This window comes from Paraburkholderia graminis C4D1M, from assembly GCF_000172415.1.
GTDB lineage: Bacteria > Pseudomonadota > Gammaproteobacteria > Burkholderiales > Burkholderiaceae > Paraburkholderia > Paraburkholderia graminis.
The window spans coordinates 1-113,554 of record NZ_ABLD01000001.1 but is presented as its reverse complement, the minus strand read 5'-3'; the positions used below and the strand labels follow the sequence as shown (position 1 = coordinate 113,554).

The 113,554-nt window shown below is 63.7% G+C and carries 102 protein-coding genes and 2 pseudogenes (1 of these 104 cut by a window edge); 60 read left to right on the top strand and 44 right to left on the bottom strand.

Annotation, left to right across the window (positions count from 1 at the left end):
- The 4 genes from BGRAMDRAFT_RS00520 to BGRAMDRAFT_RS00505 all read right to left on the bottom strand — a co-directional run.
- Positions 1–1,215, bottom strand: partial view of an arylsulfatase gene (locus tag BGRAMDRAFT_RS00520; protein WP_006046653.1) — the 5' portion only. The gene continues 756 nt to the left of window position 1, outside the view; only the first 1,215 of its 1,971 coding nucleotides appear in the window; its start codon is at positions 1,213–1,215; its stop codon lies off the left edge, out of view.
- A gap of 132 nt (positions 1,216–1,347) precedes the next feature.
- A complete protein-coding gene (locus tag BGRAMDRAFT_RS00515; protein WP_006046651.1) occupies positions 1,348–1,779 on the bottom strand; it encodes a hypothetical protein in 432 nt (143 codons plus the stop codon).
- Between the two features lie 283 nt (positions 1,780–2,062).
- The gene (locus BGRAMDRAFT_RS00510; protein WP_006046650.1) at positions 2,063–3,190 is read right to left on the bottom strand and encodes a porin; all 1,128 of its coding nucleotides are present in this window, start codon (positions 3,188–3,190) and stop codon (positions 2,063–2,065) included.
- 103 nt (positions 3,191–3,293) lie between these two features.
- A complete protein-coding gene (locus tag BGRAMDRAFT_RS00505; protein WP_006046649.1) occupies positions 3,294–3,965 on the bottom strand; it encodes a response regulator in 672 nt (223 codons plus the stop codon).
- A gap of 505 nt (positions 3,966–4,470) precedes the next feature.
- Between BGRAMDRAFT_RS00505 and BGRAMDRAFT_RS00500 the strand changes: the two genes are divergently transcribed.
- From BGRAMDRAFT_RS00500 to BGRAMDRAFT_RS00490, 3 genes are all read left to right on the top strand, one after another.
- Positions 4,471–5,502 (top strand): fatty acid desaturase, encoded by a 1,032-nt coding sequence (locus BGRAMDRAFT_RS00500; protein WP_006046647.1) that lies wholly within the window; start codon positions 4,471–4,473, stop codon positions 5,500–5,502.
- A gap of 79 nt (positions 5,503–5,581) precedes the next feature.
- Positions 5,582–6,223 (top strand): TetR/AcrR family transcriptional regulator, encoded by a 642-nt coding sequence (locus BGRAMDRAFT_RS00495; protein ID WP_006046646.1) that lies wholly within the window; start codon positions 5,582–5,584, stop codon positions 6,221–6,223.
- Positions 6,224–6,428: 205 nt separating this feature from the next.
- A complete protein-coding gene (locus tag BGRAMDRAFT_RS00490; RefSeq protein ID WP_006046645.1) occupies positions 6,429–6,824 on the top strand; it encodes a VOC family protein in 396 nt (131 codons plus the stop codon).
- 34 nt (positions 6,825–6,858) lie between these two features.
- Here the strand turns inward: BGRAMDRAFT_RS00490 and BGRAMDRAFT_RS00485 are convergent, their stop codons facing one another.
- Positions 6,859–7,551, bottom strand: coding sequence for an SDR family NAD(P)-dependent oxidoreductase (locus tag BGRAMDRAFT_RS00485; protein WP_415857589.1), 693 nt, complete (start codon positions 7,549–7,551; stop codon positions 6,859–6,861).
- A 132-nt stretch (positions 7,552–7,683) separates the two neighbouring features.
- Between BGRAMDRAFT_RS00485 and BGRAMDRAFT_RS00480 the strand changes: the two genes are divergently transcribed.
- Positions 7,684–8,613, top strand: a complete 930-nt coding sequence (locus tag BGRAMDRAFT_RS00480; protein WP_006046643.1) for a LysR family transcriptional regulator — start codon at positions 7,684–7,686, stop codon at positions 8,611–8,613.
- Positions 8,614–8,661: 48 nt separating this feature from the next.
- Here the strand turns inward: BGRAMDRAFT_RS00480 and BGRAMDRAFT_RS00475 are convergent, their stop codons facing one another.
- Positions 8,662–9,840: a GGDEF domain-containing protein gene (locus BGRAMDRAFT_RS00475; RefSeq protein WP_006046642.1), complete on the bottom strand. Its 1,179-nt coding sequence runs from the start codon at positions 9,838–9,840 to the stop codon at positions 8,662–8,664.
- Between the two features lie 329 nt (positions 9,841–10,169).
- Here BGRAMDRAFT_RS00475 and BGRAMDRAFT_RS00470 point away from each other — a divergent pair, with 329 nt between their 5' ends.
- The gene (locus BGRAMDRAFT_RS00470; protein ID WP_006046641.1) at positions 10,170–11,372 is read left to right on the top strand and encodes a hypothetical protein; all 1,203 of its coding nucleotides are present in this window, start codon (positions 10,170–10,172) and stop codon (positions 11,370–11,372) included.
- A 56-nt stretch (positions 11,373–11,428) separates the two neighbouring features.
- Here the strand turns inward: BGRAMDRAFT_RS00470 and BGRAMDRAFT_RS00465 are convergent, their stop codons facing one another.
- The 3 genes from BGRAMDRAFT_RS00465 to mhpT are packed head-to-tail and all read right to left on the bottom strand — an operon-like array spanning position 11,429 to position 15,587.
- Positions 11,429–13,135 (bottom strand): tannase/feruloyl esterase family alpha/beta hydrolase, encoded by a 1,707-nt coding sequence (locus BGRAMDRAFT_RS00465; protein ID WP_006046640.1) that lies wholly within the window; start codon positions 13,133–13,135, stop codon positions 11,429–11,431.
- 10 nt (positions 13,136–13,145) lie between these two features.
- A complete protein-coding gene (locus tag BGRAMDRAFT_RS00460; protein WP_006046639.1) occupies positions 13,146–14,288 on the bottom strand; it encodes a porin in 1,143 nt (380 codons plus the stop codon).
- A 57-nt stretch (positions 14,289–14,345) separates the two neighbouring features.
- A complete protein-coding gene (gene mhpT, locus BGRAMDRAFT_RS00455) occupies positions 14,346–15,587 on the bottom strand; it encodes a 3-(3-hydroxy-phenyl)propionate transporter MhpT (protein WP_006046638.1) in 1,242 nt (413 codons plus the stop codon).
- Positions 15,588–16,031: 444 nt separating this feature from the next.
- Here mhpT and BGRAMDRAFT_RS00450 point away from each other — a divergent pair, with 444 nt between their 5' ends.
- The 3 genes from BGRAMDRAFT_RS00450 (at position 16,032) to BGRAMDRAFT_RS00440 (ending at position 20,381) form a co-directional block, all read left to right on the top strand.
- Complete coding sequence (locus tag BGRAMDRAFT_RS00450) at positions 16,032–16,868, top strand: p-hydroxycinnamoyl CoA hydratase/lyase (protein ID WP_006046637.1); 837 nt, start codon at positions 16,032–16,034, stop codon at positions 16,866–16,868.
- Between the two features lie 94 nt (positions 16,869–16,962).
- Entirely contained in the window at positions 16,963–18,414 is a 1,452-nt protein-coding gene (locus tag BGRAMDRAFT_RS00445; protein WP_044020146.1) for an aldehyde dehydrogenase, read from the top strand.
- 77 nt (positions 18,415–18,491) lie between these two features.
- Complete coding sequence (locus tag BGRAMDRAFT_RS00440; protein ID WP_006046635.1) at positions 18,492–20,381, top strand: feruloyl-CoA synthase; 1,890 nt, start codon at positions 18,492–18,494, stop codon at positions 20,379–20,381.
- Positions 20,382–20,456: 75 nt separating this feature from the next.
- Here the strand turns inward: BGRAMDRAFT_RS00440 and BGRAMDRAFT_RS00435 are convergent, their stop codons facing one another.
- Positions 20,457–21,146 (bottom strand): hydrolase, encoded by a 690-nt coding sequence (locus BGRAMDRAFT_RS00435; protein ID WP_006046634.1) that lies wholly within the window; start codon positions 21,144–21,146, stop codon positions 20,457–20,459.
- A 434-nt stretch (positions 21,147–21,580) separates the two neighbouring features.
- Between BGRAMDRAFT_RS00435 and BGRAMDRAFT_RS00430 the strand changes: the two genes are divergently transcribed.
- From BGRAMDRAFT_RS00430 to BGRAMDRAFT_RS00415, 4 genes are all read left to right on the top strand, one after another.
- Positions 21,581–23,836 (top strand): hybrid sensor histidine kinase/response regulator, encoded by a 2,256-nt coding sequence (locus BGRAMDRAFT_RS00430; protein WP_006046633.1) that lies wholly within the window; start codon positions 21,581–21,583, stop codon positions 23,834–23,836.
- Positions 23,837–24,153: 317 nt separating this feature from the next.
- Positions 24,154–25,170: an ATP-grasp fold amidoligase family protein gene (locus BGRAMDRAFT_RS00425; protein ID WP_006046632.1), complete on the top strand. Its 1,017-nt coding sequence runs from the start codon at positions 24,154–24,156 to the stop codon at positions 25,168–25,170.
- A gap of 234 nt (positions 25,171–25,404) precedes the next feature.
- Entirely contained in the window at positions 25,405–26,406 is a 1,002-nt protein-coding gene (locus BGRAMDRAFT_RS00420; protein WP_006046631.1) for a glycosyltransferase family 2 protein, read from the top strand.
- A 54-nt stretch (positions 26,407–26,460) separates the two neighbouring features.
- On the top strand, positions 26,461–27,684 hold the full coding sequence (locus BGRAMDRAFT_RS00415) for an acyltransferase family protein (RefSeq protein WP_006046630.1): 1,224 nt from the start codon (positions 26,461–26,463) through the stop codon (positions 27,682–27,684).
- Between the two features lie 18 nt (positions 27,685–27,702).
- On the opposite strand, the gene BGRAMDRAFT_RS00410 is transcribed toward BGRAMDRAFT_RS00415, so the two are convergent.
- Positions 27,703–28,554, bottom strand: coding sequence for an alpha/beta fold hydrolase (locus BGRAMDRAFT_RS00410; protein ID WP_006046629.1), 852 nt, complete (start codon positions 28,552–28,554; stop codon positions 27,703–27,705).
- A gap of 124 nt (positions 28,555–28,678) precedes the next feature.
- On the opposite strand from BGRAMDRAFT_RS00410, the gene BGRAMDRAFT_RS00405 reads away from it, so the two are divergent.
- On the top strand, positions 28,679–29,500 hold the full coding sequence (locus tag BGRAMDRAFT_RS00405; RefSeq protein WP_171800019.1) for a LysR substrate-binding domain-containing protein: 822 nt from the start codon (positions 28,679–28,681) through the stop codon (positions 29,498–29,500).
- A gap of 68 nt (positions 29,501–29,568) precedes the next feature.
- Complete coding sequence (locus tag BGRAMDRAFT_RS00400; protein WP_006046627.1) at positions 29,569–30,489, top strand: ATP adenylyltransferase family protein; 921 nt, start codon at positions 29,569–29,571, stop codon at positions 30,487–30,489.
- Between the two features lie 38 nt (positions 30,490–30,527).
- Here the strand turns inward: BGRAMDRAFT_RS00400 and BGRAMDRAFT_RS00395 are convergent, their stop codons facing one another.
- Complete coding sequence (locus BGRAMDRAFT_RS00395) at positions 30,528–31,769, bottom strand: NAD(P)/FAD-dependent oxidoreductase (protein WP_006046626.1); 1,242 nt, start codon at positions 31,767–31,769, stop codon at positions 30,528–30,530.
- A gap of 28 nt (positions 31,770–31,797) precedes the next feature.
- Positions 31,798–32,598 carry an ABC transporter substrate-binding protein gene (locus BGRAMDRAFT_RS00390; protein WP_006046625.1) on the bottom strand — a complete coding sequence of 267 codons (801 nt, stop codon included), beginning with the start codon at positions 32,596–32,598 and terminating at the stop codon, positions 31,798–31,800.
- A 238-nt stretch (positions 32,599–32,836) separates the two neighbouring features.
- On the opposite strand from BGRAMDRAFT_RS00390, the gene BGRAMDRAFT_RS00385 reads away from it, so the two are divergent.
- Positions 32,837–33,805: an ornithine cyclodeaminase family protein gene (locus BGRAMDRAFT_RS00385; protein ID WP_006046624.1), complete on the top strand. Its 969-nt coding sequence runs from the start codon at positions 32,837–32,839 to the stop codon at positions 33,803–33,805.
- A gap of 106 nt (positions 33,806–33,911) precedes the next feature.
- Positions 33,912–34,556, top strand: coding sequence for a helix-turn-helix transcriptional regulator (locus BGRAMDRAFT_RS00380; protein WP_006046623.1), 645 nt, complete (start codon positions 33,912–33,914; stop codon positions 34,554–34,556).
- Positions 34,557–34,574: 18 nt separating this feature from the next.
- Here BGRAMDRAFT_RS00380 and BGRAMDRAFT_RS00375 read toward each other — a convergent pair whose 3' ends face one another.
- The 11 genes from BGRAMDRAFT_RS00375 to BGRAMDRAFT_RS00325 form a co-directional block, all read right to left on the bottom strand.
- The gene (locus BGRAMDRAFT_RS00375) at positions 34,575–35,582 is read right to left on the bottom strand and encodes a vWA domain-containing protein (protein ID WP_006046622.1); all 1,008 of its coding nucleotides are present in this window, start codon (positions 35,580–35,582) and stop codon (positions 34,575–34,577) included.
- Between the two features lie 44 nt (positions 35,583–35,626).
- On the bottom strand, positions 35,627–36,202 hold the full coding sequence (locus tag BGRAMDRAFT_RS00370) for a hypothetical protein (protein WP_006046621.1): 576 nt from the start codon (positions 36,200–36,202) through the stop codon (positions 35,627–35,629).
- Positions 36,199–37,188 carry a vWA domain-containing protein gene (locus tag BGRAMDRAFT_RS00365; RefSeq protein ID WP_006046620.1) on the bottom strand — a complete coding sequence of 330 codons (990 nt, stop codon included), beginning with the start codon at positions 37,186–37,188 and terminating at the stop codon, positions 36,199–36,201. Before BGRAMDRAFT_RS00365 ends, BGRAMDRAFT_RS00370 begins: the two co-directional genes overlap by 4 nt.
- Positions 37,185–38,120: a hypothetical protein gene (locus BGRAMDRAFT_RS00360; protein WP_006046619.1), complete on the bottom strand. Its 936-nt coding sequence runs from the start codon at positions 38,118–38,120 to the stop codon at positions 37,185–37,187. Before BGRAMDRAFT_RS00360 ends, BGRAMDRAFT_RS00365 begins: the two co-directional genes overlap by 4 nt.
- A complete protein-coding gene (locus tag BGRAMDRAFT_RS00355) occupies positions 38,117–38,986 on the bottom strand; it encodes a DUF58 domain-containing protein (protein WP_044020005.1) in 870 nt (289 codons plus the stop codon). Before BGRAMDRAFT_RS00355 ends, BGRAMDRAFT_RS00360 begins: the two co-directional genes overlap by 4 nt.
- 3 nt (positions 38,987–38,989) lie before the next feature.
- Positions 38,990–40,009 (bottom strand): AAA family ATPase, encoded by a 1,020-nt coding sequence (locus BGRAMDRAFT_RS00350; RefSeq protein WP_006046617.1) that lies wholly within the window; start codon positions 40,007–40,009, stop codon positions 38,990–38,992.
- Between the two features lie 53 nt (positions 40,010–40,062).
- A complete protein-coding gene (locus tag BGRAMDRAFT_RS00345; protein WP_029965957.1) occupies positions 40,063–41,049 on the bottom strand; it encodes a LysR family transcriptional regulator in 987 nt (328 codons plus the stop codon).
- Positions 41,050–41,061: 12 nt separating this feature from the next.
- Positions 41,062–41,829: a hypothetical protein gene (locus BGRAMDRAFT_RS00340; protein ID WP_051153870.1), complete on the bottom strand. Its 768-nt coding sequence runs from the start codon at positions 41,827–41,829 to the stop codon at positions 41,062–41,064.
- A 122-nt stretch (positions 41,830–41,951) separates the two neighbouring features.
- Positions 41,952–42,863, bottom strand: a complete 912-nt coding sequence (locus tag BGRAMDRAFT_RS00335) for a substrate-binding domain-containing protein (RefSeq protein WP_006046614.1) — start codon at positions 42,861–42,863, stop codon at positions 41,952–41,954.
- Between the two features lie 28 nt (positions 42,864–42,891).
- The gene (locus tag BGRAMDRAFT_RS00330) at positions 42,892–43,311 is read right to left on the bottom strand and encodes a c-type cytochrome (protein WP_006046613.1); all 420 of its coding nucleotides are present in this window, start codon (positions 43,309–43,311) and stop codon (positions 42,892–42,894) included.
- Positions 43,312–43,417: 106 nt separating this feature from the next.
- The gene (locus BGRAMDRAFT_RS00325) at positions 43,418–45,238 is read right to left on the bottom strand and encodes a methanol/ethanol family PQQ-dependent dehydrogenase (RefSeq protein ID WP_006046612.1); all 1,821 of its coding nucleotides are present in this window, start codon (positions 45,236–45,238) and stop codon (positions 43,418–43,420) included.
- A 547-nt stretch (positions 45,239–45,785) separates the two neighbouring features.
- On the opposite strand from BGRAMDRAFT_RS00325, the gene BGRAMDRAFT_RS00320 reads away from it, so the two are divergent.
- The 9 genes from BGRAMDRAFT_RS00320 to BGRAMDRAFT_RS00280 all read left to right on the top strand — a co-directional run bounded on the left by BGRAMDRAFT_RS00320 (position 45,786) and on the right by BGRAMDRAFT_RS00280 (position 54,249).
- Entirely contained in the window at positions 45,786–46,202 is a 417-nt protein-coding gene (locus BGRAMDRAFT_RS00320; protein ID WP_006046611.1) for a 4a-hydroxytetrahydrobiopterin dehydratase, read from the top strand.
- 204 nt (positions 46,203–46,406) lie between these two features.
- Positions 46,407–47,435, top strand: a complete 1,029-nt coding sequence (locus BGRAMDRAFT_RS00315) for a beta-ribofuranosylaminobenzene 5'-phosphate synthase family protein (protein WP_006046610.1) — start codon at positions 46,407–46,409, stop codon at positions 47,433–47,435.
- Between the two features lie 285 nt (positions 47,436–47,720).
- A complete protein-coding gene (locus tag BGRAMDRAFT_RS00310; protein ID WP_006046609.1) occupies positions 47,721–48,662 on the top strand; it encodes an NAD(P)-dependent methylenetetrahydromethanopterin dehydrogenase in 942 nt (313 codons plus the stop codon).
- 87 nt (positions 48,663–48,749) lie between these two features.
- The gene (locus BGRAMDRAFT_RS00305; RefSeq protein ID WP_006046608.1) at positions 48,750–49,979 is read left to right on the top strand and encodes an ATP-grasp domain-containing protein; all 1,230 of its coding nucleotides are present in this window, start codon (positions 48,750–48,752) and stop codon (positions 49,977–49,979) included.
- Positions 49,942–50,991 (top strand): methenyltetrahydromethanopterin cyclohydrolase, encoded by a 1,050-nt coding sequence (gene mch, locus BGRAMDRAFT_RS00300; RefSeq protein WP_006046607.1) that lies wholly within the window; start codon positions 49,942–49,944, stop codon positions 50,989–50,991. The genes BGRAMDRAFT_RS00305 and mch overlap by 38 nt, the downstream gene beginning before the upstream one ends.
- Positions 50,988–52,064: an ATP-grasp domain-containing protein gene (locus BGRAMDRAFT_RS00295; RefSeq protein WP_006046606.1), complete on the top strand. Its 1,077-nt coding sequence runs from the start codon at positions 50,988–50,990 to the stop codon at positions 52,062–52,064. Before mch ends, BGRAMDRAFT_RS00295 begins: the two co-directional genes overlap by 4 nt.
- Positions 52,048–53,091, top strand: a complete 1,044-nt coding sequence (locus BGRAMDRAFT_RS00290; RefSeq protein WP_006046605.1) for a triphosphoribosyl-dephospho-CoA synthase — start codon at positions 52,048–52,050, stop codon at positions 53,089–53,091. Before BGRAMDRAFT_RS00295 ends, BGRAMDRAFT_RS00290 begins: the two co-directional genes overlap by 17 nt.
- A 146-nt stretch (positions 53,092–53,237) precedes the next feature.
- A complete protein-coding gene (fae, locus tag BGRAMDRAFT_RS00285) occupies positions 53,238–53,747 on the top strand; it encodes a formaldehyde-activating enzyme (protein WP_006046604.1) in 510 nt (169 codons plus the stop codon).
- Positions 53,748–53,841: 94 nt separating this feature from the next.
- Complete coding sequence (locus BGRAMDRAFT_RS00280) at positions 53,842–54,249, top strand: hypothetical protein (RefSeq protein WP_006046603.1); 408 nt, start codon at positions 53,842–53,844, stop codon at positions 54,247–54,249.
- 93 nt (positions 54,250–54,342) lie between these two features.
- Here the strand turns inward: BGRAMDRAFT_RS00280 and BGRAMDRAFT_RS00275 are convergent, their stop codons facing one another.
- Complete coding sequence (locus BGRAMDRAFT_RS00275) at positions 54,343–54,894, bottom strand: dihydroneopterin aldolase (protein ID WP_006046602.1); 552 nt, start codon at positions 54,892–54,894, stop codon at positions 54,343–54,345.
- A gap of 412 nt (positions 54,895–55,306) precedes the next feature.
- Between BGRAMDRAFT_RS00275 and BGRAMDRAFT_RS00270 the strand changes: the two genes are divergently transcribed.
- From BGRAMDRAFT_RS00270 to BGRAMDRAFT_RS00260, 3 genes are read left to right on the top strand one after another with little or no spacing between them, the layout of a single operon-like run.
- Positions 55,307–57,445: a sigma-54-dependent Fis family transcriptional regulator gene (locus tag BGRAMDRAFT_RS00270; protein WP_006046601.1), complete on the top strand. Its 2,139-nt coding sequence runs from the start codon at positions 55,307–55,309 to the stop codon at positions 57,443–57,445.
- A complete protein-coding gene (locus BGRAMDRAFT_RS00265) occupies positions 57,442–58,020 on the top strand; it encodes a flavoprotein (protein ID WP_006046600.1) in 579 nt (192 codons plus the stop codon). Before BGRAMDRAFT_RS00270 ends, BGRAMDRAFT_RS00265 begins: the two co-directional genes overlap by 4 nt.
- A gap of 48 nt (positions 58,021–58,068) precedes the next feature.
- A complete protein-coding gene (locus tag BGRAMDRAFT_RS00260; protein ID WP_006046598.1) occupies positions 58,069–59,451 on the top strand; it encodes a DUF6513 domain-containing protein in 1,383 nt (460 codons plus the stop codon).
- A gap of 47 nt (positions 59,452–59,498) precedes the next feature.
- On the opposite strand, the gene rpe is transcribed toward BGRAMDRAFT_RS00260, so the two are convergent.
- The 8 genes from rpe to BGRAMDRAFT_RS00220 form a co-directional block, all read right to left on the bottom strand.
- A complete protein-coding gene (rpe, locus tag BGRAMDRAFT_RS00255) occupies positions 59,499–60,212 on the bottom strand; it encodes a ribulose-phosphate 3-epimerase (RefSeq protein ID WP_006046597.1) in 714 nt (237 codons plus the stop codon).
- 15 nt (positions 60,213–60,227) lie between these two features.
- On the bottom strand, positions 60,228–61,265 hold the full coding sequence (fba, locus tag BGRAMDRAFT_RS00250; protein WP_006046596.1) for a class II fructose-bisphosphate aldolase: 1,038 nt from the start codon (positions 61,263–61,265) through the stop codon (positions 60,228–60,230).
- A 21-nt stretch (positions 61,266–61,286) separates the two neighbouring features.
- Complete coding sequence (gene tkt, locus BGRAMDRAFT_RS00245; RefSeq protein WP_006046595.1) at positions 61,287–63,356, bottom strand: transketolase; 2,070 nt, start codon at positions 63,354–63,356, stop codon at positions 61,287–61,289.
- 69 nt (positions 63,357–63,425) lie between these two features.
- Entirely contained in the window at positions 63,426–64,298 is an 873-nt protein-coding gene (locus tag BGRAMDRAFT_RS00240) for a phosphoribulokinase (RefSeq protein ID WP_006046594.1), read from the bottom strand.
- 69 nt (positions 64,299–64,367) lie between these two features.
- The gene (locus tag BGRAMDRAFT_RS00235) at positions 64,368–65,483 is read right to left on the bottom strand and encodes a class 1 fructose-bisphosphatase (protein WP_006046593.1); all 1,116 of its coding nucleotides are present in this window, start codon (positions 65,481–65,483) and stop codon (positions 64,368–64,370) included.
- 25 nt (positions 65,484–65,508) lie between these two features.
- Positions 65,509–66,483, bottom strand: a complete 975-nt coding sequence (cbbX, locus tag BGRAMDRAFT_RS00230; protein ID WP_006046592.1) for a CbbX protein — start codon at positions 66,481–66,483, stop codon at positions 65,509–65,511.
- 3 nt (positions 66,484–66,486) lie between these two features.
- Positions 66,487–66,915 carry a ribulose bisphosphate carboxylase small subunit gene (locus BGRAMDRAFT_RS00225; RefSeq protein WP_006046591.1) on the bottom strand — a complete coding sequence of 143 codons (429 nt, stop codon included), beginning with the start codon at positions 66,913–66,915 and terminating at the stop codon, positions 66,487–66,489.
- Between the two features lie 126 nt (positions 66,916–67,041).
- A complete protein-coding gene (locus tag BGRAMDRAFT_RS00220; RefSeq protein ID WP_006046590.1) occupies positions 67,042–68,541 on the bottom strand; it encodes a form I ribulose bisphosphate carboxylase large subunit in 1,500 nt (499 codons plus the stop codon).
- Positions 68,542–69,030: 489 nt separating this feature from the next.
- Between BGRAMDRAFT_RS00220 and pqqA the strand changes: the two genes are divergently transcribed.
- From pqqA to BGRAMDRAFT_RS00205, 3 genes are all read left to right on the top strand, one after another.
- The gene (gene pqqA / locus BGRAMDRAFT_RS35820; protein ID WP_013342881.1) at positions 69,031–69,105 is read left to right on the top strand and encodes a pyrroloquinoline quinone precursor peptide PqqA; all 75 of its coding nucleotides are present in this window, start codon (positions 69,031–69,033) and stop codon (positions 69,103–69,105) included.
- A 99-nt stretch (positions 69,106–69,204) separates the two neighbouring features.
- Positions 69,205–69,789, top strand: coding sequence for a DUF447 domain-containing protein (locus BGRAMDRAFT_RS00210; protein ID WP_006046588.1), 585 nt, complete (start codon positions 69,205–69,207; stop codon positions 69,787–69,789).
- A 52-nt stretch (positions 69,790–69,841) separates the two neighbouring features.
- On the top strand, positions 69,842–70,585 hold the full coding sequence (locus BGRAMDRAFT_RS00205) for a (5-formylfuran-3-yl)methyl phosphate synthase (RefSeq protein ID WP_006046587.1): 744 nt from the start codon (positions 69,842–69,844) through the stop codon (positions 70,583–70,585).
- A gap of 77 nt (positions 70,586–70,662) precedes the next feature.
- Here the strand turns inward: BGRAMDRAFT_RS00205 and BGRAMDRAFT_RS00200 are convergent, their stop codons facing one another.
- From BGRAMDRAFT_RS00200 to BGRAMDRAFT_RS00190, 3 genes are all read right to left on the bottom strand, one after another.
- The gene (locus BGRAMDRAFT_RS00200) at positions 70,663–71,253 is read right to left on the bottom strand and encodes an amino acid kinase family protein (RefSeq protein WP_006046586.1); all 591 of its coding nucleotides are present in this window, start codon (positions 71,251–71,253) and stop codon (positions 70,663–70,665) included.
- Positions 71,254–71,397: 144 nt separating this feature from the next.
- Entirely contained in the window at positions 71,398–72,546 is a 1,149-nt protein-coding gene (locus BGRAMDRAFT_RS00195; RefSeq protein ID WP_006046585.1) for a hydantoinase/oxoprolinase family protein, read from the bottom strand.
- Complete coding sequence (locus BGRAMDRAFT_RS00190; protein WP_006046584.1) at positions 72,543–73,616, bottom strand: ATP-grasp domain-containing protein; 1,074 nt, start codon at positions 73,614–73,616, stop codon at positions 72,543–72,545. Before BGRAMDRAFT_RS00190 ends, BGRAMDRAFT_RS00195 begins: the two co-directional genes overlap by 4 nt.
- A 13-nt stretch (positions 73,617–73,629) precedes the next feature.
- On the opposite strand from BGRAMDRAFT_RS00190, the gene BGRAMDRAFT_RS00185 reads away from it, so the two are divergent.
- The 12 genes and pseudogenes from BGRAMDRAFT_RS00185 to BGRAMDRAFT_RS00130 all read left to right on the top strand — a co-directional run bounded on the left by BGRAMDRAFT_RS00185 (position 73,630) and on the right by BGRAMDRAFT_RS00130 (position 85,191).
- Entirely contained in the window at positions 73,630–74,418 is a 789-nt protein-coding gene (locus BGRAMDRAFT_RS00185; RefSeq protein ID WP_006046583.1) for a HisA/HisF-related TIM barrel protein, read from the top strand.
- A gap of 356 nt (positions 74,419–74,774) precedes the next feature.
- Positions 74,775–76,184: a molybdopterin-binding domain-containing protein gene (locus BGRAMDRAFT_RS00180; protein WP_044020004.1), complete on the top strand. Its 1,410-nt coding sequence runs from the start codon at positions 74,775–74,777 to the stop codon at positions 76,182–76,184.
- Entirely contained in the window at positions 76,181–77,893 is a 1,713-nt protein-coding gene (locus BGRAMDRAFT_RS00175; RefSeq protein WP_006046581.1) for a formylmethanofuran dehydrogenase subunit A, read from the top strand. The genes BGRAMDRAFT_RS00180 and BGRAMDRAFT_RS00175 overlap by 4 nt, the downstream gene beginning before the upstream one ends.
- A gap of 46 nt (positions 77,894–77,939) precedes the next feature.
- A complete protein-coding gene (gene fhcD, locus BGRAMDRAFT_RS00170) occupies positions 77,940–78,899 on the top strand; it encodes a formylmethanofuran--tetrahydromethanopterin N-formyltransferase (protein ID WP_044020137.1) in 960 nt (319 codons plus the stop codon).
- Entirely contained in the window at positions 78,896–79,756 is an 861-nt protein-coding gene (locus BGRAMDRAFT_RS00165; protein WP_006046579.1) for a formylmethanofuran dehydrogenase subunit C, read from the top strand. Before fhcD ends, BGRAMDRAFT_RS00165 begins: the two co-directional genes overlap by 4 nt.
- Before the next feature lie 14 nt (positions 79,757–79,770).
- Positions 79,771–80,337 carry a cytochrome b gene (locus BGRAMDRAFT_RS00160; RefSeq protein WP_006046578.1) on the top strand — a complete coding sequence of 189 codons (567 nt, stop codon included), beginning with the start codon at positions 79,771–79,773 and terminating at the stop codon, positions 80,335–80,337.
- Positions 80,334–81,313, top strand: a pseudogene (locus BGRAMDRAFT_RS00155) (alpha/beta fold hydrolase). The gene BGRAMDRAFT_RS00160 and the pseudogene BGRAMDRAFT_RS00155 overlap by 4 nt, the downstream one beginning before the upstream one ends.
- The gene (gene pqqB, locus BGRAMDRAFT_RS00150) at positions 81,310–82,230 is read left to right on the top strand and encodes a pyrroloquinoline quinone biosynthesis protein PqqB (RefSeq protein ID WP_006046575.1); all 921 of its coding nucleotides are present in this window, start codon (positions 81,310–81,312) and stop codon (positions 82,228–82,230) included. The pseudogene BGRAMDRAFT_RS00155 and the gene pqqB overlap by 4 nt, the downstream one beginning before the upstream one ends.
- A gap of 43 nt (positions 82,231–82,273) precedes the next feature.
- Positions 82,274–83,011: a pyrroloquinoline-quinone synthase PqqC gene (gene pqqC / locus BGRAMDRAFT_RS00145; protein ID WP_006046574.1), complete on the top strand. Its 738-nt coding sequence runs from the start codon at positions 82,274–82,276 to the stop codon at positions 83,009–83,011.
- On the top strand, positions 83,008–83,277 hold the full coding sequence (gene pqqD, locus BGRAMDRAFT_RS00140; protein WP_006046573.1) for a pyrroloquinoline quinone biosynthesis peptide chaperone PqqD: 270 nt from the start codon (positions 83,008–83,010) through the stop codon (positions 83,275–83,277). Before pqqC ends, pqqD begins: the two co-directional genes overlap by 4 nt.
- Positions 83,278–83,281: 4 nt before the next feature.
- Positions 83,282–84,526, top strand: coding sequence for a pyrroloquinoline quinone biosynthesis protein PqqE (gene pqqE / locus BGRAMDRAFT_RS00135; RefSeq protein WP_006046572.1), 1,245 nt, complete (start codon positions 83,282–83,284; stop codon positions 84,524–84,526).
- 2 nt (positions 84,527–84,528) lie between these two features.
- Positions 84,529–85,191, top strand: a complete 663-nt coding sequence (locus tag BGRAMDRAFT_RS00130; protein ID WP_006046571.1) for a response regulator — start codon at positions 84,529–84,531, stop codon at positions 85,189–85,191.
- On the opposite strand, the gene BGRAMDRAFT_RS00125 is transcribed toward BGRAMDRAFT_RS00130, so the two are convergent.
- Complete coding sequence (locus tag BGRAMDRAFT_RS00125; RefSeq protein WP_044020000.1) at positions 85,161–86,195, bottom strand: histidine kinase; 1,035 nt, start codon at positions 86,193–86,195, stop codon at positions 85,161–85,163. The genes BGRAMDRAFT_RS00130 and BGRAMDRAFT_RS00125 overlap by 31 nt on opposite strands.
- A gap of 202 nt (positions 86,196–86,397) precedes the next feature.
- Here BGRAMDRAFT_RS00125 and BGRAMDRAFT_RS00120 point away from each other — a divergent pair.
- A pseudogene (locus tag BGRAMDRAFT_RS00120) lies at positions 86,398–88,787 on the top strand (TonB-dependent receptor).
- 49 nt (positions 88,788–88,836) lie between these two features.
- Here the strand turns inward: BGRAMDRAFT_RS00120 and BGRAMDRAFT_RS00115 are convergent.
- Positions 88,837–89,976, bottom strand: a complete 1,140-nt coding sequence (locus tag BGRAMDRAFT_RS00115; protein ID WP_006046566.1) for a YVTN family beta-propeller repeat protein — start codon at positions 89,974–89,976, stop codon at positions 88,837–88,839.
- Between the two features lie 197 nt (positions 89,977–90,173).
- On the opposite strand from BGRAMDRAFT_RS00115, the gene BGRAMDRAFT_RS00110 reads away from it, so the two are divergent.
- The 3 genes from BGRAMDRAFT_RS00110 (at position 90,174) to gph (ending at position 92,574) form a co-directional block, all read left to right on the top strand.
- A complete protein-coding gene (locus BGRAMDRAFT_RS00110; RefSeq protein ID WP_006046565.1) occupies positions 90,174–90,890 on the top strand; it encodes a MotA/TolQ/ExbB proton channel family protein in 717 nt (238 codons plus the stop codon).
- Positions 90,891–91,048: 158 nt separating this feature from the next.
- Positions 91,049–91,825, top strand: a complete 777-nt coding sequence (locus tag BGRAMDRAFT_RS00105) for an HAD family hydrolase (protein WP_006046564.1) — start codon at positions 91,049–91,051, stop codon at positions 91,823–91,825.
- Complete coding sequence (gene gph, locus BGRAMDRAFT_RS00100; protein WP_006046563.1) at positions 91,822–92,574, top strand: phosphoglycolate phosphatase; 753 nt, start codon at positions 91,822–91,824, stop codon at positions 92,572–92,574. Before BGRAMDRAFT_RS00105 ends, gph begins: the two co-directional genes overlap by 4 nt.
- Before the next feature lie 128 nt (positions 92,575–92,702).
- On the opposite strand, the gene BGRAMDRAFT_RS00095 is transcribed toward gph, so the two are convergent.
- The gene (locus BGRAMDRAFT_RS00095) at positions 92,703–93,854 is read right to left on the bottom strand and encodes a porin (protein ID WP_006046562.1); all 1,152 of its coding nucleotides are present in this window, start codon (positions 93,852–93,854) and stop codon (positions 92,703–92,705) included.
- Positions 93,855–94,380: 526 nt separating this feature from the next.
- Here BGRAMDRAFT_RS00095 and BGRAMDRAFT_RS00090 point away from each other — a divergent pair.
- Together BGRAMDRAFT_RS00090 and BGRAMDRAFT_RS00085 are read left to right on the top strand one after the other, a co-directional pair.
- On the top strand, positions 94,381–94,659 hold the full coding sequence (locus BGRAMDRAFT_RS00090; RefSeq protein ID WP_006046561.1) for a DUF1488 family protein: 279 nt from the start codon (positions 94,381–94,383) through the stop codon (positions 94,657–94,659).
- Positions 94,660–94,689: 30 nt separating this feature from the next.
- The gene (locus BGRAMDRAFT_RS00085) at positions 94,690–95,481 is read left to right on the top strand and encodes a phosphate/phosphite/phosphonate ABC transporter substrate-binding protein (RefSeq protein WP_006046560.1); all 792 of its coding nucleotides are present in this window, start codon (positions 94,690–94,692) and stop codon (positions 95,479–95,481) included.
- A gap of 44 nt (positions 95,482–95,525) precedes the next feature.
- Here BGRAMDRAFT_RS00085 and BGRAMDRAFT_RS00080 read toward each other — a convergent pair whose 3' ends face one another.
- The 4 genes from BGRAMDRAFT_RS00080 to BGRAMDRAFT_RS00065 form a co-directional block, all read right to left on the bottom strand.
- Positions 95,526–97,553: an acetyl/propionyl/methylcrotonyl-CoA carboxylase subunit alpha gene (locus tag BGRAMDRAFT_RS00080; RefSeq protein WP_006046559.1), complete on the bottom strand. Its 2,028-nt coding sequence runs from the start codon at positions 97,551–97,553 to the stop codon at positions 95,526–95,528.
- A gap of 72 nt (positions 97,554–97,625) precedes the next feature.
- Positions 97,626–98,411 (bottom strand): enoyl-CoA hydratase/isomerase family protein, encoded by a 786-nt coding sequence (locus tag BGRAMDRAFT_RS00075; RefSeq protein WP_006046558.1) that lies wholly within the window; start codon positions 98,409–98,411, stop codon positions 97,626–97,628.
- 28 nt (positions 98,412–98,439) lie between these two features.
- Positions 98,440–100,047 carry a carboxyl transferase domain-containing protein gene (locus tag BGRAMDRAFT_RS00070; RefSeq protein WP_006046557.1) on the bottom strand — a complete coding sequence of 536 codons (1,608 nt, stop codon included), beginning with the start codon at positions 100,045–100,047 and terminating at the stop codon, positions 98,440–98,442.
- A 26-nt stretch (positions 100,048–100,073) separates the two neighbouring features.
- Positions 100,074–101,255 (bottom strand): isovaleryl-CoA dehydrogenase, encoded by a 1,182-nt coding sequence (locus BGRAMDRAFT_RS00065; RefSeq protein WP_006046556.1) that lies wholly within the window; start codon positions 101,253–101,255, stop codon positions 100,074–100,076.
- Positions 101,256–101,530: 275 nt separating this feature from the next.
- Here BGRAMDRAFT_RS00065 and BGRAMDRAFT_RS00060 point away from each other — a divergent pair, with 275 nt between their 5' ends.
- The 9 genes from BGRAMDRAFT_RS00060 to BGRAMDRAFT_RS00020 all read left to right on the top strand — a co-directional run bounded on the left by BGRAMDRAFT_RS00060 (position 101,531) and on the right by BGRAMDRAFT_RS00020 (position 109,584).
- Positions 101,531–102,289 (top strand): TetR/AcrR family transcriptional regulator, encoded by a 759-nt coding sequence (locus BGRAMDRAFT_RS00060; RefSeq protein WP_006046555.1) that lies wholly within the window; start codon positions 101,531–101,533, stop codon positions 102,287–102,289.
- Between the two features lie 112 nt (positions 102,290–102,401).
- Positions 102,402–102,824 (top strand): MarR family winged helix-turn-helix transcriptional regulator, encoded by a 423-nt coding sequence (locus BGRAMDRAFT_RS00055; protein ID WP_006046554.1) that lies wholly within the window; start codon positions 102,402–102,404, stop codon positions 102,822–102,824.
- A gap of 82 nt (positions 102,825–102,906) precedes the next feature.
- The gene (locus BGRAMDRAFT_RS00050; RefSeq protein WP_006046553.1) at positions 102,907–103,329 is read left to right on the top strand and encodes a MarR family winged helix-turn-helix transcriptional regulator; all 423 of its coding nucleotides are present in this window, start codon (positions 102,907–102,909) and stop codon (positions 103,327–103,329) included.
- 86 nt (positions 103,330–103,415) lie between these two features.
- Entirely contained in the window at positions 103,416–104,516 is a 1,101-nt protein-coding gene (locus BGRAMDRAFT_RS00045) for an HlyD family secretion protein (protein ID WP_006046552.1), read from the top strand.
- Positions 104,517–104,523: 7 nt separating this feature from the next.
- Positions 104,524–106,140, top strand: a complete 1,617-nt coding sequence (locus tag BGRAMDRAFT_RS00040; protein WP_006046551.1) for a DHA2 family efflux MFS transporter permease subunit — start codon at positions 104,524–104,526, stop codon at positions 106,138–106,140.
- A gap of 10 nt (positions 106,141–106,150) precedes the next feature.
- Positions 106,151–107,584 carry an efflux transporter outer membrane subunit gene (locus BGRAMDRAFT_RS00035; protein WP_006046550.1) on the top strand — a complete coding sequence of 478 codons (1,434 nt, stop codon included), beginning with the start codon at positions 106,151–106,153 and terminating at the stop codon, positions 107,582–107,584.
- Positions 107,585–107,639: 55 nt separating this feature from the next.
- A complete protein-coding gene (locus BGRAMDRAFT_RS00030) occupies positions 107,640–108,890 on the top strand; it encodes an NRAMP family divalent metal transporter (RefSeq protein ID WP_006046549.1) in 1,251 nt (416 codons plus the stop codon).
- Positions 108,887–109,255 (top strand): hypothetical protein, encoded by a 369-nt coding sequence (locus BGRAMDRAFT_RS00025; RefSeq protein ID WP_198143895.1) that lies wholly within the window; start codon positions 108,887–108,889, stop codon positions 109,253–109,255. Before BGRAMDRAFT_RS00030 ends, BGRAMDRAFT_RS00025 begins: the two co-directional genes overlap by 4 nt.
- Positions 109,252–109,584, top strand: coding sequence for a hypothetical protein (locus BGRAMDRAFT_RS00020; RefSeq protein WP_006046547.1), 333 nt, complete (start codon positions 109,252–109,254; stop codon positions 109,582–109,584). Before BGRAMDRAFT_RS00025 ends, BGRAMDRAFT_RS00020 begins: the two co-directional genes overlap by 4 nt.
- A gap of 66 nt (positions 109,585–109,650) precedes the next feature.
- Here BGRAMDRAFT_RS00020 and BGRAMDRAFT_RS00015 read toward each other — a convergent pair whose 3' ends face one another.
- A complete protein-coding gene (locus BGRAMDRAFT_RS00015; protein ID WP_006046546.1) occupies positions 109,651–110,556 on the bottom strand; it encodes a LysR family transcriptional regulator in 906 nt (301 codons plus the stop codon).
- A 146-nt stretch (positions 110,557–110,702) separates the two neighbouring features.
- Between BGRAMDRAFT_RS00015 and BGRAMDRAFT_RS00010 the strand changes: the two genes are divergently transcribed.
- The gene (locus BGRAMDRAFT_RS00010; RefSeq protein WP_044020132.1) at positions 110,703–112,151 is read left to right on the top strand and encodes a M20 family metallopeptidase; all 1,449 of its coding nucleotides are present in this window, start codon (positions 110,703–110,705) and stop codon (positions 112,149–112,151) included.
- Entirely contained in the window at positions 112,148–113,440 is a 1,293-nt protein-coding gene (locus BGRAMDRAFT_RS00005; protein WP_006046544.1) for an MFS transporter, read from the top strand. Before BGRAMDRAFT_RS00010 ends, BGRAMDRAFT_RS00005 begins: the two co-directional genes overlap by 4 nt.
- Positions 113,441–113,554: the final 114 nt, after the last annotated feature.

Sequence of the window (113,554 nt, the reverse complement as noted above, 5' to 3'; positions counted from 1 at the left end):
GTTGTCGTATTCGCCGATGTCTTCCAAATGCTGGATCAACAGACCGATGTTGTGGTCGAGGTTCTCGACCATGCCGGCATAGATCTCCATATAGCGCGCCTGCGCTTTCTTTTCATCCGCGGAAAGGCTTGCCCATGACTTGTTCACAAAGCCCGGACCATAGTCGGAATACCCTTGCGCTGCACTATGAACGGCGCTCACGTATTTCGCGTTGGTGGTGCCGTTATTCGCGCTGGCCGGCGTGGCAGTCAGCGTTTCTGCGGCGCCCGCGTAGGGATTAAAGTCGGCGGGAATAATGCCGAGTGCTTTTTGCCGAGCGATGCGCGCCGCGCGAATGACGTCGTAGCCGGCGTCGTATTTACCGGCATAGTTGTGCAGATACGGTTCCGGCACCTGCAAAGGCCAATGCGGAGATGTGTATGCGGCATATGCAAAGAACGGCTTGCCGTCTTTTCGATTTGAATCGATGTAGGAAATAAGCCTTTGCGTATAGAAGTCCGTCGAATAGAACACGGCCGGATTGCCGCCCGCGCCGCCGGGCTGACCCGGCTGTCCGGGCTGCACGTACTGCCCGTCTTCCGTATAGTTCTTCGAGCCCGCAGGCTCATGCGCGAAGTGATTGGTCGCCGCGCCGCCGAGCAGTGCATAGCTATGCTCGAAGCCCCATTGGTCGGGCGTCTGTCCGCTGCCCGTTGCACTGCCGGCAATGCCCGAGCCGATATGCCACTTGCCCGCCATGTACGTGTGATAGCCCGCGTCCTTCAGCAGTTGCGCGACCGATAACGCGCGGTCGTTCAGATAGCCTTCGTAGCCTGGCAGACCTTTGCGTTCATCGGTCGGCACGCCCATGGTGCCTTCGCCGACCAGATGGTGATCGGTGCCTGAAATAAGCATCGCGCGCGTGATCGCGCAAACGGTGCCCGTATGATGGTTCGTGAGAATGCGTCCGGATTGCACGAGCGCATCGAGATTTGGCGTATTGATTTCGCCGCCGAACGCGTGAATATCCGAGTAGCCCAGGTCGTCTGCCATGATGTACAGAATGTTCGGGCGCTTCGCGGCGACAGGCGCGGAAACCGGCGGCGTGGGAGACACACCGTCCGAACAGGCAGAGAGCGCGACGACGCTGGCAATGACACCGGCAATGGCCGCACCGACTGCCCGCAGCCTGGGAACGGTTGGGAACGTTGATCGCTGCGACCTGGAACTCTGCATTGTTATATGACCGTGGTTGTCCGAGCCCGAAATGGTAGCAACCGGCCATTTGCCGCCCAACCAAGGTTTACTGAAAAGCAAGCGAGTTTCCGTGCTAAGGGATTGCCGCGTGTTTCGCGGCCTGGCGCGCGATCAATGATAGGTCGTCGTGGACGACTGCAGTTTCGTCAATACGCCGCGCTGAAAACGGAACCAGCCTTGCGAGCCTTGCATCACGACCTCGTCGCCTTGCCAGAACACGCGCTTGACCGTCATGCGTACACCGACGCGCTGCACCTGCGGCGGACGACGCCGGAAGTCGTACAGCACCGGGCCGGAGTCGGTTTGCACAAGCATGCGCGTGAGCGTGTCGTTTGCGCTGCTTACGTCGTCGAAATGCGCGAGAGTATTTGCGGCAAAGCGATCGAGAACTTCTCTATCAAGCAGTACGGTGAAATCGCGGCCGTCGTGCGCGAATTGCAGTTTTCCAGCGCGTGTATCGAGCGGGCCTGGGTCGTTGCTCTGTGCATGAACCGCGGTGGCGAGAGAGACGGCCGCTAATGCGGCAACGAACAGTCGTTTCATGTTGTCTTTTAGTTAGGCAAGATGTGCGGACGGCGGAGTGTGAGTTGCGACTTCTTTACTTGTTTATTTGTTCACACCGCCATCATACCTTTCTGAAAGACCACGCCTGTTTACGTGATCGATGCGTCTCGACGTTTCTTCATCTCTTCATGCGAATGGCAAAGGAAGCGGCGAACGGACTTATCCGCCGCTTCGTGCTTCGTGCTTCGTGCTTCGTGCTTCGTGCTTCGTGCTTCCTGCTTCCTGCTTCCTGCTTCCTGCTTCCTGCTTCCTGCTTCCTGCATCAAAAGCGAGTGCGGACACCTGTCGTCAATTCAAGCTGATTCGACGCACCGAACGTGCTGCCGACCGTATAGCCGCCGTGCAGCCTCATGTAGTCGCCGGCAAGGTACACCTCGGTACGCTTGGACAGGTGATAGAACCCGGACCAGTAGAGCGTCTCCTTGTAGCCGTTGTGCAGACCGGAAGTCGGATCGAACGCGCCAATGTTCGCGTTCGGAATATTGCCGTCGGCGTTATACGCTGCATTCTTCACGCGCATCTGCTGATAGCCGAGTTCGTAATCGAACGGGCCTTTCGGCGCCAGCTTGAGCGATACGGTCCACGCGTTGTCCTGACGCTGACCGAGCGCGCCCTGGTTGCCCAGGTAGCGGAAATAGCCGGCGTTGGCGCGCAAAATTCCAAATGTATAGTTTCCACCAACAGAATACGACTGGTTCGTGATGCCCGCGCGATTCACATGGCTATAGAACGCGGACACGTTGAACGGGCCGCCGTTGTAGCCCAGTGCCGCCTGATAATTGGAGTTCGAGCCGAAACTCGTCGAATTGCCGAACGCGTAGCCGGCGCTCGCGAAGATGCCGTTATCGAAGATCTTTTTCCACGCAACGCCGTTGTTATAGCGCGTACCCGTCGCGCTGCCCGCATAAAAGATCATCTGCTTGAAGTTGTTGGAATTCGTCCAGCCGCCCTCCTCGGTAGTCAGGCGCGCACTGCCGTACGGATCGCCATAAATGGCGGCTGCATCGCGAGCAATGGTGTTCTGAAAACCCGCCGTGATCTTGCCGAAGCTGTCGTTCTCGATACCGACCCACGCGTCGCGATCGAAGATCTGACCCGGATCTTCCATCTCGCCGTTAGCTACCACGTATTCGCTTTCGAGCCGGAAGATGATCTTCGAGCCGCCGCCAATATCTTCCGCACCCTTCAAGCCCCAACGGCTGCCGCTGAACCACGGCTCGCCATCGATACCCATGCCGATGACGTGCGCGCCGTTCGCATTGGCATGCGACTGATAGGTCGGCACGCTCAGGTCCATCAATCCATAAAGCTGCACGCTGGACTGAGCGTGAGCGCCGGTTACCCCGCAAGCACCGGCTGCGACCGCGAGAGTCAGGTATCGTTTCTTCAAGTTCGTCTCCTCAAGTTGCTGCGTTGAAAATCTGATTGTTCTGGTCGTGTTTTGGATAACTAAGCAGATTCACCGATGCTTCGGATTACGGCGCTTGCGACTATTAGAAATGCTTCGCGCGGAGAATGTAGCCGAGACCTCGCAGCGTCATGATCTGCGCGCTCGACCTGGCGAGATGCTTGCGCAAACGGTGAATGTAGATGTCGATGGCGTCCGCGCTTGGCTCGTCGTCCAGGCTGAAAACGCTTTCCATCAGCACGGACTTCGACACTGTCTTGCCTTGCCTCAACATCAATGTTTCGAGGACGGTATGCTCGCGGCGCCGCAGCGCGAGACGCTCGTCGTTGTGAAAGAACTCCCTTGTATCGGAGATGTATTGCAAGTCGCCACAGGTGAGGCACGACGACATGCCGCCCGATTGCCGGCGAATCAGCGCCTTGATACGCGCGACGAGCTCGCGCACATCGAATGGCTTGACGACGTAGTCGTCGGCACCTGCGTTGAAGCAATCCACTTTGTCGTCGGTCGAACCATGCGCGGTCAGCATGATGACCGGCACCATGTCGCCGCGGCGGCGCAATCGTGCGAGCACTTCCTTGCCGTCCATTCGCGGCAGCCGAAGATCGAGCACGACGACGTCGTAGTGTTGCGTCGTCAGCATGGTGTCCGCACACTCGCCGTTAGGAACGCAATCCACCGCGAAATTTGCGAGGCGCAGAAGATTGACGGTCCAGTGTGCAAGCTCGCTGTTGTCTTCAACCAGTAGTAGCTTCATCGGACCTTCCATTGATTAATCGACCAGAAGGCGCTCGCCATGCCACGTGAGTTTCTTTCAGAAAGTCGCGCTCCCGCGTCACGCAGACAGCATGCTGTAAGCGGACGACTGCTTGCATCCTGTGGTGCCGGTTCTCAACGTAGCCTCGTCGTACTGCTTCGCTCCGCCTCGTTGCAATCACGCCGCGATTATGGGAGGGCAAATCCTTCTCTCCGCTTTCATGGCGACCCGTTTTCCTTAGGGGAAATCCATGATGCATAGTGAAGCAATTGCACAATTCGCGATTGCGCGGCGACTTTTTTCAACCGTTGAGCCGATCGTTGAACGACGTTTCTTAAGATTCCTTAAGGGTGAGGTCGCGGGTACAAAGACGCGGAGCTGAGTCGTTGGTCAGCAGAACGGTTCTTTCGCAGCCGTAGCGCAATGCAATCCCGAACAAATTGGTTCCGGCGTCGTCTATTGGCCTTTAGCATCGGTCCAAACTTGCATCCGATCGATTCAGCCGATGGCGATTTACCTCGACGACACCCAGCGCAACGCAATCGCCAGGCTCTCCATGAGCCGCGCCTGGCGCACACAATGGCCGACATGGGCGCTCATCGTCGCGATCTACGGCGGATGGTTCGGCCTCGCGACGCACGCTCGCGTGCTGGGCTTGCCGCTCACCACCGCGCTGCTCGCCCTCGTGAGCGCGTGGTATATGTCGTTGCAACATGAATTGCTCCACGGCCACCCCACGCGCTCGGCGCACCTGAATGCACTGCTTGGCTTCGCGCCGCTGGCGGTGTGGTTTCCGTACCGCGTCTATCGCGACTCGCATCTTCAGCATCACGACGATCCACAGTTGACCAAGCCAGGGCACGACCCGGAAAGCTATTTCGTCGACGGTGAAGTGTGGGAACGCGCCGGCTGGGCAATGCGCGCGCTTCTCACGTGCCGCAACACGCTGGCCGGCCGCCTGCTGTTGGGACCGGCTTTCGCCATTGCGGCGACGGGCGTTGATGCGCTGCGCAAAATCAAACGCGGCGATTGGCGCGACCTGCCCGCCTGGCTTGCGCACTTCGCCGCGCTCGCCGCGCTAACCGCGTGGCTGCAATACGTTTGCTCGATTCCGGCCTGGGTGTTCATTCTCGGCGTCGGCTATGGGGCACTGTCGCTTGGCTCGCTTCGCTCGTTCCGCGAGCATCGCGCGGCACACGAGTGTGCACACCGCACGGTTATCAATGAAGCAGGTCTGTTCTGGCGGCTGCTTTATCTGAACAACAATTTCCATCTCGTCCACCACGACTTGCCGCATGTTCCGTGGTTCGCGCTGAGGACGGTCTATGAGGCGTCCCGCGAGCAGTACATCGAGCGGTCGGGAGGATTTCTGGTCGCGGGTTATGGCGAATGGGTAAGGCACAACGCCTTCGTCCCGGCTGAGAACCCGGTGCATGACCGGCCGCGCGGGTTTGCGCCTGCATTCAAGGAACCTGCGATGTATGCAGGGAAGGCGCTGCTCATCGCTGCATCGCGCGATGAATCCGAGAACCGTTAGCTGCCGGAACCGAAAATAGTCCCGCTTTTCGTGGCGCGGTAGAATCCGAGCTAACACTCGCTTCCTGCCACGCCGCACCATGAAAACTGCCAGACGTCCCTCGTTAAAACCGCGCAAGCTTCCCCAGCAATCGCGCGCGCAACAAACCGTGGCGACGATACTCGAGGCCGCGGCGCTCGTTCTCGAAACCAAAGGCTCAGACGGCCTCAACACCAATCTGGTCGCACAGCGCGCCGGTGTCAGCGTGGGCACGCTGTATCAGTACTTCCCGAACAAGGACGCGCTCATTGTCGCGCTGAGCAAACGCGAGCTGGCCGTGTTCCTTGCGGAAGCGGAAGGCGCGTTGAACGAGCCGACGGGTCAGAGCGCATTGAAGCACCTGATCACCGTCTCGGTACGCCAGCAACTGCGCCGTCCGGCGCTTGCACGCGTGCTCGATTTCGAGGAAAACCGCCCTGCCATTGCCAAAGAACTGGCCAGGTCCAAAGCGGCATTTCGCGCGGTCATCGAGCAGATTCTGGCGCGCGACGACATCCCGCCGCAGCCCGACATGCAGATTGCCACGGATGATCTCGTCGCCATCGTTCGCGCGATCGTGGACGGCGCCGGAGAGCGCGGCGAAACGGACCGCGCAGCGCTGGAAAGGCGCGTTGGGCGCGCGTTGTGGGGCTATCTTGGCATCGTGGATAACCCTCTTCCGAAGCCGCGGAGCCGCAAATAGAGCGTGGACAAAATACGAGTAGTCGCTCAGCTTGCTATCTACTCTTCGCCCGAAAGCCTTTGCCCGCGGCGGACTAAGCGCTGCTAACACCCGCTCTCTAATGCGAGTTTCAAAACTGAGCGCTTGCTCGCAAAATGGGTTCTGTGAAGCGCGGCAACGTTCGCGCGCTCCACCGCACCTATTAACGTTTTCTGCGAGTTCGATCATGAATCTTCACAAAGAAGCCAAGCTGAACCACCTCAGCTTTCCCACTAACGACGTCGCCGAAACAGCCGCCTTCTTCGAAAAGTACCTGGGCTGCGAGGTCGCCGCTGCCGGCGAGCATCGCCTGCTCAAGCGCGACGGCTTCGACATCGTGCTCGAGCACGTCAGCGAAGAGACGCCTGTCTGGCCCAAAAACTTCCACTTCGGTCTCGAAGTCGCCACCCTGAAGGATCTTCACACGCTTCACGACGAGTTCCTGAAGGGCGGCGTTCAGATGGAAACAGGCGTCTTCAACAACACACGCGGGTCCCGCTTTTTCTGCCGCGCGCCCGGCGGCGTGCTCATTGAGATCAACACTCGCGAGGACATGCAGGAGCAATGGCGCAAGCTGTTCTAGCGTGAATGCGAGGACACGCGCGATCGTCCGGCTTTCACCACGGCACGACTCGCCCGAGATAATCGAGGTAATGCAAACCGCCGCGGCCCTCGTAAGCCTCCATCGTATCGAGCAGATTCGGAATGCTCTCTTCGATACTCAGGCGCGCTTCGGGGCCGCCCATGTCCGTGCGTACCCAGCCTGGCGCCATCAGCAGCAAGGTTCGCGGATCGTTGGCATGGCGCGCTGCAAAGCTGCGCATGAACATGTTCAGCGCGGCCTTGCTGCCGCGGTAAACCTCGTAGTTGCCGTTCACGTTGTTGGTTACGCTGCCCTGGCCCGAAGACATCACGCCGATGGTGCCGCCCGGTTCAACCAGATCGTGCAAGCGCTCGATCACCCGCATCGGACTGAGCGAATTGGTCACCATCACGCGCACGAATTCCTCGGTCGATACGTCCGCGATCGTTTCGCGATCGTCGTTCTTGACGCCGGCATTCACGAAGAGCATATCGAGTCGACGGCCTGCAAGGCGCGCGCGCAAATCCGCAATCTGCTCAGGCACGGTTATATCGAGCGTTTCGATTTCGAGTGCGCCTTGAAGATCGCGAAGCTTCTGCATCGAATGGGCGCGGCCGGTCGCAATCACGCGCCAGCCGCGTTTCAGATATTCGGCGGTCATCGCGAGGCCGAGACCGCGCGATGCACCGACAAGCAGAACCGTCTTTTGCCGATTGATGGTTTCCACAATCATCTCCCCGTCGTTAAGCAATTCGATCGGGAAAATATAGTCGCTCGTGACGACTGCCGGAAGGCGCGACAGATGCATTCATAACCTGCGGCAAACGCCTCGTCCCGCACGCGAATGTTACGATCGGACATGCCCGAAACCGACCTCAATCTATTGATTGCGCTTGAAACGCTGCTCGACGATGGAAGCGTGGCCGGCGCTGCCCGCCGCCTGGGCCTGAGTGCCTCGGCAATGAGTCGAACGCTTGCGCGGCTTCGTGCCACGACTGGCGATCCGCTGTTGGTGCGCGCGGGGCGCGAGATGGTGTTGACGCCGTATGCCGAGGCAATTCGCGAACGCACGCGAAGTGCTCTTTGTGAAGCACGCGCCGTTCTTCGTCCGTCGCATACTGAACCCGACTTGTCGACGTTGCGGCAGACCTTCACCATTCGCGCCAACGACGGTTTCGTCGAAGCCTTCGGCTCGCCGCTCATCGCCGCGGCAATAAAAATTGCGCCGCACGTCCGCTTGCGTTTTGCATCGAAGCCGGAGAAGAACGCGAACCCGCTGCGAGACGGTTCGGCTGACCTCGAAATCGGCGTACTCGGTGAGATGGGCCCGGAAGTGCGCTTACAGGCGCTATTCCGCGATCGTTTCATGGGCGTCGTCAGGAAGGGCCATCCGCTCGAACGGGACGGCGGGATCACCGCTGAACGGTATGTCGCGTTCGGCCACGTCGTGGCGTCGCGACGCGCAAACGCAAGCGGTCCTGTCGACGACGCGTTGGCGCTCCTCGGCCTCGAACGCACCATTGTCGCGGTGGTGCCGGGCTTTCCCGCCGCGCTCGCCGTGGCGCGCATGTCCGATCTCGTCGCGCTCGTACCGGCTTCATTCGTCGGCGCTCACACGGCATGCCGCGAAGGCGCTGCAAGCGCCGACATCCACGCGTTCGAACTTCCGGTCGCGACGCAGCAGATCACCGTCTCGCAGATGTGGCATCCGCGTGTCGAAGTGGACCCGGTTCATCGTTGGCTGAGACAACTGGTGTTGTCGGTATGTCGCCAACAGGTGCCGTTGTAAAGCGGCCGATTGCGGGTCGACCGCGCCCGGAACACCACACGCAACACGTCATCTTGCAACCGTAAGATGCACCACCTTCCCCGCCTCTTCCACCCGATTCCCACCCAGCGACTTCGCGCGATAGAGCGCCCCGTCGGCAGCGGACAGCAGTTCGGCAAGCGGCTGACCCGCGTGCGTCGAATGCGCGAGGCCGATGCTGACCGTGGCCCGGACTTCCGCGCCGTTCACGCGATGCGAGACCGTCTGCGCGAAGCACTCGACAATCGCCTCACCCACCGCTTTCGCGCGCGCTTCGTCATGACCGGGCAACAGTGCGGCGAACTCTTCTCCGCCGATGCGCGCCAACACGGCCTCATGGCCCACCACGCGGCGCGCCACTTCAGCAAACGACCGAAGCACTTCGTCGCCGGCATGGTGACCGTAGCGGTCGTTGAGCTTCTTGAAGTGATCGAGGTCAAGCGCGAGCAGCGACAACGGCCGGTTCTTGCTGCCCTCGCCGAGAACGCGTTCGCCTTCCTCGAAGAACCATCTGCGATTGCCAAGACGCGTCAGAAAATCGGTTTGCGATTCCTGCAGGAGCCGGCCATGCGTTTCCTCGCGGATGAGCTTGAGTAGAGTCATCGGCAGAACGACCGAATAGAGCACGCCCTCATACATGGTTATCGCGCTGGCGATCAGCAACAGGTCATTGCCATACCGCCCGACGAGCCACGGCAGAGCGAGCGCCCGCATCGCATAAGTGAGCGCGTGAATGCCCGTCACGCCGACGGCGATATAGCGCGATTGCAGCGCTTTGAAGTCGTCGCTTCGGAGTAGTTCGCGCGACGTCATGCCGCTCGCGAGCGCGATCGGGATCGCGCTAACGTAGGCCCAAACCGTGCTCTCCCAATGCGCGCCGCTCGCCATCCAGACGAGCGCCATCACGACGAGCAGCCCGAAAGACGCGGCTCGATATTGCCGCCCGTTCAGCAACGCGACACCGTGCAGCACCAGCAGATAGCCCGTCAAAATGACCAGATTGCTCAGCGCGGAACCCCACGGGCCGGGCACGTCGCGACGAAACACTGCCGCCGCGCAACCGATTGCGAGCGTCGCATAGGCGGCTGCCAGTACTCTCAACTCCGTGCTGCGCTTCGGATGACTGCGGTGCTCCCAGAGCGTCATTCCGGAACTCGCGAAAAGCGTTCCGATGATCAGGAGATAGAGGGTAAGAAGATCGACATGCATCGCTGACGGAAGGGTTCGACGCCAGCAGATTGCGGCGGCTGCGGCATTTTACCGTGCCGCCGCATTCCCCGATGCAGGTGAGCTAAATGACGCCCGGTTTCTCCCGATACACCAAAATGCGACATAAAAAGTCGCAAAACGTTGTTATTCAATCCGTTTATTTCGCAAATGCATCTGCTAACCTCAAATTGCCGATTTGTATGAGCGGGCGCCTGTGCGCCAGCTTCGCCATTCCGTTGCAGCCGGTCTGCGCAGCGAGGGGCATGCCGCGCAGTTAACGCGGCGTCTGCTTCCACGTATTCAATTTCAACCAAGGCATGGAGCACGCAATGTTGGAACGGCTGTATTCACGATCCGCCCTGATTGGCGCCTTACTGATTCTTGCCGGCTGCGGCGGTGGAGGCGGCGGCGGAGCCTCGAACCCCGGAGCCAACGGTGCGGGCGCCGCAGCACCCGCGCCCGCCGCATCGGGCACGAACGCGACGACCCCCACGCTGGCCGCCGCGACGCCCGTGATCGACGGCACCACGCTTGGCGACGCGAACTGGCCGACAGGCTCCACGTCTTCGGGCGGAACCGGGCAGCCGGTCAGCGGGCTTAACTGCGCGGTGCGCAGCACGGCTTACACGTACACGCATCTGTCCATCTATCAGAATGGCCGCCTGCTCGCGGTGCCGGCCAACATCGGCACGGTCGGTCCGACGATGGCCGCGCAAACGGGTTGTGCGTATCCGCTGCATACCGTCGATGCAAGCGGCAAGATCCATATGGATACGACGACCGGCGCGTCGTACACGCTCGGTCAGTTCTTTGCGATCTGGGGCGAAACGCTGGGCGCGTCGAGCGTCGCCGGGCTGAGCGGATCGCCGGTTACGATCTATGTGAACGACGGCGGCACACTGTCGAAATACACGGGCGATCCTGCGAGCCTCGTGCTTCCGCCACATGGCGAAGTCACCGTGATGGTCGGCACGCCGTTGACGCAGATTCCCACTTACACATGGACCGATCCGCCGCCGTTCGATCCGAAGCCGATCACGTTGGCCTACGGCGGCGTGGTGGGCACGACGTTCTGGCCGAACGGCAATACGTCGACGGGCGGCACCGGCGCAGCGGTCGACGGATTGATCTGTGCCGCGGGCATGGCCGAGCTGTATCACGTGCACGCGCATCTCGCGATCATCAAGGACGGTCAATGGCTCGCGCTGCCGGCCAACGTGGGCATTCTTTCGCAGTGCAACTACGAGATGCATACGCACGACCAGACCGGCATCATCCATATCGAAACGCCGACGCTCAAGACGTTCACGCTCGGTCAGTTCTTCGACATCTGGGGGCAGCCGCTTTCCAGCACGAATGTCGCGGGCATCACGGGGGACGTGGTGGCGTATATCAACGACAACGGCGATTCGCGCCGCTATATGGGCGACCTGCGCAACATCGAGTTGACTTCGCTGCGCGACGTCACGCTGCAGATCGGCACGCCGCCGATAAGCACACTCGCGACTTATTCGTGGTACGAGCCGCAGTGATGTGACGGTGTCTCTGTGTCAACGCGGCGCCGACGCCGGCGCCGCGCGATCACACATCAACTACACGAAAAGCTGGCCGCCGAATTGACGTCCCCGCTCTTGTAGCGCGCGACCTTCGGATAAGGACACAGCGGCCGCGTGCGGCCCGCGCCCCAATTCGCAGGCACTTCGCTGTTCGGTAGCGCGTTGCTCGCGTCGCGCGCGGTCGCGATCACGCTATCGGGCGCCTTGCCCTGCTCTACCCACGCGATCATCGGCGTCAGCATGTCGAACTGGTCGGCAGCGGGACCGCCCGAACAATGGTTCATTCCGGCGACGGTATAAAGCCGCGCGAAATTGCTCGCATCGCCGCCATTGGCCGCCATCAAACGTTGATACCAGTCGGTCGTATCGTTCGACGAGAACACCGGGTCGCTCGTGCCGTGATACACCATCAGCTTCGCGCCGCGGCGCTTGAGTGCACCGAGGTTCGTTTCATCCGGCGGCGTCATGAACGACCACGACGATTCCGCGTAAGCGCCGCTCGTCGCGAAGATTTTCGGCGCGTCAGTATCCATGCTGAAGTTGAGCGCGTAAGACGACAACTGCGCGAGCAACGACGCGCTTTGCGGCGGCGTCGTAAATGTGAACGCAGCCGCGGCGGGATCGAGCGTGATCGAATTGGTCTGCTTCCACTGCGCCCAGCCCGCGCCGCTCACGCCGACATCGTACGGAAAGCTTGCGTAAAGCGCCGTGCCCGCGCTGTTGCGCGCGCCGGAGAACACGTTGCCGATTGCGTCCTTCTGCGCGGTGGTCAGGCATGTGCCGTCGCGCACGTCGCCCGAGCAGGTCGGCACGTCCGCAGCCAGGCTGAAGTTCGCCTGGCATGCCTTAATATCCTGCACCATGCCGTCGGCGGCGCCATCGAGCGCATCGCACTTCGCGATGATTCGCGAGGCCACCAGTTGCCGTTCCGCAGCGGTAAAACCGGTCTTGATGTCGGGCAGGCCATTCGCGGTCGTTGCGGTCGCAACTTTGGCGAGTTGCTGCGCGCCCCACATCTCGCCGATAGCCGCCTTCGGCAAATGAAAGCCTGGATCGCCGGCAATGATGCCGTCGTATTCCGCCGACGACCTCGCCGCCGCCACCATCGCGTGACGCCCGCCGTTCGAGCAGCCTTCGAAATAGCTGCGATCCGGCACCTTGCCGTACGCGGTGCGAATCGCCTGCTTGGCCATCGGCGTGAGCGTGGCGACCGTGTTGTAACCGTAGTCGATGCGCGCCTGCGGATCGAGACCGAACAGCGGGTTCTGCGACGACGAGTGGCCGGCGTCCGAGCTGATCACGGCGAATCCCATGTTCAGCGCGTCGTTGAGCGGGCCGCCTCCGCCGATCTCGCCCGTCGCCGTCACGACGTTGCCGTCGAGTCCGCCGTTGGCCTGATAGAAGAAGCGCCCATTCCATGCAACGGGCAGACGCATTTCGAAGCCGATCGCATACGTTTTTCCGTCGACGGCACTCACGCGCTGATTCATCTGCCCTTGCACGAGGCAATGTTCGGCAATCGGTTTGCCCGCCACCTTCAGTGTTCCAGCGGGCACGTCCTGCACGGAACTGAAGGTGGTGTTCGCGAACGACAACTTGCTGGCCAACGCCGCGCAGTTGCCGACGAGCGCCGCGGGTGTCGCCGCGCTCAGACGCGGCAACGTCGACGTGTCGTCCGTCGAGCCGCCGCATGCACTCAACGTGGCCGACACACATACCGCAATCACAGACTTTCTCATTCGATGTCTCCTAGAATGCGTGCTTGATGCCGAGCATCACGCCGGTTTGTCCGATGCCCGCCGCGGGCGTGGTGCCGCCACCGCCGCCGCTTACCGAATAGCGCGCCTTCGCGCTATTCGCGAGATACGCCGCTTGCGCGTACACCGACGAGCGCTTGCTCAGCAGATACGTGGTGCGCAACGTGCCCATCGTCGCTCGCGAATCGTGCGCACTGTTGATGATGCGGAACACTTCTCCATCGACGACAAACGCGGGCGTCACGAAGTACGACGCGCCCACGAAGAAAAGATCGGAGCGCACGTTCGGCACCGCGGGCGAATCCGTTACCACGCGACGGCCCAGCCAGCCCGCGCCGACTTTCGCGCCTGCGTATTGCGCGTAGGCACTGACATGCGTGCGCGCGTCCTTGTCCGCGCCGTTGGAGAGCACTGTGGGCGGCACGCCGTCGAAGAAATTCGCCTGTCCACTCGCACCGCCGCGCTGCTCCTCATACGATGCCGCGACGCCGAAGTACTGCGCGTCGTACTTGAGCATCACAGACCAGTCGCGACATTCCGTCGGATGCCCGGCGACCGAGCCCGCGCATGTGCCCTGTCCCGGCGAATTGCCGGTGCCCGCCGAATCGCGGCCGAACGAGTAGCCCGCGCCGAGCGTAAAGCCCTTGTACGTGCCCATGTAAGTGACCGAATTGTCGGCGCGCGCATTCGGCACATAAGCGTCGAGCGAACCCATGCCGTAGATGTCCGGTCCGATAATGTCCGCGCCTTGCAGCGCGAGATACGTCATCGTGTATTGCCGGCCGAATGCAAGCGTTCCATAAGGCCCCTTGAGGCCGACAAAAGCCTGTCGTCCGAACAACCGGCCGCCCTGTCCCGAACTGCCGTCGCGGACGTTGAAGCCGCTTTCGAGCGTGAACACGGCGCTATAGCCGCCGCCCAGGTCTTCGACGCCGCGCAGGCCCCAACGCGACGGCAGCTCGCCCGTCACGGCAGGCATGCGAAACACGTGACCGCCTGCGGCGTTCGCATGCGATACGTATTCGATGCCCGTATCGACGATGCCGTAGAACGTGACGCTCGACTGCGCGAACGCCGTCGTGCTGAGCGCACAAAGCGCGCTCGATATCAGAAGCCGGGTCGTGGTTGTTTGCATCGCGATTGTCTCCAAACGTAGTGTTGTTATTTCAATGTCGATACTCAGGATGGCTTATCAGTCCGCCGCACGCGGCCGGCGAATCAGCAACAACGCCGCTGCCGCCGCAATCAACGTGACGGGAATGCTTGCGCCGATGACCGTCGACGAACTGCGGCCCATCGCGAGCAGTTGGCCTGCGGCGAGCGGCCCGACCACCGAACCCACGCGGCCCACGGCCACCGCTGCGCCGACGCCGGTGCCGCGCATTGCCGTCGGATAGAACGCGGCGGAAAGCGCATACAGCACCGATTGCCCGCCGATCACGAACATCCCCGCGCAGAACGCGGACACGGTCAGCGCCGCAAAGCTGGGCGCGATCGACAACGCCGCGAGCGACGCGATGATGCCGACGTACATACCGGACACAACAACGCCGCCGCGCAGACGATCCATCAACATGCCGATGAAGAGCGCGCCGAGTCCGCCGCCGATGTTGAAAAAGATCTGCACGTAGCCCACTTCCGCGCGAGCGAGTCCGCGCGCCGCCATCAGCGAGGGCAGCCAGTTGAGCAGGAAGTACAGGACGATCAGCGTGCAGAAGTAGCTGACCCAGATTTGCAGCGTGGAAAGCCCGCGGTTCGCGCCGAACAGCACTTCGCCGATAGGCGCTGGTTTTGCATTCATGCCGTGCGACGCGCGCTGGAATGCGCTCGATTCGGGCAGGCACGCCAGCAGCAGCGGCACCAGAATCAATGGCCCCGCGCCGCCCACATAGAAGATGTGACGCCACTCTGTATCGCCGATACTCACGATGCCGACGATCGAAGCGATCACTCCGCCAAACGGAATGCCGCAATACATCACGCTGACCGCCGTGTTGCGCGACTTCGGCGACACCGCTTCCGACGACAACGCGATCAGGTTCGGCAGCGCGCCGCCAAGACCGATGCCCGTCAACACGCGCACGAACACCAGCATGCCGAAGCTGCTGACGAGCGCCGTCGCGATCGACAACAAGCCGAACAGACACGCGCATAGAATCAGGATGCGTTTGCGGCCGATACGGTCCGCGAGCCGTCCGCCGAGCATCGCGCCGGGCAACAGTCCGAAGGTGCCGGCACTGAACGCGAGCCCCATTTGCGCGACGCTCAGGCCGAATTCGCGCGCCATGCGCGGCGCCGCGACGCCCACCGATTGAAGGTCGAGTCCTTCGAGCAGGGCAACCGCAAAACAAAGGCTCAATGTCACGACGGCGCCGGTTCGCGCGGCGGGCTGCGTGATGCCGTCTGCCGGCAAGGCTGTTCGGGTGGATTTCATGTCTGTCTCCTTTCGACCGGAGCCGACGCGCGAGCGTCTTACCGCGGTCTCATGCAAGTTGATTGCTGCTTGTTATGTCGATGTCCGCCGATGCTTCAACGTCGTATGTATCAGGCCACCTGAGATTCAGAGCGAAGAAAAGCGCGTTCGGGAGAACGCGCGGAAGTTCGCTGCGATCGAGCATATTAAATATCAGGCACCCTGACAAAACAAGAACCGCGTGTTTGGTGAATACCCCAGGTATCGAGCGCAATGACGAAACGCAATGGCAGCGCCAAGGGTTTTCCCCGATCACATAGCGATTGTGTCGCAGGCCGCTTGATACTAGACTTGTATCAGGTTACCTGATACGAAACGCCGCTTCGGACGCAAGCGGAAACGTTATCGGGTACTCGCACATCACGACACACATTGATACGCGCAAAAAGCGCTGGAGCTACGAACATGGCAAGTTATGAGGGTCGCTGGAAAACGGTCGACGTAAAGGTCCAGGAAGGCATTGCATGGGTGATGTTCAATCGTCCTGAGAAGCGCAACGCAATGAGCCCCACGCTCAACAGCGAAATGGTGCAGGTTCTGGAAACGCTGGAACTGGACGCCGATGCAAAAGTACTCGTGCTGACCGGCGCGGGCGATGCATGGACGGCCGGCATGGACCTGAAGGAGTACTTCCGCGAAGTCGACGCGGGCCCGGAAATCCTGCAAGAGAAGATTCGTCGCGACGCCTGCCAATGGCAATGGAAGCTCTTGCGCATGTACTCGAAGCCGACCATCGCGATGGTCAACGGCTGGTGTTTCGGCGGCGGCTTCTCGCCGCTCGTCGCGTGCGATCTCGCGATCGCAGCCGATGAAGCGGTGTTCGGCCTCTCCGAAATCAACTGGGGCATTCCGCCGGGCAATCTGGTGAGCAAGGCGATGGCGGATACGGTCGGACATCGCCAGGCGCTCTACTACATCATGACCGGCGATACGTTTGACGGCGCGCAAGCCGCGGCAATGGGCCTCGTCAACAAGAGCGTGCCGCGCGAGCAGTTGCGCGCGGAGACGGTCGCGTTGGCGGGCAAGCTGCTCGAAAAGAACCCGGTCGTTCTGCGCGCCGCGAAGCATGGCTTCAAGCGTTCGCGCGAACTGACCTGGGAGCAGAATGAAGACTATCTGTACGCGAAGCTCGACCAGGCGCAATTGCGCGATCCGGAAAAAGGCCGCGAGGAAGGACTGCGGCAGTTCCTCGATCAGAAGTCGATCAAGCCGGGGCTTCAGGCATACAAGCGCAGCGAATGAAACGTGAATGAAGCGTGAATGAAGCTAGTCTGCGTGCTGGCGCTTTCGACGCGCACGGCACGCAAGCAGGAACAACATGAAGGAGACAGCCATTGTGAACGAAGTAAGCATGTTGATCGGCGGCAAGAACTATCCGGCGTCGAACCGCGCGACGTTCGAGCGCATTAATCCCGTCACCGGCGAGGTGGCTTCGCGTGCGCCGGCCGCGACGCTCGCCGATGCGGACGCCGCGGTTGAGGCCGCCGCGGCCGCGTTTCCCGCGTGGTCCGCATTGCGGCCCACCGAGCGCCGCGCGCGTCTGCTAAAAGCCGCTGACATCATGGACGCACGAGCCGGCGCATTCATCGAATGCGGCATGGCGGAAACGGGCGCGATGGCGAACTGGTACGGCTTCAATGTGCATCTCGCGGCCAACATGCTGCGCGAAGCGGCCGCCATGACCACGCAAATCGACGGCAGCGTGATTCCCACCGACACGCCCGACAACATCGCGTTGGCCGTTCGCCAGCCGTGCGGCGTGGTGCTCGGCATCGCGCCGTGGAATGCGCCGGTAATTCTCGGCACGCGCGCGCTCGCCATGCCGCTCGCGTGCGGCAATACGGTCGTGTTGAAGGCGTCGGAAGCCTGCCCGGCCGTGCACAGAATGATCGGCAGCGTGCTGCAGGAAGCGGGCCTCGGAGACGGCGTCGTCAATGTCGTGACGAACGCGCCGGAAGATGCAGCCGCCATCGTCGAACGATTGATTGCGCATCCTGCCGTGCGGCGCGTGAACTTTACCGGCTCCACTCACGTGGGCCGCATCATCGCGATGCATGCCGCCAAGCATTTGAAGCCCGCGTTGCTCGAACTCGGCGGCAAGGCGCCGGTGCTCGTGCTGGACGACGCCGATCTCGACGCGGCCGTCGATGCTATCGCGTTCGGCGCGTTCTTCAATCAGGGGCAAATCTGCATGTCGACCGAACGCGTGATCGCGCATCGCAGCGTGGCGGATGCGCTCGTCGGCAAGCTTGCCGAAAAGACCCGCCAACTCGTTGCGGATGCACCGACCGCTCACGGCGCAGTGCTCGGCGCGATGGTCAGCGCCCAGGCCGCGCAACGCGCAACGGCATTGGTCGACGATGCGCGCGAACATGGCGCGACGATACTCGGCGGCGGCGCATTGAGCGGCGCGATCATGCAACCTACTATCGTCGATCGCGTGAGTCCGGCCATGAAGCTATACGCCGAGGAATCGTTCGCGCCGGTCGTGACCGTGCTGCGCGTGGACAGCGACGACGAAGCCGTGCAACGGGCGAACGACAGCGAGTTCGGTTTGTCGGCGGCCGTTTTCAGCCGCGATATTGCACGCGCAATGGGCGTCGCCAAACGCGTCGAGTCGGGCATTTGCCACATCAACGGGCCGACTGTGCACGACGAAGCGCAGATGCCGTTCGGCGGCGTGAAGGGCAGCGGCTATGGACGTTTCGGCAGCAAGGCGTCGATTGCGGAGTTCACCGACCTGCGCTGGATTACGATTCAGACAGGCCCGCGCCACTATCCGATCTGACACGCACGCCGTGTATCGGCATCATTCGAATCCGCGTTCTTCGCAACAGACGAAAGACGGCAGGAAGGAGACAATCAGTGAATTTGCAGCCGACGCAATCCAGTGTCGACAATGAAACGTCCGTGCGTTATCGCGACGTGCGGATCGGTTCGGCGCCCGCACGCGTTCGCCGCGAGGCAGACGTCTGGTACATGGAGTCGACCGCGCAACCCGGCGCGTACCCGAAGCGTCTGACCGACCGGCTCGCGAGCGGCGCGCAACAGCATCCCGATCGCTGGCTCGTCGCGCGCCGCGGCGCGGACGGCGCATGGCGCGGCATCAGCTATGCGCAGATGCTCGAGCACGCGCGCGCAATCGGCCAGGCGCTGCTCGATCGCAAGCTGTCGGCTGAGCGGCCCGTCGCGATTCTCTCGGGCAACGATCTCGAACACATGATGTTCGCGCTCGGCGCAATGTGGGCCGGCGTGCCGTACGCCCCTATTTCGCCGGCCTATTCGCTCGTTTCCAGCGACTACGGCAAGCTGCGCCACGCGCTCGAACTGCTCACGCCCGGCCTCGTGTTCGCGACGGACGCCACTGCGTTCGCCGCCGCGATCGACACAACCTTGCTCGCCGATGTCGAAGTCGTCGCGGCCACCGGTTCGTGCGGGCGCGCGATAACGAATCTGTCCACGCTGCTCGACACTGCGCCCACAACGGTCGATGCCGCGCACGAAGCCATCGCCGCGGACAGCATCGCCAAGTTTCTCTTCACGTCCGGCTCGACGATGTTGCCGAAGGCCGTGCCGACCACGCATCGCATGCTGTGCAGCAATCAGCAGATGCTGCTCGAAACGTTTCCGCAATTCGCCGACGAGCCTCCCGTGCTGGTCGACTGGCTGCCGTGGAATCACACCTTCGGCGGCAGTCATAACGCGGGCATCGCGCTCTATAACGGCGGCACGCTTTATATCGACGACGGCAAACCTGTCGGCAAGAAATTCGACGAGACGCTGCGCAATCTTCGCGAGATCGCGCCGACAATCTACTTCAATGTGCCGAAAGGCTGGGAGGAATTGACGAGCGCGCTCGAAAGCGACGCAACACTGCGCGAGACGTTTTTCTCACGCGTGAAGGTGTATTTCTTCGCGGGAGCCGGACTTTCGCAGGCGGCGTGGGATCGTTTGCAGCAGGTCACGGAGCGCCATTGCGGCGAGCGCATTCGCATCATGGCGGGCCTCGGCATGACGGAAACGTCGCCGTCGTGTCTCTTCACCACGCTCCCCGCGATGTGCGCGGGCTATGTCGGCGTGCCCGCGCCCGGTTGCGAAGTGAAACTCGTGCCCGTGGCGGGCAAGCTCGAAGCGCGCTTTCGCGGACCGCATGTGATGCGCGGCTATTGGCGCATGGACAGCGCGGCCACCGCGAAATCGTTCGACGAAGAAGGCTATTACTGCAGCGGCGACGCGCTCAAATTCGTGGACCCGCAGCAGCCGGAACTGGGTCTGATGTTCGATGGCCGCATCGCCGAAGACTTCAAGCTGAGCTCGGGCACGTTCGTTAGCGTGGGGCCGATGCGGGCGCGCGTTATCTCAGCCGGCGCTCCGTATGTGCAAGACGTGGTCGTGACAGGACTCAATTGCGACGATGTCGGCATGCTGGTGTTCCCGCGACTCGACGATTGCCGGCGGCTCGCGCAACTGCCTGAATCGGCGAGTGCATCCGAGATCGTGAATGCACCTGCCGTGCGGCAGTTCTTCACGGAACTGCTAGAGCGGCTCAATCGCGAATCGACGGGCGGCGCAACCACGATCGCGCGATTGCGTCTGCTCCACGTCGCGCCATCGCTCGATCTCGGCGAAATCACCGACAAAGGTTCGATCAACCAGCGCGCCGTGCTCACGCATCGCGCCGAGCTCGTGCACGCGTTGCATGATCCCGTTCGGCGCGATCCGGACGCGATTTACGCGCCGCACGTTTGGGTGTAAAGCCAAACGACGCGGCGCGCGGGCTACGAGACCGTAAGAGCCCCGAGGGCCGCGAATCGCGGCCCATTCGCTTACTTACTTGCGTGCCGGCACGGGCGCGAGCACTTCATGCGTTCCGGCCGCGCGCTGCGCTGCCTTGTGGACCATCGTGTACGCGTAGTCGACGCCCATACCGTACGCGCCCGAGTGCTCCTTGACGATGCCCATGACCGCGTCGTACGTCTCCTTGTGCGCCCAGTCGCGTTGCCATTCGAGCAGCACCTGTTGCCACGTCACCGGCACCACGCCGGCCTGAATCATGCGCTGCATCGAATATTCGTGCGCTTCTTTCGACGTGCCACCCGATGCGTCCGCAACCATATAGATCTCGTAGTCGCCTTCGTCCATCGCGCACAGCGAGAAGGTGTTGTTGCAGACTTCCGTCCACAGGCCCGCGACCACGACTTTCTTGCGGCCATTTGCGGCGAGCGAGTCGCGCACTTTCTGGTCGTCCCACGAATTCATCGACGTGCGCTCGAGCACCTTGTGGCCCGGGAATACATCCAGCAACTCGGGGTACGTATAGCCCGAAAAGCTCTCCGATTCCACCGTCGTGATGGTGGTCGGAATATTGAACACGCGCGCGGCCTTCGCGAGGCCCACTACGTTGTTCTTCAGCACCTGACGGTCGATCGACTGGACGCCGAAAGCCATCTGCGGCTGCTGGTCGATGAAGATGATCTGCGAGTTCGCAGGCGTGAGGACTTGGAGTTTCGGATTAGCCATGGTTTTGTAGATCCTGAAGGTCGAAAAGGGGTCTGCTGACAGGTCGACTGAGGGGTTGACTGTCAGCGGGAACGCGCGCCGCACTTGCTTCTGCTGCGAGGAACTGCAATGCAGTCTATCGGCGGCCCTCTGCGGAGTCCTTGTCCAGGTCCTTAATCGTTCTTAAAAATAACAAAGCGAAAGCTGGCGACATTAAAAGCCGACAAAAGGCCCGCCCAACAAGCCTGAACCGCTTGCGGCCGCGCAGGCACAGGCCTTGCTGCCAATGCAGGTTGGGTCGGCGGCCGTTCCGTTAGAGACGCCGACCGTTTTGCGCTGCATCTGCCGAGCGCGCTTCTTCAGGAAAGCGCCATCGCCCTTTGCAACGCATGTTCCGCATTACAACCGGCGGGTAAATTCTTCGAAAGGAGAAGCTCTCGTCATGGCAGTCAAAGATGCTCACTAGCACCAACCCGTCTCACGAGGACACGCACGACACCGGCCATTTCGTCCAATTCTACGAATCCGACGCGAGCTTGACCGAAGACGTGGGCGTCTTTCTGCTGCGAGCACTCGACGCAGGCGGCAGCGCGATCGTCATCGCCACGGCCGATCACGTCGCGTCGCTCACTTCATGGCTCGATGCGCGCCTGACTGCGCCCGCGCAATCCGCCACGCATGACGCGCTTATCCTGCTCGATGCACAGGCTACGCTTGATCGCTTCATGGTCGACGGCTGGCCCGACGAGGCGCGCTTTATTTCGACGGTCGGCGCTGTCGTCGCCAAAGCGGCTCAGCGCGGACAGCCACTGCATGCGTTCGGAGAGATGGTCGCGGTTCTCTGCGAGCAAGGACTCGGCGATGCCGCGTTGCGACTCGAGGAACTCTGGAACCGCCTCGCCGCGCATCACAGCTTCTCGCTTTTTTGCGCCTATCCTGAGCACCTCTTTCCTGGTGCCGAGCAGACGCAACTCTTTCGCCACATTTGCCACGCACACCATCATGTTCTGGCCGGCAGCCCGTTGCGCGATGCCGGCAGCAAGGAACTGCATCTGCGACTCGCACTAGCCGAGCAGCGCGCAAGATCGCTCGAAGATGAAATGAACCGCAGAAGGACCGCCGAGCATCAGCGCGACGCCGTGCTGATGAACTCTCCGGTCGCGTCGGCGCTTCTTCTTGGCGACAAGCACACGTTCCAGCTCGCTAACCCGCGCTATCTCGACATGGTGAAGCGCGAGGATCTGCTCGGCCGCGCGTATCTCGACGCGTTTCCGCACGAGCGCGGCGGGCCGATTGCCGCCGCGCTCAAGCACGTTTACGAACATGGCTTGCCGATCGTGCACGAGGAGTATCGAACCGGCAATATCGGCGATATCGGCAGCATCGGCAATTCGCTTTCGGCACGCGTTTATACGCTGCATTTCGAACCGTTGCGTGCATCGTCGGGGAAGATCGAGGGCGTCATTCTCAGTGCGGTGGAAGTCACCGGCTACGTGCGTGCCCGCGAAACGCTCGAAAAGTCGCGTGCAGACCGTGAGCTTCTGCTTGCGGAATTACGCAAGGCGAATGGCGCAAAAGATGAGTTTCTCGCGATGCTCGGACACGAACTGCGCAATCCGCTCGCGCCCATCGTCAGCGCGCTTGAATTGATGGAGCGGCGCGGCACTGATTCGGCCGCACGCGAGCGGGCCGTTATTCAGCGTCATGTCGATCATCTCGTGCGCCTCGTCGACGATCTGCTCGACGTTTCGCGCATCATCCGCGGCAATGTCGAACTGGACAAGCGCCGGGTCGACGTGCACGAAGTCATCACGAAGGCCGTGGAGATGACGAGCGTACTCGTGCAGCAACGCGCTCATCGTTTGAAGATCGAAGTCGATGAGGCGCTCGAATGTGTGGCAGACCCGATGCGGCTCGCGCAGGTCATCGCTAACCTGCTCATCAACGCTGCGAAATACACGCAAGCGGGCGGCGAGATCACGGTCAGCGCGATGGCCGCAGACGCTGACCATATCCGCATCCGCGTGTGCGATAACGGCATGGGCATTGCGCCAGACGTGTTGCCTCACGTCTTCGATACGTTCTATCAAGGCACGCAGACAATCGACCGCGCCGAAGGCGGGCTCGGTATCGGCCTCGCTCTCGTCAAGAACTTCGTCAAGCTGCATGGCGGACACGTGGAAGCAGCGAGCGGCGGCCCCGGTTGCGGCAGCGAGTTTACGATCGTGCTGCCGCGCGCGTCGTCGGAGACAACGACCGGCAATGCGAGTAAAGCCATCCGTGTCGCGGAGCCTGCGCCAGTCGTCGTGCCTCGTGATGAGCCAGACAGCAGCACCCAGCAACGGCGCATATTGCTAGTGGACGATAACGTCGATGCCGCGGACGCACTCGCGGAACTGCTCCGAAGCTATGGTCATTCGGTAAAGACTGTCTACGACCCAACGGCGGCGCTTGCCGAGGCGAATACTTTCAGGCCCACTGTATCCGTGCTCGACATCGGATTGCCTGTCATGGACGGCTATGAACTCGCCCGGCAGTTGCGACTGCGTTCGGGCAACCGGCCGTGCGTGCTGGTCGCGTTGACGGGCTACGGTCAAAAGGCAGACCGCGACCGCAGCCATGCGGCGGGTTTCGATCATCACTTCGTTAAACCGCTGAAGCCCGCGGATTTACTGGAAGTAATCGACAACGCATCAGACGCGTCGCTCTAAAGTCGATAGGCTTACGGCCTCCCTGCATTACGGCCGGCGAATTGAAAATCATTCGCCAATTAGCAGCTTTGCGCTGTTCGCTTCGGCCACTTTCTTTCGATTGCCAGACACCGTTATGCCTGGTGATTGGCCGTTGGCCGCGGCTGGCCTATCCACCTCCCACAAAAACGGCCGCTTTCACTGGATTAGGCCAAAACACCTTCGTTTAGCGACGCCTTCAATTGCGCAGGGTTCCGTGCGTTAACCTCGCATCGTGATACATCGGGAAGCCTGGCCGGGCTCCGATTGTCGCGCGAACTACTTACGGGACTCGAAAAATGACGACGACCAACTCAGTACAATTTCCGGGTGAAGCCGGTACTTCCGTACCGCAACAACCAGCCAGGTTAGCGGAAAGCACGGCTCCAGTGCGGCGGCAATCGACGCTGCGCAAGCTCAAGGAAGCAGCCAAGTCGCTACTGCCGACGCCGGTGTTTCTAAGCCTGCTGCATCACAAGGAAATAGGTCGTTATCCGAATCTGCTTCGCCCCACTACTTTCAACGAAAAGATCCTGCAAAAAAGCCTGCGGCCCGACCCGTGGTTCGCGGAGTTGACCGACAAGCTCACGGTTCGCGAGTACGTCGCGAGAAAGCTCGGAGAAGAACATGTGATACCGCTACTCGCGGCGCCCGAGATCTTCACGAGAGAAGTATTCGATGCGTTGCCGAACTCGTTCGTGATGAAGGCGAATCACGGCAGCACGTATGTCGAAGTGGTGAGAGACAAATCGACACGCTCTTTCGAACAACTGAGTCAGCTTGCAAATCACTGGCTGACGCTCGACTTCTACAAGATCGCGCGCGAAAAACACTATCGCGAGATCAAGCCGCGCATCTTCTTCGAACGACTGTTGCTCGACAATAACGGGCAGATACCGGCGGATTACAAGCTGCACTGCTTCGGCGGGCGAAGCGGAAAGCCGCTCATCTATATTCTCGTGATCTCCGACAGGTTCGGCGCCGACACGCGCGGCGACATCTACGACGCCGACTGGAACCATCTCGACATGGCCATTGGGGCGTATAAGCCGAGCCCGAAGCCCGCGCCTCGTCCCGAGAACCTGGATGCGATTCTGGCCGCTGCAACCACGCTATGCGGCGATTTCGACTATGTTCGCGTGGATCTGTACGCGCCGGATAACCAGATCTACTTCGGCGAGCTGACCTTCACGCCGGGGGCCGGCGTGCTGCCCTTCACGCCCGACCGGATCGACTACGAGTGGGGTCGACTCGTGCCTGACGCATTCCTGTCGACCAGGCCGCCTTTACCGATGCATTCGGTCAGCGCTGCGTAACGCTTGCCGATTTTTTCGGCAAATTTGTCGCTCGTCTGCGTGGCGTCTGGGCGCTTGTTCCCTGCTTTACCGAAGCCAAATCGAGTCGCTGCCCGCTGTGTTATCGACCGCACATATCGCATTACCGTTTGTTGGCGGCGCAACCAACGGAAAGGTAAATTGATTTGTGCTAGTTCGGCAAATGTCCCATGCGACCCGATGTGCGGTTGCGGTTCACGACAGTGGTGAATAAATATGCAAAACGTGACGATCGTCATCTGTAATTACAACTATGGCCGCTTTCTCGCCAAGGCAATCGACTCAGCGCTCGCCCAGGATTATCCCGCGACGCAGGTGCTCGTGATCGACGACGGATCGACAGACGGCTCTCGCGACATCATTGAAAGCTACGGCTCCCGCGTTAAAGTGTTCTACAAGCAGAATGGCGGCCAGGTCTCCGTCTATAACGACGCGGTCAATATCATCGACACCGAATTCGTCATGCTGCTCGATTCCGACGATCTGCTCTATGCGCACGCGGTGTCGAACGTGATGCGAGTGTTTGAAACGGGCAACTTCGTCAAGGTTCAATTCCGGCTCGACGTTATCGATCCGACGGGCAAACCTTCGGGTACTTATGTGCCGCATTCGGCGGCCCCGAGCGATTGCGGCAGCCTGCTGCGCCAGGGCTGGCTGTATCCGTCGCCGCCGGCATCGGGTAACGCATACCGGACAAGCGCACTGAGGAAGATCTTCCCCGTGCCCGAAGCCAACGTGAATCGTTACGGCGCGGACTTCTATGCGATTTACGGTGTCGCGCTGGTCGGAGCCGTCGCGACTATTTCCGAATCGCTCGGCGCATACCGCGTGCATCGCACGGAAAACTGCGGGATCGATTTCGCGAACTCTGAAAGTAACGACAAGGCACCGAAGGCGTTGACCAAACGCTGGGCGATTCTGCGGCAGATGGCGCGCGCGCGTTTGGGCATTGAACTCCCTCTTTGCTTCTATGACTTCTCGCTCGAAAAGTCGTACTTCTGTTCCGCCGTCTATCAGGCGCCGTTCGCGAAGCGCTGGCGATGGGTGAGCCGACAGTCGCATAGTTACTTTCGCTCGATCCTCGGCAATCCATTCTGGAGCTACAAGAAAAAGATCGGCACGCTGGCGCTCTCAAGCCTTTGCCTTCTACCCTTTTCCGCACTCTCCGATTTTGCCGTTCGCTATATTGCCAACCCTCTTGCCCGGCGTCGCCTTTAGTCATCCCAAACGAATTCCGATTGAGATCGCAACCCATCTCGCATGGACCTGATGATGAACAAGTTCGTTGGCCTCGACGTGCTGCGCTTCGCACTCGCCGTTTATCTGATGGTCTTTCACTCGATACATCAGTACCCGCAGTACGTGACGTTGCCGTTGATCGAACTGGCCAATCTCGGCGGATTCGCCACCAGTTCGTTCTTCATTCTGTCGGGCTTTATTCTGGCCCACGTCTACTTCGGACGCACGACTGAACTGCGCGGCGGCACCCGTGAATTCTTCGTGAAGCGCCTGTCCAATCTTTACCCGGTGCATCTGATCGCGCTTGTGCTGGTGCTTCTCGTCTCAGTCACAGGCACGCGTGGGTTTCAACAGTTCGCAATCATGTCGCTCGACGATGCAGAGCATTTCGTTACGCTGAGCCCCGCGGAAACTGCCGTCCATTACGTGCTGAACCTCTTGCTGCTACAGGTGTGGTATCCGCTATATGGGTCGGTGAATCCGCCGTCGTGGTCGCTGGCGACATTGTTCTTCTTCTATCTCGCGTTTCCGTTCTTTGCGCCGCGTCTTCTCAAGGCCAGGAACAAGTACCGGCTCCTGGTCGTGCTGTGGGTTCTTTATCTGATTCCGCCTGTCGCGGCCACGCTCATGCACTGGTACGGTCCAGCCGCGGTCGGCTTCGTCACGCGCAATCCGGTGCTGCGGCTGCCTGAATTTCTCGCGGGTATCGTGGCCTATGGACTGTTTCGCGAGGGGCAACTCAATGCACTATACGAAAGCCGGGCGAAGGTCGTCGCAGCATTGCTCTTCTTTGCAGGCTCATTTGCGATTGCCGCGTGGCTCGAGTCGCACGGGCCGCTCAATACGCGCTATGTCGTTCACAACGGCGCATTGATGCCGGCCGAAGTGGTGCTCGTCATCGTCTTCGCGGGACTCGCGGTGCCCGCGCGATTCGCGGCACTGTCGACTCGTCTTGGCAACTCGGCGCTGTCCATCTTTGCGATTCACGTCCCGATCTTTCTGGTTCTCATGAAAGTATTGAAGCTGCTTTCGATCGGAAAGTCGCCGCTATGGTGCGCTGCGCATTTCTCCGAATGCGTCGCGGCGTCGAAAGAAGTCATACCTAGCATGGCGACGTATCCGCTGTATCTGATCGGGACGGTCATCGCGGCTGTGTACTTTCAGGAGCGGCTGGTCGCGCCGTTAAGAGACTGGATTCGCAGCCGATTCCTCACGACGCGGCCGCGCGCGCCGGCAGCCGGCGCCAGAAGTCTTTGAGAGAACTTACGCTACCGCTCAGAAGCTCGCAAACGAATGCACGAGCCGATTAAAGGCGCCCGCGTTCGACACATTCATGCCGTGTGACGCGCCCGCGATTGTCTGCTTGTCCGCGTAATCGATCCATTCCGCGAGCTTCTCGACGTTGTTGCGGAACATACGCGGGCTCCGTTGGCCCTCGATCAACAGCGTTCTGCATTGGATGCTACGCGCGGCCTCACGCGAATACGCGGGCAACGGATCGCGAAACTGCTTCGGCAAGGTCGCTGCGTTGTCGGCGGCCATCGTGCGAAACGCAATCGAACTCTTGCGCCACGAGCCCGGCGCACTCACGGAGTCGACGAAAAGCTCGAGCCCCGCTTCGATCTCGCCGCCTTCGATCAACTCCGCCACGCGCGCGCGCAGCGCATTCGTCGCGGCCGGCAGCGCGGCCTCGGCCATGCCGTCCATCTGCAACGGACCGCCCGGATCGGCGAGCGTCAGCGTCTTGACAAGCCGCGGATACTCGCGCGCCATGTGAAATGCGACGCAGCCGCCGCGCGAATGCCCGACCAGATGCACGGGCGCGATGTCGAGCGCCTCGATGAATTCCGCGAGTTCGGCGACATGCGTCTGCCAGCCGAATTCGCCCTGAATGCACGCCTCGTTCGCCGGCCAATAGTGGCTCAGGCTCACGGAGATGCAGCGAAAATGCTCCGACAACGCCGCCGTCTGCGCGCTCCAGTAGCGGTAGTCGCACAGCGAGCCGTGCACGAAGACGAGCGGCTCACCCTGTCCGCACTCGACGTACGGCACGCAAATGCCCGACGCAATCGTCGCAAACGACAGCTCGGGCGCGGCTAGCAGGGAGAAATCGGTTCGGGCGTTCATACACTGGCTCCTTTGCCAGCACTATGCCGCACGTCAACATTTAAGAAAATCGCGTAATATTGATGGAATCCATCTACTTTTCTGATACCACGCCTTGAAAGCTCTTGATCTCGACGTCATGACGATGATCGTCGCCGTGGCGGACGCCGGCAATATCAGCCGCGCGGCCGAAGTCGTGCACCGCTCGCAGTCGGCGGTAAGCATGCAGATCAAAACGCTCGAAACCGCGCTCGGCAAGCCGCTTTTCGTGCGCAAGCCGAGAAGCGTCGTGCCCACGCAAGACGGCGAAGTGCTGCTCGCCTACGCGCGCCGCATGCTGGCGTTGCGCGACGAAGCCTGGGCCGCCGTGGTCCGTCCGGACGTGACCGGCCGCGTGAGCATCGGCGTGCCGGACGACTACGCGTCGTCGCTGCTGCCGCCCATCCTCAAGAAATTTTCCGCGACCTATCCGAAGGTTGAGATTCGGGTGGTCGGCCTGCCGAGCGTCGCACTCGCGCCGATGGTGAAGGACGGTTCGGTCGATCTCGTCTGCGCGACGCGCGTGAAGGGTTTGGCAGGAGAGTTTCTGCGACTCGAGCCGATGGTGTGGGCCGCGTCGCCGAGCGCGCACGACATCTGGCGCGAACGGCCCTTGCCGATCGCGGTGTTCTTGCCTGGCAGCGTCGCGCGCGAAAATGCGATCCGCAGCCTCGAACAGGCGCGAATCAGCTATCGCACGTCGTATGAAAGCCCGAGCCTGATGGGACTCGTGTCGATGGCCGAGGCTGGTCTTGCGGTCGTTCCGCTCGCGCAATGCGCCGTTCCCGCGCACTTCGCGCTGCTCGGCCAGGCGCAGGGCTTGCCCGAAATCGCGGCGCTCGAAGTGGTGCTCGCGCGCAGCACGGCATCGAAGCGCCCGCCCTGCGATTTTCTCGCGGAGAAGATCATTGCGGAGTTGAGGCGCTAGGTCGTCGTTCGCGCGACGAGCGTATAAAGTAAGCTAAATGTCGCGCAAAGCCGAAGCCGCTCATTGCCATGAACACGCCTTCTCGCGAATCATCCGGCACTTTGTGGTCCGCCATCGTGCGCCAAACCGCGCATGCACTGGCTTGCGGCGCGTTGCGTCGCATACAGACGCGCCTCGTGACGATTGAAGACGGCGGCGTGCGGTTCCTGATCCGGCAAGTGTCGAGCCTCGAACGCAAGGAGCAGCACGCGCAACAACGCAAGACGGAATCGCCAAGCAATCGCGCAGCCAATCCTTTTCTGCCCTGCGAGCCCGATCTCTTCGTCGCCGATTTATCGGACACGCATCTCGTCCTGCTCAACAAGTTCAACGTCATCGACCACCATCTGCTGATCGTGACGCGCCGCTTCGAGTTGCAGGAAAACCTGCTGAATCCAGCGGATTTCCGCGCGTTATTCGATTGCATCACGCAGTTCGAGAGCCTCGGTTTTTACAATAGCGGCCCGGCTGCCGGCGCGAGTCAGCCGCACAAGCACTTGCAGATCGTGCCGCTGCCACTCGACGAAAGCGCGCCTCATCTGCCGATTGAGCCGTTGCTCGCGGCCGCGCGCAACGACGGCGCGGTCTGCACTGTGCCCGGCCTCGGCTTTGTGCATGCGTTCGCCGCGCTTGATGAGAAGCTCGCGGATAGGCCGCAGGAACTGGCCCGCATTGCGTTCGATACGTATCTGCGTTTGCTCGACGCGAGCGGTTTGCACGCTGTGGACGTGGACGGCGAACCGCGGCAGTCGGCGCCCTACAATCTGCTCGTCACCACGCGATGGATGATGCTCGTGCCGCGCTCTGTCGAAAGCACTGAGGGCATCGCAGTCAACGCATTGGGTTTTGCCGGTTCTCTTTTTGTGAGGAACGATGCGCAAATGCAAACGATCACGCGGCTCGGTCCAATGAATGTGCTGCAACGCGTTGCGGGAACGATTGCAGCGTAGACGTTGCGTGCAAGCGGACGCAACTGAACGCGAAACGTCTACCCGAACCGCTCGACCCGAAACGGACGCGCATCCACAAAAGGCTCTGCGCCCGTCATCATTTCGGCGAGAAGCCGCCCGGTCACCGGACCGAGCGTCAATCCATGATGGTTGTGGCCGAAACAAAACCATAGACCTGTATGACGCGGCGCGGGGCCGATGATAGGCCGCATGTCGGGCGTGCACGGACGCAAGCCGAGCCACGGGTTCGCATCGAGCCGCTCGCCGAGTCCAAACACGGACTTCGCCGAGCGCTCCGCGCGTTCGAGCTGAATGCCGGTCGGCTTCGCGTCGCGCCGCGCGATCTCGACGCCTGTGGTGAGCCGCAGGCGCCCTTGCATCGGCGCGACCACGTAGCCTTGTTCGGAGTCGACGTAGGGCATGGACAGCATGGGCTTCGTCGGCCGATAGTGCATGTGATAGCCGCGTTTTGCGCGCAGCGGAATGCGATAGCCGAGCGGTTCGAACACCTGGTCGGACCACGGACCGAGCGCGACCACCACCTCTTTGGCACTGATGCTGCCCGCCGATGTGCGCACGGTCCACGCGCCCGCTTGTGCTTGCAGCGTCGTCGCATCGCCGGTCAACAACGTGCCGCCGTCCTGTTCGAAGAGACGCGCGTAACCCTTCGTCAACGCCCCCGGATTCACGATGCTTTTCGGGTCTTGCCAGTGCAGCGCGCCGCAGAATCCATCCGCGAGACCGGGCTCGTGTGTCGCCAATACCGTTGCATCGAGCGCGACCACGCGCAGTCCATGCGTTCGCGCGGTGGCCTCGGCGGCCGCCGCATTGCGCGCGAATTCCGCGGGCGTGCGAAACGCCTCCATCCAGCCTTTGCTGATCGCGAGATCCGCGAGACCGGCACGGTCGATCAACAGATCGTGCTCCGCGACGCTTTGACGAATCAGCGGCAGCATGTCACGCGCGGCGCTCATCAGCCGCTCGGGCGACGACTCCCACCAGAAGCGCGCGAGCCAGCCCGCGAACGACGGCAACGCGCGATAGTCCCAGTAAAGATCCGTCGACTGGTTGCGCGCATAGCGCAGCAGCGTGTCGAGATTACGCGGAAATGCGTAAGGCACGACCGACGACGACTCGATCAGCCCGGCGTTGCCGAAACTGGTTTCCTCGCCGGGCGCACGCCGGTCGACGAGCGCTACACGCCGGCCCCGGCTCTGCAAATGCAGCGCAGCCGACACGCCGACGATCCCGGCGCCCAGCACGATCACATCGAAATCCATAAGCTCGCTCTGCTGGCTACGCAATACATTACTTCGCGATGATGTCGCGATTGAAGTACTTCTGCGAAAGCGCGCTGAGCGTGCCGTCTTTCTTCAGCGCCTCGAGCGCCGCGTCGACCTTCTTCGCGAGCGCCTTGTCGCCCTTGCGCAAGCCGAAGCCGGTTCCTTCGCCGAGCGTGGCGGGATCGCTGAGCGGCTGACCGGCAATCGCATAGTCGTGGCCGGCCGGCTTCTTCAGGAAGCCGTCTTCCACCGTTTGCGTTTCCTGCACCGCGGCGTCGAGCCGGCCCGCGACGAGATCGGTGTACACCTGGTCCTGATCCGCGTACGAGACGACCGAGACGCCCGCGTTCGCCCAATGCGCCTTCAGAAAATCTTCCTGCGACGAACCTTGCAGCACGCCGACCCGCTTGCCCTGCATGCTCTTCACATCCGGCATCAGGCCCGAGCCGCGCTTCGCGACCATCACGATCGGCACGATATAGATGGGCCGCGTGAAGTCGATGGTCTGCTTGCGCTTGGCCGTGATGTTCATCGCCGAATTGATGACGTCGAACTTGCGCGCCTGCAACGCGGGAATCAGGCCGTCGAACGCGTTTTCGACCCACTCGCATTTCACGGCCATCTTCGCGCACACCGCATTGCCGACGTCCACGTCGAAGCCCTGCAATTGACCCGTGGCGGTCTTGCTTTCGAACGGCGGATAGGCGGCTTCAATGCCGAAGCGCAACGTGTTCTGGGTTTCCGCGCTGGCCGTGCCGACGGAGCCGACAGCACCGGCCACAACAGCAGCGGCGACGAAAAGAGAGAGTTGGAGCTTGCGGAGCATGGTGGTTCCCTGTCTGTTGGGGATCGCGAATCAGCGGCACGAATGGGCGTCGCCTGTCTGCCTGGAGAGGCCGCGCGAATGTCGGTGAAAACCCGCGTCCGCGCGCTCTCTGGAACAACAGTCTATTCTGGACTCGGGCAAAAGCAAGCGATTTTCAAAATAAAAGTCCAGTCTGGACTTTTTGACTTTAGAATGGCCGTGACGCGGGATACCGGCAAACGTTGCGGAGAGCAGGCACATGAGCACGACACATACGGACAAAGCGATTCCACTGATCGTCGACGAAGAAACCGTTCGCAAAGCGCTACCGCATCTCGACGTGCGCGGAGCCTTGACGCGGATGTTTCGTGCGCTCGCGAACGACGCGGCCGTGCAGCCGCCGCAAACGCTCACGCTCTTTCCGCGCGGCGCGGGCGACTTCATCACGTACCTCGGCGCGATGTCCGACGCGCAGGTGTTCGGCGCGAAGCTGTCGCCCTACATCGTGACCGGTTCGCAGCCGGTGATCACCGCGTGGACCGCATTGATGTCGATGCAAACCGGCCAGCCGCTCATGTGGTGCGATGCGGGGCTGCTGACCATCGAGCGAACGGCCGGCACCACGGCGCTCGCCGTCGAGCATATGGCGCCGCCCGGCGCGCGCACGCTGGCGGTCGTCGGCGCAGGCGCGGTGGCGCAGGCTCATATTCGCCATCTCGCGGCGCTGAGGCCGTGGACTGCCATTCGCGTCTTCTCGCGCGATCTGAAGGATGACGAGATAACGCAGAAGAAAATCACGGCGCTCGATGAGCGCATCCATATCTGCACGCGCATTGAAGATTGCGTGGCAGACGCCGACGTCGTCGCGCTGTGCACGTCGTCCGGTACGCCCGTGCTGGCGGACGGGATGCTCGGCAAGCCCGCGCTCATCACATCGATCAGCACGAACGCGGCAAACGCTCACGAGGTCCCGCCCGCGTGGATTCCCGCAATGGACGTGTACTGCGACTACAGACAAACCACTCCGGCAAGCGCGGGCGAAATGAAACTGGCCATTGAGCAGCACGGCTGGCAAGCACGCAACGTGGCGGGCGATCTGCCCGAACTCGTCGCCGGTATCGCGGCGCGGCCGTCCTATGAGAAGCACGCGTTTTTCCGCTCGATTGGGCTTGGACTCGAAGACGTGGCAATCGCATTCGAACTCTTCAGGCATCTGACCGCGCAATAGCGTCTATGCAGCGATGCCGCCTAAGCGGCCGCACGCGTCGCTCATGGCAAAATGACGCGCGAGCCGACGCGTTGTAGCCTCTGCGAAACCGGAACCCACCTGCCCTATGCGAAAGACCAAGACAACGGCCACGCGCCGCCTGCTTCTGGATCGATACAGCCGTGTCGCGGACGGCATCGCGCTGCTTTTTTTCCCCTACGTCGAGATCGTCATTCACGACCTGCACAGTCAGACGGTCGCGTACATCGCGAACAATCTGTCCAAGCGCGAGATCGGCGACGAGTCCGCGCTGGAGGAAATCGATCACACGGTCGAGTCCGGCACGATCGGGCCTTATGAAAAGATCAACTGGGACGGCAGGCGCATGCGCTGTGTGAGCACCGTGCTATTCGACGACGCGGACGTGGCGGTCGGCGTGATGTGCGTGAACTACAACATCGCCGTGTTCGAGGACGTCAAGCATGTGATCGACCGCGTGATTTCAGGCGCGGGCGTGGTTAAGCAACCCGAGGAACTCTTCAAGGACGACTGGCAGGAGCGCATCAACACGTTTCTTCACGCGTGGCTCCAGGAGCGTCAACTCGCGCTGAATTCGCTGACGCGCGACCATCGACGCGAACTGGTGGAAGCGTTGTGGGCCGAAGGCGCGTTCAAAGGCAAGAGCGCGGCGAACTATGTGGCGAGCGTGCTGGGAATGGGCCGCGCCACCGTCTATCAGCATATCCGCGATCTGCGCGGCGCGGCCGCGTAAGTGGGCGTATGCAGCGCGCTATTCGACCAGATCGCGGTTGTGCGCGGCGGCAGCCGCGGCGGCGTAGTGAGCGCTGTCGGCAGGCGATGAGCTAATCGCGCGAGCGCGCCGCGCCGGGCCAAAGATTCGCGCAACAGGCGTCGTACCAAACCGCATCGTCTCTAAAGAAACAGCAGTCCCCGGCAGAAAGCGCCAGACGAGCAGCAGCAGCGCCAGCACCGCGGGACACCAGCGCAAATCGGTCGGCACCGTTTCGCGGTGAGCGAGCCGCGTATCGAGCATCGCGTCGCGCAACGACTCCGCGTCCATCAAACGCCGATAACCGAAGCCGACCTGCCCGGCCACCGCGCTCAAATAATGCCCTTGCAACGCGGACCGTTCCTCGTGACTGGCCGCATGAGCCGCAGACGCATGCATCTGCGGAACCTGCACGACCTCGTCCGCCTGCCAGTAGCCGATGCGATTGCCGTGCGCGTCACTGCGCGGAATCGGCGCCGGCTGATCGCCGCCGACGCCGATCAGCCAGCCCTTCACGTGCGCGGGATTGATGTCCTGCTTGAGTGCATCGGAGGGCAGCAGCGGCGGCGCTTCCTGGCCATCGGTGACGAAGACGACGGCCGTGCTGTCGCCAATCTCCTGCGCCACGCGAACCGCCGAATAAACACCGCCCTCGGCGATGCGGCTGTAGTTCGTCCAGCGCATGTGCCCGTCGATCCGATCGAGCGACGCCAGCAGCGCATCGTAGTTGCCGCACACTTCGACGGGCGGCAGCAGCAGAAAACTACGCTGCCCGGTGAACGCGCTCCAGCCGATTTTCGACCCGCACGGCAGTTGCCCGAGCGCCTCGCGCATCGCCGCACGCGCGAACACGAGCCGGCTCACCGGCGCACCGTCGAGCATCGCATCTTCTACGTTCATGCTCTGCGTAATATCGAATGTGACGATGTAGCTCGACGTATTGCGCGGCAACGCGACCGGCGGCATCGCAAGCGCGAGAATCAGCAGCACGAGCGCGGCTGCCGTCATCCAGTGACGTCCGGTGAAAAAGCCTCGCATGGATGCGCGCAGGCTCACGGCAAGTCCCTGCTTTCGGGGTCGCGCACCTTGATGTCGTGCTGCTCCTTGACGTCAGGCGCACTTGACGCGGAACGCGTCTCGGGCGCGAGCCACAACGCACGTTCGAGGTTGTAGCGCGCGTCCCAATCGTCGGGTGCAATGCGCAGCAGGCTTCGATAGCGGGCTTTCGCTTCCTCGACCATCGCAAGCGATTCGACCGCGCCCGCAGGGCTATGTCCGATGCCCTGGCGCAGATACAGATTGCCGAGATCGAACAGCGCAGCGCGTCCAGTGTCGCTCTCGGGTTGCTCGCGAATCAGCGACTCGAAGAGAGGACCCGCCGTGTCGTAAGCGCCCTCTTTCGACAGCGCGATCGCGCGCGCGAGTCTGACTTGCGGCGCGTCGTCCATGCTGCCGGCGCTGCGCGGCGCCTGCTTCGCGGCTGCCTTGCCGGCGGTAGCGGTAGCGCTGGCGGCCACGACCTGGTTCACCTCCTCCGCGTGACGCAACCGCAGCCCGTCATAAGCGGCCACCGCTGCGCAGCACAGCGCGACGGCCCCGAAGATGACATGCACCGACGCGCGCTTCATGCCCACACCCGAACCTGAAAGAACCGCAATGCGATGAGCAGCACGCAACTCGCAAGCGCTGCCGCCAAGCAATACGAACTCAGATCCTCGCGCGGCAAACGCTCGACGAACGTCGTCTGCGCATTCTGCTGCCGGTTGATTTCGGCCATCGCGTCCCTCATTGCTTTTGCATTACCCGTCTGGAACAAACGATAAGGTGTCTTCAGCGAAAGAAAATAGCGGTGCAATTCCGCTTCCGCCGACGACTCGCTCGCCGGCACCTTCGCATTCAGGTCGGGACTGTAAATGCTGCTTCGCAAGTAGATGAAGTAGAGCGCGATGTCATTGCGCAGCAGGCCGTCTTCAATCAGTTGACGCACACGCGCGTTCAGCTTCGCGCCGCCGTCGGAGACGAGCACGATTGCGCGGCGGCTCGACGAATGTTGCTGATTGAATTCGCCGATCGCAGTCAGCAGCCCGAGATCGAGTTGCGTGTCGGGCATGCCGCGGCCCACGCTCGTACCGGCGATGGCGGCGTCGATCGCGCGATGGTCGTACGTGAACGGCATCGCCAGCAACGGGCTCGTGCCGAACATCATGAACGCGAGCCGGTCGTTCGGCCGCTGCGCGACGAACTCCGTCAACGAAGCGCGCGCCACCTTGTTCTTCGATTCGCCCGCGCTGACCTCAACGCCCTTGCTGTTGATCGGCTCGTCCATGCTGGCGCTGCGGTCCATCAGAATCAGAATCTGCGCGCCGCTGCCCGTGCGCAATACCTCGCGATGCGAGCGCCCAGGACCGGCCAGACCGACGACGATCGCGAGCATCGCCAGCACGGCGCTGCCCTGCGCGACGGCGCCGATCCAGCGTCCCGCGCGATCGTCCGGCAGCCACGCGATCCACGAAAACGCGAGCGTGTCGGCGCGGCGCGGCAGCAGCGGCAGCAATGCGAGCGGCAGCAGCGCGAGCAGCCAGGGATGAGCGAAGTCGAGCGCCATATTGTTCATCGCTGATGACGCTGTTCCGCGCGATACAGCGCCTCGCACAGCGTCTTGAGCGGATAGGCCTCGGCGGTCGACGCGCGCACGAAAAAGCGTTCCGCCGATTGCCGGTAGAACTGCTCCAGTTGCGCGCGCAACGGTTGCAAATACGGCGCCCGCGCGAACAGCGCCGGCAGCGAACCGCCATGCACGACATGACCCGCCGTTTCGTTCAACGCGCGATGCAGGCAAAGCCACGCATCCGTGGAGGCATCCATGCGCGGCTCGGGGTCGCGCTGCGCGCGTTGCATGCGCCGCATTTGCCGCCACGCGCGCGCGAACGGCAGCCGCGCCGACTCGCGCGCATTGCGCCACCACCACCAGCCGGCCCACGAGAACAAGGTCAGCAACGACAAGCCCGCAGCGATGCCGGCCTGCCGGCGCAGCGGCGCAGTGGACAGCGGCAAAGCCTGGCGGTCGGGCCGCAGCGCTTGCAGATCGCCGGCATTGAACGGATTCGCAGGCGTCGCGGGACCGATGCTGATCGGCCACTCGGCGACGCGCAGCGTCGCGCCCGACGACGACGGCAGCGTCAACGCGGGCAACGCAATCTGCGTGAGCGCGGTCGGCACGTTGACGAGCTGATAGTCGATCGCCATCCAGCGGCGGCCCTCGTCGTCGGTCTCGGTGCGAACGCGCCGGCGCTCGAGCCACGTATCGGTGCGGCCGAGCGAAGGCGGCGTCACCGAGCCAATCTCGCGGTCGCCGTCTTGCAGCAGTATGCGTTGCGTGAGGACATCGCCGAGCAGATAGCCGAATGCGCGCGGCTCCTGCACGGTCGGCTGGAATACGGCGCCGCTCGCGGCTGCTGCGTTCGTGGACGGCAATAGCGAAGGCAGCAGCACGATAGCGACGATCGTCGCGGCCCGTATGCGGCGTAGCGTTCCCCCGAATCTCATGCAACGGCCTCCAGAAAGTAGCGCGACATGGCCTCCGGATCGAAAGCGCTTTCGATAAAAAACGGCTGGATCGCGCGCTTGCCGAACATCTGCGAGAGTTCGCCGCGGCGTGTTGCAACGCCTTCGCGCCAACGCTCCCGCACGCCGGCGCTCAGCCACAGCGTGCGCCGCGCGCCGGACTCGGCATCGCTGACCGCGAGCAGCGGACCGCCCGCGGGCGGCACGGTCTCCGCTGCGTCCCATATGACGATTGGCACGACGTACGAATGCACCAGCAAGTCGAGCGCGGCGGGTAAGGCCGCGAGCGGCCAGTGGAAATCGGAGACGATAAAGACCAGCGCCTGACGGCCCGCCAGCGTCGACGCGACGCGCCGCAGTGCGTCCGCACTTTCGCCGACGTCATTCGACGCCGCGCTCTCACTCCCGCGCAGCATCGTCGCGAGCAGATTGCCGATGCCGCGGCCCGAGCGCGCCGGCATGAAAAGATCGTCGCGTGAAGCATGATCGAAGGCGAGCATGCCCAACGGATCGCCCACACGAAACGCGCTATAACCCAATGCCTCGACGAAATCCGCGGCCACCTCCAGTTTCGTTTGACGGCTGCCGAAGCGCATCGACGCGGACACATCGACAAGCACCTGCACCGGCACCGCCGCGCGCTGCAAATGCACCCGCACGAGCCATTCGGAGCGCGCCGCGCGCACGCTCGCCCGCAGATCGAGACGGCGCGGATCGGGATAGTCGAAGAGGCGCCCGTGCATCGCGAATTCCTGGCCAGCGCCGAAGCTCGATCCACGATGCGAGCCGGGCCGAACGCCCGATGAGCGCATCGGCAAACGGTAGTGGAATTCCGCTATCTCGTTCATCGCTCAAGGCACCGCCAGTCTGCCGACGATCTGCGTCATCAACGCCTCCGAGAGTTCCTGGCGGCGCAATTCGTAGATCGGCGTGAAGAACACGCGGTGGCCCAGCGCGGGCAGCAGCACCGCGTGAATGTCCTCGGGAATCAGATGCGTGCGGCCCGCGAGCCACGCGACCACACGCGCCGCGCGCAAGAGCGCGCTCATCCCGCGCGGACTCGCGCCCGCCAGGATGAGCCGCTCCATGTCCACGCCGTCGAGCGCGATGCCGAAGCGCTGCGGCGTTTCGGTAGCCTGCCAGATGTCCAGCACGTAGCGCTCTATCGTCTCGCTCGATTGCACGCTGTGCTGGATCGCCGCGCCGATCTGGTTCAACTGCTCCCACGGCACGATGGCCGGAGAAAGACGCGCGAGCAGCCGGTCGACGTCGTGATAGTCGGCATCGAACACGAGCGCGCGGCGCACCTCGGTGTCGTCGGGCGTCGGCATGCCGAGTTCGAAGAGAAAACGGTCGCGCGCCGCCGACGCCAGTTCGAACGTCTCTTCCTTCTCGACCTTGTTGCGATCCGCGAACACCGTCATGTGCGGAAAACGATATTCGCGGTCGAACGCCCACACCGAACGCTCGGCCATCGCACGCAACAGCAGCGACTGCACCTGCGGACGCGCTCGATTGATCTCGTTGAAGAAGAACGTGGTGAGCCGCTCGCCGTGCCGCAGAAGCGGACCGGGATCGATACGCGGCCTGCCTTCGGCATCGACATAGGTGTGATAGACGAGATCGCCCGGCATCAGATCGATCGTGCCTTCGACGCGCTCGAACTCGCCGCCCACCACGCGCGCAAACGCGCGCAACACGGTCGTCTTGCCGACGCCGACGCCGCCTTCGAGCAGCACATGGCCGCGCGCAAACAGCGCCACGGTGATGAGCCGGATCACCTGCGACTGGCCGATCACCGCGCCCGCGACTTCTTCCTCGATATGCAGCGCGTGCAGACGCCAATCCTGAAGCTGTTCGCTGGAACCCATCGGTGCAATCTCCTATGGCGGGCACACACCGCGCCGCCGGCAAGAAAAACGCTTCACGCGGATGCGTCGTCGACTGCCTTTAACAGAACCTTCGATCTTCCCGGCGACGGCACGAACCCCGCATACTCGCGCTCCAGATAAGCTGCGGCCTCCTCGAGCAGGAACTGCCGGAAGATCATGCAGGTCGGCGAAAGCTGCTTGGCGCGCAAATGCACGATCTGCCACGTCCGCTCGATCGGCGTGCCGTTCACATCGAGCAGGGCGAGTTCGCCGGTACGCAGTTCGAGCAGCAGCGTATGCAGCGAAATGAGGCTCACGCCCATGCCCGCGATCACCGCCTGCTTGATCGTTTCGTTACTGCCCAGCGTGACGACTTTCGCGGGCGTGAACAAATGCTGGCGGAACATTTCCTCCGCGGCCATGCGCGTGCCCGAACCGGGCTCGCGCACCAGAAACGTATCGCCGCGCAGCTCCTGCAAATCGAACCGTTGTGCGCCGACGAGCGGATGATCGACCGGCGCGATCACCACTTGCGGATGCCATGCGAGCGGCTCGGTCGTCGTGTCCAACTCCGGCGGCGGCCGGCCCATGATCGCGAGATCGATCGCGTTGTCCTGCAACAGACGCAATAGCGCGTCGCGATTGCCGACCGAAAAGTGAACGTCGACTTTCGGGTAGATGCGCGAATACATCGCGAGCAGCTTGGGCGCGAAATACGTCGCGGAACTGACGATGCCCACCGCGATCGAGCCGCTGTCGGCCTGCTTGAGCGAGGTCATCGCATCTTCGGCGTCCTTGATCTCGCCGAGAATGCGGCTCGCGTGATGGCTGAACTTCTCGCCGGCCTCGGTCAATGCGAGCTTGCGCGCAATCCGTTCGAACAGACGCAGGCCCACGGCTTCCTCGAGTTGATGAATCTGCATCGACACGGCCGGCTGCGTCAGATGCAACTCCTCGGCCGCGCGCGCGAAGCTCGTATAGCGGCTCGCCACGACGAAAATCTGCAACTGACGCAGCGTGAGCGAGCGGATGAAATTCAAGGCCATGCGCCGCTACCGGCTCGCGCGCGGCGCGTTCGACGGCGTGACGGGCTCGTTCGGCGAACGCGGCGCGTTGTTCGGCGCGCCAGGCGCGTTCGGTGCATTCCCCGGCGGCGTCAGCTTGCGCAACACAGCCTGAAAACTGAGCGCGCGGCTTTGCAGCGGATGCGCGAAATCGTTGTTGGCGCCCGGCACTTCCGTGCGAATCATCGCGACCTGGCCCGGCACCGTACTCGCGATCAGAAACGTATAGCGCTTGCCCGTGTATTGCGGAAAACGCGCGGCGTTGGGATCGTCGAGATACGGCTGCACGACGATCTGCTGCGCCTTCACCGCCTTGCCGCCGATCTGGCTCGTCACCGTTTCGATCTTCGGCCCGGCGGCGAGCGCGAGCCGCAGGCGCTGCTGGAAATAGCGGCGTTTTCCGCCCGTCAACTGCTCCATCTCGGCGATGTCGCGCTCGAGAAAATAGATGATGACGGGATTGCACTGCAAGCCGCCGTTCGGCAACGGAACCGCGCCGCGTTTATCGGACACCTGGGCGTCGCCCTTCGCATTGTCGGCGCTCGTCACGAGTACCTTGACGGTGTCGCTGCCGTGCGCGGACGCGTCGGAGCTGAGCAACGCGTAGTCGAGTTCGGTTTGCTGCTCGACGCCGTGCAGATGATCGGTCGTAAAGATGAGGCGCTCGGCGGGCGAAATATCGCTCGCGCCCGGCGCGGATGCGGGTGCAGGCGTGGCCGCTTGCGCGTTGGCTACAACGACGCCCATCGCACCCATTGCGCCCGTCACGCATGCGATGCTCGCGGCGCACGCCGCGAGCACGCGCCGCCTGCCGTTGCTGATACCGCCGCTCACGCCGTCGTCAGGAATACCGCCGGGAAACCCACCACACTCCGCCGTCATGGCGACGCGTCCGCGGGTTTGCCCGCCGGTGCGTCGACCGGTTTCAGCAGCGGCACTTCATAGCTCGTGAGAATGCTGTCGATCTTGTCATGGTTCGCGCCGATCCATTGATCGACCTTGTCCTTCCACGCTTTCTCGCCGTAGCGCACGCCCATCGAAATCGTATAGTCGAAGCGGATGCCCGGCGTGGCCGGGAACGGCACGAGCTTCACCGAATCGCCGGAGCGCTTCGCGAAGTAACCGGCAATCGGCCCCCACAGAAACACCACGTCGACATTGCCCGCCTGCAGATCGCGTTCGATCATCTGGCCGGGATATTCCTGCGGGTCGCCGCTTTGCACCTGATACGACACCGCCTGATCGATCAGGTTATGACCGAGCAGCCAGTCGACGGCAGGCGTCTGCGTGAAGATGCCGAAACGCAGCTTATGAAGTTGATCGGGCGGCAGCTTGAGCAGATCGTCGGGCGTATTGATGCCGGCCAGTTCGGGCCGCTTCTTGAACACCATTGCATAGGTCGAGCGCAGATAGGGCTGCGTGGTCGATGTCATGTCGTAGCCTTTCGGCACGCCGATGATCAGATCGCATTTGTACGCGCCGGTATCGGCCACCTTCTCGCGCAACGTATGGCGCACGAAGCCCATGCGCTGCGGAAAATACGTGTATTCGAGCTTGTAGCCGAAGTCGCTCGCCATCTGGCTCGCGATGCGGTTCTCGTAACCTTCGCCCTTGTTGTTCGACAGGGGCATGTTGTTCGGGTCCGCGCAGACGCGCAGCACGCCGTCGGCGCCGTCGTTGTTGGGCAGCGCCTCGCCCTGGGCGCGCACTGCGCCGCTTGCGAGCGCCGCATAGCAAAGCGCGCCTGCCACGAGCGCCGCATGCACGTGCATTGAATGACGATGACGCATCGATCACCTCCTGAAGTAAAGCCGCACGCTATTTTGCGTCGATGGCCTGCAGATCGCCGGGCTTGATCTGCCCGTCCGAACGCCCTTTCAGATAGGCGTAAAGGTTCTCCCAGTTCTTTTGCATCATCTGGCTGGAACTGAAGTCGGGCATGCCTTTCTCGACCCGCCCGCCAAACACGGTGCGATGAAACTCGTTCTTGTCGAGCGTCTTGAACGCCTCGACGAGCGACGGCCCCACCATGCCCTGCTGCTGCGCGCCGTGGCAGCGTTCACAGGCAAGCGCGCGCCAGGTCTTCCATCCTTGCAACGTGTTGCTGTCCACCTTGCTGCCGTCGACCACCTTGTACGCCACCTGGGCAATCGCGGGATTGGTCTGAGCGTACGCGACAGGCAGCACGACGAAAAGGACCGGCAACGCCGCTCCCAACAAGATTGATCGGCCTTTCATATGCAGATGTCTCCTCGATCCTCGGGAAAGGGCCGCGCCGGCTGCTTCGTGCAGCGACGCGGACCCATGACTCAATTGAACCAACTGTTATTGAACCAGCCGTTGATTAACCGCCGGCACCGCCCGGAATGGCGAACACGAACAGCGTGCCGCCGAGCGCCGTGTACTTCGCGAGTTCGCGATAGCCGCCCACTGCGCCCAGACCTTCCGTCGACTTCTCGAGTCCTGCCGCCATGCCGATGCCGGCCCAGCCGCCGATGCCCGAGTACACGCCCACGTATTGCTTGCCCTGATACTGATACGTGAACACGTTGCCGATGATTCCCGACGGCGTCTTGAAGCGCCACAGTTCCTTGCCGTCCTTGATGCGGACTGCCTTCAGGTAGCCTTCGAGCGTGCCGTAGAACGCGATGCCGCCAGCGGTGGCGAGCGCGCCCGACCACACCGAGAACTTCTCCGGCTTGGACCAGACGATCTTGCCCTTCGCCGCATCCCACGCGATGAAGTTGCCCATCGCGTTGTTCTCGTTCGGACCCGGATACATCGACAGCGTCGCGCCCACATACGGCTGACCCGACACGTAATCGACATCGAACGGTTCGTAGTCCATGCAAACGTGATTCGTCGGCACGAGGAAGAGGCTCGAGTTCGGGTCGAACGCCGCGGGCTGCTGGTCCTTCGAGCCGAGCGCCGCCGGACAGATGCCCTTCACGTTGTGATCCGAACCGGCTGCCTGCGTCGAATACGCCGCGTTGCGAATCGGCTTGCCGCTCTTCAGGTCCACGCTGTCCGCCCAGTTCACGGCCGGATCGTACTTCTGCGCGACGAGCAGTTGGCCGCTCTCGCGGTTCAACGTGTAGCCGAAGCCGTTGCGGTCGAAGTGAACGATGGCGGGCACCTTCTTGCCGTCGATGGTCAGATCCGACAGGATCATTTCATTGACGCCGTCATAGTCCCACTCGTCGTGAGGCGTCATCTGATAGACCCACTTCGCCATGCCGGTATTCAGATCGCGGGCCATGATCGACATCGACCACTTGTTGTCGCCGGGACGCTGCGTCGGGTTCCATGTGCCCGGATTGCCGGTGCCGTAGTAGACAAGGTTGAGCTTCGGGTCCCACGCATACCAGCCCCACGTGGTGCCGCCGCCCAGCTTCCACTGATCGCCCTTCCATGACTTCAGCGACGAGTCTGCGCCAACCGGCACCATCTTGCCGTCGGTGTAGGTCATCGTCTTGTCGGGGTCCATCAGCATGTCCTTGTCCGGGCCCGTGCTAAATGCGGTCCAGACCGGCTTGCCCGTCTTGATGTCGTAGGCGATCAGGCGTCCGCGAACGCCGAACTCGCCGCCCGAGATGCCCGTCAGCACCTTGTCGCCGAATACGTGCGGCGCATTGGTGTTGGTTTCGCCGGCTTTCGGATTGCCGTTCTGCGCGCTCCACACGACGTCGCCGGTTTTCGCGTTCAACGCGACGAGCTTGGTGTCGGCCTGTTGCAGGAAGATCTTGCCGTCGCCATAAGCGAGCCCGCGATTAACGGTGTCGCAGCACATCACGGACACAACCGAGTCGTCCTGTTTCGGCTGGTACTGCCAGATGAAAGTCTGATCCTTGAGGTTGATCGCAATCACCTTGTTAGGGAACGGCGAGTGGATATACATGGTGTCGCCGATCACGAGCGGCGCGCCTTCATGGCCGCGCAGCACGCCGGTCGACATGGTCCATGCGACCTGAAGTTTGCCGACGTTGCTTTCGTTGATCTGCTTGAGTGGGCTGTAGCGGTGGTTGGCATAATCGCCTGCCTGAGCCGCCCAGTTAGACGGACTTTTCATGAGCCCGTCGAGCTGCGAATCGGCCTGTGCAACGATAGAGCTCAAGGCTGCCGACGCGAGGATCGCGAGCCCAAGAACCGTGGTGCGTAAGTTCATGTCTCCTCCAGAATGGTCTTGCTGTTCAACTCACGAATGACCCACGCTACCTCGCAGCACCGGGCGCGCCACCACGGAGCAGGGTAACGATCAACGCCATTCCCGATCGTTGTCGGGTTTTGCGGCGCATGTCGGCCAACGCATATTCCATGCCGATGCGGCAGCGGCGCACAGCGCAGGCGCTGTTACGAGGCGAGCGTCAAACGCCGCGCGGTCACATCGCATCAAGCCGCGCGCGGCGCGTCGGGCGTCGTCGGCCTTGGCATGTGACACGTGGATCAAACGGCAACGGCGGACGATCACGCTCGACGCCGCCCAACTGTGTCACGCCGTGACACCACCGATGCGCGGCATGTGGGACATACTGTGTCATGGCCCGATACGAAGCGTGTCCGTCGCGAGGCAGGCTGCATGCGAAGCGGTTCGCGCGATGCGTCGGGCCATCCGCCAGTCGCATGGCGCATCAATTGCAGCGCAACATGAGGCCGAGCGATCGATTCAACATTGCGATCCGACTTTGCGATCCAACATTTGCGGAGCAGCGATCATGGCAAGCACAGAAAAGGTCTATTCCGACGACGAGATCCAGCAACGTCTCGTCGGTCCGCTACAGCACTGGTACGTCGAAGACGGCTGGTTGCGGCGCAAATACCGCACCGAAGGCTGGAAGGGAACGCTGATGGTGGTAAACGCGGTGGGTCATCTCGCGGAGGCCGCCTGGCATCACCCGGATCTGACGGTCTCCTATGCATTCGTGATCGTGAAGCTCAAGACGCATTCGGCGAAGGGCATCACCGACAAGGACTTCGCGCTCGCCGGCAAGATCGAGTCGTTCATCCAGTGGCAGCCGGCCACCGAGGGCGGTCCACTGGAAGGCACGCCCACCGACGACCAGCGCTTCCGCTATATCAAGTACGACGCGCCGAAGCCATCGCAGGCGCCGGAAACATCGGAAGGCGGTTGACGCGACGCATCGCGCGGCAGCCTGGTACGCCTTTCGCTTGACGTCCTGCGCCGAGCGTCGCGCGATGGCGCTCATGGCCGCGCTCATGGCCGCGCTCATGGCCGCGCTCGTGGCCACAGTCACAGTCACGGCCACACCAATGGCCGCGTGACGATTCCTCCCGCTCGAGCGCCATCGGGTCACGCATGAACAAGGACACTCGCGATGCAGCTTCACGTTCGCCGCCTTTCGCCTGACGCCACCGTGACGGTCGACGCCCCCGCGCGGCTGCATCTGGGCTTTCTCGATCCGAACGCGTCGCTTGGGCGCGCGTTCGGCAGCGTCGGACTGATGATCGACGGCGGCGGCACTCGCATCGAAGCGCGCTTCGCCGAGCGCGACAGCATTAGCGGCGCGCTATCGGACGCGGAGCGCGAGCGCATCGCGATCTGTCTCGAACGGCTGCATGCCGCGTTCGACCCCACGCCGGTCGCGATCCAGGTCACGCAGATGCCGCGCGCGCACACCGGGCTCGGCTCGGGCACGCAACTCGCGCTTGCGGTCGGCATGGCGTTCGTGCGGCTGCTCGGCCATCTGGCGACGACGGCCGAACTGGCGAGCCTGCTCGGCCGTGGCGCGCGTTCGGGAATCGGCGTGCTCGGCTTCGATTCCGGCGGCCTGCTGGTCGACGGCGGGCCGTCCGGCGATTTGCGGCCGGGCGTGCCGCCGCTACTTGCACGCCAGCCGTTTCCCGAGAACTGGCGCGTGCTGCTCGTCAGCGACACCGCGCGAGAAGGTCTGCACGGCCCCGAAGAACGGCGCGGTCTCGCGGCGCTCGCGCCGTTTCCTCAGCGACTCGCCGCGCATCTGTGCCACCTCGTGCTGATGAAAATCCTGCCGGGCGCCGCCGAACGCAACATCGTGCCGTTCGCGCACGGCCTCACGGAGATGCAGCAGACCATCGGCGAATATTTCGCGCCCGTGCAGGGCGGCGTGTTCACGAGCCCCGGCGTCGAGCGCGCGCTGCGCGCGGTGGCCGCGCAACGCACCGCGGGCATCGGCCAGAGTTCATGGGGTCCGACGGGTTTCGCGATCGTCGGCAGCGCGCGCGACGCCGAAGCCGCGCTCGCCACCGCGCGCGAAGCGACGCGCGGCATGCCGCAGATCGAATGCACGATCGTCGGCGGACGCAATCGCGGCGCCACCGTGCGCTCGAGCGAGGCGCGGCAGCACCACCGCATCGGCGCAGCATGAAGTGCTTTTACTCCGCGCCGCGATTCGTGCACCGGGCGGCTCACGAACGGGCTGCGCGTGCTGGCGATGCCGCAGCACCGCGCGCGACGCGACGCACGTCACGAACTCCCGGACGTCACGAACGCCATCAACGTCACCAGCGTGACGCGCGCCACGACATGCGACTCGCGCAAACAGCATGGCGTACCAGCCCGCGCCTTTTGCGTCCTCTCGACGGGAGCGCGGCTTCTCTCGGCCCTTCCCTTGCGCAATCCACGACATCGCCATTGAAACGAGCCCCCTGCCATGTCCGACACCACTGAAAAACCCGCCGAACGGCCGTACATCCTGCACATGCTGACGGCCACGCCGCAGATGAGCCCCTTCGACGTGAACATGGCCGCCGATGCCGGCTACCAGATCATCGTGCCGTACTGCAACGTCGACGCGGGGATGGTGGCGAACCTTACGCAGGACGCGATCTTTTCGCGCGGGCCGAAAGGCGTGGCGCGCACCGGCATCTTCATCGGCGGACGCGACGTGATGCTCGCCGCCGACATGCTCGACAGCGCGCGCCGGGCAATGGTGCCGCCGTTCGAGGTGTCGGTATTCGCCGACCCGAGCGGCGCGTACACGACCGCCGCCGCGCTCGTCGCGCTCGCCGAGCGGCATCTCGCGAAGGCGTACGGCATGGAACTGGGCGGCAAGCGCGTGCTGATTCTCGGCGGCACCGGCGCGGTCGGGCGTGTGGCCGCGGCGATGGCGGCGTCGCTGGGCGCCGACGTTTGCATCGCCAGCCACACCGACGCGGCGCGCGCCACGCGGGTGAGCGACGAGCTCAATCAGCGCTTCCAGATTGTGACGAAAGGCGTGGGCACGGCGACGTCCGACGAACTGCGCGCCGCGCTCGGCGAGGCCGAGATCGTACTGGCGACGGCTGTCGCCGGCGTGCAGGTGGTGAGCCGCGACGACCTCGCCCACGCGCGCCACCTGCTGATCGCCGCCGATGTCAACGCCGTGCCGCCCGAAGGCATTGCCGGCGTGAACGTGATGAACGACGGCAAGCCGATCGACGGCGTGCCGACTGCGGGCGGCGCGATCGGCATCGGCGCGCTCGCGATCGGCAACGTCAAGTATCAGGTCGAGCACCGGCTTTTCACGCGGATGCGCACCGGCGGCAAGCCCGTGTATTTGAGTTTTCCGCAGGCGTTCGACGAGGCCCGCGCCGTCGCGGCCGGACTCGGCTGAGCGGCGCGCCGTGCGACAGGATCTTGTCATGTCACGCTTGACGGACCACGACCACAACCGCGGCGTGGCGCCGTTGCGGGAGCAGCCATGACGGCGCGTACGTCTTTGGCGCGTGCGCCGTTTGTCGCGGTGGCTGGGCTGTCCGCGCGCATGCTTGCGCAGTCCGCCGCGCGCGCGGGCCTGCGCGTCGTCGCGCTCGATATATTCGGTGACCGCGACACGCGCGAGGCGTCGGAGCTGTGGTTCGACATCGGCGGCGGCCCGTTGTCGATCGACGTCGCGCGGCTCACGGACGCGCTCGCCCGCAGCGCGCGCTTGCCGGGCCTGATCGGCTGGATCGACGGAAGCGGGCTCGAGCCGTTTATCGCGCAGTTGTGCAGCACGCCGGGTCTGCCGCGCTTCATCGGCAATTCCGTCGACGCCAGCGCTCAGGTGCGCGATCCGCGGCGTTTTTTTGCGCTGCTCGACGAGCTGGAGATTCCGCATCCGCAGGTTGCGTTCACACGACCTCGGGAGGCGTACGGCTGGTTGATGAAACGCGCGGATGGCTGCGGCGGGACGCATGTGGAGCCGCTTGCGGCGGTTGCGGCGCGCGACCCGCTCACCCACGACACTCCGCCGCAAGCCTACTTCCAGCGCCAAAGCCGCGGCCGCCCGATGTCGGCGCTCTTCGTCGCCGCGCGCGGCAGCGCTCGCGTGATCGGCTTCGCGCAACAACTCACGTGCAGGATGGGCACGCTGCCCTTCGTGCATGCCGGCTCCATCGGTCCGATCGGCTTGCCGCCGGCCGTCGAAATGCGGGTGCGCGCGGCGATCGCCGCACTGTGCGCCCGAGTCGGACTCGTCGGCATCAACAGTTGCGACTTTTTGCTCGACGGCGAGTCGTTCGAAGTGCTCGAGATCAACACGCGTCCGTCGTCGACGATGACGCTCTACGAAACCGCGTCGCCCGAAGCCTGGCCGCGCGGCCTGCTCGCCTGTCATATCGACGCGTGCCGCCTCGGCCGCCTGCCCGCCGAGCCCGCGCGCGCGGCCTGCTGCGCCGGCCAGCAGGTGCTGTTCGCGCCGCATCCGTTCACGGCGTCCGAGGCATTCAGCGACGCCTGCCTGCGCGATCCACGCTGCCGCGACGTGCCGATGCCCGGCACGCGGCTCGAAGCCGGCCAGCCGGTCTGCACGCTGCTCGTGCGCGCAGCGTCCGTGGACGCGGTTCGGCACGCGCTCGACGCGCAGCACACGCTGGTTCTTGAACGAATCGAAACCTGCCATGAGCCCTTCCATGAGCCCGACCGTGCCATCCTCCACTGCCACACCTGACGATAACCGTCCACCGCTGGCAGCCGCGCTGGCAGCCGCGCTCAGCGTGAACGCGCTCAGCGAACGCCTCGTCGCGCGTCTCGTCGACGACGCGCCGCGCTTTGGCGCCGCCGTCAGCCGCACGGAGAACGGCACCGTGCTGGTCGACGCGGGCGTGGCCGCGCCGGGCAGCGTCGCGGCGGGCGTGCTGATCGCGCGCATCTGCATGGGGGGCCTCGGCCATGTGACCGTGCGCGAGAGCCTGGACGCAAGGCCGCTGTGGCCGAGCACGATCGAAGTGCGCACCTCGTGGCCCGTGCTCGCCTGCCTCGGCAGCCAATACGCGGGATGGAGCCTCGCCGCCACCAAGGAGCAGACCGGCGGCAAGAAGTTCTTCTCGCTGGGCTCGGGCCCGGCGCGCGCGCTTGCCGTCAAGGAACCGCTCTTCGCGGAACTCGGCTATCGCGACCATCACGACCGGGGCGCGCTGGTGCTGGAAGTGGACCGTCTGCCGCCTCAGGTGATCATCGACAAGGTGCTCGCCGACTGCGGTCTCGCGCCCGAGCGGCTCACGCTTGTCACCACGCCGACACACTCTGTCGCGGGAACGGTGCAGGTGGTGGCGCGCGTCGTCGAAGTTGCGCTGCACAAGACGCACGTGCTCGGCGTCGCGCTGGATGAAGTGGTCGAAGCCGGCGGCTCCGCGCCGTTGCCGCCGCCCGCGCCCGACGGCGTTCAGGCGATGGGCCGCACCAACGACGCAATCCTCTACGGCGGCCGGGTGCATCTCACGGTCAGGCACGATGCGGTGGCAAAACGGCTCGCCGCCGAGTTGCCCGCGTCGAACTCGCGCGATCACGGCCGCCCGTTCGCGGACATCTTCACGTCGTTTAACTACGACTTCTATCAGATCGATCCCGCGCTGTTCGCTCCCGCCGAGGTGTGGGTCAGCAGCCTGGAAAGCGGCGCGACGTATCACGGCGGCAGCGTCGACGCGGACCTGCTGCACGCTCAATGGAGCGGCAAGCCATGAGCTTGCCCTTGCCGCTCGCATGCCCCAAAGCGGACGAAAAGGCCGAAAAGGACGACGGCGGCACGAACACGTCAGCCGCGCCGGCCCCGCTGCGCATCGCGATCATGACCGACGAAACCGGCTGGCACACCGGACGCCTGAAAAAAGCGTTTCGCGCGCGCGGCGCCGAGGCGCGCTGCGTCGACCTCGCCGACTGCCGGATCGATACGACATGGCAACCGCACGGGCTCGTGCTGCCCGGCTTCGGCCATACGCTGCCCGATGCGGTGTTCGTGCGCGGCATCGCCGGCGGCACGTTCGAGCAGGTCACGCTGCGGCTCGGCATCCTGCACGCGCTGCGCGAATCGGGCGTGCCGGTCTATAACGATGCGCGTGCGATCGAACGCAGCGTCGACAAATCGATGACGAGCTTCCTGCTGCATCGCCACGGCGTGGCGACGCCCGCGACGTGGGCGGGCGAATCGGCGGCGTTCGCGCAGCGCGTGCTGATGCGCGAGGCCGCGGCGGGCCGCCAGGTCGTGCTCAAGCCGCTGTTCGGCTCGCAGGGTCATGGGCTCAAGCGGCTCGGCGCGCGCCGCGCGGCGTCTGCGCTGCTCGCGCCGCTGCCTTCGCTGAAACCTTATAGCCAGGTCGCGTATCTGCAGCGTTATATCGACGGCGGACGGGCCGGCTTCGACTGGCGCGTGCTGGTGATCGGCGCGCGCGCGGTGGCGGCGATGCGCCGCACCGGCGGAAAGGGATGGATTCATAACTTCGCGCAGGGCGCGACGTGCGAGCCCGCCGAGCTTGACGCGCCGCTCGCGCAAACCGCCGTGCGCGCCGCCGAGGCGCTCGGGCTCGACTATGCGGGCGTCGATCTGATTCCCGATCCGCACGACGCCGCCCGGCCGCTCGTACTCGAAGTGAACGGCGTGGCGGCGTGGCGCGGCCTGCAATCGGTGACGCCGATCGATATTGCGGCTGCGCTCGTCGACGATCTGCTGTTTCGCAAGCTGCCGGCGCAGCGCAGCACGTCCGCGCTTGCCGAAACCGGCGACGCGGCCGTGGTGGCGCTGCATGGGCGTCATGGTTGAGCCGGAATCCGGTCGCGCCGACGAGCCAGGCGGCTCGACGGGCCGCTGGTTGAATCCGGACGCTCATCGCGATGCCGACACCACGGCGCATGAGCGCATGCGCGCTGCCTTCTTGACCGCCTGCCGCCTCGACGTCGACACGCCGAAGCCCGGCAACGTCAGCGTGGACAGCGAAGGACACGGCATGAGCGCGGCGCAGTTCCTCGCGAGCGCCGACGCCGCCGCCGACGCGCTGCTCGCGCGCGGTGCGCCGGTCGGCCAGCGCCTGCTCGACGCGGTGACGCGCACGCGCGCGGCCGTCGGCTGCAATACGAATCTCGGCATTCTGCTGCTGGTTGCGCCGCTCGCGGCGGCGCTCGAACAGACTGCGCATCCGCTGTCGGCGCCCGCATGGCAAGCCGCGACCGAACGCGTGCTCGCGCGGCTCGACATTAACGACGCGCGCCTCGCGTACCGTGCGATCGCGCTGGCAAATCCCGGCGGTCTCGGCGACGCGCCTGAGCAATCGGTGCACGACGCGCCGACGGTCGGCCTGCGCGACGCGATGGCGCTCGCCGCCGCGCGCGACAGCATCGCGCGTCAGTATGCGGAAGGCTTTCGCGACATCTTCGAAACAGGGCTTGGCGCTTTGCGGGAAGTTTATGGCGAGCAAGCGCTGAACGCGGCGCGTGAGGTCACGCTCGCCGCCACCCTAAACCTATTCCTCACCTTCCTCAGCACGTGGCCCGACTCGCACATTGTGCGTAAGCACGGCGCGGCCGTGGCGCAGAGTGTCACGCTTGCGGCACGCGAACGGCATGCGCAATGGCGAAGCACGCTCGCGCAAGCCCGCCTCGGCGCGACCGGCGCATCGCTCGAAACACTCGAAGCGCCCTCTGCATTCGACCCACTGCGCGCATGGGACGCCGAACTCAAAGCCGCCGCCATCAACCCCGGCACGAGCGCGGACCTGACCGTGGCGACGCTCTTCGTTGCCCTTTGTCTCGACGACGAGAACAACACGAGCCGCACTCACAGCGCACCATAAGCGCCAACCCGCCACGCTCTGGCACGGAACCTGTTAGTGAATGCCATCGTGCATCAACCGCCGCCGGGCGTTCGCGGACCAGGAGCGTCGCGGGCGGCGTGTCAGTCAGTCGGCAAGTCCCCCATTCCACTCATCGGAGGAACAGCATGGCCAAGATCAATCGCGTCCTGATAGGAGAGTCGCTCGTCGGCGACGGCAACGAGGTCGCACACATCGACTTGCTGATGGGACCGCGAGGTTCCGCTGCGGAAACCGCATTCTGCAATGCGCTCACCAACAATAAGGATGGCTTCACATCGCTGCTCGCGGTCGTCGCGCCGAATCTGCTAGCCAAGCCGAACACGATCCTCTTCAACAAGGTGACGATCAAGGGCGCGAAGCAGGCCGTGCAGATGTTCGGGCCAGCGCAGCATGCGGTGGCGCTCGCCGTCGCGGACAGCGTCGAGGACGGCACGATCCCGGCCGACGAAGCCGACGACCTGTTCCTGTGCGTCGGCGTGTTCATTCACTGGCAGGCGGAGGACGACAAGAAAATTCAGGAGTACAACTATAAGGCCACGCGCGAGGCGATCCAGCGCGCGGTGAGAGGCGAACCGACTGCTGCCGAAGTGGTACAGAAGAAGAGCAGCGTCGCCCATCCGTTTGCACCCAACTGATCGATGGCTCGGGTCCGCGCGCACGCCGCCGCACAGCGCTGCCGCGCGGACCTTCGCAGTGCGCCACGGTGCAATTGCTTTGAAGAGGCATGAGATGACCCTACGATGTCGCGCGCTGGCGGCGTGTGCCTGCATCGCGCTCGCCGCACCGCTCGCCTGGGCGGACGGCGATGCGCCCAAAGCGGCTGGCCCGGCGGGAGGCTACAACTACCCGACGACAGGCCGCGTCGAATACGTGCTCGCGTGCATGGACGACAACGGACACGATTTCGCCAACGTCTACAAATGCTCGTGCGTGATCGACAGAATGGCGACCGCGCTGCCCTACGACGAGTTCGTCGATCAATCCACGTTTTCCCGATACGCGTCGCTGGGCGGCGAAGGCGGCGCGGAGTTTCGCGTCGACCACGCGAAGGCTCAGACGAAGAAATTCCGCGCGCTGCAGGCCGACGCTTATCGTAGCTGCGGGCTCGGCACCGACAAGACGGCGGCTTCGAAGTAGAAGAATCGCGGGCACGCGGCCCGCACTATGTTCGCCACAGTGTGCGCTACCGAACCGGCCATGCCATTGCATGCGGTTCGGCCGCGCGTCACGTCAATTCGGAATCAGCCCTTGACCTAGCGACGCATAATCCGCGAGACCGCCTTGCGCAGCCGCCGGCTTCGGCATGTCGCTGCGCTGCCGTTCGATCTGCACGCCGACCGCCGCGACGTCGTCGAATTTGGCCGGCTTGGCGAGCGCCACGCGTACCCAGTGCGCGCCGAAATCGTTGATGAGCAGGCGCGCCACCGCTTCGGCGAGCGCCTCCAGCAGACGCACGCCGTGCGATTCCAGCAGCGCATGCAACGCCGCGCGCACCGCCGCATAGTTGATGGTGTCCTCGATACGATCGGTCGCGCACGCGCGCAGCGCCGGTACGCCGATCGCCAGATTCATGCGCACGGGTTGCGGCACGTGCAGTTCGCTGCTGTCGATTCCTATAATGGTCTGACCGATAAAGTTTTCGATGAACACGACGTCCATGCGGCCCGCCGGCGGCGCTTCGGAAGGCGCGCCCCACGGCGCGCTCGCGCGTGGCGCGGCGGTGTCGGCGGTCGAGGCGGCGATTGGGAAGCTCGCGAGGCGAGCGATGTCGATACGGTCCATGGTGTACTCCGCCGCCTAGCGGCAACAAGTTAAATGATGCAACCCGGGTAAACGCAAGTAGTACAGGATGAGCCGCGCGCGCAGCACGGTGCGGCGTGCATTGATTAAAAGCAAAAAGCGGGCGCAGCCTGTACTATTGATGCGACTTCGTATTGAACACGAACGACATCGGGCGTACAGTTTTAAGCCAACGCCTGACAACGGTCGCAGGCAGCACCAGTAGCAGCATCCATAGCAGCACCCGTAACAGGCGAATTACTCACTGCGCATACGGACCCAGAAGCCGCGGCGCGAGGGGATGACATTATCGATAAAGCGGTACACGTAGACGCGCAACGCGAAGTCCGGGCGAGCAGCAATACGCAGGGCAACGCAGGGCGCGCATGAATGTGCCGCAACGGAGACGAACCCCATGTCGTTGCTCGCTGACAGCTCCATGCACGTCCGTGAAATTCTCAACGTCGTCAATCATCAGTTGGCGACGCGGCCGACGAGCGAGCCCGTCGCTCAATCGTGGGCACGCTGCGTCAATGAATTCCAGCTCGATCCTTCCCGTTTCGTCACGCCGCCCATCCTGACGGAGTACGAACTAAGCTCGCGCCGCGAGGCGATGGGCGATCTGATCGCGTGTTCGAAGCTGGAAATGACCACGCTCTATCAGCAGTTGGCCGACCCCGAACTCGCGGTCGTGCTGGTCGACGCGGGCGGCGTGATCGTGCATCAGGTCTCGTCGGTGCCGTTTGCAGAAGCCGTCGCTTCGGACGGCTTTCGCGTCGGCGCGCTGTGGAGCGAGCGCGAAGCGGGCACCAACGGAATGGGCACGTGTCTCGCCGAGCGCGATTGCATCGCGGTGTGCCAGCACGAACATTTCTATCCGCGCTATACGTCGCTCACCTGCTCCGCCGCGCCGATCTTCGACGACAGCGGCGAGATCGCCGGCGTGCTCGACGTGACAAGCCGCTCCAAACTGTTGCAGCAACACTCGCTGGTGCTCGTCGGCATGTCGCGGCAGATGATCGAAAACCGTCTGATCGACGCGCGCTACCGGCACGCGAACATGATCCACTTTCATAGCCGGCCGGAATTCGTCGGCACGCTGCACGGCGGCAAGCTCGCGGTCGCGGACGACAGCACCGTGCTCGCCGCAAACCGCAGCGCGCTTTTCCAGCTCGGCTTCCGCTCGCTTGGCGAATTGCGCGGACGGCGTATCGAAGAGGCGTTCAATGCATCGCTCGAGGACATGATCGCACGCAGCATTCGCGGCTCGTTCCATCCGGTCACCGTGTACAGCGCGAACGCGACCAATCGTTTCTTCCTGATCGCACAGGCCGCGCAAAACGCCTCGGGCCGCGGCGCGCGCGTCGCGGTGGCGGGTCCGGCATCTGCATCGACATCGGCATCGGCGCCGCGCGCGAGCGCCTCGGACAAGCGGCCGCCGCCCGCACGGCTCGACGAGATCGCGCACCTGGAATTCGGCGACCCGCGCATGGCCTCGCAGATTCAGCTCGGCGCGCGCGTCGTGCAACGCAAGATCCCGATCATCCTCAGAGGACAAACCGGAACCGGCAAGGAAGTCTTCGCGCAGGCGCTGCACAGCATCAGCCCGCATTCGTCGGGGCCGTTCGTGCCGGTGAATTGCGCGTCGCTGCCGGAGAACCTGATCGAAAGCGAACTGTTCGGCTATCGGGCCGGCGCGTTCACCGGCGCTCAGCGCGAAGGACGGCGCGGCAAGATCGTGCAGGCCAATGGCGGCACACTCTTTCTGGACGAAATCGGCGACATGCCGCTCGCACTGCAGGCGCGGCTTCTGCGCGTGATCGAAGAACACGAGGTCACGCCGCTCGGCGCCGAGACCACCGTGAAGGTCAATTTCCAGTTGATCAGCGCGAGTCACCGCAATCTGCTCGAACTCGTGCACAGCGGGCAATTCCGCGAGGATCTGTATTACCGGCTCAAAGGCGTCGAGCTGAATCTGCCGCCGCTCGCGGAGCGAGTCGACAAGCTCCCGCTGATTCATCATCTGCTCGCGGCCGAGACCGACGACGATCCGCCGGAGCTGACGAGGGAAGCCGAGCAGGCGTTGCTGAGCTATGCATGGCCCGGCAACATCCGTCAGTTGCGTCACGTATTGCAAATGGCGATTGCGTTATGCGACGGACAACCGATCCGCTGCGAGGATTTGCCCGTCGAAGTCACGCAGCGCGAACCGGAGGTGGCGTCGCCCGCCGCGCCACAGGCGGCGCAGCCCGCCCCGCATGCAGACGACGACCCGGACCTTTCCGCGCTGAACGCGATTCAGTTGAACGAACGCGAGACGGTTCTTGCAATGCTCGAGGAAAACCGCTGGAACGTGAGCAACGTCGCCAAGGCGCTCGGCATCAGCCGCAATACGCTGTACCGGAAGATGCGGCGCCTGCAGATCCGTCTGTCGCACGACGGCTCGGGCAACGACGGCCTGGAAGCCGACGACGCGGCCGACGAAATCACCTCCGATGCGGCCGCACCCGAAGGCTCGCCGGGCGATGCCGCGCATCGCGCCCATGACGCATGAGTCAGGCGCCGGCTCGTCATCTCGCGGACTTCAAGCCCGATGCGCGCTTTGCGTGGTGCGTGACCGGCTCGGGCCATCTGCTCGAGGAGTCGATCGAGCTCGCGCTCGCCTTGCCGCGCACCGACCTCTTTCTCTCGGCCGCCGCCGAGGAAGTGCTGCCGCTCTACGGCTGGAAGCTGCCGCGACTGCGTGAGCGCTTCAACGTGTTCCGCGACAAGAGCGCGAGCGGCGTGCCGGTTGGCATGCTGTATCACGGCATGTATCACACTGTGATCATTGCGCCGGCCACCAGCAACACGGTGGCCAAGTGCGCGTTCGGCATCTCCGATACGCTGCCGACCAACATGTACGCTCAGGCGGGCAAGCAGTGCATTCCGGGCATCGTCTTTGCATGCGATACCGAGCCGACCGTGGTCACGCAAAGCCCTAACGAATGGGTCGAACTGCGGCCGCGGGCGATCGAGCTCGACAATGTGGAGCGCCTGTCGCGCTTCGAATATACGACGGTGGTGCGCTCGCTGGATGAGTTGAAGGCCGCGCTGGATCAACGGGTCGCGATGCTCGATCTTGCATGAAAGCACTCTCACGCTAAAAACCTGCCCGGCGGCCCGGCGCGTACTGATATGGAACACATCCTCTTCCTGACAGGCCGGCTCGCCGAAAAGAGCCTCGTGCGCGTGCTCGAAAGCATGGCGCCGACGCCGTTCAGTTGGGAAATCCGCGAAATCGGTTTGCAGGTTGCGGCGCTGATGACGGCCGACATGATCCGCCGACGCGTGCCCGCGCCGCTCGCCGCGCAACGCGTGATCGTGCCGGGGCGCTGCCGTGGCGATCTCGCCGCGCTGAGCGAACACTACGGCGTGCCGTTCGAGCGCGGACCGGAAGAAGTGAAAGACCTGCCGCAATTCTTCGGCCGCGAGGCGAAACCCGTCGACCTGTCGCGCTACGAGACCGAGATTTTCGCGGAGATCGTCGATGCGCCGCGCCTCGATCTCGACGGCATCGCCGCGCGCGCACGCGACTACGCGGCGCAGGGGGCGGATGTGATCGACATCGGCTGTCTGCCGGAAACGCCGTTTCCGCATCTCGAGGATGCGGTGCGCCGTTTGAAAGCCGAAGGCTATCGGGTGAGCGTCGATTCGATGCGCACCGACGAATTGCTGCGCGGCGGCCGGGCGGGCGCGGACTATCTGATGAGCCTGAACCTCGATACACTATGGATCGCCGACGAAGTGCCGTCCACACCGATCCTCGTCGCGCGCGATCCGGGCGACCCTGCTTCGCTCGACGCAGCCATCGAACTTTTAGCCGCGCGCGGCCGCGCGTTTCTCGCCGATCCGATTCTCGATCCAATTCCGTTCGGTCTCGCGACGTCGATTGCACGCTATGTCAGGCTGCGCGAACGCTATCCGGACGTGGCCATCATGATGGGCATCGGCAACGTAACGGAGTTGACCGAAGCGGACACGAGCGGCATCAACGCGGTACTGCTCGGCATGGCCGCGGAGCTTCGCGTGAGGGCCGTGCTCACGACGTCCGTCAGCCTGCACGCGCGGCGCGCGGTGCGCGAAGCGGACGTCGCGCGCCGCGTGATGCACGCCGCACGCGAGGCGCACATGCTGCCCAAGGGCATCAACGGCGATCTCGCGACCGTTCACGCAAAGCGCCCTTTCCCCTATAGCGCGGCGGAAATCGACGAATTCGCGCGCGATGTTCGCGATCCTAACTTTCGTGTGCAGGTCAGCGACGAAGGCATCCACGTCTATAACCGGGACGGTCATCTCAAAGCCGGCGACCCGTTCGCGCTCTATCCCGACCTGCACCTCGAAGCCGACGGCGGCCACGCGTTCTATATGGGCGTACAGTTGGCGCGCGCCGAGATTGCGTGGCGTCTCGGCAAGCGCTTCGATCAGGACCAGCCGCTCGATTGGGGTTGCGCCGTCGAACGGCCGGAACAGGATCTGTCGGCATGGTGCGCGCCTGGCGAGACGATGAAAAAACGCTGACGCCATTCGGTTCGATTTCTCCCAAACCGAACAGCCGCCCGAGTTTTTCAGCGCACTTCCGCCAAAGCCCTTTCGTCCGATTCGCTCACTTGCGCAAGTTCGCCGCGCATGTCGCTGATCGCCCGCGCATAGTCGTCCGCGCCGAACACCGCCGAACCGGCCACGAACACATCGGCGCCCGCCGCCGCAATCTGCGCGATGTTCGACGCCTTTACCCCGCCATCCACTTCGATCAGCAACGGACGACCCGTGCGCTGCATCGTGGCGTCGACCCGTTCACGCAGCATGCGCAACTTCGCGAGCGTCTCGGGTATGAACGCCTGGCCACCGAAGCCGGGATTCACCGACATCACGAGCACCACGTCGAGCCGTTCGATCACATGATCGAGCACCGCGAGCGGCGTGGCCGGATTCAGCGCGAGTCCGACGCGCGCGCCCTGCGTCTTGATGAGCTCGATCGTCCGGTGCACATGCAGCGACGCTTCCGGATGAAAACTGATCGTGTTCGCGCCCGCTTCCGCAAAGGCGATGACGAGCGGATCGACCGGCATGGTCATCAGATGCACGTCGATCGGCACGCGCGTATGCGGCCGGATCGCCGAACACACGAGCGGCCCGACCGTCAGATTCGGCACGTAATGGTTGTCCATTACGTCGAGATGAACCCAGTCCGCGCCGGCCACGGTGACGTCGCGAATCTCGTCGGCGAGACGCGCAAAATCGGCGGACAGCAGCGAAGGAGCAATCAGAAAATCACGCATGATGTCTCCTTGCGTTCAGTGATAACGGCGCGCCATTGCCTCGAGCGGCAACGGCTTGATGCGCGGCGCCTGCCCCGCGCAACCGAACGCCTCGAAGCGCTCGACGCAAATGCCGCGCGCCGCCGCCGTCGCCGCCTTCAACGCGGCCCGCGGATCGAATTCGCCGCGCGCATTCGCCATCGACTTGCGCATCGCGCCGCTCATCGCGAGCCGGATGTCGGTGTCGATATTCACCTTGCGCACACCGTGCGCAATGCCGCGCTGAATTTCCTCGACGGGCACGCCATACGTCGTCGGAATCTCGCCGCCATATTCGCGGATCACCGCAAGCCATTCCTGCGGCACCGACGACGACCCATGCATCACGAGATGCGTATTCGGAATGCGCTCGTGTATCTGCACGATGCGGTCGATCGCGAGAATATCGCCGGTGGGCTGGCGGCTGAATTTATACGCGCCGTGCGATGTGCCGATCGCGATGGCGAGCGCATCGACGCCGGTTGCATCGACGAAAATTTGCGCTTCGCTCGGATCGGTCAGCAGAGCGTCGCGCGTGAGCTGGCCTTGCGCGCCGACGCCGTCTTCCTCGCCGGCCGTGCCCGTTTCGAGCGAACCTAAGCAACCCAGTTCGCCTTCAACGGAAACGCCGACCGCGTGCGCCGCTTCTACTACACGACGGCTCACGTCGACGTTGTAGTCATAGGCGGCGGGCGTTTTCTGATCGGGCAGCAGCGAGCCGTCCATCATCACCGATGTAAAGCCCGAGCGGATTGCCTGCTGACACACGGCCGGACTCGCGCCGTGATCCTGATGCAGCACGAGCGGAATGTCGGGATGCGCTTCGAGCGCGGCGAGCACCAGATGACGCAGATACGGCTCGCCCGCATACTTGCGCGCGCCAGCCGACGCTTGCAGGATCACCGGGCTCGCGGTTTCCTCCGCGGCCTGCATGATCGCGTGAATCTGCTCCATGTTGTTGACGTTGAACGCGGGCACGCCGTAGCCGTGTTCGGCCGCGTGATCCAGTAGTTGACGCAGTGCGATGAAGGCCATTGCAAACTCCTCGGGAACGAATCATTGGATTCTGTTGTGCCGCTCGTGCGAAGCGAAGCGCTGCACGACGCGGCGCGCTTCGTCGGCCACGGCTTGCGCGGTCAGCGCGAAATGTTCGAACAGCGCGGCAGCGGGCGCGGATTCGCCGAAGCTGTCGATACCCACGACGCCGCCTTCGAGCCCCACGTACTGCCGCCAGAACGCGCGCACGCCCGCTTCGACGGCGACGCGCGGCACGCCCGGCGGCAGCACCGCTTCGCGCCATGCATCCGGCTGCCGGTCGAATACGCTGGTCGACGGCATCGACACGACGCGTGCGGCGATGCCCGTTTCGGCGAGCAGCGCGAGCGAATCGAGCGCGAGCGATACTTCGGAACCCGTAGCAATTAGCACGACGCGCGCTTGTGCATTAGCCTCCGGCCAATCGCGCAACACATAACCGCCTCGCTCGATTGCGTCGATCTGTTCGCTGTCGCGCGCGACGAACGGAAGGTTCTGCCGGCTCAGCAGCAGGCACGTCGGCCCATTGCGTTCGATCGCGCTGGCCCACGCGCGCGCGGTTTCGACCGTATCGCACGGTCGCCAGACGTCGAGCCCCGGAATCAGCCGCAAGCTCGCCGCGTGCTCGACCGACTGATGCGTCGGCCCGTCTTCGCCAAGACCAATCGAATCGTGTGTGAACACGAAGATCGAGCGCGTCTTCATCAACGCGGCCATGCGCAGCGCGTTGCGCGAGTAGTCGGAAAATGTGAGGAACGTGCCGCCGAACGCAATCTGCCCGCGATGCAGCGCGATACCGTTGATCACCGCGCTCATGCCGAACTCGCGCACGCCGTAGTGCAGATAGTTGCCGCCGCGCAGGCCGCCTTCGTCCGCGTGGATGTCCACCGCCGCCTGCCAGTTGGTCAGATTCGAGCCTGTCAGATCCGCCGAGCCGCCGAGCAATTCCGGCAGCGCGCGAGCCAGCACGGCAATGGTCTGCTGCGAAGCCTTGCGCGTCGCGATGGTTTGCGCCGCGCTGTCGGCGTCGCGCAGCATCGCGCGAACGGCATCGTGCCAATGCGCGGGCAGCCTGCCTTGCGTCCTGCGCTCGAATTCGGCGGCTTCATGCGGATAGTGATTGCGATACGCTTCGAAGCGGCGTCTCCAGTCGGCTTCGGCCGCCTCGCCGCGAGCGCGCGCATCCCACTGCGAGCGAGCCTCCTCGGGCACGACGAACGGCGGATATGGCCAGCCGAGCGCGCGCCGCGTATTCGCGACTTCGTCGGCGCCCAGCGGCGCGCCATGCACATCGTGCGTGCCCGCTTTGCCAGGCGAGCCTCTGCCGATCACCGTGCGGCAGCAGATCAGCGTGGGCCGGCCGGCTGCATGCGCGTCTTGCAGCGCGCGGTCGACCGCGTCCGCATCGTGACCGTCGACGTCGCGCACCACCTGCCAGCCGTATGCGGCAAAACGCGCGGGCGTGTCGTCGTTGAACCACTGCGCGACATGGCCGTCGATGGAGATACCGTTGTCGTCATAGAGCACCGTGAGCTTGTCGAGCTTCAGCGTGCCCGCAAGCGATGCCGCTTCGTGCGAAATGCCTTCCATGAGGCAGCCGTCGCCGGCGAATACATAGGTACGGTGATCGACAATCGTATGGCCGGGCCGGTTGAACTCGTGCGCGAGCAGCGCTTCCGCGAGCGCCATGCCGACCGCGTTGGCGAGGCCCTGGCCAAGCGGACCGGTGGTCGTCTCGACGCCGGGCGTCACGCCCACTTCGGGATGCCCCGGCGTTTTGCTGTGCAATTGACGAAAGCGTTTCAGTTCGTCTATCGGCAGATCGTAGCCGGTGAGATGCAGCAGCCCGTACAACAGCATCGAACCATGTCCGTTCGACAGCACGAAGCGGTCGCGGTCGGGCCACGCGGGATTGCGCGGATTGTGTTTCAGATGCCGGTCCCACAACGCAACGGCGATCTCGGCCATGCCGAGCGGCATGCCGGGGTGGCCCGACTTCGCCGCTTCGACGGCGTCGATGGCGAGCATGCGCAGCGCGTCGGCCATTAGGCGGGTTTCAGGTAATGCAAGCGATTCTGCGACGGCGCTCATCGAATGTCTCCTTGGAACAGCAAGCCGGTGTTTCGCGTCGGGTCTTTGCGGCGGGGCCGCGGCTACGGCTTACGCTCGCGAGCGCCGGTCGATCAGTTGCAGAATCATCGGCGTGAAGATCAGTTGCATGGCGAGGCCCATCTTGCCGCCCGGCACGACGATCACATTCGGCCGCGACATGAACGAGTCGTGCAACATGGTCAGCAGATACTGGAAGTCGATGCCTTTGGGCCGCGCGAAGCGGATCACGACAAAGCTCTCGTCGGGCTGCGGAATCTCGCGCGCAATGAACGGGTTCGACGTATCCACGGTCGGCACGCGCTGGAAATTGACATGCGTGCGGGAAAACTGCGGGCAGATGTAGTTCACGTAGTCGGGCATGCGCCGCAAGATCGTATCGACGACCGCTTCATGCGAGTAGCCGCGCATGGTCTGATCGCGATGCAGTTTCTGAATCCATTCGAGGTTGATGGTCGGCACCACGCCAATCAGCAGATCCGCATGCCGCGCGATGTCGATGTGGTCGGTCACCGCCGCGCCGTGCAGACCTTCGTAGAACATCAGGTCAGTGTCGGGCTGCACGTCTTCCCAAGGCGTGAACGTGCCGGCATCCTGCTTGTAGAGACGCGTCTCCGTTTCGTCGTGCACGTAATGACGAAACTTGCCGGTGCCGGTCTCTCCGTAGCTCGCGAAGAGCGCTTCGAGTTCTTCCAGCAGATTCGCTTGCGGTCCGAAGTGGCTGAAGTTCGGCACGCCGTCGCGCTCGTGCTGCTTCATTGCTTCGCGCATGCCGTTGCGGTCGTAGCGGTGAAACGCGTCGCCTTCCACGATCTGCGCGTTGATCTTTTCGCGCCTGAAAATATGGGCAAAGCTCTTCATCACGGTCGTCGTGCCGGCGCCGCTCGAACCGGTCACCGCGATGATCGGGTGTTTGATTGACATGCGCTTGTCTCCGGATAGTAGTGTTGTGTTCGGCCGCTCTGCGTCAGTGCGAGCCTGCATTGCGCGCAATCAGGCCGTGAAGCCCGGCAGAAACAGCGAGCGTCGGCCGAAGAGCGGCGACGTGAACGGCTGGTCCTCGCCACGGTCGTACTCGCCGTGATAGCGGCCAATGCGCTCGACTTCGTTGCGCGAGCCGAGAATCACGGGCACGCGGCCATGCAATGTGTGCGGCACGACGTCGAGAATGCGTTCGCGGCCTGTAATCGAAAGACCGCCCGCCTGCTCGACCAGAAAGCTCATCGGATTCGCTTCGTACAGAAGCCGCAGGCGCCCGTGCATGCCGGGCGTTTTCGAGTCGCGCGGATACATGAACACGCCGCCGCGCATCAGGATGCGATGCACTTCCGCGACCATCGAGGCGATCCAGCGCATGTTGAAGTCCTCGGTCCGGCAGCCGGTGCGTCCGTCCTTGCACTCCTGCACATAGCGGCGCACCGGCGGCTCCCAGAAGCGTTCGTTCGATGCGTTGATCGCGAACTCCGCCGTTTCCGCGGGAATGCGGATGTTCGAATGCGTGAGCACGAAATTGCCGATGTCGCGTTCGAGCGTGAAGCCATGCGTGCCGTTGCCGACCGACAGCACGAGCATGGTCGAGGGACCGTAGATCGCATAGCCCGCCGCGACCTGCTCGCGGCCCGGCCGCAGAAAAGCGGATTCGCCCACGGGTTCTTCGGCGTCGGCGGGACGATCGTCCACATGACGCAGCACCGAGAAGATCGACCCGACTACGCCGTTGATGTCGATGTTCGACGAGCCATCGAGCGGATCGAATGCGAGCAGATAGTCGCCGCGCGGATAGTGCTGCGGAATCGTGTAGACGCGCTCCATTTCTTCGGAGGCCATCGCCGCGAGGAGACCGTCCCACTCGCAGTGCTGCACGAAGACTTCGTTGGTGGCGACGTCGAGCTTCTTCTGTTCCTCGCCATGCGTGTTGACGCTGTGCGCCGAGCCGTAATGCCCGCCGAGCGCGCCCTTGGTGAGCATCGCCGAAATCGACTTGATGGCCGCGGCCACGTCGATCAGCAGCGCGGAAAGGCCCGCGTTTTGCGCGGTTCCCGCCGCGCAAGGCTGGCGGTCGAGCGTGTCGATCAGAAACTTCGAAAGGGTCGTGCGTCCGTCTTGCATGGCGATCTCCTGAGGTTGTTCTGTTTCAGCCTGGCGGCGCGGGGGCGGTGTGGTGCGCTTCGGGCGCATCCGGCGCGTCGGGCGTATCTGCGTTCGACGCATGGGCGGACGCTTCGGCGAACACGCGGCTCGCGCGAATGTCCTCGGCCGCGATCAGCGTCAATGCGGCTGCGTCGATTGGCGCGCCGCCGTCGATCGCTCTCGCGAAAAGACGATTGGCCTGGCGCAGCCGCGAGCGGTCGAGCGCATTGCGCACCGAGCGCGCATTGGCAAAATTCGGCTGACGCGTGCGCAATGCGAGGTAGTCCGCGAAAGCGCGCCGCGAATCCGTGTCGAAGCGGTAATGCATCGTCGCGAGCATGCGCTCGGCAATGTCGAGCAATTCCGCGTCGCCGTAATCGGGAAACGTGATGTGATGCGCGATGCGCGAGCGAAAACCCGGATTGCTCTCGAAGAACACTTCCATCCGCGACGCGTAACCGGCGAGGATCACGACGAGATCGTCGCGCTGGTTTTCCATCGTTTGCAGCAGGATTTCTATCGCTTCCTGACCGTAGTCGCGTTCGTTCTCGGGACGGTACAGGTAATACGCTTCGTCAATGAACAGCACGCCGCCCATCGCGCGCTTCAGCACATCGCGCGTTTTTGGCGCGGTGTGGCCAATGTACTGGCCGACCAGATCGTCGCGCGTGACCGACACCAGATGATTGCGGCGAATGTAGCCGAGCCGGTGCAAGACTTCGGCCATGCGCAGTGCAACCGTGGTTTTGCCCGTGCCCGGATTGCCCGAGAAACACATGTGCAGCGTCGGCGCGCCGCTCGCGAGACCGAGCGATTCGCGCGCACGCTCGACCAGCAGATGCGCGGCAATCTCGCGGATGCGCGTCTTGACCGGCACGAGCCCGACGAGATCGCGGTCGAGTTCCGCGAGCACGTCGCCGATGCCCGAGTCGCGATACAGCGCGGCGAGATCGATATGGGGCGGCAGCGCGAGGTTCATGTGTCAATGCTCCGTGCCGTAGCGTTCGCCCGAAGGCCGGTCGCTCGCATAGCCCGCAAGGCCGTAGTGTTGCAAACGTCCTGGCCCGTCCTGACGCGTCAGACGGAAACCCGGCTCATGATCGGGACGATTGACGATGAACGACAGGCGCATCGTCTCGAAGCCGCGCACCGAATCGAACGCATTGACCTTGATGTAATGATCGGGCCTTGCCGCGCGGCACGCTTTTACTTCCTGCAGCACGCCGGCTGCATCGTGCAGGTCGAACATCGGGAGACCCCACATTTCCCAATACGTATTGCGCGGATGCGGGTCGTCGGTGAATTCGACGGAACAGGCCCAGCCCTGGCTCAATGCATAGTCGATCTGCAGACCGATTTCCTCGTCGGTCAATTCCGGCAGGAAGGAGAACGTGCCCTGTGTAATACGCATGACGTACCTCGCGATTGATTGACTGCAACGTTCGGACGGCGCAAGCGGTGTCACGCGCGGTGGGTCGGCACCGCTGCGAACTTGCATCCGTGATCTTTTGATGCGGGGTTTAAGCTGCTTAACGACCTAGGCTGCCGTCGGCGTGGCCGCGAAATCCGGCGAGTCAGTCGACGCGTAGTTGAAGGTCACGTCGCGCCACGTATCGAGCGCCTGCTTGAGCGGCCCGCACCAGCGCGCCGCTGCTTCCAGAATCTCCGGCCCTTCCTGACGGATGTCGCGCCCTTCGTTACGCGCCTTCACCATGCACTCGAGCGCGACGCGATTGGCAACAGCGCCCGCCTGAATGCCGCCCGGATGACCGATGGTGCCGCCGCCGAACTGCAGGATCGCGTCGTCGCCGAACAGGTCGAGCAGTTGATGCATCTGCCCCGCGTGGATGCCGCCCGAGGCCACCGGCATCACCTTGCGCAAACCGGCCCACGGCTGATCGAAGAAGATGCCGCGCGACAGGTCCACTTCGTTATGCGCCTCGCGGCACACGTTGTAAAAGCCCTGCACGGTCAGCGGATCGCCTTCGAGCTTGCCGACCGCGGTGCCCGCATGTGCGTGATCGACGCCCGCCATGCGCAGCCACTTCGCGATCACGCGAAACGAAATGCCGTGATTGCGTTGCCGCGTGTACGTGCTGTGTCCCGCGCGATGCAGGTGCAGAATCATGTCGTTCTTGCGCGCCCAGCGTGCCATCGACTGAATCGCGGTCCAGCCGATCACAAGGTCGATCATCACGATGCACGAGCCCAGTTGCTTCGCGAATTCGGCGCGCTCGTACATGTCCTCCATCGTGCCCGCGGTGACGTTCAGGTAGTGCCCTTTCACCTCGCCGGTTTCGGCCTGCGCGCGGTTCACCGCTTCCATCGAAAAGAGGAAACGGTCGCGCCAGTGCATGAAAGCCTGCGAGTTGATGTTCTCGTCGTCCTTCAAGAAATCGAGCCCGCCGCGCAAACCTTCATAGACGACGCGGCCATAGTTCTTTCCCGAGAGGCCGAGCTTCGGCTTCACGGTTGCGCCCAGCAATGGCCGGCCATATTTGTCGAGCCGTTCACGTTCGACGACGATGCCCGTCGGCGGTCCCTGGAAAGTCTTCAGATAAGCAACAGGTATGCGCATGTCTTCGAGGCGCAGCGCTTTGAGCGGCTTGAAGCCGAACACGTTGCCGATGATCGACGCGGTCAGGTTCGCGACCGAGCCTTCCTCGAAGAGATCGAGTTCATACGCGATGTACGCGAAGTACTGCGGCTCGCTCGCGCTCGACGCGGGCACCGGATCGACGCGATACGCTTTTGCGCGGTACATGTCGCACGCGGTGAGGCGATCGGTCCAGACCACGGTCCAGGTTGCCGTCGACGATTCGCCGGCCACCGCGGCGGCCGCTTCCTCCGGATCGACGCCCGGCTGCGGCGTGATGCGAAACAGCGCGATGACGTCGGTGTCTTTCGGCGTGTAATCCGGTTGCCAGTAGCCCATCTCGCGATACTTCATCACGCCCGCGGCATAACGCTCGCGAGGATCGCCCGCATTGCGCGGCTTGTGGAGGGACTCGATCGCCGGTTGACTGAAATCGTTCATGACGTATCCTCGATGGTGGACAGGCGCGCTGCCGGAAGAACGAAGCGCTTGTGTGCACTGTAGGCAAGGTCGTCATCGACGGGAATTCACGATTTTATTTGGCAGAGTTAAGCGATCGGTTATTCATCGCATAGGGTGGTGTGGGGTTTTGGCAGGTGAACTCAAATGCCGTCCTCACCGACCAGCACCAGACGCTAGTGCTCAGGACGAACCCTAAGTGACACCCGCACAAGGGTCTTTGCTGCGCGGTGGCACACTTTGCTGCATTATCGGAACAGTGCGCCGCACGAAATGCCGTCAGGCACCCACGCGGCGTGCGAAGCTACCGCCGCCGCTATCCGGCGAAAACCGTGTCGCGGCGCGGCATCGGCTGCATCGAGTGCGATTGCCATTGCGGCACGAACCTTGCGTAGCCGATGATGCCCATGAAGTCCGGCGCCTTGCCGGGCCGACGGCGTGACGCTGTATCAACCGATGGAGGAAGCACATATGCAATGGACGACTCCGAGCTACACCGATATGCGTTTTGGTTTCGAAATCACGATGTATATCGCTACGCGTTAAGCCCGCATGGGCCGCGTAATGCGGCCCCTCTGCGGACCGATTGTTAATCGTCAGCCATACGGGCGGCCTGACGTGCTGCCACGACATGCGTTCCCATCCATGATCCACGAAACGATCGTCACTACCGCAGCGAGCGATGGCCGTCCACATGTCGCGCCGATGGGAGCCCGTTACGAGGGCGACTTCGTCGTCCTGTCGCCTTTTCGTCCGTCCGTCACGCTCGACAATATCGTCGCCACCCGCGCGGCGGTTCTCAACTTCACCACCGACGTCCGCGTTTTCGCCGGCTGCGTCACGCATTGCGCAACCGACTGGCCGACGCTCGCCGCGAGCCGCGTCGCGAGCGTGAGACTCGCCGAATCGCTCGCGCACGCCGAGCTCGAACTGCACGAACTACGCGACGACAACGAGCGCCCCGTGCTGCGGATGAAATGCGCGCACCGCGAAACGCATGCGCCCTTCACGGGCTTTAACCGCGCGCAGGCGGCGGTCGTCGAAGGCTCGATTCTCGTGAGCCGGCTCTTCATGCTGCCGGCCGACAAGGTCGATCGCGAGATGGCCTATCTGCAGATCGCCATCGACAAAACTGCCGGCGAGATTGAACGCACCGCGTGGGGATGGCTCACTTCGGCGATCGCGCGACATCGCGAGCGGCTTGCGTCGCCCGGCGGCCAGGCCGCCTAGTTCGCTTATTTCGTATCCCTCCCGCTTTTTCCGCTTTTTTCGGAGAACACCGATGACGGCATTGCTTGCGAGCGTCCGCTCGCACGACGAAGCATTCGACGCGGCCCGCGCCGGCGCGGACCTGATCGACCTGAAAGAGCCGAACGCGGGCGCGTTGGGCGGTTTGTCGATTGGCGATATTGCGCGGATCGTCCGCGAGCTTCGCGCCCGCTATCCGGTCAAGCCGATCAGCGCGACGATCGGCGACCTTCCGCCGGAAGCGCTCGACGAAATCGCCGCGCGCGTGATCGATGTGAGCGATACGGGCGTCGATTACGTGAAGGTCGGCGTGACGCCCGGACCGGCCGCGCGCCGTTGCCTCGAACAACTCGCGAATCTGCCGGCTGCGGTCGTGCCGGTGCTGCTGTGCGACGGCGGCATGGAGGGTGAACTGGTCGCGCATGCCGCGTCGCTTGGTTTTGTCGGCGTGATGTTCGACACCTCGACGAAAGACGGCAGCACTTTATTCGATCATGTGGACAGCGATTCGCTCGCGCGTTGGCTGCGGCTCGTGCGTCAGCAAGGCGCGATGTGCGGCCTCGCCGGCTCGCTGGGCCTCGCTCAACTGGAACAGATTCGCGCGCTTGCGCCGGATGTGGCGGGTTTTCGCACGGCGTTGTGCGTCGATGGCCGGCGCTCGCGGCTCGATCCGCAACGCGTCGCCGATTGGGCGGATGCGCTGCATAGCGGATCGGGCGGCGTTCGCGGTACGGGTAGCGACGTGGATTCTGTGGTGGTGGGTACGCTCGGCGTTTAATGAGCGCGCGGGGCGACAACGGCTCGCTGCAAGAGCCGCATGTCGTGCAGGTAACGCATGCACCACTGCGGCAGCCTTCAAATCACCGGCGTATTCAACAGCCGGTCTCTCATCAATTCGACGTTGTCCTTGTTGAAAAGCTCGACCACGTAGTTCGCTTCGTTCACGTAATCGACGAAACGGCGGTCCACCACGCCCGACGCAGCGAGCGCGTCGAGCCGTTCGTTTCCCGCTATCGGGCACGACTTCACGACGATCAGGCGCTCGGCGTTGAGCATCGTCGAGAGCCAGGCGGCGAGGCTGTCCGAGGTCGTGTCCCAGTTGCTCATCGCGTCGGGCGTGTCGCGCATCAGCGCGGTCGGCACCCAGACGGCAACGTGCCCATCGCGCAGCGCGCGGCGGATCTTCGCCTCGCTCGATGCCAGCACGAGTTCGGGCAGCACGCCCTGCATCAGAAGCGCGTACTGGGTCATCGCGAGCAGACACATGTTGTGCGCGGCGAGGTCGTCGAAACACCACTCGCTCTGGTACTGGCGCACCTTGTCCGCGAAATCGCCGCCGCCGGGAACGATGACGATGCGCCCGCCCCCCACCTCGCATAGCTCCATGAGCCATTGGCGCAGCGCCGGCTCATGACTCAGGCTGCCCCCGATCTTGACCACCCACATGATCGTCGTCCTCGTTTGCGATTAACCTCGTTTGCTTGTCCGCTTCGCTGCCTGTTTGCTTCTATGCCGGTCCTCCTGTGGATGGTTTGTGCCGTTTGCCTGCGTTTTCCTCTAGCCACAATCACTGCATCGGCCGCGTCCCCTTCACGCGGCCCGAAAAGCCGCATCGACGCTCGCGGCGCCCTCGCCGGCCGTCACGTCGCCCGCTTTCCCATACCGCGCCGCTGCCAGCAAACCCACCGCGACGCTCGGCGCGCAGGTCGCCGCCCACTCCGCCCACTCCGCCTGATCCGCCGCGCCTCCCGCGAGCGTGCCGAAATCGATGTAGCCGCGCGCCTCCTCGCGTGCGAGCGCCGCCGCGAGAAAACGTCCGCAGCCCGCGCCCACCAGCGGCGCGGCGGCCAGTTCGGGATGCGCGGCCGTGACGCGCGTCAGGTTCGCGCCGATCTCGCGCAATTGCAGCTCGCGCCAGCGCAACGCGAACGCGCGCCATTCGGCGGGACTCGTTTCGTGCGCGTCACGGCCGATCATCCGCGCGATCCGCCTTCGGCTCGCCAATTCGGTTTTCGGGCCATTGTCGGCGCTCGGGTAGAGGTCGTATTGCGGCGCGAGTTCGCCCGTGAGCCGGTAGACGTCGGCGGTGCTCGCGAACCATTCGTTCATCACGTTGACGGCTGCGCCGCCGAATTCGATGCGCCGCGCGATGCCACACAGCGGCGTGCGCACCACGCCCTGATACACGAGTTCGCCGGTCGCGAGCCGCCCGGCATCCGTCGATGCGCGCGCAACCACACGCCCGTTCGCGACCGGAATGATGTCGGTCGTCGTGCTGCCGATGTCGATCAGCAACGCATTCGGCACGCGCGTCGCGAGCCAGTGCGCGGTCGCGAGCCAGTTCGCCGACGCGACGCTGCGCCAGCCGGCCGCGCACGTCTCGCGCGTCAACCAGCCCGCGTCGCCCGCGTAAAAAGCGACGCGCGGCCCGAGCCGCTGCGCAAGTGCGGCGGCGATCGCGCGCACGCCTTGCGAGCGGTCCTCGAAGAGGTCGACCATTTCGCCGGTCATCGTCACCGCATGACGCGCCGCGTAGGTCTTCGCGACCGGCCAGCGCTCGAATACAAGCTCGATCGTGCGCTCGAGATGTTCGAGCCCTTGCCACAACGGGCAGGCCCACTGGCCGACGTCGAGCAGCACGCCGCCGGCATCGCTCATCGACACCTTCACATGCGCGCCGCCGACGTCCCAGCCGAACACCGGCGAGCGGCCTACCGGTTCCATGCGCGGCGCGTTCATGGCTGCGCTCCGCAAGCGGAGTGAGTGTCGAACTCGCGCGCCGCGCTCGTGGTTTCGCGAGGTTCGCCAACCCGAACCCCATGCGCGCCCAGCAACACCGCGGAAAGGTTGCGCCCAAGCGCCGCCGACAAACCCGCATAAGCCACAGTCAGTCGCGGATTGACCTCGATGACCACAGGACCGCGCGACGGATGCCACACTACATCGATTCCGGCAAAGCCGCGCAGCCCCGGTATCGCCTCCGCGACGCGATGAGCGAGCTCGCGCAGCGTCCGACCCTGGTCGCTGGCCGTGTCGATCTGATTGACCGTCACGCCGTCGAATTCGACGATGCTCGCGCGCTGCCCCGGCGCCGTGCTCTCCGAGAGCCCAATCCGTTGCCGGTTGATGCTGACGAGTTCGACGCCTTTGCCGTCGCAGATCAGCGAAAGACTCAGCGGCTCGCCGTCGACCCACTCCTGCAACACCGGATTACGCGCCGCTGCCGCGCGCGCATCGTATTCGGTGCAGGCTTCGGCGAAATCGTCGAATACGAAGGTGTCGAGTCCGCCCGCGCCGTCGTCCGGCTTCACGACCCACTTGCGCCCCGCGTGGGCCATTGCATTGGCCGCCGCATGACCGGGCTCGATGGCCGGCGTGGTCGCAATGCCCTTCGCGGCGAGGCACGCGGCGGTCGCGCTCTTGCTCGACGTGACGCGGATCGCTTCCTTCGCGCAGCCGAGCCAGCGCGCCGCGCCGACCGCGTCGTACAGATGCAGCAGCAAGCCGTCGCATTCGGGCGCGACGATCCATGCATAGTCATGTTCGCGAGCCGCGCGCGCGACGAAAGCCGTCATCGATTCGCCCGGCGCGGCCATACAATGAGCGAGCGCGGGGTCGACGTTTTCAAAGCGCGAGGTTGCGAAGCTCACCTCGACATCGTCGAGTTGGCGCAGGTCCGCGACCAGCGCGTCGCGCATCACGCGGCCTTCGACGATCAGCGCGCTCAGGTCGGCGAGACTCGCCGCGCCGGCCAATGCCGGGTCGATGCCGCCGCCGGTGAGATACTCGAAGACAAAGATCTTGGTCAAAGGACGCGCCCCTATGCAGGTGATACCGGTTCTCGATCTGCTCGACGGCCAAGTCGTGCGCGCGGTGCGCGGCGAACGGAGCGCCTATCTGCCGATACGTTCGTCGCTTGCCGCCACCAGCGAGCCGCTTGCCATCGCCCGCGCGCTGCTTGCTGCAAGCGGCGCCCGCACGCTCTACATCGCCGACCTCGGCGCGATCCTTCAGCAGCGCGCTCACATCGAAACGCTTGCCGCGTTGCGCGCCGCGCTGCCCGGCATCGACATCTGGCTCGACGCGGGCTATGCCGACTTCGCGTCGATGCAGGCGCTGTTCGCGCGCATCGACGCAAGCAATCAGCACCCGCAGCACTCGCAACACCCACAGCACGCGCTCGCGACGCTCGTGCCGGTATTCGGCACCGAATCGTTGCAAGACATTCACGCACTGCGCGCCGCCGAAACAGCCGCGTCGCCAACCTCGCCAGCCTCGCCAACCTCGCCGATCCTCTCGCTCGACCATCGCGCCGGCCAACTGCTTAGCGCCGCTGCCGCTCACGAATGCCAGGAGCCCGCGCGCTCATGGTGGCCGCGCAGAGTCATCGCGATGACGCTCGATCAGGTCGGCAGCTACGACGGTCCCGATCTCGCCACCTTCGAACGCATCCGAGCCAGCGCGCCTGCCGATACTCAGGTGATCGGCGCGGGCGGCATTCGCGATCGCGGCGATCTGGCTGCTGCGGCCCGTACCGGCGCAAGCGCTTGGCTCGTCGCGTCGGCGCTGCACGATGGCCGCATCGGCCTGCCGCTCGCAGCGTCGACGTAGGCGAGCAAAACAAGTTCCATGCCAATCGGCGGAAGCGGTGCGGTGGTAAACAACGGCCAGGCTTTATCGTGCTTTCGCCGGCCACGGGTGACACTCTGCTCCAGAACGGCACACAACCTGTACGCGGACAACGCAGGCGCATAGCGCGGCGCGGCGCAGCGGGCGGCCTTCGCGAAGTCGGGCACGCTGTTCAATCGGCAGGCGTTTGTGGGTCTGAGTTCGGACACGGCGCGCCCTCGCGGCCGTTCGCCCGGCATACACATTCAAGCACAACGCGACCTAAGCACCATGCATTTGCACCGCACTATTGCCGCGCGATGAAACGCGTCGGCATGGAGCTTGCTAAAAGTCGCCCCATGCACCTCTCGCCCACCGATCCGTCGACGACCAGCCCCTCGGGCGCGGCCCCCTCGGCCGCCGCGTCGATCACGCGCGACTGGACCTGCCCGTTCTGTCCGCTGCTTTGCGATGACCTCGCGATCGAATCGCGTGACGACGCGACGCTCGCCGCGCAGAACACCGACTGCCCGCGCCTCCTGGAAGCGCTCACGCACTATGGCGCCGCGGATGCGCAATGCAGTGCGAGCATCGACGGAAACGCGGTGGACCTCGACGCGGCGCTCACGCGCGCGGCGCACATTCTGTCGTCAGCGCCGCGGCCGCTGTTCGGCGCATTGGCGACCGATGTGGCCGGCGCGCGTGCGCTGTACACGCTCGCTGCCGGCTGCGGCGCGATCCTCGATCATCGGCATGGCGATGCAATGAGCGCCGCGACGCTCGCGCTTCAGGACCGCGGCTCGTTCTTCACGACGCTTTCCGAAGTGCGGTCGCGCGCCGATTTGCTGCTGTTTTTCGGCTGCCAGCCATCGCGGCGCTATCCGCGCTTTTTCACGCGAACCATCGAGGGAACGACGACGCCGCGCGAACTCGTATTCATCGGCTGCGAAGCGGACCCGGCGGCGAGTGGACCTGGCTGCGAGCATGTGCGGGTCGAGTCGATTTTGCCCGACGCCGATCCGTTCGATACCCTCGCGCTGTGGTCGACGATCAGCGACCGCCGTCCGCCGACTTCGCTGCATCAGGACGTCGCCGATGCGCAAGACGCGCAGCGCACGCTTGCCGCGTTGCAGGCGCTACAGGCTCGCATCGATGCCGCGCGCTACACGGTGCTCGTGTACGAACCCGCGTCGTTGCCCGGCCCTCATGCGGCGTTGCTGATCGAAGCGTTGAACCGGATCGTGAAGGCATCGAATCTGAAGTCGCGCGCGGGCGGCCTCGCGCTCGGCGGCGATGACGGCGCGTTGACGGTCAACCAGACGGTGACATGGCTCTCGGGCCTGCCGCTTCGCACGCGCGTATCGACACCGGCGCGTATCGCGGGGACTACGCCGCTCGACTACGATCCGTATCGCTATCGCACGGAAAGACTGCTCGCGGATCGCGAAGTCGACGCGCTCTTGTGGGTCGCGAGTTTCGCGCCGCCCGCGTGGCCCGAAGCGCTTCCCGACGATGTGCCGCTCATCGTGCTCGGGCATCCGGCTCTCGCGCAGCGCGCGGCGGCTCGCGGCAAGAACACCGTGTTTATTCCGGTGGCGACACCGGCTGTGGACAGCGGCGGGCATCTGTTCCGGGTGGACAGCTCAGTCGTGATGCCGCTCACCGCCGCGCGCCGCGCTGCGCTTCCGTCGGTCGGAACGATTGCCGCAAAGCTTGGCGCGCTGCTGGCCACGCCGCTCGCCGCGTCTCACGCAGAGGCCCAGCCATGACGCTCATCCGCCTCAAGGGCGGCACCCTCTTCGATCCGGCCAACGGCGTCGACGGCGAGCGCCGCGACCTGGCAATCCGCGACGGCCGCATCGTCGACGTCCCCGCGAACGCTCCAGCCGACCGCGAATACGACGCGACCGGCATGATCGTGATGGCGGGCGGCATCGACATGCACTCGCATATCGGCGGCGGCAAGACCAATCTGTCGCGCCTCCTGCTGCCCGAAGATCATCGCGACGATCCCGTGCGCGACGCATCCTATGAATCCGTGCAGGACGCAAACGGCCGCTATCTGCGCCTGCCGTCTTGCGGCGTCTGCGCGCCCGGCACGCTCGCAACCGGCTACCGTTACGCCGAAATGGGCTACACGGCCGCATTCGAACCGGCGATGATCGCCTCCAACGCGCGCCACACGCACCTCGAGATGGGCGACACGCCGATCATCGATCACGGCGCGTACGTGATGCTCGGCAACGACGAACTGTTCCTGCAAATGCTGGCCGCGCGCGACGATTTCGAGCATCTGCGCGACTACGTCGGCTGGACGATTCATGCGAGCAAGGCGCTCGGCGTGAAGGTCGTGAATCCGGGCGGCATCTCGGCGTTCAAGTTCAACCAGCGCTCGCTCGATGTCGACGAACCGCACGTGCATTACGGCATCACGCCGCGCGAAGTGCTGCACACGCTGACACGCGCGCTCACCGAACTGCGCGTGCCGCATCCGCTGCATGTGCACGCGAGCAATCTCGGCGTGCCCGGCAACATCGATTCGACCATCGCGACGATGGACGCCGCCGACGGCCTGCCGATCCACCTCACGCATATCCAGTTTCATAGCTATGGCGTAGAAGGGCCGCAGAAGTTTTCGTCGGGCGCGCGGCGCATCGCGGAAGCCGTGAATGCGCGGCCGAATGTGTCCATCGACGTCGGTCAGATCATCTTCGGGCAAACCGTCACCGCTTCCGGCGACACCATGATGCAGTTCCGCAACGCGCCGCTCGCGCGGCCGCACAAGTGGGTGGTCGGCGACATCGAATGCGACGCCGGCTGCGGCGTGGTGCCGTTTCGCTATCGCGAGCAGAGCTACGTGAATGCGTTGCAGTGGATCATCGGGCTCGAAATCTTTCTGCTGGTGGACGACCCGTGGCGCGTCGCGATGACGACCGATCATCCGAACGGCGGACCGTTTACGAGCTATCCGCATCTGATTCGTCTGCTGATGGACAAATCGTTTCGCGACGAGCAACTCGCGAAGCTGCATCCCGACGCGCAAGTGGCGAGCGCGTTGCCGCAACTGACGCGCGAATTCTCGCTGTACGAGATCGCGACCATCACGCGCGCGGGGCCGGCGCGTCTGCTCGGCCTGAAGGACCGCGGCCATCTCGGCGTGGGCGCGGCGGCGGACATCGCCGTGTATCGCGACGATGCCGACCGCGAGCGGATGTTCACGTCGCCCGCTTATGTGTTCAAGGACGGCGAACTGGTCGCGCGCGACGGCACGCTGGTCTCGACGCCAACGGGCGGCATCCATTTCGTGTCGCCCGAATTCGACCGCGGCATCGAGAAGCGAATCCGCGCCTACAGCGAAGCGAATCTCGCGAGCAACTTCGCGCATGCCGCAATCGGCGACGACGAGATCTGCCACTGCTGCCGCGGCGGCAAGCTGTTGCCGGTCGAATGCTTCGCGAACGGTCAACGACATGGCTGAAACCGCTGACCCGACGACCGTCACCCCGAACCGTGACACGCACACGATGAGCGACACGCCGACCCTGCAGATCAACGGCACCACGATCGACGCCACCTTCGCCGAAGCGTTTCCGATGAAGGCGACGCGGCTCGTCATCACCGCGCATACGCCGGCGTGGGCGATGAACGCAGCGCACTCGCTGACGGGCTTCGCGACCTCGGTGATCGGCTGCGGCTGCGAGGCGGGCATCGAACGCACGCTCGAGGGCGACGACACGCCGGATGGTCGGCCAGGCGTCGCCGTGCTGCTGTTCGCGGTGTCGTCGAAGGAACTGGCGAAGCAGATCGAGCGGCGCGTCGGTCAATGCGTGCTCGCGTGTCCGACCACGGCCGTGTATCGCGGCATCGATCCGCAAACGAGCCGCGCGCCGCTGTCGGACCTCGCGCCGCTCGGCAAGAACCTGCGCTTTTTCGGCGACGGCTGGCAGATTTCGAAGATGCTCGGCGACACGCGTTACTGGCGCGTGCCGGTGATGGACGGCGAGTTCGTCTGCGAAGAAACAGCGCCCACCGTGAAGGCGGTGGGCGGCGGCAATCTGATCCTGCTCGCGCGCGACATCGACGCGGCGCTCGCAGCCGCCGAGGCCGCCGTCGACGCGATGCGCCGCCTGCCGAGCGTGATCCTGCCGTTTCCTGGCGGCGTCGTGCGGTCGGGATCGAAAGTCGGCTCGAAGTACAAAGGCGCGACCGCGTCCACCAACGACGCGTTCTGTCCCACGCTCGCCGGCCTCTCCGCGCGCAGCGAGTTGAGCGCGGAAGTGGGCTGCGTGCTCGAAATCGTGATCGACGGACTCACCGAGGCGGATGTCGGCGCGGCGATGACGGCGGGCATCGTCGCGGCTGCGGGACTCGGGCGCGCAGGCGGCCTGCTGCGCATTTCCGCAGGCAATTACGGCGGCAAGCTCGGCCCGTATCACTTCCATCTGCATCAACTGGCCGGCGGCCTCGGCGGGAGCAGCGCATGAGCGTCGTGACGACATTGCGCGTGCGTACCGCACCGGGTTTTCGCGTCGATGCTTCGGCGTTGCTGCCCGCAACGTTCGCGGCGCTCGCGGTCGCGGACATCGAGCGCCTCGTGCTGCCCGCGGGCAACGATCGTTGCGTCGTCGGCGATGTATTCGATGTGTCGCGCAACGGCGACGCAGCGCCCGATGCAAAGGACGAGCAGAACGCACAGAACGCCGAAGCCGCGCTCGTGATCGAAGACGCCGTCCCGTGGCTCGACCGTCTCGGCGCACGGATGACGCAAGGCCATCTGATCGTGCGCGGTTCGGCGGGCGATCACAGCGGCTTCCAGATGGCGGGCGGCGTATTGCGTATCGACGGCGACGCCGGCCACTTCACCGCTTGCGAAATGCGCGGCGGACGGCTGACCGTCGCGGGCGATTGCGGCGATTTCGCGGCGGGCGCGCTCGCCGGCGACGTCGAAGGAATGACGGGCGGCACGCTGACGATTCACGGCAACGCGGGCGCGCGGCTCGCGGACCGGATGCGCCGCGGGCTCGTGCTGGTCGGCGGCGATGCGGGCGACTTCGCGGCGTCGCGGCTCGTGGCGGGGACCATCGGCATTGCAGGCCGGTTGGGCGCACACTATGCGTACGGTATGCGGCGCGGAACCCTGCTGCTTGCGCAGCGTCCCACTAGTCTGCCGCCCACTTTCGCCGACGGCGGCCGCGGCTTCGACGTATTCTGGTCCTTGCTCGTACGCAGTCTCGCGGGCGAAATCGCGCCGTTTTCGCAGTGGCGCGCGGCCGCGCTGCCGCGCCGTTATGCGGGCGACGCCGCCGTCGACGGGCGCGGCGAAATACTTGTGATGAGCTAACCAGGGAGGCAGAGATGACGACCGCGCATGCTTCTTCCGCACAACGCCGCGCCGACACGTCCACGCCGCGCTATGCCGGCTCGTTGATCGCGCTGCACTGGCTGATCGCGTTCGGCATCATCGGCCTGCTTGCGCTCGGGCTCTACATGGTCGGACTGCCAAAGGGCCTGCCGCTCAAGGCGACGCTGCTGAACCTTCACAAATCCATCGGACTCACAGTTTTCCTGCTGGTGCTTCTACGCATCGCGGCGCGGGCGGCCTTTCATCGGCCGCCCCTGCCGCCGATGCGACCGTGGCAACGCGCCGCCGCGCGCACTACGCAGGGCCTTTTATACGTGGCAATGGTCGTCATGCCTGTGTCGGGCTATCTGGGCTCGTCGTTCAATCGCTATGGGACGCGCTTCTGGGGCATTCCGCTGCCGAAGTGGGGTTGGGACGATCACGGCTTGCGCGAGCTGTTCTTCGGCATTCATGAGGTGACGGCGTATCTGCTGATCGCGCTGATCGTGCTGCATGTGGCGGGCGCGATCAAGCATCAATGGATCGACCGCGACAATCTGCTCGCGAGGATGCTGCCATGACGCGGGCGCGAACAACCGGCACGCTACGCACGCGCGACGCGCATCGCGTGTCGTTCACGGTTGCGGGCGCCGACGACGGCGTGCCGGTCGTCGTCCTGCATGGCGGCCCAGGCAGCGGCAGTCAGCCTGACGCAACGCGGCTCTTCGACCTGACGCGCTTCAGGGTCGTGCTGATCGATCAGCGCGGCACTGGAGCTTCGACGCCGCGCGGCGGCGTGCGCCGCAACCGCACCGACCGCCTGATCGAAGACATCGAAGCGGTGCGCGTGCGGCTTCGCATCGAACGCTGGGGCGTGCTTGGCGGATCGTGGGGCGCGGCGCTCGCGCTCGCCTATGCGGGACGGCATCCGCAATCGGTGACGGGCGTGGTGCTGCGCGGCCTTTTTCTCACGTCGATGCGCGAGGTTCGCGGCCTGTTCGTCACGTCGCAAAAACGCGCGCCGCGCGCATGGCAAAAGCTCTGCGCCGCTGCGCATTGCAAGCGGCCCGCTGCGCTGCTTTCGCAATGCCATGCGCGGCTGCAACGCGGCCGCGCAAGCGAGGCCCCGCAGCGCAAGCTCGCGCTCGCATGGCGCGGCTATGAAAACGCCGTGCTCGCGAGTGCGAACACGCGGCGCAGCTCGTACCGGCCAGGCTCTCGCATAAGGACAGCCGCAAGCTCATCGGCAAGTACCGCATTCAGGCGCATTACCTGATGCATCGCTGCTGGCTCGGCGAAGCGCGGTTGCTGTCGTTCGCGCGCCGCGCCGCCGCGGCCGGCGTACCGCTCTTTGCAGTGCACGGTTCGCGCGATCCCGTGTGTCCGCCGGATAACCTGCGGCGCCTCGCGCGAGCGGTTCCCAATGCTCACATTGAATGCGTGCGCGCCGGCCATCTTGCAAGCGATCCCGCTTTGCATGCACGCGTGGCCGATGCACTGACAACACTGTTTCTTCCACTCACCGACGAGGGGCGCACGCTGCGCCGCGCGGCATGAAAATCAAGGTACTCGGCTCATCGGCGGGCGGCGGCTTTCCGCAGTGGAACTGCAACTGCCGCAATTGCGACGGCGTGCGGCGCGGCACGCTGAAGGCCACGCGCCGCACGCAATCGTCGATTGCGGTGAGCGCGAACGGCGAGGACTGGCTGCTCGTGAATGCGTCGCCCGATCTGCTCGCGCAGATCGCCGCGAACTCGGAGCTTCAACCGGCCCGCCGCGCGCGCGACAGCGGCATCGCGGCGGTGCTCGTCATCGACGCGCAGATCGATCATGTCACCGGCCTCCTGATGCTGCGCGAGCGCGACACGCCGCTGCCGCTCCATGCAACCGACGCCGTCTGGCAGGACCTGACGAGCGGTTTTCCAATCGCGCCGATTCTCTCGCACTACTGCGGCGTCGAGCATCGGCGAATCGCGCTCGACGGCGCGCCGCTCAGCGTCGACGCATTGCCCGGCGTGCAGATCGACGCGCTGCCGCTCACCAGCAAGGCGCCGCCCTACTCGCCGCATCGCAACTCGCCCGAGCGCGGCGACAACATCGGGCTCGTGTTCACGAACCGGCAGACCGGCAAGCGCGTCTTTTACGCGCCCGGTCTCGGCGAGATCGAACCGCACGTACTCGAGGCGATGCGCGCGGCGGATCTGCTGCTCGTCGACGGCACGCTGTGGACCGCCGATGAAATGATCCGCCTCGGCCTCTCGAAGAAAACCGCTGCGGATATGGGTCATCTGCAGCAATCGGGACCTGGTGGCATGATCGAAGTACTGGATTCGCTCGACGCGAAAAGCGCGCGCAAGGTGCTGATCCACATCAACAACACCAACCCGATTCTCGTCGAGGATGGCCCCGAGCGCCGCCTTCTCACGGAGCACGGCATCGAAGTTGCCTACGACGGCATGACCTTCGAACTATGAAGCGCGGCCACGCAGCACGCGTCGCGCAGGAACGGGAGATTGCATGAACGCGAAAGACACCTTGGGTACGACGCCAGGCAGCGAGCGCGCCCGCGACGAAGCCTGGACCCGTGAGGAATTCGAAGCGCAGTTGCGCGCGAAAGGCACGGCGTACCACATTCATCATCCGTTCAATGTGAAGATGAATAGCGGCGGCTGCTCGCCCGAACAGATTCGCGGCTGGGTCGCGAACCGCTTCTACTATCAGATCAACATTCCGCTGAAGGACGCGGCCGTGATGTCCAATTGCCCGGATCGCGAAACGCGCCGCCGCTGGGTGCTGCGCATTCTCGATCACGACGGCTACGGCGGCGAGGAAGGCGGCATCGAAACATGGGCACGCCTGGGCGATGCAGTGGGCCTCTCACGCGACGAGCTGTGGTCGCTCGAACACGTGACGCCTGGCGTGCGCTTCGCCGTCGACGCGTACGTGAACTTCGCGCGCCGCGCGCCGTGGCAGGAATCGGTGTGCTCGTCGCTCACCGAAATGTTCGCGCCGCAGGTTCATCGCGACCGGCTCGCGAGCTGGCCCGAACACTATCCGTGGATCGAAGCGTCCGGCCTCGCCTACTTTCGCTCGCGCATCACGCTCGCACAGCGCGACGTGGAGCACGGCCTCGAAGTCACGCTGAATTACTTCACGCGGCGCGAACAACAGGAACGCGCGCTCGAGATTCTGCAATTCAAGCTCGACATTCTGTGGACCATGCTGGACTCGATCGAAAAGGCCTTTCCGCAATGAACGACATGTCCAACGCCGATCGTCCCGCGCTCAACAAGCTGTTCCGGCTGCAATGGGAACCGGCGCAGAACGCGCATGTGCTGCTCTATCCGGAAGGGATGGTGAAGCTCAATCAGAGCGCGGCGGAAATCCTCAAACGTTGCGACGGCACGCGCGATATCGAAACGCTTATCGCCGATCTCGAGCAGGCGTTCAACGCAACAGGACTTGGCCCCGAAGTACGCGCATTCGTGACCGAAGCGCATTCGCGCGGATGGCTGGAGTAGCGCAATGACCGATCTCTCGCAACCTGCTGCCGACATTCACACTGAAGCACAGCCCGAAGCGACGCCCGCGAGCGTCGCGCCGCCGCTGTGGCTGCTCGCGGAACTGACGTATCGCTGCCCGCTGCATTGCGCGTTCTGCTACAACCCCGTCGACTACACCAATCACAATCGCGAACTCAGCACCGAACAATGGCTCGGCGTGCTGCGCGAGGCGCGCGCGCTCGGCGCCGCGCAATTGGGCTTTTCAGGCGGCGAACCGCTGATGCGCGACGACCTCGAAGTGCTGGTCGGCGAAGCGCGCAAGCTCGGCTTCTATACGAATCTGATCACCTCGGGCGTCGGTCTCACGGACAAGCGCCTCGGCGACCTGAAAGCGGCCGGGCTCGATCACATCCAGTTGTCGTTTCAGGACTCGACTCAGGAACTCAACGACTTCTTGAGCAGCACGCGCACGTTCGATCTGAAGCAGCGCGTCGCGGCATCGATCAAACAGCATGGGTTTCCGATGGTGCTGAACTGCGTGCTGCATCGCTATAACCTGCCCCACGTCGACAAGATCATCGACATGGCGCTCGCGATGGGCGCCGAATACCTCGAACTCGCGAACACGCAGTACTACGGCTGGGCGCATCACAATCAGGCGCAGCTCATGCCGACCCGCGAGCAGCTCGAGGAAGCAGAAGCGGTGGTCGAACGTTATCGGCGCACCCATGGCGATCGCTGCAAGATTTTCTTCGTCGTGCCCGACTATTTCGAGCGACGCCCGAAGCGCTGCATGAACGGCTGGGGCGCGGTGTTCCTCGGCGTTGCGCCGGACGGCGCCGCGCTGCCCTGTCACGCGGCGCGCGCGCTGCCCGGCCTCGTGCTGCCGAATGTGAAAGACATGCCCCTGCGAGAGATCTGGTACGAGAGCGACGCATTCAATCGTTTCCGCGGTCTGCAATGGATGAAAGAGCCGTGCCGCAGTTGCGACGAGAAGGAAAACGATCTCGGCGGCTGCCGTTGCCAGGCGTATCTGCTCACCGGCGATGCGGCCAATGCGGACCCTGTGTGCGACAAGTCGCCGTTGCATGAAAAAGTGGTCGACGTGACGCGTCTCGCGGCGGCGGCGCATGAACCACGAGAGCAGCCCATCATGTTCCGTAACGATGCAAACTCGCGCAAGCTGACGGGCGCGCATGCACCGCAAAACAAGGTGCAAAAAACGGCGCACGACGAGCCAAACGACAACGGCCACACCAGGGGTTGACCATGACAGCGGCGGACATTTCAGTGTTGCTCGTCGACGATCACGCCGTAGTGCGCGAAGGCTACCGGCGGCTACTCGAAGTGAATGCCGACGTGCACGTGTGCGGTGAAGCAGCCGACGCCGCTCAGGCCTATCAGCGCTTCTGCGCGCTGCGGCCCGATGTCGTCGTGATGGATGTCTCGTTGCCGGGCGCAAGCGGAATCGAAGCAATGCGGCGCATGCTCGCGCGCGAGGCCGATGCGCGCGTGCTGATTTTCAGCGTGCATGAAGAGGCGATTTTCGTGCGCCGCGCGCTCGACGCCGGCGCGCTCGGCTATGTGACGAAAGCCAGCGCGCCCGACGTGCTGGTCGAAGCGGTGCGCACGATCGCGCGGCGCGCCAGTTATCTAAGCCCCGACATTTCGCAGGCACTCGCGCTGCGCAATGCATTCAGCGAAGGCCCGCCAGGACGGCAGTTGTCCGCGCGCGAATTCGAGGTGTTGCGTTTGCTCGTGCAGGGCTACACGCTGCCGAGCATCGCCGAAAAATTGGGCCTCAGTCAGAAGACCGTGGCCAATCATCAGTCGGTGATCCGGCAGAAGTTCGGCGCGGACAACGGTGTGCAACTCGCACAAATGGCAAGCCGCCTCGGCCTTCAGTTCACCGGCTCCGCCAGTCCCGCTTGAGCGGGCACGCGCGCGCAAAACAGGAAGCCGCCTTCGGGCTTGCTCGCGACATGAAACTCGCCGCCTAGCGCTTCGACCCGCTCGCGCATGCCGATGAGCCCCAGGCCCGCGCGCGGCGCATCGAGGTCGACGCCGGGACCGTCGTCGGCCATCGTTACGACGATTTCGTCGATTGGCCGGCGTTTTAGGGCATTTTTCTGCGGCGCTTGCGCCTCGCGCGGCGCGCGCACCATGAACACTTCCACGCGCGAGTGCCGCGCGAACTTCGACACGTTCGTCAGCCCTTCCTGCACCAGCCGGTAAAGCGTGATGGTGAGCGCGTCGCTGAGCCCTGTGTAATCGCCTTCTATCGTTAGCGAGAACGACGCGTCGGGCAAGCGTTCGCGCCATCCGTCGATGCAATGCTCGAGCGCGCTCGGCAAGCCGAATTCGTCGAGACCGATAGGCCGCAAGCGCCGGATCATTCCGCCGATCTGCCGATACACATGACTCGCGCTCCGCATCAATTCCACCGATATGCGATGAATCTCCGGCTCGCGCGCGGCGGAGAGATCGCGGATACGTGCTGCGTCGAGTGAAATGGCGTTGAGGTACTGGCCGAGTTCGTCGTGCAGTTCGCGCGCGAGGTGGCGGCGCTCGAGTTCCTCTGCCTGCAACGCCTGGTTCGCAAGACGCCGGTTGTCGGCGAGCAGACGTTCGGCCTCTTCTTCGAGCACGCGCCGATGCGCAAGCTCGCTGCGCGTCTCGCGATAGCGGCGCCACGCGAACCACGCAAGCCCCAGCGACAGCACGCACAGCGTGAGCGGCAACTCGTCGAGTTGAAAGCGCTCGACGCCGCGCGTCCACCGATAAGCGCGCTCGCTCACATCGAACAGCGAGCCGAGCGCGGCCGCGAGCAAGGTCAGCGCGAGCACGCAGGCAAGATCGCGCGGCACCGCGGAATGCGGCGAATTGCGCGGCATATTGCGGCGCGTTTGATGAGGTTGGGTGGATTCGCTCGACATCACGTTTGCATTCTAGTCAGGCCAATCGGACACGAAGTTCGTCGCAACCAGTTTGGGAACGCTTCCTCGCGATTTCGGGAAAAGCTCCCGAGCCTTCACGCGAGCGCGCATGCGAAGCTTTGCACACCTTGAAAGAAAGCGCTACGTATGCCGCCACGCGGCTGCGTCCGAAGAAAGCGTCGATTCGGCAGGAGACAGAATAATGAATATCCCATCACGCGTGCGCCGCGGAAAACCCGGCCTCGGCTTCAGGCGGCGAGCCGGCATCACGCTTGGATTCGGCAGCGCGCTCGCGAGCATGTCGATAGGCGCATGGGCGCAAGCGGAGCCGGCGGCTGGCGTACCGGCTTCGGCTGCGGCTGCGGCTCCCGCTTCGGCAGCCGCCTCCGCGAAAGCCGCAGCCGATGCGCCAGACGATACGCCCTCGACCACGCTCGCGCCCGTGGTCGTGGTCGGCACGACGCCGCTGCTCGGCATCGGCACGCCGCTCGCGCAGGTGCCCGCCAACGTGCAGACCGTTCGCGCGCGAGACATCGAAGCGCAGCATCGCTTCAATCTCACGGATTACCTCGCGAAGAATCTGCCGAGCGTCGACATCGCCGATGCGCAAGGCAACCCGTATCAGATGAACGTCAACTATCGCGGCTTCACGGCGTCGCCGCTGCTCGGCACACCGCAGGGCATTTCGGTGTTCGTCGACGGCGTGCGCGTGAACGAGCCTTTCGGCGACGTGGTCAACTGGGACGTGCTGCCGCAACAGGCCATCGACACCATTCAATTGATTCCCGGTTCGAATCCGACGTATGGGCTGAATACGCTGGCGGCGCGCTCGCCATCACGACGAAGAACGGCAAGACCAGTCCCGGCGGCGAGGCCGAAGTGGCGCTCGGCTCGTGGGGCCGCAAGACCGCGCAGATCGAACAGGGCGGCACGATCGGCCAGAACCTCGATTACTACGTGACCGGCAACGTCACGAACGACAACGGCTGGGCCGAGCAGAATGCGAGCCGCGTGCGGCAGATTTTCGGCAAGCTGCGCTATACCGATGCCGACACCACGCTGTCGTTATCCGCAGGCGGCGCGGACAACGATCTGCACGGCACGCAAACCATTCCGCGCTCATTCCTTGGCAATCCGAAGCAGCCCTATACGTATCCCGATCAGAACCTGAACAGCGCTGGCTACGTGACGCTGTCCGGCGAACACTACTTCAGCGATAACGTCGAGCTGAGCGGCAATGCGTACTACCGGCACTTCCGCAATAGCAATGTGAGCAGCAACACGAATCCGAACTTCGGTTCGATCGACGACGACGGCGACGTCGACACCACGCAGGCGACCAACGAGAAATCCGTCGTCTCTACCGATAGTTTCGGCGCGAGCCTGCAACTCACGCTGCTCGGCAAACTCGGCGGCATGCAGAACCAGTTCGTTGCGGGCGTATCCGCGGACATCGCGAATTCGCGCTACACGCAATCGTCGCAGGATGCGGTTTTCACGGCTTCGCGCGCGACGGTCGGCATCGGCGATTTCACGCAGGAAACCGCGGCGAAAACGCATAACGGCAACTACGGCATCTATCTGCAAGACACTTTATCGCTGACGAAGCAATGGACGCTGACGCTCGCGGGACGTTATAACTGGGCCGAAGCGACCATCGGCGATTCGAGCGGCCTTCAGCCGCAACTGGACGGACACCATACGTTCTCGCGCTTCAATCCGGCGGTCGGCATCAACTGGAATCCGACCTCGGCGTTCACGGCCTACGCAACCTACAACGAAGGCATGCGCTCGCCGACTGCGATCGAACTCGCGTGTGCAGACCCGGCCGCGCCCTGCTCGCTGCCGAACGACTTCGTGTCCGACCCGCCGCTGCAACCGGTGATCTCGAAGACCTTCGAAATCGGCGCACGCGGACGAATCGGCCAGACGACAAGCTGGAGTGCCGCCGTCTACCGAACCACGCTCGATAACGACATCGAATTCATCGCCAGCAATGGCGCGGCGAGCAATCGCGGCTTCTTTCAGAACGTGGGCCGCACGCGCCGGCAAGGGTTCGAACTCTCGGGACGCAGCCAGCTAGGCCCGCTCGCGGTGACTGCGAGCTACAACTACATCGACGCCACGTATCGCACCGCGTGGACCGAGAACAGCGCGAGCAATTCCAGCGCGGATGCGAACGGCAACATCAACGTGAAGCCCGGCGATCATCTGCCAGGCATTCCGGCGAACACGGTCAAGCTGCAACTCGACTACGCGGCGACCGCGAAGTGGAGAGTCGGCGCGAACCTCACGTGGCGCGGCGGCATCTATGCACAGGGCGACGAAAACAATCAGGACGTCAATGGCAAGATCGCCGGCTATTTTCTGATCGATCTCGACACGTCGTATCAGGTCACCAAACAGTTGCAGGTGTTTGCGAGCGTCTCGAATCTGCTCGACAAGCGCTATGCGAGCTTCGGTTCGCTCGGAGAAAACTTCTTCAACGGCCCGAACCATACGTTCGACGGCGGGAATCCGAGCAACGAGCAGTTCGTCGGACCGGGCGCGCCGCGCGGGTTCTGGGTCGGCCTGCGCTATGCGTGGAAGTAGGTGGAAGTGAGGGCGGTCATGCGTCGGCTCGCGCATGACCTCCGCGTGCTCAGTGCGATTCGATCGAGCCGTCGCTATGCGGATAGGTGACGATGCCCCACGCGAGCGGCAGTTGACCAATCTGCGTGACCGGCTGATAACTGCGCGCGTCGAGCACATAAACGGCATCGGAGCGCCCGCATGCGACCAGCAGCTTTGTGCCGTCGGGCGTAAAACTGAAGTGCCAGCAACGCTGACCGACCGGCACGTCGGCAAGATGCTCGTAGCTCTTGCCGTCGAATACCTGCACCGTCTTGTCGCGTGCCGCCGCGACGAAAAGCCGCTTGCCGTCGGGACCGTAGGCGACGCCGTAAGGACCCAGTTTGGTATCGACGGTCTTCTTCACCTTGAACGTGCGCGCGTCGATCACGACAAGTTTGCTCAGCGACTCCAGCGTGACCACGTAGTCCTTGCCGTCCGGCGACAGGCGAATGCCACGCGGACGCCCGCCCGCCGCGAGCTTCACGGTCCTCACGGGCGCGCCCGTGCGCGCGTGATAGACGGAGACAGTATCGTCGCCTTCGTTGGTGACGAGCATGTTCTTGCCGTCGCGTGAAAATTCGATGCCCTCGGTTTCGTGGCCGCTCGTCACCGAGCGCACCACGCGCCAGCTTTTCATATCGACGATAGCGATCTCGGCGGGCGGTTTGTTGGCGTCGTCATCGTCGTCGGCGTGGGGTTTGCCGGCTTGCGCTTCGCCTGGCTTCTCGGCTGGTTTCCCAGACTGTCCGCTCGCTGCAGGCGGGCCGCCGTCTTCGCCCGGCTCATACGTCACATACGCATAGCCGTTGTGCACGCGCACAAACTCCGGGTTCTGACCGATCTTCACCCGCTGCACGACTTCGCCTGAAGCCGTATCGATCACGGCAAGATCGCCCGTGTTCTTGTTGGCGACCAGCAGGCGCGAGCCGTCCGCATTGAGGCTCAGGCCGCGCGGGCCGTCCGCGCCTACGGGGAAGGTTCGGGTCAACGTCATCTTGTCGAGATCGATCACACCCACGCCGCCCTTCTCGCTCGTCACATAGGCGAGAGGCGCCGCGGCATGCGCCGAAGCGGCGCCGAACGCCGTCGCCGCGACCATACCGGCCGCGATCAAGGCTGAAACGATGGGGCGTCCCCGTGTTGTTTTGCGAAACCGTGTCTCCAGCATGTGTTCTGCTCCGTTGTAAAAGCACTGTGCCGCACAAGGCCGGCATTCAAGCAAAGTAGTTCATTAGAGGATCGTTTGACAACGGACGAAGGCGGGAGATTTTCCCGAATTGACCTGGCAAGGCCGCTAACGGTACTAAAACACCGGGCCGCGGCGGACAATGAACGCGGCGGCTCGACGAGTCGAAGGAAACGGTCATGCAGCACTATGGTCTCGCGAATGTCTGGCAAAGCGGCGATTTCATCACGCGCGCGATTCTCGGCATATTGTTCATCATGTCGATCCTGTCGTGGACGGTTATCGTCGTCAAGCTGTGGCATGTGCTGCGCATCAAGCGAGTAACCGGGCGCACCGACGCGCAGTTCTGGCAGGCCGACAACTTCGAACATGGGCTCAGGAACCTGGGCGGCCTTGCGGGCCACGGTAGTGAGGCATCGGCTGAGGCGCTGCGCGACAATCCGCTGCTCGCTCTCGCGATGGCCGCATCTGAGGCGGCTGCGCATCATCGCGACACCAGGCCGCATTTGCAGGATCGCATCGACGTATCGGACTGGATCGCGCGCCGCCTGCAAGGCAGCATCGACGACGCCGTCGCGCATATGCAAAGCGGCCTCGCGGTGCTGGCGTCGATCGGCAGCACCGCGCCGTTCGTCGGGCTCTTCGGCACGGTGTGGGGCATTTATCATGCGCTGATCGTGATCGGCGAAACGGGTCAGGCGTCGATCGATCATGTGGCCGGACCGGTCGGCGAGTCACTCATCATGACCGCGTTCGGGCTCTTCGTCGCGATACCGGCCGTGCTCGGGTATAACGGGCTCACGCGCGCAAACAAGTCGATCGTCACGCGGCTCAAGCGCTTCGCACATGGACTGCACGCGTACTTCGTGACGGGTCTGCAATTGCCGCACGGATGATGGACCGTTAAACGATGCGTTATCGCCCGTCAAAGAATCTCTGAATTCAAATCGCGTGCGCGCTCCGCTATCGTGGCTTGCATACCGGCGGTATGCAGTCATGCACTCATGCAGTCACGCATCGCGCCGGCTCTCCATCACTGCGAGAGGACCGGCCCATGCAAGCCCTGATCTTCGATGTCGACGGCACGCTTGCCGATACCGAAAGCGCGCATCTGCACGCGTTCAACGCGGCGTTCGCGCAAGCCGGTCTCGACTGGCACTGGGACGAAGCGCTCTATGTGCGCCTGCTGGAAGTAGCGGGCGGCAAGGAGCGTCTGCTGCACTACTGGCGCATCGTCGATCCCGAGGAGGCGGAAGGCCCCGGCGTGAGCCGCGTGATCGACGCGGTGCATGCGATCAAGACGCGTCACTATGCGGCGCATGTTCGCGATGGCGGCTTGCCGTTGCGGCCGGGCATCGCGCGCCTGATCGATGAAGCGCGTGCGGCCTCCATACCAGTCGCCATCGCGACCACCACAACGCCCGCGAATCTCGACGCGCTGTTGCACGGACCGTTCGGCCCCGAATGGCGCAGCCGCTTTGCCGCGATTGGCGATGCAAGCACGACGCAGTCAAAGAAGCCCGCGCCCGATGTTTATCTCGACGTGCTTCGTCAACTCGGCCTCAAAGGCCAGGACTGCATCGCGTTCGAAGATTCCGCGAACGGCTTGCGCGCGGCGCGTGCAGCGTTTGTTCCGACTATCGTGACGCCGACAGCGTACACGGCGCATCATTCCTTCGACGGCGCGCTCGCCGTGCTGCCTCATCTCGGCGATCCGCATGCGCCGCTCGCTTCGACGGCTGCGAACGAGAATGAGCGGCCCGCATGGGTGGATCTCGACACATTGCGCGGCTGGCATCGCAATGCGTTGAGCGAGGCTGCGGCCGTATGACGACGCCGCCGGTTTTTTCGCCTGAAGCGCTAACGCTAACGCAAGCGTTGCCGCGATCACGAACGCGCGCCGTGCTGATCGACCTCGACGGCACCATGGTCCACACAGCGCCGGATATTGTCGAAGCGGTGAGCTGCATGCTCGCCGATTTCGATCAGCCGCCGTTGCCCTTCGACACGGTCAGCAGTTTTATCGGCAAAGGCGTGCCGAACCTGGTTAAGCGCACGCTCGAAACGGCGGCGCTCGATGGACGAGTCGACATGGACGCCGCGCTCGCGGTGTTTGATCGGCACTATCGGCAGACGAATGGGCGCTTCGGTCATGTTTATCCGCACGTCGCCGCAGGTCTTCGCGAGCTCGCACGGCTCGGCTATCGGCTCGCGTGCGTGACCAACAAACCGGAGGCGTTGGCCGCACCGCTGCTGCGCATGACAGGACTCGCGCAAGATATCGACGTACTGGTCGCAGGCGATTCGATCGACAGCATGAAGCCTGCACCGCAACCGCTGTGGCACGCGTGCCGGTTGCTGGATGCAGACGTGGAATGCAGCGTTCTGGTGGGCGATTCGCCCGTCGATGTCAGCGCGGCGCGCGCGGCGGGCGTGCCGGTGTTTATCGTGCGCTACGGCTATGGCGGCCCGGATGGCGCGACGGCCTTGCAGTGCGATGCGTTAATCGATTCGTTCGCGCAGTTGCCCGATCTGCTTGCGCTGCGCGATGAGCGCTTGAACGCCGATGCAGGGTCGTAGTTCTCGCAGTCCACTATGAAAACGACCCGGACACTTACGCGTCCGGGTCGTCGGTTTCTCTGCTGCAAGCAAGCTCGCCAACAAGCTCGTCAACAAGCCGCTACAGCAGAATCAACCGCAGCGGAACATCAGAACTTATGACGGATACCGACGATCGCCAGCGCCTGCGAATCGGTGCCGTTGTAGCCATACGAACCGATCGAAGCCTGCGCGTCCTGCGTCGTGCCATCGGCGAGACGCTGCGTGCCGCTCGCGTGCTGATAGGCCGCGACCGCGTAGAAGTCCGTGCGCTTCGAGATGTTGTAGTCCGCGCCGATGCTCAACTGGTGGTAATGCGCCGACGTGTCGCCGGATGCAGCCGTGTACGCGTAGCCCAGACCCGCGACCAGTGCCGGCGTCGCCTGATACGCAACGAAGGCTTTACCGCTGTTGTACTTCTCGGTGCCGGTGAAAGTGGACGCGCCGTCGCTCTTCAACTGCGTGTTGCTATACGAAGCGCCGAGCGTGATCGGGCCGAGCGCGTATTGGCCGCCGATCTGCGCGATGCTGACCGATTTCGCCGTCACGTAGCCGTCGTTGATATGGCTGTCGAAGATCGAATCGGTCGTGCTGCTCGCCCAGCTCGAACGCGCGGTCGTGGACGATGCGTTGGTCGCGCGCAGGTAGCCGCCGGCGAGCGAGAACGGACCGTTCGAGTACGACACCGCGCCGCTATAGGTGTAACCCTGACCCGCCTGACCCGCGACGCCGCTGAATGCATACAGTGCTTCGAACTGCAGGCCGGCGTAGTTCGGCGACACGTATTTGACCGCGTTCGATACGCGCGCGCTGTTGTCGTTGTTGTCGACGTCGCCCGGCGTTGCGAAGGCGGAGCCGAAGAAGTTGTCGGCCGTGACGCCCTGCACCATGTCCGTGATCGGATCGTACTGGCGGCCGGCCGTCACCGTGCCCCACGTCGCGCCCGTCAGGCCGACGAACGACTGGCGGCCGAACTCGCGCGAGCCCTGACCGAGTTTGCCCGTGCCGACGTCGAAGCCATTTTCCAACGTGAAGATCGCCTTCAGGCCGCCGCCCAGATCTTCCTGGCCCTTCAGGCCCCAGCGGTCGCCGCTCAGATTGCCGTTGAGCATGCCCGCGAGATTGCTGCCCGAGCTGGCGTTATGCACATAGCCGATGCCGGCGTCGATCACGCCGTACAACGTCACGCTGTTCTGTGCATGGGCGGACCCCGCCGCGACCAGCAGTGCGAGAGAGGCGGAAGTCAATGCTGTCTTTTTCATCCTTGTTCCTTTATTCACGTTTCAGAAAGACATTGCGGACGCGCAGCATACCTTGATTAATTTAAAAATCAATAAAAGCGTTTGGAAATTCCAACACGATTAGTATCGCCAATTGATTACAAATAATTAAGGGCTATGTGCGAACACATAGCCCCGAGCCCGGCGCAACGACTTTCCCTGCGTGGAGACGTGGAGAAAGAACCGAACGGGATGCATTTAGCCAGCGCGATAGTGTGAAGTCAAGCGGCGGTCGATTGAGTTTCCTTTCCTGATCTTTTCACGCTCTCTTTATCGCGGCTTTATATTTCATTTTATTAATTCGCCTTTCCATTTCTAATTATCAAAGCGGGACGATCGAATCAAGAGAATCCCGGTTCAGTGACAGCCTATTGCACAACCATGGCCCGCGCGCCGCGCCCGTCGGCATGCACTGGCTTTTTCTCGCGAATGCTGGCTCTCCCACATACTGGCGGTGCGGAGCTTGTCATGCTGACGACTCAGGCGCGCGCGCGAAAAGGAGGTCGCCATGTCGGTCTATGTGGATGAAGGATTCCGGCCCTGTGTCACGGAGCGCGCAACGGTCGCGTTCAGGGTCTGCTGGGACGACCGGGCGCAGGTTTTCGAAGTCAGCGCGGACGCGCTCATTGCCTATTGCGGCGCGGCAAGCGCGCGCAAGAAAGACTTGCTGCTCGCGTTCGAGGGCGCGCAAAGCGAGATCCTCACGGTGGCCGCGCGCAAGTGGACGTTCCGGCCGACAGAGCCAGTGCCACTAGGCGTCGACGAATTCCGTATGATCATGCATTAGTCCACCCATTCGCCATGCAAGCACTGCGCCATGACCTGGATCGCCGCCCTGCCGATGTACAACGTCACGCCCTCGCTGGAAAACGAGTGGCGCGGGTGGCTTGCGGACGTGCTGCGCATGGTCAAGCCGGCGTGCCGCATCGTCGATCCCGATGAAGAATTGCACGGCTTCTGGCGGCGGCCCAATCTGCTGATTTCACAAACCTGCGGTTATCCGTTGATGCACGGTCTGCGCGAGCAGGTGCAACTCGTCGCGACGCCGCGTTTCGACGCGCCCGGTTGCGAAGGCGCGCATTACTCGAGCGTCATCGTCACGCGCGCCGACGCGCCGTTCGATACGCTCGCCTCGTGCCGCGGCGCGCGCGTTGCCTACAATCAGGACGATTCGAATAGCGGCATGAACGCGCTGCGTCATGCAGTGGCGCCACACTCGCAGGAAGGTGCGTTTTTTCGCGCAGCGCTGCGCACCGGCTCGCATGTCGGTTCGTTGCGGGCCGTCGCGGACAATCACGCGGACGTCGCCGCGATAGATTGCGTGACCTTCGCTTTCGTCTGCGATGAAATGCCGGAACTGGCGCGGCAGGTTCGACGCATCGGCATGACAGCGGCGTCGCCGGGTCTGCCGTTGATTGCGTCCGACACCGTGCCGGCCGCGACTGTTGAAGCACTGCGCGACGCACTGAACGAAGCGCTGGCATTGCATCCCGAACGCGCAAAACGCCTGCGTTTGCAGGGGTTTTCCGCGTTGCCGCTCGAGGACTACGAGCGCATCGCGCAGCTTGAGAGCGAGGCGCGCGCGGTGGGGTATACGCGGCTTGGTTGATACGGCGCCGATTGGCTCAGCCTGTCGGCGCGCTTATTCCCGCGCTACTGCACGTCCAGCACCAGAAGCTGCGCGCCGTCGGCAACCTGATCGCCCACCGCATACAGCACTTCCGACACAACGCCGGCCGCCGGCGCGCCGATGGTGTGCTCCATCTTCATCGCTTCCATCACGATGAGCGGCGTGCCCTTCTCCACCACCGTCCCCGGCTCGACGAGCACCGCGATCACCTTGCCCGGCATCGGCGCGGTCAGGCGGCCTTCGCCGTGTTCCGCATCCGCGGCGTGCGCGAGCAGGTTCTGCCACTCGAACGCCAGTGCGTGACCGAGGCAGAACACATGAAACGTATCGCCGTCGATAAACACGCGCCCCGTGGCCCGCGCGTCGCCGATGGTCGCGCGATACTCATGCAAGCCCGAACCGCTCGACCATGTGAAGCCTTCGCGCAGACCGTCGTGTTCGAGCGTTTGCGTGCCGCCGTCGCGCGCGAACGTGACCATGAACGCATTGTCGTCTTCGACACTGCGCCAGCCTAGCGTCTGCGCGTAGCCGCCATTCAGACGCCAGTGCGACAGCGCATCCCAGGGCGACGCGCCATGCGCGGTGCCGCCTTCGCGCGTGAGCAACGCGCCGCATGCGAGCGCGAGCGCTTCCTTGAAAGGCTTTTTCACAGGCGCGAACAGGGCCTCGTGATGCCGTTCGATCAGACCGGTGTCCAGATCGCCGCTCGCAAACGGCTCGCTTTCGACAATGCGCTGCAGAAACTCCACATTCGTATGCGGCCCGACCACTTCGCATGCGTGCAGTGCACGGCTCATTCGCGCGAGTGCTTCTTCTCGCGTCGCGCCGTGCACGATCAGCTTTGCGATCATCGGATCGTAGAACGGCGTGATCGTGTCGCCCTCGCGCACGCCGCTGTCGATACGTACCGGCGCTTTACGGCCCGGCTCGCCAAGGCCGGCCGCGTCGATCGCGAATTCCACGCCTTCAGGCATGCGCAAATGCTTGAGCGTGCCGGTGGACGGCAAGAAGCCGCGCGCCGGATGCTCGGCGTAGATGCGCGCCTCGATGGCATGGCCGTCTATCTTCAACTGATCTTGCGTCAGCGGCAACGGCTCGCCTGCGGCCACGCGCAGTTGCCATTCCACCAGGTCCTGGCCCGTCACCATCTCCGTGACCGGATGCTCGACCTGCAGACGCGTGTTCATTTCCATGAAATAGAACTCGCCGGTAGCCGTCATGATGAACTCGACCGTGCCCGCGCCGACATAGCTCACCGCGCGCGCGGCAGCGACCGCGGCCTCGCCCATTTCACGCTTTATTTCCGCGGACAATCCCGGCGCGGGCGCCTCTTCCAGCACCTTCTGATGACGACGCTGCACCGAGCAGTCGCGATCGAACAGATAGACCGCGCCGCCGTGACGATCCGCGAAAACCTGCACTTCGACGTGGCGCGGCCGCGTCAGATACTTTTCGATCAGCACGCGATCGTTGCCGAAGCTGCTCGCCGCCTCGCGCTTGCACGAAGCGAGCGCCGCCACGAAATCCTCGCTGCGCTCGACCACGCGCATGCCCTTGCCGCCGCCGCCCGCGCTGGCCTTCAGCAGAACCGGATAGCCGATCGAATCCGCCTCGCGATGCAATAGTTCGGGGCTCTGATCGTCGCCGTGATAGCCGGGCACGAGCGGCACCGCGGCCGCATGCATCAGCGCCTTGGCGGCGGCTTTCGAACCCATCGCCGCAATCGCTTCGACCGGCGGTCCGATGAATACGATGCCCGCCGCTTCGCATGCGTGCGCGAAGTCTTCGTTCTCCGACAGAAAACCGTAGCCCGGATGCACCGCCTGCGCGCCCGTCGCGCGTGCCGCTTCGATAATGCGCTCGATGCGCAGATAGCTTTCCGCCGCGCTCGCGCCGCCGATATGCACAGCTTCGTCGCACGCGCTCACGTGTTTGGCATCGGCATCCGCATCCGAATAGACAGCGACGCTCGCGATGCCGAGCCGCTTGCAGGTCGCCGCGACGCGGCACGCAATCTCGCCCCGGTTGGCGATCAGGATCTTGTTGAACATATGTTGTCTCGATCTCGGGATATTCTTCTGGTGAACGCCTCAAGGCGCCGCGCAATGTCGGTGAGCCGCACGTCAGTCGCGCCAGGCGGGCGTACGCTTTTCGAGGAACGACGCGACGCCTTCGCGGCCTTCCGCACCGGCTCGCGTGCGAGCGATGCGCGCCGCCGTGTCTTCGATCAATGCATCGTTCAGCTCGCGGCCGGCCATGTCCTGCACGAGTTGCTTGCACGCGCGCACCGCTTCTGGACCGTTGGCGCAGAGCGTTTGCGCGATCTGCTGCACGGTGGCGTCGAGTTGCTCCGCGCTGACCGCTTCGCTCACGAGCCCGAGGCGCAGCGCGGTCGCGCAGTCGAACTGCTCGGCGGTGATGAAGTAGCGCCGCGACGCCTGCTCGCCCAACGCGCGTATCACGTACGGCGCGATGGTCGCCGGAATCAGGCCGAGACGCGCCTCAGAAAGACAGAAGCGCGCGCTTTCCACCGCGACCACGATGTCGCACGCGGACAAGAGGCCCATGCCGCCCGCGTAGGCGTCGCCGTTCACGCGCGCGATCACCGGCTTGTTGCAGCGATAGATGGACGACAGCATGTTGGCGAGCAACATTGCGTCGGCGCGGTTCTCGTCGTGCGAGTAGCCGGCCATCTTCTTCATCCAGTTCAGATCGGCGCCCGCGCAGAACGCCTTGCCGTTCGCGGCGAGCACGACTGCGCGCACATCGTCGCGTGTGTTCAGCGCCGTGAAGGCCGACGTGATGTCGGCGATCATCGTTTCGTTGAACGCATTGCGCACGTCAGGACGATTCAGCGTGACGGTCGCGACGTGTCCGGCGATCTCGACATTCAGCGTTTCATAGTGCATCGTGGCGGCTCCCATGCGTCGCGCTCTGTCACATCCGGAACACGCCGAAGCGTGTGTCTTCGATCGGCGCATTCATCGCCGCCGACAAACCGAGGCCGAGCACGTCGCGCGTTTGCGCCGGGTCGATCACGCCGTCGTCCCACAGGCGCGCGCTGGCATAGTACGGGTGCCCCTGATGCTCGTACTGCTCGCGAATCGGCTGTTTGAAGGCTTCTTCTTCGTCGGCGCTCCATGAACCGCCGCGGCTTTCGATGCCGTCGCGCCTGACCGTGGCAAGCACCGACGCGGCCTGTTCGCCGCCCATCACCGAAATGCGCGCGTTCGGCCACATCCACAGGAAGCGCGGCGAATACGCGCGGCCGCACATGCCGTAATTGCCCGCGCCGAACGATCCGCCGATGATCACCGTGAACTTCGGCACCTTCGCCGTGGCAACGGCCGTCACCATCTTCGCGCCGTTACGCGCGATGCCTTCGTTCTCGTACTTGCGGCCCACCATGAAACCCGTGATGTTCTGCAGAAACACGAGCGGAATCTTGCGCTGGCAGCATAGTTCGATGAAGTGCGCACCCTTGAGCGCGGACTCCGAAAACAGAATGCCGTTGTTTGCAATGATGCCGACCGGATGCCCCCAGATATGCGCGAAGCCGCACACAAGCGTCGTGCCGTAGCGCGCCTTGAATTCGTCGAATGCCGAGTCGTCGACGATGCGCGCGATCACCTCGCGAATGTCGAATGGCTTGCGCGTGTCGACGGGAATCACGCCGTACATGCTCTTCACGTCATAGCGCGGCGGCTTCGGTTCCTGCAACGCGACCGGCACATGCTTCGTACGATTCAGATTGCCGACGATGCTGCGCGCAATCGCCAGTGCATGCGCGTCGTTCTGCGCGAGATGATCGACCACGCCGGAAAGACGCGTATGCACGTCGCCGCCGCCGAGGTCTTCCGCGCTCACCACTTCGCCGGTTGCCGCCTTGACGAGCGGCGGACCGCCGAGAAAAATCGTGCCCTGGTTCTTCACGATGATCGACTCGTCGCTCATGGCCGGCACATACGCGCCGCCCGCGGTGCACGAGCCCATCACCACGGCAATCTGCGGAATGCCCGCAGCGGACAGATTCGCCTGGTTGTAGAAGATGCGGCCAAAGTGGTCGCGGTCGGGAAACACGTCGTCCTGATTCGGCAGATTCGCGCCGCCCGAGTCGACCAGATACACGCACGGCAAGCGGTTTTCCGCGGCGATTTCCTGCGCGCGCACGTGCTTCTTCACGGTGACCGGATAGTAGGTGCCGCCCTTGACCGTCGCATCGTTGCAGACGATCACGCACTCGTGGCCCGCAATTCGCCCAATGCCGGTGATGACGCCCGCGCCCGGCGCGTCGTCGTTATACATGCCGTAAGCCGCGAGTTGCGAGAACTCGAGAAACGGCGTGCCCGGATCGAGCAGCTTTTCGATGCGCTCGCGCGGCAGCAGTTTGCCGCGGCCCGTGTGCTTTTCGCGCGCGGCCTGGCCGCCGCCCAGCGCGAGTTTCTCGACCTTCGCGCGAAGATCGTCGACCAGCGCCTCGAGCGCGGCCGCGTTGGCGCGAAAGTCGTCGGAGCGCGGATTCAGCTTGGATTCGATGATCGGCATCGCGTCGTTCTCCTCGTTGGCCCGGCTTACATCGTTTCCGCAAACAGCTCGCGGCCGATCAGCATGCGACGGATCTCGCTCGTGCCCGCGCCGATTTCATAGAGCTTCGCATCGCGCCACAGACGTCCAACCGGATACTCGTTGATATAGCCATTGCCGCCGAGAATCTGGATCGCTTCGCCCGCCATCCACGTGGCTTTTTCGGCCGTGTAGAGAATCACGCCCGCACAGTCCTTGCGAACCTGGCGCACGTGCTCCGTGCCGAGTGTATCGAGTTGACGGCCGACCGCGTACAGATACGCGCGGCACGCCTGCAACGTGGTGTAGAGATCGGCGACCTTGCCCTGAATCAACTGGAATTCGCCGATCGACTGGCCGAACTGCTTGCGGTCGTGGATATACGGCACGACCGCGTCCATCACCGCGACCATGATGCCGGTCGGGCCGCCCGCGAGCACGGCGCGCTCGTAATCGAGCCCGCTCATCAGCACCTTCACGCCGCCGTTCAGTTGACCCAGAATGTTTTCTTCGGGCACTTCGACGTCCTGAAACACGAGTTCGCCCGTATGCGAGCCGCGCATGCCGAGCTTGTCGAGCTTCTGCGCAACCGAAAAACCCTTCATGCCTTTTTCGACGATAAACGCGGTAATGCCGCGCGAATTCGCTTCGACGTCGGTCTTTGCATACACAACCAACGTGTCGCAATCGGGGCCGTTGGTGATCCACATCTTCGTGCCGTTCAGCACGTAGTGGTCGCCTTTCTTGTCGGCGCGCATCTTCATGCTCACGACGTCCGAGCCCGCATTCGGCTCGCTCATCGCGAGCGCGCCGACATGCTCGCCGGAGACGAGCTTCGGCAAGTACTTCTGCTTTTGCGCGTCGGTGCCGTTGCGATGAATCTGGTTCACGCACAGATTCGAATGCGCGCCGTATGAAAGACCGACCGACGCCGACGCGCGCGAGATCTCTTCCATCGCGACCATATGCGCGGTGTAGCCCATGTTCGCGCCGCCGTATTCCTCGGAGACCGTCATGCCGAGCACACCGAGATCGCCGAATTTGCGCCACAGGTCCATCGGAAACTGATCCGTGCGATCGATCTCGCCGGCACGCGGCGCGATTTCTTTCGCAGCGAACCCGGCAATGCTGTCGCGCAGCATTTCGATTTCTTCGCCGAGTGGGAATTGCAAACCGGGCAGGTTGCTCATTGCTGTGTCTCCAGAGTTCATTGGCGACCGGCTGGCTTTGCCGGCGAATTCGTGTGTGGCCACGTCTGCGGCCGTATGCGGAATCGCATCTTCCGATCTTTAAGGCGCGACGTTCAACGCGCATTTCACGCCAGATTCACGTAAGCGTCAATAGGTATTTTTGAGTGTCACTCAGAAAACGGGTTGACCCGGTTCATTGGCTTGCCGCTTGTGATAGCATCGAATCGACCGGGTTTTCCATACGAAGCTCGCCGATAAATTTGACCCCGACTCATATGACGGTTGCTATCAAGCCCGAACTGCCCGCGTCGCGCCGCCAGCCGGCCGGGCGCAAGTCGCAGCAGCGCGTGAAGGAAATCCTTCAGGCGGGCCGCGACGTGTTCTCCGAAAAGGGCTATGAACGCGCGACAACCGCGGAGATCGCTCAGCGGCTAGGCGTTTCCGAGGCCACCGTGTTCAGCTATTTCCGCGGCAAGCGCGAGTTGTGCGCGCGGGTGATCGGCGACTGGTACGACGAAATCATCGGCGCAATCGAATCCGGACTGCCGCGCGACGGCACCGTGCGTCAACAGTTCGCGTTCATCGTGCGCACGCATTTGCGGCTGATGCTCGTGAACGGCACCGACCTCTGCGCGCTCGTGCTCTCGGAAGGCCGCGCGCGGCATCATGAATTGAGCGAAGCGCTGACCGAATTGCAGCGCCGCTACACCGCACCGTTGATGCGCGTCCTGGCGCAAGGCCAGGAAAGCGGCCAGATTCGCGCGGACATGCCGTTGCGTTTATTACGCTCGATGGTGTTCGGCCCGATGGAACACGTGTTGTGGGACGCGACGCTGGCGAAGCGGCATACCGACATCGAAGCCACCGCGGATCAGTTGATCGAAGTCCTGTGGGCCGCGTTGACGCCGCCCGATCCCGCGGTGAATGCATTGCAGCAGTTCCGCGCGGAAGTGGCGGAAGCCAATCGGCGTTTCGACGAAGCCACGCGTGAAACGGCCGCGCGCGCTACGAACCCGGCGGCGAGTAGCGAGTAGCGCCTCCAGGCCGCCATCAGCACCGCTGTTGTAGTTCCAGCAATGCAGCGTTTCAACGCATCGACCGTTGATCTGCTTGACAGTGTGCTTATACACACATAGAGTGCTTCCCATGAACCGCCCTATCTCCTACGACGAATGCAACTGTTTTGCGCTGCGCCAGGCGGCACGTCATGTCACGCAAATCTATGAGCGCCATCTCGGCCGAGTGGGCTTGACGGCTGCCCAGTTCACGATTCTCGCCAAGCTCGCGCGCACGCCCAATTTGCCGATATTGGACCTGGCGGACGCCATGGTGATGGAGCGCACCACGCTCCTGCGCGCGATGAAGCCCTTGCAGCGCGACGGACTGGTGGTGGCCGAATCGGCGGAACACGACGGCCGCACGTTTCTGTTCAGCCTGACGGAGCAAGGCGAAGCCATGTTCGATCAGGCCGCCATTGCGTGGCGCGCCGCGCAGGACGAATTCGAACAGAAGTTCGGCCGTGCGCGCGCCAAAATTCTTCGTACCGAACTCTTTAGCATCACCGACTAATTAGCGACTCGCCTGCTCGTTCAAACAGCGATCAGCTCGCCCTTAAATGTGCATATGCACTAACTGATAAGGAAACGCGGAAATGCAAGAACTGTTCGACGACGATTGCTTCGCAATCCGCCAGGCTGCGCGCTATGTCTCGCAAATATACGACCGGCACCTCGCTCATGTTGGGCTCACGATTACGCAGTTTTCGCTGCTGGGAAGGCTTAGACGCACTGGCGCGATGACCATGAAGCAAATGGCCGAAGCCATGCGCATGGAACGCACGACCCTCGTTCGCACCGTTCAGCCGCTGCGCCGCAACGGCCTCGTGTCGAGCGACGCACTCGGCGCCGACGCGCGCGCGCTGACCGTCACGATCACGCGAGCGGGCGAAGAACGTCTGAAGGCGGGCGGTCAACATTGGCAGGCCGCGCAAGCCGAATTCGAGCATCGTTTCGGCGAACGGCGCGCGGCCGCATTGCGCGGCGAACTGTTTGCCGTCACCCACGATTCCAACTGAAGTCGCGGACACAGCGACATGCGGCTCGCGCAATCGTCGGGCCGCTTTTTTTCAACGTAAAGAGTGCATACACACAGGCCGACAACATGTCCACTACTCCATCGACTATCGCCCCGCCGAGCGCGGCGCAGACCGCGAGACCGGCACGGCGCATTCCGTGGATGCTGCTCGCGATCATCACCGTGCTTGCCGTGCTCGCGCTTGCGGTCTCGTACTGGTTCTTCGTCGGCCGCTTCTACGAGACAACGGACGATGCTTACGTGGGCGGCGACGTCACCGTGATGGCGCCGAAAGTCAACGGCTTCGTGACGAACGTGCTCGTGCGTGACAATCAGTTTGTCCACGCGAACGACGTGCTGATCCAGCTCGATGCACGCGATTACGACGCGCGGCTCGCGCAAGCCAGAGCGGAAGTGCGGAGCGCGCAAGCCGCGGTGATCGAGCTGCAGGCGAAGAAATCGTTGCAGCTCGCCACCATCAACCAGCAGGCCGCCGAAGCGCGCGCGTCCGGCGCCGAATTGACGCGCAGCGCCGCGGATCAGACGCGCTACCGCGAACTCGTGAAGGACGATGCGGTGTCGAATCAGGTCGTCGAACGCGCGGATGCCGATCTCGTCAAGGCACGCGCGGCGGTCGATCGCAGCGCGGCCGCGTTGACCGCGGCGCAACGCCAGATTGCCGTGCTCGATGCGCAGATCGGCGACGCCGAGGCGCGCATCGCGACAGCGCAAGCCGCCGAGCGCGTGGCGGCGTTGAACGTGGAGTACACGACCATTCGTGCGCCGATCGACGGCTATATCGGCAATCGCACCGCGCGTGTCGGCGTGCTGGCGAGCGCGGGTGTGCCGCTCCTGACCGTGGTGCCGTCGGGCGGATTGTGGATCGACGCCAACTTCAAGGAAGACCAGTTGAAGAAGATGCGCGTGGGCGACAGCGTCGACGTCGATCTCGACGCCTTCAGCACGCCCATCCACGGCGTGGTGGAAAGTCTCGCGCCGGCCACCGGCGCGACGTTCAGCGTGCTGCCCGCGGAAAACGCCACCGGCAACTTCACGAAGATCGTGCAGCGCGTGCCGGTGCGGGTGCATCTTACTGTGCCGAAGAACATGGAGGGCGCGTTGCGTCCGGGCCTGTCGGCCACGGTGAAAGTGCATGTCGATAGCGGCAAGACGCCGGCGCGCGGCTGAGCCCATCATGACGCAAGCTCTCGCCAACTCCGCCGGCCCTGCCACCCCCGCCACGCCCGCCGCCCCCGCCAATCCCGCCGAGCTGCCGACGCGAATCAAAGTCCTCGCCTTCACGCTGATGTGCGTCGGCTTTTTCATGGCAACGCTCGACATCCAGATCGTTGCGTCGTCGCTGAAGGACATCGGCGGCGGCTTGTCCGCGAGTCAGGACGAACTCTCGTGGGTGCAGACGTCGTATCTGATCGCCGAAATCGTGGTGATTCCGATGTCCGGCTGGCTCACGCGTGTGTTTTCCACGCGCTGGGTGTTCGCGTTTTCCGCGCTCGGCTTCACGATTGCGAGCATGTTGTGCGGCCTCGCGTGGGACATCAACTCGATGATCCTGTTTCGCGGCCTGCAAGGCGCGCTCGGCGCCGCGATGATTCCGACGGTGTTCACTACCGCGTTCGTGCTGTTTCCCGGCAAGCAACGGCTGATTGCATCGACCACGATCAGCGCGCTCGCCACGCTCGCGCCGACCATCGGCCCGGTGATCGGCGGCTGGATTACGTCGCAATGGTCGTGGCACTGGCTGTTCTATCTGAACCTGGTGCCGGGTGTCGCCGTCGCGCTGCTGGTGCCGAAATATGTGCACTTCGACAACGCCGACCTGTCGCTGCTGAAGAAGGGAGATTACTTCGGCATCCTTTTGATGTCAGGCTTTCTGGCTTGCCTCGAATACGTGCTGGAGGAAGGGCCGCGCAAGAACTGGTTCGGCGACGACGTGATCGTGACGTGTACGTGGATCACGGCGATTTGCGGCTTTCTGTTCATCGTGCATGCGTTCACCGCCAAAGAGCCGATCGTCGATCTGCGCGCGTTGGCCGTCCGCAACTTCGGCATCGGCAGTCTGCTGTCGTTCATTACCGGCATCGGCATTTTCTGCGCGGTGTTTCTGACGCCCGTGTTCCTGTCGCGTGTGCGTGGTTTCGATTCGCTGCAGATCGGCGTGGCCTTGCTATCGGTCGGCTGTTTTCAGTTGGCCGCGATGGTGGTGTACTCGGTCGTCGCGCGCTTCGTCGACATGCGGATTCTGCTGGTGATCGGTCTCGTGCTGTTCGGCCTCGGCTGCTATCTGTATGTGCCGTTGACCAGTCAATGGGGCTGGCGTGAGTTGCTGATCCCGCAGGCGTTACGCGGCATCGGCCAGCAGTTCTGTATTCCGCCGATTGTGACGATGGCGCTCGGTTCGTTGCCGATGTCGAGGCTTCGTTCCGCTAGCGGCCTCTTTAATCTGATGCGCAACCTCGGCGGCGCGATCGGCATTGCGGTGAGCAGCACGATGCTGAACGACCGCCTGAACCTGCACTACGAGCGGCTCGATGAACATCTGAACGCGGGGCGCCCGGTCGTCCAATCGGTGTTGCAACAGCAGACTGCGCATTTCGCGGCAGTCGGCGGCAACGCGTTGAACGCGGCCAACGCCGGACTCGCGCAACTGCACGCGCTGCTGATGCGCGAAGCGCTCGTGCTCACGTTCTCCGACACGTTCTTCGCGTTGTCGCTGTGTTTCGTGGTCGGGCTGTTGAGCGTGCTGTTATCGCGGCCGTTCGGTAATGCAGCGCCGCCGCCCGATGCCCATTAAGGAATTCGACATGAAACCGAACTTTGTCAAAGTACTGGCGAGCGCCGCGTTGCTGACGCTCGCGGCGTGCGCGGTGCAACCGGAAAAGCATGCGGATTTGCCGCTCACCGTGAAGACCGTCGCACCTGCCGCGTGGAATGTCGATGCGCCGCAAGACGCCGTGAGCGCCAACGCATGGTGGGCCCAATTCGGCGACCCCGTCATGCATCAACTGGTCGAATCCGCGTTGACCGGCAACCTCGATGTGCAGGCGGCAGTGGAGCGCGTCAGGCAGGCGCAAGACCTGGCGAAGCAGAATCGCGCGGCGCTGCTGCCTGAACTCAACGCGAGCGCCACCGCGTCGAACTCGCGCCAAAACACGCCGCCGCCCCTCGGCTATGTGCGCGAGGCCGGCGTCGGCTTGACGGCGAGCTGGACGCCCGACGTGTTCGGCGGCGAACGTCTCGCGGTGCTGGCTGCTCAGGCGCAGGTCTCGGGACGGCAGTCGGCATTGAACGAAGTGCGCCTCGCGCTCGCGGCGAATACCGCCGCAGCCTATATCGATCTGCGCTGGGCGCAAGCGCAGTTGCAGATTCTCAGCGACAACGAGACGATCCGCGCCCGCGCGCTGAAGCTCACGCAACAGCGCCTGCGCTACGGGCTGTCGACGCAACTCGACGTGGCGCGCGCGCAGAATCAGCTTGAGGATTTGCGGGCGCAGATTCCGCGCGTGCAATCGGCGGTACAGCATCAATTGAGTTTGATCGCGGTGTATTCGGGGCGCACGCCAGAGAGCGTCGATACGCTGGTGCTCGCCAGCGCGCGCGAGATTCCGGTGCCGACGCAAAGCGCGCCGCAGACGTTGCCATCAGAAGCGTTGTTGCAGCGGCCGGACGTACACACCGCCTACGCGACGGTCGAACAGCGCGCCGCGGAAGTCGGCGTGTCGAAAGCGCAGCGCTATCCGCAGTTCCGCCTCAATCTCGCCGACGGCCTGCTGGCCTCGTCTTATCTCGGCTTGCCGACGCTCACCGACAACCTGTTCAGTGCCGCGTTGAACGCGACGAGTCCGATTTTCAACGCGGGCCGCATCACCGCGAATATCGATGCGAGCGAAAGCCGCATGCGCGAATCGCAGCTCGCGTTGCAGCAGACCATGCTGCAAGCGCTAAAGGAGATCGAGGACAACCGCAGCGATCTGGTCAACGGCGCAGTGCAGGTGCAGCGCCTTGGCGGTGCGCTGGATGCGTCGAACCAGGCGCTGCGTTTATCGAGCGAACTGTATAAGGGCGGCGCGTCGAGCTTCCTGGATGTGCTCGCCGCGCAGGAGGCGTATCTGCGTGACGCGGAGTCGTTGAACCAGGCGAAACGCGAGCATGCGCTTTCGGCCGTCTCGTTGTATCGGTCGCTTGGCGGCGGCTGGGATGTGCATGACGCAGTCGCGGCAGTGTCGGCAAACAACTGATCGACCGATGCTTTTGCCTACGTAAAGTCATCACGCCGGGAACAAATCATGCTGCATGACGGCTGAGTTCCTGCCGGGCCGGGTGATGAAAAAACTGCTCGAAATCTGCCTCGGCGTCGTGACCGGCGTCGGCGGCTTTCTGGAGATGGGCTCGCTGGCGACAGCCGTACAAGGCGGTGCCGCGTTTCGCTTTCAGCCTGGCTGGGCCATCCTCGTCGGCACCGTGTGCCTCGTCTTTCTCACGGAGATGGCAGGCCGGTTCTCCGCGGTCAGCCGGCATACGATCGCCGACGGCATTCGCGACCGCTTCGGCGTGAAGTTCTTCCTGTTGCCGCTCATCGCGGTCGTCCTCGTCAATGCGCTGGTTATGTCGGCGGAAATAGGAGGCGTCAGCGTTGCGCTTGAGATGGCGACCGGCATCAAGCATCCGTGGTGGGCGTTTCCCGTTGCATTGCTTGCGTGGTGTGTCTTGTGGCGCAGCACCTTCGGTGTGATCGAAAAAGGAACCTCGCTGCTCGGCCTCGTCACATTAAGCTTTGTCGCCGCGGCTATCTTGCTCAAGCCCGACTGGCATCAGGTGGCACGCGGTCTCGTGCCCAGCGCGCCGCATCACGATCCCGCGAACTACTGGTTCACGGTGGTCAGCATTCTCGGTGCGTCGATCACGCCTTCGCTGTACCTGTTCTATTCGTCAGGCGCTATCGAGGATCACTGGGACCGCGGCTATCTCGGCGCGAATCGGGCGATTGCCGGTTTGGGCATGGCCTTCGGCGGCGGGATTTCACTGGCTGTTCTGATTGCGGCCGCCGTCGTTTTTCCGGCGCACGGCATCACGCGCGTCGACGATTATCAGCAGTTGCCGCTGACGCTCGTCGCGGTGTTCGGCTTCTGGGGTTTCGTGCTGTTCATCGCGTCGCTCGCTTTCGCGTGCTTCGGCGCGACGCTGGAAATGGCGCTCGAGCAGGCGTACTTCGTCGCACAGGGATTCGGCTGGAACTGGGGCAAAAATCGCAAGCCGCGCGACGACCCAGGGTTCAGCCTCGTGTACACCTGCGCGCTCGCAATCAGCGCGATCCCGATTGCCGCGGGCGCCGATCCGCTGAAACTGACGGTGTTCTCGATGGCGCTGAGCGCGTTTAGCCTGCCGCTCACGGTCGTTCCGTTTCTCGTGCTGATGAACGACGAGAGTTATGTCGGACGTCATCGCAACGGCGCGTTCTCCAATGCGGTAGTCACCGCGATCGTCGCGCTGAGCTTCGTGCTGGCAATCGTCACGCTGCCGCTGCAGATAGCCGGAGGCACATGATGGATCTCGTGCGGGATGTACTCGACAAACAACTGGTGGATCGGCACGGCGCGAAGATGGGCCGCGTCGATGGAATCGTCGTTGAGCTGCGCCACGGCCGGCCGCCCGAGGTGATTGCGCTCGAGACCGGCCCGATAACCATAGGGCGACGCATCGGCAAGCGTGCCGCGGCCTGGGTCACGCGTCTCATGATCCGTATCGGCGGCCCACAGAACGGCGAGCCGTACCGCATTCCGTGGAATCGCGTGCGCCGCATCGAGATCGATATCGGCGTGGACGCCGACGTGGCCGATACGCCGCTTGGCAGGCGGCAGAACTGGTTGCGCGAACATATTGTCGGACGCATTCCGGGGGCTCGGCGATGACGCAACTCAACATCGAACTTGTGCTCGGCCGCGAAGTGCGCTCTCGCGATGGCAAGCGACTCGGACACATAGAAGCAATCCATCTCGCACGCGACGGAGACTCGCTATTCATCAGCGAATTCCACATCGGCCCCGATGCGTTGCTTGAGCGTCTCGCGGTGGGATTATTGCCGCAGTGGCTGCGTGAAGTGGTCCATCGCAGGAATCAGTCGCGCCGCCATCGGCTTGCGTGGGACCAGATGGACCTTAGTGATCCGCGACATCCGCGGCTGATTTGCGACGAAGCTCAACTCATAAAGCACGCGCATGCAGGTGACGACCGCGCGTGAAGCCGTGTTGCGTTGAGTGTCCCAAGGAACGTCACGTCAACTCAACGAGGCGTCGAACGGCGCAAGTCAGTCGACCAGTTGCGGGTCGTCAATCGCGCCCGTCAGCAATTGAAGAAACGCCTGCATCGCGACCGGCAACGATCGGCCTGCCATCGTCTGAATCTGAAGCGTGCGTTGATGCAATGCAGGGTTGCGAATCGGCAGCGCGGCGAGGCCGTCCGCGGCGAGCCGGCTGCGCACCGTCAGCAGTCCGGTCAACGTCACCGCATCCGTTTGGCGCACGAAGCTTTGCAGCGCCGGGTGATAGTTGCTCACGAACACGGGATCGAACACGAGCCCTTCGAGGCTGCATGCAATGTCGAATAGCTGACGGATCGTCACGCCCGTGTTGTTGATCGCGAACGGCCACTGCAGAAGATCCGCGAGCGTCACGGAGTCCTGCTTGCAAAGAGGATGATCGCGCCGCAGAAGCGCAAAGATCGGCGCGCGCTGCGAGTACACCACGTTGATGTCTTTCTCGGGCGCGATGCTGAAGCACACGGCGATGTCGGCGGTGCCTTCGCGCACGCGCTGCGTCGCGGCCGACGGCGCGGCGACGTCGAGCTGGAAATGCGTCGCCGGATGCGTCTTCAGAAAGCGCGCGAACACCTGCGGCAAGAAATGCGGCGCGACGCCTTCCGAACTCGCGACGCGAATCGTCGCGCGTCCCCCGTTGGTCAGCCCGCGAATTTCTTCGGTCACGCGTTCGGCGTCGAGCAGGCTGCGCTGCGCGTGTTCGGCCAGCAAACGCCCGGCATCGCTCAATACCATGCCGCGCGGACGCCGCTCGAAAAGCGCCGCGCCCACCTCTTCCTCGAGCTTCGCGATCTGCCTGCTCAGCGCGGACACGGCCACGTACAGCCGCGTCGATGCCTGGCTGAGCGAACCGCTGCGAGCCACCTCCAGAAAATAACGCAGTGCGGTGTTGTCCATATCGGTCGAGCTGCCCTTTGCCGTTTCGGCAACGATCGGTGCCAAATATTGTAATTGTCCACAAATATCGTCCACGCCAGGATTGCAGATAACGCCTCATCAACCGTTAGCGCCGCGGCGCGTCATTGCGCCATTGGAGAACCATGTTGACACGCGACACCGCCATCCAGCAGGCCACGGATCAGTACGACTCCGGCCGTTTTCTCGACGACCTGCAGCGCCGCGTCGCGCTTCGCACGGAAAGCCAGGAAGCCGACAGCGGCGCGCGCCTGCACGCTTATCTGCGCGACGAAATCACGCCGACGCTGACGCAAATGGGCTTCACCTGCCGCATCGTCGACAATCCCGCTGCGGGCGCCGGGCCGTTTCTGGTGGGGCACCGCCACGAGGGCGACGGCTTGCCGACCGTGTTGACCTACGGCCACGGCGACGTGGTGCGCGGCTACGACGCGCAGTGGCGCGAGGGCCTGGGACCGTGGCGCGTGACGGTCGAGGGCGAGCGCTGGTACGGCCGCGGCACCGCTGACAACAAGGGCCAGCACAGCATCAACCTGGCGGCGCTGCAAGCGGTGCTCCGCGCGCGCGGCGGCAAGCTCGGCTTCAATCTGAAAGTGCTGTTCGAAACCGGCGAGGAAGTGGGTTCGCCGGGCCTGCACGCGGTCTGCGCGCAGTTGCGCGACGAACTGGCCGCCGACGTGCTGATCGCCTCGGACGGCCCTCGCCTCGCCGCACAACGTCCGACGATTTTCCTCGGCTCGCGCGGCCTCGTGAATTTCCGCCTCGACGTCAAGCTGCGCGACGGCGGCCATCATTCGGGCAACTGGGGCGGCTTGCTGCGCAATCCCGCGGTCGTGCTCTCGAACGCGATTGCGTCGATGGTCGACGCGAACGGCCGCATCCTCGTTGAAGGCTTGCGCCCGCCGCCCGTGCCCGACGCGGTTCGCCAGGCGCTCGCCGACATCGCTGTAGGCGGCAATCCAGGCGAGCCGGAAGTCGATGCCGACTACGGCGAGCCTGGCCTCACGCCGACTGAGCGCGTGTTCGGCTGGAACAATCTCGAGGTGCTCGCATTCCGTACGGGTAATCCCGAGAAGCCGGTCAATGCGATTCCGCCGCACGCGTTCGCGTACATGCAGATCCGCTTCGTGGTCGGCACCGATTGGGAAAATCTCGAACAAATCCTGCGGCGGCATCTCGACGAGAACGGCTTCAGCATGGTCGATATCGACGTCGAACGCGGCATGCCCGCAACGCGCGTCGATCCTCTCGATCCGTGGGTCCAGTGGGCGTTGCGCTCGCTGCGGCAAACGACCGGCGTCGAGCCCGTGCTGCTGCCGAATCTCGGCGGCACCTTGCCCAACGACGCGTTCGCCGACGTGCTCGGCATGCCCACGCTGTGGATTCCGCATTCGTATCCGGGCTGCTCGCAACATGCGCCCGACGAGCATCTGCTCGGTCCGGTGGTGCGGGAAGGACTCGGCATCATGGCGGGGCTTTTCTGGGACCTCGGCGCGCGGGATGCCGACGCGCCTCATCGCGCGAAAGCTGGTGCATCGCAACTTCCACGAAACGTTGCACAAGGACAACCGTCATGAGCACCGATACCGCCACCGCAGCCGGCACGATCGCGGCGCCTGCATCGAACGCGCACCTGTCGCGTCTGATTCTCGCGACGTCCATCGGCAACGCGCTCGAGTTTTACGACCTCGTCGTGTACGGTTACTTCGCGACGGTTTTATCGCGGCTGTTCTTTCCGGCTCACGACAAGACCGTGTCGCTTCTGCTGACGCTCGGCACCTTCGCGCTGTCGTATCTGGCGCGGCCTGTCGGCGCGCTCGTGCTCGGCTCGTTCAGCGACCGCAAGGGCCGCAAGGCATCGCTGACACTCTCCATCGCGTTGATGACGCTCGGCACCGGGCTCGTCGCGCTGATGCCGCCGTATGCGGCGATCGGCGTGCTCGCGCCGATTGGCATCTTCGCGTCACGGCTTCTGCAAGGCTTTTCGGCCGGCGGCGAGTTCGGCAGTTCGACGGCGTTTCTGATCGAGCATGCGCCTCAGCGCAAAGGCTTCATGGCAAGCTGGCAGTTCTCAAGCCAGGGCGCAAGCACGCTGCTCGCGTCCGCGTTCGGCGCCGTGCTGACAAGTACGCTGACACAGGATCAACTCGAAGGCTGGGGTTGGCGCATTCCGTTTTTATTCGGGATGCTAATCGGTCCGGTCGGGCTTTATATCCGCCGACGCATCGACGAAACGCCGGAATTCGAGCGCGCTGAAAAAGCCGCCTCGCCCGTGCGCGAACTGCTGGCCACGCAGAAGTCGCGCGTGCTCGTGTCGATCGGCACGCTCGTGCTGACCACCACGGCCAACTACATGCTGCTTTACATGCCGACGTATGCGTCGCGTCAACTGGGCCTCGCGCCGTGGGCGGGTTTCGTCGCGACCTTGCTGGCCGGCTTCATCATGATGGTGCTCACGCCGATAGTCGGTCACTGGTCCGACAAAGTGGGCCGCACGCGCATCATGCTCGGCGCCGGCGTGCTGTTCCTCGTCACCGTCTATCCGGCCTTCATGCTGATGAACGCGCATCCGTCGCTCGTGACGCTGCTCGCCGCCGTCGTGTGGGTCGCGCTGCTCAAGGCCACCTACTTCGCGCCGATTCCCGCGCTGATGTCGGAGCTGTTCCCGACCCGCACGCGCACGACCGGCATGGCGCTCGGCTACAACATCGGCACCACCGTATTCGGCGGCTTTACGCCGCTCGCCGTGGCGGCGCTGATCGCGGCAACCGGCAACAATCTCGCGCCGGGTCTTTATCTGATGCTCGCGGCTGTCATCAGCCTCGGCACCCTCATATGGGCGCGTGCGCGGCTGAACGCGCGCTGATCGTCCAATCACGCTGAACCCGTTAATAGCAGGAAATCTGGAATGCAAGAAGATTTGCAACGAGCCGTGCAGTTTGCAGTTGAACATGAGTCGCTGTGGGATCGTCACGTCGAC

Coding starts and splice junctions, on each gene's coding strand:
- BGRAMDRAFT_RS00515 (WP_006046651.1), bottom strand. CDS start 1,779: ATGAAACGACTGTTCGTTGCCGCATTAGCGGCCGTCTCTCTCGCCACC.
- BGRAMDRAFT_RS00505 (WP_006046649.1), bottom strand. CDS start 3,965: ATGAAGCTACTACTGGTTGAAGACAACAGCGAGCTTGCACACTGGACC.
- BGRAMDRAFT_RS00500 (WP_006046647.1), top strand. CDS start 4,471: ATGGCGATTTACCTCGACGACACCCAGCGCAACGCAATCGCCAGGCTC.
- BGRAMDRAFT_RS00495 (WP_006046646.1), top strand. CDS start 5,582: ATGAAAACTGCCAGACGTCCCTCGTTAAAACCGCGCAAGCTTCCCCAG.
- BGRAMDRAFT_RS00490 (WP_006046645.1), top strand. CDS start 6,429: ATGAATCTTCACAAAGAAGCCAAGCTGAACCACCTCAGCTTTCCCACT.
- BGRAMDRAFT_RS00480 (WP_006046643.1), top strand. CDS start 7,684: ATGCCCGAAACCGACCTCAATCTATTGATTGCGCTTGAAACGCTGCTC.
- BGRAMDRAFT_RS00475 (WP_006046642.1), bottom strand. CDS start 9,840: ATGCATGTCGATCTTCTTACCCTCTATCTCCTGATCATCGGAACGCTT.
- BGRAMDRAFT_RS00470 (WP_006046641.1), top strand. CDS start 10,170: ATGTTGGAACGGCTGTATTCACGATCCGCCCTGATTGGCGCCTTACTG.
- BGRAMDRAFT_RS00465 (WP_006046640.1), bottom strand. CDS start 13,135: ATGAGAAAGTCTGTGATTGCGGTATGTGTGTCGGCCACGTTGAGTGCA.
- BGRAMDRAFT_RS00460 (WP_006046639.1), bottom strand. CDS start 14,288: ATGCAAACAACCACGACCCGGCTTCTGATATCGAGCGCGCTTTGTGCG.
- mhpT (WP_006046638.1), bottom strand. CDS start 15,587: ATGAAATCCACCCGAACAGCCTTGCCGGCAGACGGCATCACGCAGCCC.
- BGRAMDRAFT_RS00450 (WP_006046637.1), top strand. CDS start 16,032: ATGGCAAGTTATGAGGGTCGCTGGAAAACGGTCGACGTAAAGGTCCAG.
- BGRAMDRAFT_RS00435 (WP_006046634.1), bottom strand. CDS start 21,146: ATGGCTAATCCGAAACTCCAAGTCCTCACGCCTGCGAACTCGCAGATC.
- BGRAMDRAFT_RS00430 (WP_006046633.1), top strand. CDS start 21,581: ATGCTCACTAGCACCAACCCGTCTCACGAGGACACGCACGACACCGGC.
- BGRAMDRAFT_RS00425 (WP_006046632.1), top strand. CDS start 24,154: ATGACGACGACCAACTCAGTACAATTTCCGGGTGAAGCCGGTACTTCC.
- BGRAMDRAFT_RS00420 (WP_006046631.1), top strand. CDS start 25,405: ATGCAAAACGTGACGATCGTCATCTGTAATTACAACTATGGCCGCTTT.
- BGRAMDRAFT_RS00415 (WP_006046630.1), top strand. CDS start 26,461: ATGAACAAGTTCGTTGGCCTCGACGTGCTGCGCTTCGCACTCGCCGTT.
- BGRAMDRAFT_RS00410 (WP_006046629.1), bottom strand. CDS start 28,554: ATGAACGCCCGAACCGATTTCTCCCTGCTAGCCGCGCCCGAGCTGTCG.
- BGRAMDRAFT_RS00405 (WP_171800019.1), top strand. CDS start 28,679: ATGATCGTCGCCGTGGCGGACGCCGGCAATATCAGCCGCGCGGCCGAA.
- BGRAMDRAFT_RS00400 (WP_006046627.1), top strand. CDS start 29,569: ATGAACACGCCTTCTCGCGAATCATCCGGCACTTTGTGGTCCGCCATC.
- BGRAMDRAFT_RS00395 (WP_006046626.1), bottom strand. CDS start 31,769: ATGGATTTCGATGTGATCGTGCTGGGCGCCGGGATCGTCGGCGTGTCG.
- BGRAMDRAFT_RS00390 (WP_006046625.1), bottom strand. CDS start 32,598: ATGCTCCGCAAGCTCCAACTCTCTCTTTTCGTCGCCGCTGCTGTTGTG.
- BGRAMDRAFT_RS00385 (WP_006046624.1), top strand. CDS start 32,837: ATGAGCACGACACATACGGACAAAGCGATTCCACTGATCGTCGACGAA.
- BGRAMDRAFT_RS00380 (WP_006046623.1), top strand. CDS start 33,912: ATGCGAAAGACCAAGACAACGGCCACGCGCCGCCTGCTTCTGGATCGA.
- BGRAMDRAFT_RS00375 (WP_006046622.1), bottom strand. CDS start 35,582: ATGACGGCAGCCGCGCTCGTGCTGCTGATTCTCGCGCTTGCGATGCCG.
- BGRAMDRAFT_RS00370 (WP_006046621.1), bottom strand. CDS start 36,202: ATGAAGCGCGCGTCGGTGCATGTCATCTTCGGGGCCGTCGCGCTGTGC.
- BGRAMDRAFT_RS00365 (WP_006046620.1), bottom strand. CDS start 37,188: ATGAACAATATGGCGCTCGACTTCGCTCATCCCTGGCTGCTCGCGCTG.
- BGRAMDRAFT_RS00360 (WP_006046619.1), bottom strand. CDS start 38,120: ATGAGATTCGGGGGAACGCTACGCCGCATACGGGCCGCGACGATCGTC.
- BGRAMDRAFT_RS00355 (WP_044020005.1), bottom strand. CDS start 38,986: ATGAACGAGATAGCGGAATTCCACTACCGTTTGCCGATGCGCTCATCG.
- BGRAMDRAFT_RS00350 (WP_006046617.1), bottom strand. CDS start 40,009: ATGGGTTCCAGCGAACAGCTTCAGGATTGGCGTCTGCACGCGCTGCAT.
- BGRAMDRAFT_RS00340 (WP_051153870.1), bottom strand. CDS start 41,829: ATGGGTGCGATGGGCGTCGTTGTAGCCAACGCGCAAGCGGCCACGCCT.
- BGRAMDRAFT_RS00335 (WP_006046614.1), bottom strand. CDS start 42,863: ATGCGTCATCGTCATTCAATGCACGTGCATGCGGCGCTCGTGGCAGGC.
- BGRAMDRAFT_RS00330 (WP_006046613.1), bottom strand. CDS start 43,311: ATGAAAGGCCGATCAATCTTGTTGGGAGCGGCGTTGCCGGTCCTTTTC.
- BGRAMDRAFT_RS00325 (WP_006046612.1), bottom strand. CDS start 45,238: ATGAACTTACGCACCACGGTTCTTGGGCTCGCGATCCTCGCGTCGGCA.
- BGRAMDRAFT_RS00320 (WP_006046611.1), top strand. CDS start 45,786: ATGGCAAGCACAGAAAAGGTCTATTCCGACGACGAGATCCAGCAACGT.
- BGRAMDRAFT_RS00315 (WP_006046610.1), top strand. CDS start 46,407: ATGCAGCTTCACGTTCGCCGCCTTTCGCCTGACGCCACCGTGACGGTC.
- BGRAMDRAFT_RS00310 (WP_006046609.1), top strand. CDS start 47,721: ATGTCCGACACCACTGAAAAACCCGCCGAACGGCCGTACATCCTGCAC.
- BGRAMDRAFT_RS00305 (WP_006046608.1), top strand. CDS start 48,750: ATGACGGCGCGTACGTCTTTGGCGCGTGCGCCGTTTGTCGCGGTGGCT.
- mch (WP_006046607.1), top strand. CDS start 49,942: ATGAGCCCGACCGTGCCATCCTCCACTGCCACACCTGACGATAACCGT.
- BGRAMDRAFT_RS00295 (WP_006046606.1), top strand. CDS start 50,988: ATGAGCTTGCCCTTGCCGCTCGCATGCCCCAAAGCGGACGAAAAGGCC.
- BGRAMDRAFT_RS00290 (WP_006046605.1), top strand. CDS start 52,048: ATGGGCGTCATGGTTGAGCCGGAATCCGGTCGCGCCGACGAGCCAGGC.
- fae (WP_006046604.1), top strand. CDS start 53,238: ATGGCCAAGATCAATCGCGTCCTGATAGGAGAGTCGCTCGTCGGCGAC.
- BGRAMDRAFT_RS00280 (WP_006046603.1), top strand. CDS start 53,842: ATGACCCTACGATGTCGCGCGCTGGCGGCGTGTGCCTGCATCGCGCTC.
- BGRAMDRAFT_RS00275 (WP_006046602.1), bottom strand. CDS start 54,894: ATGGACCGTATCGACATCGCTCGCCTCGCGAGCTTCCCAATCGCCGCC.
- BGRAMDRAFT_RS00270 (WP_006046601.1), top strand. CDS start 55,307: ATGTCGTTGCTCGCTGACAGCTCCATGCACGTCCGTGAAATTCTCAAC.
- BGRAMDRAFT_RS00265 (WP_006046600.1), top strand. CDS start 57,442: ATGAGTCAGGCGCCGGCTCGTCATCTCGCGGACTTCAAGCCCGATGCG.
- BGRAMDRAFT_RS00260 (WP_006046598.1), top strand. CDS start 58,069: ATGGAACACATCCTCTTCCTGACAGGCCGGCTCGCCGAAAAGAGCCTC.
- rpe (WP_006046597.1), bottom strand. CDS start 60,212: ATGCGTGATTTTCTGATTGCTCCTTCGCTGCTGTCCGCCGATTTTGCG.
- fba (WP_006046596.1), bottom strand. CDS start 61,265: ATGGCCTTCATCGCACTGCGTCAACTACTGGATCACGCGGCCGAACAC.
- tkt (WP_006046595.1), bottom strand. CDS start 63,356: ATGAGCGCCGTCGCAGAATCGCTTGCATTACCTGAAACCCGCCTAATG.
- BGRAMDRAFT_RS00240 (WP_006046594.1), bottom strand. CDS start 64,298: ATGTCAATCAAACACCCGATCATCGCGGTGACCGGTTCGAGCGGCGCC.
- BGRAMDRAFT_RS00235 (WP_006046593.1), bottom strand. CDS start 65,483: ATGCAAGACGGACGCACGACCCTTTCGAAGTTTCTGATCGACACGCTC.
- cbbX (WP_006046592.1), bottom strand. CDS start 66,483: ATGAACCTCGCGCTGCCGCCCCATATCGATCTCGCCGCGCTGTATCGC.
- BGRAMDRAFT_RS00225 (WP_006046591.1), bottom strand. CDS start 66,915: ATGCGTATTACACAGGGCACGTTCTCCTTCCTGCCGGAATTGACCGAC.
- BGRAMDRAFT_RS00220 (WP_006046590.1), bottom strand. CDS start 68,541: ATGAACGATTTCAGTCAACCGGCGATCGAGTCCCTCCACAAGCCGCGC.
- BGRAMDRAFT_RS00210 (WP_006046588.1), top strand. CDS start 69,205: ATGATCCACGAAACGATCGTCACTACCGCAGCGAGCGATGGCCGTCCA.
- BGRAMDRAFT_RS00205 (WP_006046587.1), top strand. CDS start 69,842: ATGACGGCATTGCTTGCGAGCGTCCGCTCGCACGACGAAGCATTCGAC.
- BGRAMDRAFT_RS00200 (WP_006046586.1), bottom strand. CDS start 71,253: ATGTGGGTGGTCAAGATCGGGGGCAGCCTGAGTCATGAGCCGGCGCTG.
- BGRAMDRAFT_RS00195 (WP_006046585.1), bottom strand. CDS start 72,546: ATGAACGCGCCGCGCATGGAACCGGTAGGCCGCTCGCCGGTGTTCGGC.
- BGRAMDRAFT_RS00185 (WP_006046583.1), top strand. CDS start 73,630: ATGCAGGTGATACCGGTTCTCGATCTGCTCGACGGCCAAGTCGTGCGC.
- BGRAMDRAFT_RS00180 (WP_044020004.1), top strand. CDS start 74,775: ATGCACCTCTCGCCCACCGATCCGTCGACGACCAGCCCCTCGGGCGCG.
- BGRAMDRAFT_RS00175 (WP_006046581.1), top strand. CDS start 76,181: ATGACGCTCATCCGCCTCAAGGGCGGCACCCTCTTCGATCCGGCCAAC.
- fhcD (WP_044020137.1), top strand. CDS start 77,940: ATGAGCGACACGCCGACCCTGCAGATCAACGGCACCACGATCGACGCC.
- BGRAMDRAFT_RS00165 (WP_006046579.1), top strand. CDS start 78,896: ATGAGCGTCGTGACGACATTGCGCGTGCGTACCGCACCGGGTTTTCGC.
- BGRAMDRAFT_RS00160 (WP_006046578.1), top strand. CDS start 79,771: ATGACGACCGCGCATGCTTCTTCCGCACAACGCCGCGCCGACACGTCC.
- pqqB (WP_006046575.1), top strand. CDS start 81,310: ATGAAAATCAAGGTACTCGGCTCATCGGCGGGCGGCGGCTTTCCGCAG.
- pqqC (WP_006046574.1), top strand. CDS start 82,274: ATGAACGCGAAAGACACCTTGGGTACGACGCCAGGCAGCGAGCGCGCC.
- pqqD (WP_006046573.1), top strand. CDS start 83,008: ATGAACGACATGTCCAACGCCGATCGTCCCGCGCTCAACAAGCTGTTC.
- pqqE (WP_006046572.1), top strand. CDS start 83,282: ATGACCGATCTCTCGCAACCTGCTGCCGACATTCACACTGAAGCACAG.
- BGRAMDRAFT_RS00130 (WP_006046571.1), top strand. CDS start 84,529: ATGACAGCGGCGGACATTTCAGTGTTGCTCGTCGACGATCACGCCGTA.
- BGRAMDRAFT_RS00125 (WP_044020000.1), bottom strand. CDS start 86,195: ATGTCGAGCGAATCCACCCAACCTCATCAAACGCGCCGCAATATGCCG.
- BGRAMDRAFT_RS00115 (WP_006046566.1), bottom strand. CDS start 89,976: ATGCTGGAGACACGGTTTCGCAAAACAACACGGGGACGCCCCATCGTT.
- BGRAMDRAFT_RS00110 (WP_006046565.1), top strand. CDS start 90,174: ATGCAGCACTATGGTCTCGCGAATGTCTGGCAAAGCGGCGATTTCATC.
- BGRAMDRAFT_RS00105 (WP_006046564.1), top strand. CDS start 91,049: ATGCAAGCCCTGATCTTCGATGTCGACGGCACGCTTGCCGATACCGAA.
- gph (WP_006046563.1), top strand. CDS start 91,822: ATGACGACGCCGCCGGTTTTTTCGCCTGAAGCGCTAACGCTAACGCAA.
- BGRAMDRAFT_RS00095 (WP_006046562.1), bottom strand. CDS start 93,854: ATGAAAAAGACAGCATTGACTTCCGCCTCTCTCGCACTGCTGGTCGCG.
- BGRAMDRAFT_RS00090 (WP_006046561.1), top strand. CDS start 94,381: ATGTCGGTCTATGTGGATGAAGGATTCCGGCCCTGTGTCACGGAGCGC.
- BGRAMDRAFT_RS00085 (WP_006046560.1), top strand. CDS start 94,690: ATGACCTGGATCGCCGCCCTGCCGATGTACAACGTCACGCCCTCGCTG.
- BGRAMDRAFT_RS00080 (WP_006046559.1), bottom strand. CDS start 97,553: ATGTTCAACAAGATCCTGATCGCCAACCGGGGCGAGATTGCGTGCCGC.
- BGRAMDRAFT_RS00075 (WP_006046558.1), bottom strand. CDS start 98,411: ATGCACTATGAAACGCTGAATGTCGAGATCGCCGGACACGTCGCGACC.
- BGRAMDRAFT_RS00070 (WP_006046557.1), bottom strand. CDS start 100,047: ATGCCGATCATCGAATCCAAGCTGAATCCGCGCTCCGACGACTTTCGC.
- BGRAMDRAFT_RS00065 (WP_006046556.1), bottom strand. CDS start 101,255: ATGAGCAACCTGCCCGGTTTGCAATTCCCACTCGGCGAAGAAATCGAA.
- BGRAMDRAFT_RS00060 (WP_006046555.1), top strand. CDS start 101,531: ATGACGGTTGCTATCAAGCCCGAACTGCCCGCGTCGCGCCGCCAGCCG.
- BGRAMDRAFT_RS00055 (WP_006046554.1), top strand. CDS start 102,402: ATGAACCGCCCTATCTCCTACGACGAATGCAACTGTTTTGCGCTGCGC.
- BGRAMDRAFT_RS00050 (WP_006046553.1), top strand. CDS start 102,907: ATGCAAGAACTGTTCGACGACGATTGCTTCGCAATCCGCCAGGCTGCG.
- BGRAMDRAFT_RS00045 (WP_006046552.1), top strand. CDS start 103,416: ATGTCCACTACTCCATCGACTATCGCCCCGCCGAGCGCGGCGCAGACC.
- BGRAMDRAFT_RS00040 (WP_006046551.1), top strand. CDS start 104,524: ATGACGCAAGCTCTCGCCAACTCCGCCGGCCCTGCCACCCCCGCCACG.
- BGRAMDRAFT_RS00035 (WP_006046550.1), top strand. CDS start 106,151: ATGAAACCGAACTTTGTCAAAGTACTGGCGAGCGCCGCGTTGCTGACG.
- BGRAMDRAFT_RS00030 (WP_006046549.1), top strand. CDS start 107,640: ATGACGGCTGAGTTCCTGCCGGGCCGGGTGATGAAAAAACTGCTCGAA.
- BGRAMDRAFT_RS00025 (WP_198143895.1), top strand. CDS start 108,887: ATGATGGATCTCGTGCGGGATGTACTCGACAAACAACTGGTGGATCGG.
- BGRAMDRAFT_RS00020 (WP_006046547.1), top strand. CDS start 109,252: ATGACGCAACTCAACATCGAACTTGTGCTCGGCCGCGAAGTGCGCTCT.
- BGRAMDRAFT_RS00015 (WP_006046546.1), bottom strand. CDS start 110,556: ATGGACAACACCGCACTGCGTTATTTTCTGGAGGTGGCTCGCAGCGGT.
- BGRAMDRAFT_RS00005 (WP_006046544.1), top strand. CDS start 112,148: ATGAGCACCGATACCGCCACCGCAGCCGGCACGATCGCGGCGCCTGCA.